The organism is Pseudomonas sp. (genome assembly GCF_035512415.1).
GTDB lineage: Bacteria > Pseudomonadota > Gammaproteobacteria > Pseudomonadales > Pseudomonadaceae > Aquipseudomonas.
Map to the genome: position 1 here is coordinate 1 of NZ_DATKDZ010000045.1, position 112,246 is coordinate 112,246.

Consider the following 112,246-nt stretch of genomic DNA (forward strand, 5'->3'; position numbering starts at 1 on the left):
TCGTATCGACATGGTGGTGCACTCCTGCCACGGCATCGCTCGAACTCCTCATTCGAAAGATTCCGTAAGCCTAAATGCGTTACCTATGTCTCCCGACACCTGTTACCTATGTCTCCCGGCTGAACACACGGCGCACCCTACAGAGGGCATGCGCGCGGGGTCCCTAGCGGGTAGGGCGGACATGACGTGGCCTTGTCCGCCATGGCTTAGCGCGGCACCAGGGCCGGCAGCAGGGTACGTGAGATGGCTTCGCGCACATTCGGCAGCAGGGTGGCGCTGCCGCCCAGCAGCTCTTCCACCAGACGACGCAAGGCAAGTGCCCGGTCCGGGCTGAGGCCACTGACGGCCAGCTCACAGGCCTGTTCGGCACTGACCCCAGGGGGAATCGACAGGCCCAGCGCCACCAGGCGTTCGCGTAGATCTTCCTGATCAATCAGGTCGGCATGCATCATGGTCAACTCCTTCATTGGTGCGACTATGGTTTGAACGTGCGATAGCCATCGCGATATCTGAACTCAGCATGGGTATCGCAAGCTCAACCCATCCTCCCCGGTTGCAGCGAACGACAGTCCTTTGCAGGAGGCACCCGGCGGCGTACCGCTTTATGGCGACCCCCCCCACAGCAGGTTCTTAGCGCAGCACGCCTTCTTCCAGCAATAACTTGAAGATAGCCTCGGCCCCGGCCTCTGGCGAGACATCCTTGAGCACCTGACCACCGCCGCCGGACGCTTTGGCAGTGGCGGCTTTCATCCGTTCGGCCCCGGTCTTGGCCTTGATCACCTTAAGGCGTTTGGGTCGGGGTTTTGCCGGTTGCAGCTGCGCGCTGGCAAATAGCGGGTCGGCGACCAGCTCCACCTCCTCGGCCGTCAACAGGCCACGGCGAGCCGGACCAAAGGCGCTCTGTCGGGCCGTCGGTGCCGCGTTATCGACACTGGCCACAAACGGTAGGCGCACCTGCAAGCGCCGGCGCTGACCGCGGGGTAGGGCCTGGAGCACCTGAGCTACGCCGTTGCTGACCTGTTCCACCGCCGCCAGACCCACCACCAACGGCCAGCCGAGCTGTTCCGCCAGCAGGTAAGGCAGCATGCCGGAGCCTTCGCCGGTTTCCGCCTGGCTACCGGTTAACACCAGCTGCGCGTTGGAGTCCGCCAGGTAACCGGCCAGCACCGGCAGTGCATCGCTGTGCGCCGGTTGTTCGAGAATCTTGATCTGTTCAAGGCCCATGCCCAGATAGGCACGCAGCGCCTCCTGCTGCGGATCGCCGGCATGCAGCACCTGCAAACGCTCACTGGCTAGACGCAAACCCAGCTCGACCGCGCGGGCATCCTGTTCGGCACGGCGTGGCCGCCCGGAGGTCGGGTGAGCACCCACGGAGACCAGGGCAACTACCTGTAAATCAGTCATGACGCAGCTCCGTAGGGTGGAAGACGCTGTTTTCTTCCACCATGGCGGTATGGGCGTTGGTGGATGGGTGAAGCGACATCCACCCTACGGGTTGATTAGGCTGCATCACGCGCGCCTCCTTGCCGATGGGCGGCGACTAGCTCGATCAACGCCTGCAGAATCGCGGCGGATTCGCCGATCACCGAAAGGTCGGCGCGTTTGATCATGTCGCAGGTCGGGTCGAGGTTGATCGCCACCACCTTGTCGCAGGCACCGATGCCTTGCAGATGCTGGATCGCCCCGCTGATGCCCACCGCCACATAGACCCGTGCGGTAACCCAGATGCCGGATGCACCCACCTGGCGCTCGCGGCCCATAAAGCCATCGTCCACCGCCACCCGTGAGGCACCCTCGGTTGCGCCCAGCGCGGCGGCGGCCTGGTGGAACAGCGCCCAGTCCTTTACGCCGTTGCCGCCAGACAGAATAAATTCGGCCTCGGCCATGGGGATCTGCGCCGGGTCGACCGCCACGGCACCGAGATCCTGAATCCGCGGCAAGTGGCTGACCAGCGCTTCACTGAGCGCCAGCGGCCGAACTTCATGACGGGTTTCGCTGACCGGTTCGGCGCATTCGACCGCCGCCAGGATCAGCCGTGGCGCTTGTTGCACCAGGTCTTCCCGCCCGGCACCCGCGCGCCCACTGGCCATGCCATCGGCAACCTGCCAGACCCGCGTGGCCGGGCGTTCGCCGAGCTTGGCAGCCAGACGGCGGCCCAGTTCGCCGCCACCGGTGCGGCTGTCGGGCAGCAACCAGTGGCGCGGGGTCAGTTGCCTTTCTACTGCACTGAGGGCCAGAACCCGCGCTTCCGGGGCGTAGCCGTCGAAAGCGTCATCGGCGAACTGCAACAGGCGGTCAACGCCGTTGCAGTCGAAGGCGCTTTCCTTGTGTTCACCAAAGATCACCGCCACCACCGCGCCGTCGCTCCCGGCCAGCTTGTGCGCCAGACCGAGCAGGTCCTTGTCGTGGGCGCTCAGGCGGCCGCCGACCATATCCGGCACCACGGCGATATAGAACGCCGGTTGTTCGATCGTATGCAGCGGCAACTGCACCACGGCGCTGGCCGTGCTGCGTTTCTGGCTGCCGGCCTGTTGTGCGCCGGAACGGTCGATACGTTTAAGGCCATTGGGGCCGATAAAGCCGACCGCGTGCGGGTTCTTGCGCAGCACCCCGGCGGCGCTAAGCCAGCTGGCCACGGTCGGTTGCGCGGCGGCATGCAACGGGTGCAGACGGTTGCGGGCGATCCATTCGGCGCGTGGATCACGGCGGATAATGTCGCTCATGGGTGCACCTCAAAGGCAGGGGCGACGAGATCATTCCCTCTCCCCCCTGGGGAGAGGGTCAGGGTGAGGGGGCTATAATTCGGCGTGCCAGGCAAAATCGCCCCCTCACCCCAGCCCTCTCCCCGGAGGGGCGAGGGGGCAGACCGTTGGCGCATTGGTCGACGCATTACTGCACCTCCGCCATCTCAGGTTTTGCCGGTGCAGGCTTCTTCGCCTCGACCACGCCCTCGATCAGCACGTCGGCCACCAGCTCGGCAATATCCTTGACCTCCGGGCGCGGGCCGACCACGCCTTCGAGCATCGCCGTGCACTGCGGGCAACCTACGGCGACCAGCTCAGCGGCGGTTTCCTTGATATCGACCATGCGCATATCGGGAATGCGCTGCTTGCCGGGAATATCGGTGATCGGCGCGCCGCCGCCACCGCCACAGCAACGGGAACGGAAGCCCGAGCGCTGCATTTCTTTCACCTCGATACCGATGGCCTTGAGCACCGCGCGCGGCGCTTCGTACTCGCCGTTATAGCGGCCCAGGTAGCAGGGGTCGTGATAGGTGACCGAACCGCCTTTGTGTTGGCCAAGATTGAGTTTCTGCGCGCTGATCAGCTGTTCCATATAGGTGCTGTGGTGCAGCACCTGGTAACGGCCGCCCAACTCGCCATATTCGTTTTTCAGCACATGAAAACTGTGCGGATCGCAGGTAACGATGCTGCGGAACTGGTACTTGGTCAGGGTGGCGATATTGCGCTTGGCCAGCAGTTGGAAGGTCGCTTCATCGCCCAGACGGCGCGCCACGTCACCACTGTCACGCTCTTCCAGGCCGAGCACGGCGAAGTCGACGTTGGCGGCTTTCAGCACTTTGACAAAGGCGCGCAGGGTGCGCTGGTTGCGCATATCGAAGGCACCGTCGCCGACCCAGAACAGCACGTCGACGTTCTGTTTGTCGCTGAGCAGCGGCAGGTTCAGATCCGCCGCCCAGTTCAGCCGCCCGCCGGGGGCGAAACCGCCGGGGTTGTCGGTGGCGATCAGATTGTCCAGTACCTCGGCACCCTTGTTCGGCGTGGTGCCTTTTTCCAGAGTCAGATGGCGGCGCATGTCGACGATGGCATCGACGTGCTCAATCATCATCGGACACTCCTCGACGCAGGCGCGGCAGGTGGTGCACGACCACAGCGTCTCAGCATCGACCAGGGCTTTGCCGTTGAGATTAACGATGGGCAGATGGGGCCCGCCGCTATGTTCGCCGATTGGCTTACCTGGATATGGCGAACCGGCAAACTTGGCATCGGTGCCGCCGGCCAGGCCGACCACCATGTCCTGAATCAGCTTCTTCGGGTTGAGCGGCTGACCGGCTGCAAATGCCGGGCAGGCGGCCTCGCACTTGCCGCATTGCACGCAGGCGTCGAAGCCGAGCAGCTGGTTCCAGGTGAAATCCGTAGGTTTTTCCACGCCCAGCGGGGCTTTGGGATCATCCAGATATAGCGCCTTCAGCCCGGTCGAACGACCGCCACCAAAGCGTTCGCTGCGGCGGTGCCAGGCCAGGTGCAGGGCACCGGCGAAGGCGTGCTTCATCGGCCCGCCCCAGGTCATGCCGAAGAACAGCTCGGACACGCCCCAAGCGATGCCTACCAGCAGAATCGTCGCGAGCATCCAACCGCCGAAGCCTTCCGGCAGAATCCCAGCAACAGGCAGGGTGGCGATAAAGAAGCTGCCCGCGAACATCAGCAGGCTTTTCGGCAGACGCATCCACGGACCTTTCGACAGCCGCGACGGCGGGTTGAGGCGGCGCTTGGCGACAAATAGCGCGCCGGCAAACATCAGCGCACAGGCTGCCAGCAGGGCGAAACCGAGAATACGGCTGTGCAGGCCGAAACCGTGCACCAGAATTGCCAGCACAGCAGCCAGAACAAAGCCGCCGGCGGTGGCGACGTGGGTGTTGGCGATATATTTGTCGCGGGCCACTACATGGTGCAGATCGACCATATAGCGCCGCGGCATGGCCAGCAGTCCGCCTAGCCAGTCGACTTGGGCAGGCCGTCCACGACGCCACATCAGAAAGCGCTTGCCGGCACCGAGCACGGCCAGGCCGAGTGCGGCGAACAGCAGAATGGGGAGTAGGGTGTTCAACATCTTTTGGTCTCCTAACGGGACCGAGTGGGTAACTACGAACCAGTCCCCTCGCCCCTCAGGGGAGAGGGTTAGGGTGAGGGGTTGCCCGAGAGACTGTTCCCCTCACCCCAGCCCTCTCCCCAAGAGGGAGAGGGGGCCGGACCGTGTCAGATCGTCGACCGCTTGCTCTGCTCAGAAATCCTTGCACAGCCTTAAGGCGTCGTAGATCGCCGCGTGAGTGTTGCGCTGGGCCACGCAGTCGCCGATACGGAACAGCAGGTAGCCGTCGCCGGCCTCGGATAAACAAGGCTGCGGCTGAATGGCGAACAGGGCTTCCACGTCGATCTGCCCCTTATTGCGCGAACCTTCCTTCAGCGCGTAGTACAGCGTCTCGTCGGGACGCACGCCGTTCTCCACCACCACCTGATCGACCACCCGCTCTTCTTTCGCGCCGGTGTATTCGTTCTCCAGCACCGCCACCAGCTTGTCGCCTTCGCGGTAGACCTTCTCCAGCATCAGGTCGCCGGTCATGATCACTTCCTTGGGGTACAGGCTGCGGTAATAGGTCGGGAAGCTGGTGCCGCCGATGGCCACGCCTGGCTTGATGTCGTCAGTGACGATCTCCACTTTCGCTCCCTTCTCGGCGATAAAGTCGGCCACCGACATGCCGGTGAATTCGCAGATGGTGTCGTAGACCAGCACGTTATTGCCCGGGGCGACCGTGCCGTCGAGGATGTCCCAGCTGCTCACCACCAGGCCTTCGGCCGCGCCCCAGTGCTCGTTCTGCTCCAGGAACGGATGGCCGCCGTTGGCCAGCACCACGATATCCGGGCGCAGGTCCATGATGCTGGCTTCGTCCGCACCGGTGCCCAGGCGCAGGTCGATGTTCAGGCGCGCCAGCTCCAGCTGGAACCAGCGGGTGATGCCGGCCATCTGATCACGCTGCGGTGCTTTGGCGGCCAGGCTGATCTGCCCGCCGAGGCTGTCCTTCTTCTCGAACAGGGTCACATCGTGGCCACGTTCGGCGGCCACACGCGCGGCTTCCATCCCGGCCGGGCCACCACCAACGATCACCACCTTGCGTTTCGGCCCGCTGGTTTTTTCGATGATATGCGGCAGGCCCATATATTCACGGGAAGTCGCGGCGTTCTGGATGCACAGCACGTCGAGGCCTTGATACTGGCGGTCGATGCAGTAGTTGGCACCGACGCATTGCTTGATCTGGTCGACCTGGCCCATCTTGATCTTGGCGATCAGGTGCGGGTCGGCGATATGCGCGCGGGTCATGCCGACCATGTCGACATAGCCGCCTTCGAGAATACGGGTGGCCTGGTTCGGGTCCTTGATGTTCTGCGCGTGCAGCACCGGTACCTTGACCACTTCCTTGATCCCGGCCGCCAGATGCAGGAACGGCTCCGGCGGGTAGCTCATATTCGGGATAACGTTGGCCAGGGTGTTGTGGGTGTCGCAGCCCGAGCCGACTACGCCGAGAAAGTCGATCATGCCGGTGGCGTCGTAATAGGCGGCGATCTGCTTCATGTCCTCGTGGGACAGGCCGTCCGGGTGGAACTCGTCACCGCAGATGCGCATACCGACGCAGAAGTCCTCGCCGACTTCCTTGCGTACCGCCTTGATCACTTCCAGGCCGAATTTCATCCGCCCCTCGAAGGTGCCGCCCCACTCGTCGGTGCGCTTGTTGACGCGCGGCGACCAGAACTGGTCGATCATATGTTGGTGCACGGCGGACAGCTCGATACCGTCCAGGCCGCCTTCCTTGGCCCGGCGCGCGGCGCTGGCGTAGTTGCCGATCACCCGCCAGATTTCCTCGACCTCAATGGTCTTGCAGGTGGCGCGGTGCACTGGCTCACGGATACCCGACGGCGACATCAGGGTCGGCCAGTGGAAGCCATCCCAGCGTGAGCGACGGCCCATATGGGTAATCTGGATCATGATCTTGGCGCCGTGCTTGTGCATGGCGTCGGCCAGATTCTGGAAGTGCGGAATGATCCGGTCGGTGGACAGGTTCACCGAACTCCACCACTGCTGCGGGCTGTCGATGGCCACCACTGAGGAGCCGCCGCAGATCGCCAGGCCGATGCCGCCCTTGGCCTTCTCTTCGTAATACTTGATATAGCGCTCGGTGGTCATGCCGCCATCGGTGGCATACACCTCGGCGTGCGCGGTGCTGAGCACGCGGTTGCGGATGGTCAGCTTGCCGATTTGAATCGGCTGGAACATTGCCTCGAAAGCCATTACGAAATCCTCACCCAAGAGCGACCTGTGCGCTTTTTGTGCTGTTGTGCTTTTGTAGGAGCGGCCTTGGCCGCGATCCGTGCTAACACCGATGCGCGCCAATCAACCGCATCGCGGCCAAGGCCGCTCCTACAGATAGGTTTTCACCTGATTCAAATTGGCGTGACCACAAACAGGCCATCGTCGTGGCCTGCTTCGGAGCCGCCATAGACCTGCTCGGCCACGGTGCGCAATGTGCTGCCCTGAGCCTGGAGAATCTGGTCCATGGCACCGGCAAACCAGCCGGTGAACATGTAATCGACCTTGCGCCCGCACTTGCCGTAGACGTAGACAAAGGCTGAGTGCTTAAGGCGCACGCTGGCGGTGCCTTTAGCGAGGTCGATGGCCTCAATCTCGAACAGCCCCCAGCCGCGCTGCGACAGACGCTTCATATAGTGTTCGAACACCGCCACGCCAGACAGGCCATGGCATTCGGCTTCCTTCTCGCACCAGTGCCAGGCAGATTTGTAGCCGGCTTTGTAGAGAATCTCGGCATAGGCCTCAGCGCCCAGTACTTCCTCGATACCGATATGGTTGTTGACGAAGAAATGCCGCGGCACATAAAGCATTGGCAGGGCGTCGGTGGTCCAGACGCCGGTTTCGTCGTCGACCTGGATAGGCATTTCGGGTGCGTGGGTGGCCATGTGGTGGAAACTCCAGAAACTTGTGTGAGGTGTAGGAGCGGATTTATCCGCGAAGCGCTCAAGAGCGCTGCCCCTTCGGGCCAGATCGCGGATAAATCCGCTCCCACATTGGTCGTGTTAGGGCTTGGGGCTTACTCGCCCCAGACGTCGGCAAGAACCCTTACCCAGTTCTCGCCCATCACCTTGCGCACCACGCGCTCGGAATGGCCGCGCTTGAGCAGGGTCTCGGTGAGGTTGGGGAATTCGCCGACGGTGCGGATGCCCAGCGGGTTGATGATCTTGCCGAAGCTGGTCAGGCGGCGGGCGTAGCCCTTGTCATGGGTCAGGTATTCGAAGAAGTCCTGGCCGTGGCCCTGGGTGAAGTCGGTGCCGATACCGATGGCGTCTTCGCCGACGATGTTCATCACGTACTCGATGGCTTCGGCGTAGTCGTCGATGGTCGAGTCGATGCCCTTGGCCAGGAACGGCGCGAACATGGTCACGCCGACAAAGCCGCCGTGGTCGGCGATAAATTTCAGTTCTTCATCGGACTTGTTGCGCGGGTGTTCTTTCAGGCCCGACGGCAGGCAGTGGGAGTAGGTGACCGGCTTTTTCGATTCGAGGATGACTTCCTCGGAAGTCTTCGAACCCACATGCGAGAGGTCGCACATAATGCCGACGCGGTTCATCTCGGCGACGATCTCACGGCCGAAGCCGGACAGCCCGCCGTCACGCTCGTAGCAGCCGGTGCCAACCAGGTTCTGGGTGTTGTAGCACATCTGCACGATGCCCACGCCGAGCTGCTTGAACACCTCGACATAGCCGATCTGATCTTCAAACGCATGGGCATTCTGGAAGCCGAAGAGGATGCCGGTCTTGCCCTGCTCTTTAGCCTTGCGGATGTCGGCGGTGCTGCGCACCGGCATCACCAGGTCGCTGTTTTCGCGGATCAGCTTCTGGCTGGCAGCGATATTGTTCACCGTGGCCTGAAAGCCTTCCCACACCGACACGGTGCAGTTGGCCGCCGTCAGGCCGCCTTTGCGCATGTCTTCGAACAGTTCGCGGTTCCACTTGGCGATGATCAGCCCGTCAATAACGATGCTGTCGGCGTGCAATTCGGCTGGGCTCATCAGGCAGTCCCCTTTTTAAAGTGAAAGTCGCGCAGCAACGCCTTCCTGATGTCCTTCTCCCAGCGGGAGAAGGTGGCGCGAAGCGCCGGATGAGGGAAGCGGGCATGCCCGTTAGCGGTGTCGCCAAACCCGTTGTTGGCGCTTTGGACTGAGCATATCCCCGAGGGCCCGGGCGACCCGGTGCAAAAACGACCGGGGTATTGCCGAAAGCGTCAAAGCTGGGTCGTGGGCGGATATGTCGGTGGGCAGGGGCGGGCGGGCATTGCAGGTGAGGATTTGTGGGAGGGGCTTTAGCCGCGACTATGCCAGCGTCGCGGTTGACGGCTAGGCTCGTCCTGCCACTCAAACGGTGGCCGTTGGCTGCTCGTGGCGGTCCTGGCTGGGGCAGGTGGCGAAGCGTGCGCGGTAGCAGCGGGAGAAGTACGAGGAGGACTCGAAGCCGCAGGCCAGGCCAACTTCCAGCACATTCATATCGGTCTGGCGCAGCAGTTGGCGGGCCTTGTCCAGGCGCAGGGCGAGGTAGAAGCTGGATGGGGTTTCCCGTAGATGATGACGAAACAACCGCTCCAGCTGGCGCGGCGTCACCTTAATCAGCTCGGCCAGAGCCTGGGAACTGAGCGGCTGTTCGCTGTGGCGCTGCATTTCGCCGATCACCTGCACCAGCTTCTTGTTGTGCACGTCATAGCGACTGGCGATCTGCATGCGCTGGTGATCCTGGCGCGAGCGGATGCGGCCGAGGACGAACTGTTCGGACACCGCCAGCGCCAGCTCCTCGCCATGCTCGCGGCCGATCAGGGTCAGCATCAGGTCGAGGCTGGCGGTGCCGCCGGCGCTGGTGATGCGCCGGCCGTCGACCTCGAACAGTTCCTGGGTCACCGCCAGGCGCGGGTAGCGTTCGCGAAAGGCTTCGATGGCTTCCCAGTGCAGAGTCAGGCGCTGCCTGGCAAACAGCCCGGCCTCGGCCAGAATAAAACTGCCGGTGTCGATACCGCCGAGCAATGCGCCTTCATGCTCAACCCGGTGCAGCCAGTGCGACAGGCGCTGATCGAAGGTCGCCAACGGTTCGAAGCCGGCGACCACGAACAGCTGGTCACCCGCAGCCGGCAACTGCAGGGCACCATCGACGTTCAGCGACATGCCGTTGCTGGCGGCCACCGCCGCGCCGTCCGAGCTGAGCAGGCGCCAGCGGTACAGCTCGCCGCGAAAGCGATTGGCCACGCGTAGCGGCTCGATGGCGGCCATCAACCCCATCATGGAAAAACCGGGCAGCAGGAGAAACCACAGAGTCTGGGGCATACAGGTCATTCCGCCGGTACAGGGGCTGTCAGCTTTTTAATAAAAGGTATCGGCGCGGTAATGGCAAGCAAGGTGGTCGTTTCAATTCAACAGGTAGTCGTTTTAGTGCGCTTTGCCCCCACAAACGCTGCGTAATCTGGCTCCATCGGGCAGTGAAACCCGACAACCAGAGGCCGCTGAGCCTCTATACAAAATAAAAGATATAACCGTACTGGTTGGAGGGTCGAATCGATGAAAGCACTCAAGGTATTCGCCGGTTGCTGTTTGCTCGGTGTGTTCAGTTCCTCGCTGCTGGCCGCCGAGGACGCCAGTTGCCAGCAGACCCGCATCGGCGTGGTCGGCTGGACCGATGTGGTCGCCACCAGTGCGGTCGCGGCAACCCTGCTCGAGAGCCTGGGTTACCAGACCAAGCAGATCACGGCTTCGCAGCAGATCATCTTCTCCGGCATCGATAAGCAGCAGATCGATTTCTTCCTCGGTTATTGGAAGCCGGCAATGGACAGCAATATTCAGCCCTTCCTCGACAAGGGCCAGGTCAAGGTATTCGCCGAACCCAGCCTGAAGGACGCCATCGCCACCCTGGCGGTGCCCAGCTACGCCGCCGAGCAGGGCCTGCGCACCTTTGCCGACATCGCCAAGTTCAAGGAGCAACTGGGTGGCAAGATCTACGGCATCGAGCCGGGGACCGGAGCCAACAGCACTATCCAGAAGATGATCGACAGCAACCAGTTCGGCCTCGGTGGTTTCAAAATGATCGAATCCAGCGAGGCAGCGATGCTCGCGGCGGTCGGCCGGGCCAACGCGCGCAAGGAGCCGATTGTGTTTGTCGGCTGGAAGCCCCACCCGATGAATATCCAGCTGCAGATGACCTACCTGACCGGTAGTGAAGACGTGTTCGGGGTCAACGAGGGTGCTGCCTCGGTGTCCACCGTGACTGGGCCGAACTATGCCGAGCGCTGCCCCAACGTCAACCGCCTGCTGACCAACCTGTCCTTCACTGCCGAGCAGGAGAGCCAGTTGATGGAGCCGATCATGGCCCGCGAAGACGCCAAGGCGGTGGCGCGCAAGTGGCTCAAGGACAACCCGCAAGTGCTGCGCCGCTTCCTCGATGGCGTCACTACCGTCGATGGCCGCAGCGGTGCCGACAGCGTTCTCGCCGTACTTCAGTAACCCCGACCCCATTGGAGCACCCGGTGCGCCTTGCTGCGCACTAACTCCGCTCGCCCCGAAGAAGGATGCAACAGCCATGAACCATGAAGTCATCGTCACCTGCGCGGTGACCGGTGCCGGCGACACCGTTGGCCGGCACCCGGCCATCCCGGTCACGCCCAAGCAGATCGCCGCCGCCGCCATCGAGGCCGCCAAGGCCGGTGCCACCGTCGCCCACTGCCATGTGCGCGACCCTAACACCGGCAAGCCGAGCCGCGATGTGGCGCTGTACCGCGAGCTGGTCGAACGCATCCGCGAGAGCGACACCGACGTGATCATCAACCTTACCGCCGGCATGGGCGGCGACCTGGAGATCGGTCGCGGCGAGCAGCCCCTGGAGTTCGGCATCGGCACCGACCTGGTCGGGCCGCTGACGCGCCTGGCCCATGTCGAGGAACTGTTGCCGGAAATCTGCACCCTGGACTGCGGCACCCTGAATTTCGGCGACGGCGATTTTATCTATGTATCCACCCCGGCCCAGTTACGCGCCGGTGCCAAGCGCATCACCGAACTGGGGGTCAAGGCCGAGCTGGAGATCTTCGATACCGGCCACCTCTGGTTCGCCAAGCAGCTGATCAATGAGGGCCTGCTGGAGGACCCGCTGATTCAGCTGTGCCTGGGCATTCCCTGGGGCGCGCCGGCCGACACCACGACCATGAAAGCCATGGCCGACAACCTGCCGCCGGGCGTCACCTGGGCCGGTTTCGGCATCGGCCGGTCGCAGATGCCAATGGTCGCCCAGGCCATGCTGCTGGGTGGCAACGTGCGGGTTGGCCTGGAGGACAACATCTGGCTGGACCGTGGCGTGCACGCCAGCAATGGCCAATTGGTCGAGCGCGCCATCGAAATTATCGAACGCCTCGGCGGGCGCGCCCTAAGCCCGGCCGAGGGGCGGGAAAAGATGAAGCTCAAGCGCCGCTGAGCCGTTAGCTCCCCTCTCCCTCCGGGAGAGGGGCTGGGGGTGGTCGGACCACATCTTTCTTCCCCGTAGCAATAGACCCAACGAACAACCACCCCGGATTGCATCCGGGCTACAGGAGCCAGTATGCCCTTCGTCACCCACCTTAAAACCTTCGCCGCCCTCGGCACCGGCGTGATCGGTGCCGGCTGGATCGCCCGCGCCCTGGCCCATGGCCTCGATGTGATCGCCTGGGACCCGGCACCCGGTGCCGAAGCGGCACTGCGCACGCGTATCGCCAATGCCTGGCCAGCCCTGGAGAAACAGGGCCTGGCCCCCGGTGCCTCGCCGCAGCGCCTGCGTTTTGTTGACAGCATCGACGAGTGCGTACGCGACGCCGACTTTATCCAGGAGAGCGCACCGGAGCGCCTCGAGCTCAAGTGTGAGCTGCACGCCAGGATTAGCGTGGCGGCGCGGCCGGATGTGCTGATTGCTTCCAGCACCTCGGGGCTGCTGCCCAGCGAGTTTTATGCCGACGCCACGCGGCCCGAGCGCTGCGTGGTCGGCCACCCGTTTAACCCGGTCTACCTGTTGCCACTGGTGGAGGTCGTAGGCGGCCAGTACACGGCGCCGGAAGCGGTGCAGGCAGCGATCCAGGTCTACGAGTCCCTGGGCATGCGCCCGCTGCATGTGCGCAAGGAAGTGCCAGGCTTTATCGCCGACCGCTTGCTCGAAGCGCTGTGGCGTGAGGCGCTGCACCTGGTTAACGACGGCGTGGCGACTACCGGCGAGATCGACGACGCGATCCGCTTCGGTGCCGGCCTGCGTTGGTCGTTTATGGGCAGTTTTCTCACCTACACCCTGGCCGGCGGCCCGGCCGGTATGCGCCACTTTATGGCCCAGTTCGGCCCGGCGCTAAAACTGCCCTGGACCTACCTGCAAGCGCCCGAGCTGACCGAGGGGCTGATCGACGCAGTGGTCGAAGGCACCGCCGAGCAGCAAGGCAGCCGCAGCCTGGAAGAACTGGAGCGCTACCGCGACGACTGCCTGTTGGCGGTACTCGGTGCGATCGGAGAGACCAAGCGCAAGCACGGCTTTGACTTCGCCGAGTAGCCACTTTCGGTGCGCACGGCGCACCCTACATGCTCTGTACCACTGCTCGCTCCCGCTTGCGGGGGAGGGCCCTTGCTGGAGCCGCCTCAATGCACTGCCGTCCGTTCACCCCTTACCGCACCACCGTCCTGCCCGAGTGGGTCGACTACAACGGCCACCTGCGCGATGCCTTCTACCTGCTGATCTTCAGTCATGCCACCGACGCGCTGATGGATCAGCTGGGCCTGGATGAAGCCGGCCGGGCGCGCAGCGGCCACACCCTGTACACCCTTGAGTGCCACCTCAACTACCTGGCCGAGGTCAAACAAGGCGCGGCGGTCGAGGTGCATACCCAGTTGCTGGCTCACGATGGCAAGCGCCTGCATATCCACCACGATCTGCGCTGCCCAGGCGATGCCGCCAGTCTGGCGCAGAGCGAGCAGATGCTGATGAACATCGACAGCGCCAGCACGCGCTCGGCCTCCTTCGACCCGCAGGTACTGCTGCGGGTGCAGGCTCTGGGGGAGGCTCATCGCGGTCTACCGCAACCTGCCTGCGTCGGTCGACTGATCGCTCTGCCAGCCGCCCGGGTCTAGAGCAGCCGAACATTTGCTCGCAACCAAACAACCCTATCCAACACGTCGCGCCAGGAGATCGTTATGACCGCTGTGGATTTGTCGCCCGCACCCTCCTTTATTGCCGATTGGCGCAGCTATCCGAGCAGCGTCGATCTGGTCGGCCTGCACCCAGCGGACGACCGACTTGACCTGCTCTGGCGCGATGGGCGCATCAGCCCCTTTCACCATCAGTGGCTGCGCGATAACTGTGCCTGCAGCCACTGCGTGTACGACGTGACCCGCGAGCAGCTGCTGGAAATCGTCGATGTGCCTGAAACGCTGGAGCCACCGAACGCCTGTATCGACGAACAGGGCCAGCTGCTGATCGACTGGCATGACGGTCACCACAGCCGTTATCAACCTGGCTGGTTGCGCGCCCATGCCTACGACGATGCCTCGCGTGCCGAACGCCGCGCGCAGCACCCGCAGAGCCGGCTATGGGGCGCGGAGATGGCCGAGCAGCTGGCGCAATTCGACTATCAGGCAGTAATCGAGGATGACGCCAGCCTGCTGCGCTGGCTGCTGGCCGTGCGTGATTTCGGCCTGACCCAGCTGACCGGCGTACCCACCACTGCGGGCGCCCTGCAGCAGGTCGCCCAGCGCATTTCGTTTATTCGCGAGAGCAATTTCGGCGTGCTGTTCGATGTGCGCTCCAAGGCCGATGCCGACAGCAATGCCTACACCGCCTTCAACCTGCCGCTGCACACCGACCTGCCGACCCGCGAGTTGCAGCCCGGCTTGCAGTTTCTGCATTGCCTGGTCAACGACGCCATGGGCGGTGAAAGCATCTTCGTCGACGGCTTCGCTATTGCCGAGGTCCTGCAGCAAGAGGCCCCGGAGGATTTTCATAGCCTGTGCACCCGCGCCGTCGAGTTCCGCAACAAGAGCCGCCGCAGCGACTACCGCTGCCTGGCACCGATTATCGCCTTGGACGCAGAGGGCCGGGTCAGCGAGGTGCGCATGGCCAACTTTCTGCGCGGCCCCTTCGATGTGCCAGTCGAGCAGATGTCGGCGCTGTATCGCGCCTACCGACGCTTTATCGGCATGACCCGCGAGCCGCGCTTTCGCCTGCAACGGCGGCTTGAGGCTGGCCAGCTGTGGTGCTTCGACAACCGCAGGGTTCTGCATGCGCGCCGCGAGTTTGATCCGTCCAGCGGCGCGCGGCATTTTCAGGGCTGCTATGTCGACCGCGATGAGCTACTGTCGCGGATCCGCGTGCTACAGCGCTAAACCTGACAGTCCCCGCTATGGAGAGCCAATGCCTGAGTCTTATCCCTTGTCTGCGCAGATGGCCGCCTTCGTTGCCGAGAGCCAGACGCACGCCTCCGCGGACAACTCGCTGGCAGCGCAGCGCGCCGCCTATGGGGCATTGTGCCGGGCGTTCAGCCCGCCGCGCCCGGCCGGTTTGACGATCAATGACCTGCAGCTCGCCGAGGTTGCGGTGCGCCGCTATCTGCCAGCCCAGCCAGCCCCCGCTGCTGGCTGGCCCTGCCTGCTGTACCTGCATGGTGGCGGCTGGATGCTCGGCGACCTCGATTCCCACGACTTTATCTGTGCCTATCTGGCGCAGCAGCTTGGGCTGGTGGTCGTAGCTGTCGCCTATCGGCTCGCCCCCGAGCAGCCTTTTCCCGCCGCCCTGGAGGACTGCATGGGCGTCTGGCAGGCGCTGCGCGATGGCCAGCTCGACGTACCGCTGGAGCAGGCGCGGCTGGCAGTGGCTGGCGACAGCGCCGGTGGCAATCTTGCGGTGGCCATTTGCCTGGCCTTGCGTGCGGCGGGGCAGCAGCAACCTTGCGCCCAGGCGCTGATCTATCCGGTACTGAGTGCGCTGCCCTTGCCATCGCACCAACTTTGCGCCGATGCGCCCTTGCTGACCCACGCTGGGCTGCAGGCCTGTCTGGATATTTATTTGGCGGACCCGGAGCAACGGCAAAACCCTCTGGCGCTGCCGCTGGCGGCCCCAGACTTTGTCGGCCTGCCCCCGGCCTTTGTCGCTGCAGCCGAGTTCGACTCTTTACGCGATGACGCCGCCCGCTACGCCGAACGCCTGGCACTCGATGGCGTGCCGGTGGAATTCGAGCCGGGGCTGGGCCTGGTTCACGGTTGCCTGCGTGGGCTGGGGCGGGTGGCCGAGGTGGATCGCCTGTATCAACGCCTGTGCGCCTGGCTGGCCACGGCAGTCTGACGGGCCTGATTCTGTAGGGTGCGCCGCGCGCACCAGCTTGACCGGGGGGGAAGCCGCCTATTTCGCTTATTTAGCGGCAGTTCCTTCCTTGCTTGCGGGTGCTGTGATAGAAGGCAGCCTGGTTTTTTTGGAGTGGCGATGTGGAGTCCGAGTCCATCGTTTATGGCTGTATCCGTGACTGGCCATCGGATAGTCCAGCGGAGAGCCGTCTGCGTCGCGAGATCAATCAGCAGGTGCTCGACCAGTTGCCGGCGGGCGATGCCTGGAGTTTTCTCGGCAGGGAAATGTTTGCCTGCTGTCAGCAGCCGGGGGATGGTCTGTACCAGACCCAGGTGATCCACTTCGGGGCCAGCTACCGTACCGTGGAGTATGAGTGGAGCCTGTGGATCAAGCAGTTCGAGGCCTTGCTCAAGCGTCTGTACTGGGCCAGTGCGGTGGTGCATCTGGAAACCGAGTTGAACGGTACCCACACCTTTCGCTGGGAGTCGGACAAGGGCTTTCACAGCCCCGATGAGGGCGAGTTGCGCGTGCGTTGTGCCTGGGAGCGCGAAGGCGGTCTGCGCGGTTAACGCAATGCTTCAGCCGAGGCGCACAGTGACGAAACCCAAGGAGCATACCGCGCCGTTGGGCTTCGCTACGCTTAGCGCCAACCTACGAGCTGTATTTATTCCTCCAGTGCATCCAGCCACTCTTTGGGCACATCGCGCCTGAGTGCCAGCTGGCATTGCTGGCTTTCCGGGTCGAAGACAATCACCGCCTGGCCTTTGTCCAGGGCATGGCGTACGCGTTCGATGCGGGTGTGCAGCGGGGTTTCATCGCCGTTGTCGGTGCCGTCGCGGGTGACGAAATCTTCGATCAGGCGGGTCAGGGTGTCGGCTTCGAGCAGGTGAAAAGGGATCAGCACGGTCAGTTCTCCAGAACGCAGCGGCGATGCTAACGCGCGCCGGGCCGTCTGGCCATGCGCAAGGCCATGTCTCGCTTATCTGTCGCGGGGGCTTTGGGCCCATGGGCTGGTGTATGTGTGGAGAAACCTACCCTGGCAGGTAGGCCGGCGCTAAGCGCAGCGCAGCCCAACAGCTGGCCACAACCTAAAGCGCGTTATCTGCCTCGGGCTGTTGCAGCAGGCGTTCCAGGGTGCTGTAGAGGCGTGCGCTGTCCAGCGGCTTGCCGAGGAAGTCGTTCATGCCGGCGTCGCTGCCGTGCTGGCGGTGTTCGTCGAGGATATGCGCGGTCAGCGCGACGATGGGCACCGCGGGCAGATTATGCTGGCGCTCGATGCGGCGGATCTGCCGGGTGGCCTCGAAGCCGTCCATTTCCGGCATCTCACAATCCATCAGGATCAGCTGCGTGGCACTCGGGTCACGTTGGTACTCATTGACCGCGGCCAGGCCGTTGGTGACCAGGCGCACGTTATAGCCGCGCTTCTTCAGAAAGCCCTGCACCACCAGCTGGTTCACCGGGTTGTCCTCGGCAACCAGGATGCAGGGCGCGCCGCCGCTGTCGTGACGCGGCTGCGGCAGGGGGCGGACTTCCGGGCTGCGGTGTTCTTCATAGAGCTCCACCAGGGCCCCGCGCAGCGCTGTGACGGCCAGCGGCTGGGCCAGGCTGACCAGGCGCAGGCCACCGCTGTTGGGTGTCTGCTGGCATTGTTCGGGGGAGCTGAGCAGCAGGATGCGCTGGCCGGGATGCAACAGGGGGCGCAGGGCGTCCAGCCAGTGCTGGGTGCTGCCCGGCCAGGGGGCCATGAGCACCAGCAGCGGCGGTGCGGCGAAGTCCTGCAGATAGCCCTGCAGGCTTTCCGGGTTCTGGCAGCGTTCGGTGCGCATGCCCCAACGCCCGAGCAGGCGGCTGAGGGCGTCCAGCCCCAGGCCGTCGAGGGAGGTGAGCAGGGCGGTGCGGCCCTTGAGCAGCTCGCAGAGCGGGTCGGCGGGCTGTTCCTCGGTGGCCTGGGGGATATCGAAGGCAAAGCGGGTGCCCTGGCCCGGGGTGCTCTGCACCTCGATCCGGCCGCCCATCATTTCCACCAGTTCCTTGCTGATGGCCAGGCCCAGGCCGCTGCCGCCGTAGCGGCGGGTGGTGCTGGAGTCGCCCTGGGCGAAGGATTCGAACAGCTGGGTCAGGGACTCATCGCTGATGCCGATACCGCTGTCGCTGATGGCGAAGATCAGGTGGGGGTTGCCCTGGGAATCGCTGCGCCGCGAGACGTTGAGTGATACATGGCCCTCGGCGGTGAATTTGAGGGCATTGCTCAGCAGGTTCATCAGCACCTGCTTGAGCCGGGTCGGGTCGCCCTGGATGCGTCGCGGCACGCCCGCCTCCAGGCTGATATAGAGGCGCAGGCGCTTGTCCAGGGCCTGGCCGGTAAACAGGCTGAGGGTGTCTGAAATCAGTTCTTCCAGATCGAAGTCGATATGTTCCAGGCTGAGCTTGCCGGATTCGATACGGGCGTAATCGAGGATGTCATTGATCACGGCCATCAGTGAGCTTCCCGAGCTTGAAATGGTGTCGACATAGAAGCGCTGGCTACGATCCAGCGGGGTTTCCCTGAGCAGTTGCAGCATGCCCAGCACGCCGTTGAGCGGGGTGCGGATCTCGTGGCTCATCTTGGCCAGGAAGCGGCTCTTGGCCAGGTTCTCGATCTCCGCCTGTTCGGCGGCGCGGCGCGACTTGAAGCCTTCTTCCTTGAGCATATTGATGCGGTCGGCCAGGCCGATGGACAGGGCGATCAGCTCGATGGTCACGCCTGCCTTGACCACCGCATCGCCATACAGGCCCAGCAGTTCGAGGCCCAGCGAACCGGACGTGGCGATAATAAAGGAGGCCAGCAGAATGCCCCAGGCGAGGATGTAGTAGGAGCCGTAGCGCAGGCCCTTGCGCCATACGTAGGCCCCGCTGAGCAGCAGCACCAGGGACACCGCCAGAACAGTGAGGCTGGCGAGGATGTTCCAGGCCTGCAGACCGATCAGCGGCACCGACACCAGGCAGCCGCCGACCAGCAGCATAAACAGGCGCAGGCCCAGGTCCAGGCGCGGGAAATACTGCTGGGTGTGCAGAAAGTGGCGGCTGAACTGGGTGGCGGTGAGGCAGTGAATGTACATCAGGATATAGATGCTGACCGACTGCAGGCCGATATGCTCGGGCAGCAGCTTGAACAGCATGCCGTCGAAGCTGGCGGCGAACAGGCCGATATTGAAGCTGTACACCAGGTACCAGAAGTAGGCCGCCTCGCGCAGCGAGATAAACAGGAACAGGTTGTAGCAGAACATGGCGAACAGCACGCCGTAGAAGGCCCCGTTGATGCCCATCAGGTTTTCCTGGGCGGCGGCGCTGGCGTGGTAGGTGCTGAAGAACAGTGGCACGAAGACCGTGCTGGTGGTTTCCACGCGGATCAACAGGGTGCTGCTACCGGGCGGCAGGTCGACCGGGAACCAGAAATTGCGCACCTGCACCGGGCGCTGAGAGAAGGCGTACTTATCGCCGCTCTCCTGTGTTTGCCAGTTGCCGTCGGGACCGGCCAGATAGAACTGCAGGTGATCGAGCAGCGGGTAATTGACTTCCAGGTAACCGGCCAGGTCACTGTGCAGGCGGTTATCCAGTTGCACCTTGAACCACCAGACCGAGTCGTTCTTGCCGAGGTTGGCGTGCTCGCCGGCTACCGGAGTGAAACGCTGGTCGGGCAGGTTGCCGACCTGTTCCAGGCTCAGGCTACCGTCGGGATCCTCCAGATAGCCCATGCTCGGCCCGAGGGAGAGGCGCAGGTCGCTGCTGTCGAGCAGCGCAGGTTGCAATGCCCAGGCGGGCCCACACAGCCAGAGCAATAGCAGCGCAAGCCAGATATGAGGCATCCGCAAACCTCTTGGTTTTTAGGGGGGCCGGGCTCAGCCAGTTTTTTAGTGCTGTCACTTTGCCCGGATGCGCGCTGCCCTTCAAGCGTCCTGATCGCGGTGGCCGAGCAGGCTATCCACGGTGGGGACGCGGGTGTCGCTCTCCATCTGTGCGTCGTGCTCCAGTTGGTGACTGAAGCGCTCCAGGGAACCCTGGGCCGGTTGGGCGTCGCTGGCGAATACCGGCGGGCTGAGCAGGTAGGCCGCGAGCAGGCTGCTAAGGGCCTTGAGGCTGTCGATATGGGTGCGTTCGTAGCCATGGGTGGCGTCGCAGCCGAAGGCCAGCAGTGCGGTGCGGATATCGTGGCCGGCGGTAACGGCCGATTGCGCATCGCTGTGGTAATAGCGGAACAGGTCGCGGCGCACCGGGATTTCATTTTCGCTGGCCAGGCGCAACAGCTGGCGCGACAGGTGATAGTCGTAAGGCCCGCCGGAGTCCTGCATCGCCACGCTGACCGTGTGCTCGCTGGACTGCTGGCCTGGGGCGACCGGGGCGATGTCGATGCCGACAAATTCGCTGACATCCCAGGGCAGGGCGGCTGCGGCCCCGGAGCCGACTTCCTCGGTGATGGTGAACAGCGGGTGACAGTCGATTTCCGGCTCCAGTCCGCTCTCCTTAATGGCCTTGAGCGCGGCAAGCAGGGCGGCGACACCGGCCTTGTCGTCGAGGTGACGGGCGCTGATATGGCCGCTTTCGGTGAACTCCGGCAGCGGGTCGAAGGCAACGAAGTCGCCCACCGAGATGCCTAAGGATTCGCAGTCGGCGCGGGTGGTGCTGTAGGCATCCAGGCGCAGCTCGACGTGGTCCCAGCTGATCGGCAGCTGATCCACCTCGGTATTGAAGGCATGCCCCGAGGCCATCAGCGGCAATACGCTGCCGCGAATCACGCCGTGGTCGGTGAATACGCTGACCCGGCTACCTTCGGCAAAGCGGCTCGACCAGCAGCCGACCGGGGCCAGGCCCAGGCGGCCGTTGTCCTGCAGGGTGCGGACAATCGCGCCGATGGTGTCCAGGTGCGCCGACACTGCGCGGTCCGGGCTGTTCTGCTTGCCCTTGAGGGTGCCGCGAATGGTGCCGCGGCGGGTCATCTCGAAGGGGATACCGATCTCCTCCAGGCGCTCGGCGACATAGCGCACGATGGTGTCGGTGAAGCCGGTGGGGCTGGGGATGGCGAGCATCTCCAGCAGTACCTTTTGCAGGTAGGCGAGGTCGGGTTCGGGGAGTTTCTGCATATAGGTTCTCCTTGCGAAAATTGTCTGGGTGGCTTGCGATCCGCTATTTACCCCGCTCCCGAACTGCGCTGCGTTTGTCCGGGCTACGGTTGAGCTGTAGCCCGGACAAGCCTTGGCGCAATCCGGGAACAGGCAGCGCGGCGCGGGCTTAATCCACCTGGCTAAGCGGAAACAGCAGGTCGATAAAGCGCTCGGCGGTGGGTTGCGGCTGGTGGTTGGCCAGGCCGGCGCGTTCGTTGGCTTCGATAAAGACGTATTCGGGCTGATCGGCTGCCGGTACCAGCAGGTCGAGGCCGACCACGGGGATGTCCAGGGCGCGGGCGGCCTTGACCGCGGCATCGGCCAGCGTCGGATGGAGGATCTCGGTGACATCTTCCAGGCTGCCGCCGGTGTGCAGGTTGGCGGTCTTGCGCACGGCCAGTTGCTGCCCCGCGGGCAGGATGCTGGTGTAGTCGACGCCGGCGGCATGCAGGGTGCGCAGGGTCTCGGCATCCTTGGGGATACGGCTTTCGCCGTCGGTGGCGGCCTGGCGGCGGCGGCTTTGTGCATCAATAAGTTCGCCGATGCTGTGCTGGCCGTCGCCCACCACTTGCGCTGGCCGGCGGATGGCCGCAGCCACCACCTCGAAGCCGATTACCAGGATGCGCAGGTCGCAGCCTGCGTGGAAGCTTTCCAGCAGCACCCGGCTGTCGAAGGTGCGGGCGCGCTCGATGGCATCCTGCACGTCCAGCGGGGTGCGCAGGTCCACCGCCACCCCCTGGCCCTGTTCGCCGTCCACCGGTTTGACCACCAAACTGGCGTGCTCGGCGAGGAAGGCGGCATTTTCTTCGGCGCTGCCGGCCAGGCGCTGCGCCGGCATGCTCAGGCCGGCGCGGGCCAGGGTGCGGTGGGTCAGGCGCTTGTCCTGGCACAGGGTCATGCTCACCGCGCTGGTCAGGTCGCTCAGTGATTCGCGGCAGCGAATCCGCCGGCCGCCGTGGCTCAGGGTGAACAGGCCGGCTTCTGCATCATCGACCTGCACCTCAATGCCGCGGCGCAGCGCTTCATCGACGATGATCCGCGCATAGGGGTTCATCTCGGCCTGGGGGCCGGGGCCGAGGAACAGGGTCTGGTTGATGCCGTTCTTGCGTTTGATGCTGAAGGTCTGCAGTTCGCGAAAGCCCAGCTTGGCGTAGAGCTGCTTGGCCTGGCCGTTGTCATGCAGCACCGACAGGTCGAGGTAGCTCAGGCCGCGGCTCATCGAGTGTTCGATCAGGTGACGCACCAGCACTTCGCCGACCCCGGGCCGGGTGCAGCGCGGGTCGACGGCCAGGCACCAGAGGCTGCTGCCGTTTTCCGGGTCGTTGTAGGCCTTGTGGTGGTTGAGGCCCATAACGCTGCCGATCACTGCGCCGCTGTCTTCGTCTTCGGCCAGCCAGTAGGTGGGGCCGCCCTGGGGGTAAGGGGTGAGCTTGTCCGGGTCGATCGGCAGCATGCCGCGCATCCGGTACAGGTTGTTGATGGCCTGCCAGTCCGCCTCGTTCTGCGCCCGACGGATGCGGTAACCGCGAAAGCCGCGGCGCGCCGGCCGGTAGTCGGTAAACCACAAACGCAGGGTGTCGGAGGGGTCGAGAAAGAGTTGTTGCGGGGCCTGGGCCAGCACCTGCTGCGGCGCGGCGACATACAGGGCGATATCGCGCTCGCCGGGGCGTTCGTCGAGCAGGGCCTGGGCCAGCTCGACGGCATCCGGGTAGGTGTGGCCGATCAGTAGGCGGCCCCAGCCGCAGTGCACGGCCTTGGGCTGGCTGGGCGGGGCGTTGGGATCCTCGGCCAGGCGCGCCTGCAGACGTTCGTAGGAGGGTGTCTGGCCGCGCAGCAGGCGCTGGTTGTAGGCAGTGACGCGCATGGAAATTGTCCTTCGCTCATTCGCGTGGCCCGGTCTGTGCCAGGTTATGGGTTTGAGCCGCGACAACCCCGGATTGCATCCGGGCTACGGCGGTGTTGCAGGGCGCGCAGGGTGGATGTCGCATGGCACATCCACCCAGGTCATGGCGCTACAGCCCTTGTTCGTTTAACCACAGGTTGAGCGCGGCCATCTGCCATAGCTTGGAGCCGCGCAAGGGGGTCAGTTGGCCTTGGGGATCGCTCAGCAAGCGGTCGAGCATGGCCGGCTGGAACAGGCCGCGATCCTGGCTCGGGTCGGTCAGCAACTCGCGTACCCAGCCCAGCGTTGCGCCTTCCAGATGCTTGAGACCCGGCACTGGGAAGTAGCCCTTGGGCCGGTCGATCACCGCGCTGGGGATGACCTGGCGCGCGGTTTCCTTGAGCACGTGCTTACCGCCATCCGGTAACTTGAACTGACCGGGAATGCGCGCCGAGAGTTCCGCCAATCGGTAGTCGAGGAACGGCGTGCGCGCCTCCAGGCCCCAGGCCATGGTCATGTTGTCGACCCGCTTGACCGGGTCATCGACTAGCATCACCGTGCTGTCCAGGCGCAGCGCCTTGTCCACCGCGGCGTTCGCTCCGGGCTGGGCGAAGTGCTGACGAACGAATTCACCGGCGGCGTCGTCGGTCAGCCACTGGGGCTGTACGCAGGCGGCGTATTCCTCGTGCTCGCGGTCGAAGAAGGCGCTGCGGTAAGCGGCGAAGGCATCCTTCGCGCCATCCACCAGCGGGTACCAGTGGTAGCCGGCAAACAGCTCATCGGCACCCTGGCCGCTCTGTACCACCTTGCAGTGCTTGGCCACTTCCCGGGACAGCAGGTAGAAGGCGATGCAGTCGTGGCTGACCATCGGCTCGCTCATCGCGCGGAAGGCCGCCGGCAACTGTTCGAGAATCTCGTGCTCGCCGATACGCAGTTGATGGTGGCGGGTGGCGAAGCGCTCGGCGATCAGGTCGGAGTACTGGAATTCGTCGCCACGCTCGCCGCCGGCATCCTCGAAGCCGATGGAGAAGGTCGAGAGGTTTTCCACCCCGGCCTCGCGCAGCAGGCCCACCAGCATGCTCGAGTCGACCCCGCCGGAGAGCAGCACGCCGACATCCACCGCAGCGCGCTGGCGGATCGACACGGCCTGGCGCATGCCATCGAGCACCAGGTCGCGCCATTCTTCCAGGCCGTAGCCGCTTTCATCGGGGCGCGGGCCGAAGGTCAGGTTCCACCAGGTCTGCTGCTCGCAGTTACCCTGGGCGTCGACACGCAACCAGCTTGCCGGCGGCAGTTTTTCCACGCCGGCGAGGATGGTGCGCGGAGCCGGGACCACGGCGTGGAAGTTCAGGTAGTGGTTGAGCGCAATGGGATCCAGGGTCTTGCCGATATCGCCGCCGGCAACCAGGGCCGGCAGGCTGGAGGCGAAACGCAGGCGCTGGCCGGTGCGCGACAGGTACAGGGGTTTGACCCCGAGGCGGTCGCGGGCGATAAACAGCTGCTGGCTGTCGCGCTCCCATATGGCGAAGGCGAACATGCCGTTGAGCTTGGGCAGCAGCGCCTCGCCCCAGGCGTGATAGCCCTTGAGCAGCACTTCGGTGTCGCCATCGGAGAAAAAGCGGTAGCCCAGGTCTTGCAGCTCGTGGCGCAGCTCCGGGTAGTTGTAGATGGCACCGTTGAACACCATCGACAGGCCCAGGTCGCTGTCGATCATCGGCTGGCCGGACGCTTCGGCCAGGTCCATGATTTTCAGCCGGCGATGGCCGAGGGCGATTGGCCCCTGGCTGTGGAAGCCGTGGGCGTCGGGGCCGCGAGGGGCCAGGTGATGGGTGATGCGCTCAACCGCAGCCAGATCGGCCGGGCGTTGATCAAAACGTAGTTCTCCAGCTATTCCGCACATAATTCCTTACCGGTGTTGCCGTTGGGGAGGGCTCGGTGGAGCAGCTGGCTACCTGCGAACTGCTCGCCGAACCTTTTACACCAAAACAAATAAATGCTTTCATGTCAAAGTTTAATGTCGGATAGGAAGGTAGTTTTGGCCGATAAAATAGTTTCTACTGAAATGGATTTGTCATCTGTCGTGGCCTTCGAACTGCCGCTGTTCCAGGCCCTGCGACGCCTCCAGCAGGCGGGGGAGGTGCATGCCAAGCGCCTGAGCCGCTTTGGCGGGCTGACGCCGATGCAGTTGATGATCCTGCAGGTGCTGGCCGGCGAGAAACGCCTGACCGCCAGTGACCTCAGCGGCCGGGTCAGCCTGACCGCGGCGACCCTGTCGGGCATGCTCGACCGCCTGGAAGAGCGCGGCCTGCTGCAGCGCCAGCGTGACGATCAGGACCGGCGCAGGCAGTGGCTCTTGCTCAGCGATGCCGGGCGCGAGCTGGTGCAGCAGGCCCCCAGCCTGCTGCCGCCGGAATTTCGCCAGCGCTTTGCCGCCCTGACCGATTGGGAGCGACACAGCCTGACCGCCGCGCTATTGCGTGCGGCAGAGCTGTGTGGGGAGATGGAGTAGGGTGACGCTGCGCTGTCGATAAAACTGGTAATTGCCACAAAACCGTGGCCTACGCCATTCGCGGTCGAGACCGCTCCTACAAGAGCGTGCCCGCCACAGGCCCTGTAGGAGCGGCCCATGGCCGCGATCCAGGCGACTCGGCGGCCTCCAGCCAACAGCGGTTCGGCCGGGGAAGGATTAGTACAGGCCGGCCTTTAGCGCTGGGCGCTGATCTTGGGCTGGCGATACAGGTCAATCAGCACCTGATCCAGAATCGACGATGCGCCCCAGGGCCTCGGGTCGTTGAGAATCGCCACCACGGCCCAGCTGTTGCCATTGCTGTCGCGGCTGTAGCCGGCGATGGCGCGCACGTTGTTCAGGGTACCGGTCTTGATCCGCGCCTGGCCCACCAGGGGCGTCTTGTGCAGGCGGCGGCGCATGGTGCCGTCCATCGCCACCAGTGGCAGCGAGCTCATAAACTCGGCTGCGTAGGGGCTTTGCCAGGCGGCCTCCAGCAGTTTGGCCATTTCCCGGGCGCTGACCCGCTCGGCGCGGGACAGGCCGGAGCCGTTTTCCATCACCAGATGCGGGGCGGTAATGCCTTTGCGCGCCAGCCAGGCGCGAATCACCCGTTGCGCTGCCTTGCCGTCGTCCTGGTCGACGGGGTCGCGGAACTGCGCCCCCAGGCTGAGGAACAGCTGCCGGGCCATGGTGTTGTTACTGTACTTGTTGATGTCGCGGATGATCTCCACCAGGTCCGGGGAATAGGCCCGGGCCAGCAGGCGTGCATTGCTCGGCACATTGGCCAGACGATCCTTGCCCTGGATGCTGCCGCCCAGTTCCTGCCAGATGGCGCGAATAGCCCCGGCGGCGTAGCTGGGGTGATCAAGCAGCGACAGGTAGGTCTGCGAGCTGCAGCCTTCGGCCAGCTGGCCGCTGACAATCACGTTGGTGCCGTCGAATTCGGTCACCGGGTTGTAACGCACATCCGGCCAGCCCGGGCATTTGGCCGCGGGCAGGGCCTTGACGCGGTTATCGATGCGGATATTGGCAATCGGCGGCTCGGCGGCAATATGCACCTTGCCGTTTTCGGTGCGGGCGATAAAGCGCAGTGCCTTGAGGTTCACCAGCAGCGAGTCGGGGGCCACCAGGAAGGGTTTGTTGGAATCGCCACCGTCGTCGTTGAAGCTGGGCAGTTGCGGCTGCACGAAGTGACTGCGGTCGAGCACCAGATCGCCGCTCACCTGTTGCACACCGTTGGCGCGCAGGTCACGCAGCAGCAGCCAGAGCTTCTCCATATTCAGCTTGGGGTCGCCGCCGCCCTTGAGGTACAGGTTGCCGTTGAGCACGCCGTTCTTCAGTTGGCCGTCGGTGAAGAATTCGGTTTTCCACTGGTGGGTCGGGCCGAGCAGTTCGAGCGCCGCATAGGTGGTCACCAGCTTCATGGTGGAAGCCGGGTTGACGGAAATGTCGGCGTTGAAAAAGGTGCTGCTACCAGGGCCATTGAGCGGCACTGTCACCAGCGACAGGGATTGGGTGCTGATCTTGTTGGCTTTCAGCGATTGCTCGACCTTGCTCGGCAGGCCAGCGGCGTGCAGGGGCAGGGCCAGGGAGGCGAGCAGGCTGCCGAGAGCCAGGCGACGCAGGGTATTGATCATGGGCAGGTACCCTCCAGCTGAGGGATAGAGGTGACGCGAGACATGGATAGCGATCCCATCGCGATTTGGGATGAAGTTGGCAATTATGCCCCAAGCCTACGCGGGTTGCCTGGTCGGTAGGGCTCAGGGCGCGGGTTTTTCTTTGCGCGAGAGCTCTGGGGTGGCCTTTACCTCGATAAGTGCATGGCCTGTGCCCGTTCCATTCGCGCGTTGCCTGGCTGCGGAGCGGGCGTTTGGGCGGCGAAACTGCTAGAGTGCGCGGCGTTATCACTTTTGAGGATTGTTCCATGGCTACTAACCGTTCCCGCCGTCTGCGCAAAAAACTCTGCGTGGATGAATTCCAGGAGCTGGGTTTTGAGCTGAACCTGAACTTCAAGGACGATCTGGCTGAAGAAGTCATGGATGCGTTTCTTGATCAGTTCCTGAGTGACGCCATGACCGCCAATGGCCTGGGCTATGTGGGCGGCGACGACTACGGTCTGGTGTGCCTGGCCAAGCGTGGCTCGGTCAACGAAGAGCAGCGCGCCCAGGTTGAAGCCTGGCTGAAAGGCCGCGCTGAGCTGGTTGACTTCACCGTCAGCCCGTTGATGGATGTGTGGTACCCGGACAGCCCGATCAATCAGGCCTGATCCTTCAGCCGGGTTCGCCGACAAGGCAGAACCCAGGCTGGCAATAAACGGGGCCGGGTATGCACCACGCATACCCGGCCCCGTTTTTTTTGGCTATGTCCTCAGTACTGCGTTGCGCTCAGGCGTCGGCGCTTAAGCGCACACCGCCCCTACCGATCGCGGCCCCGCCGCATATCTACGCCTGCGCCGGCAGCCCCGCCTTGGCCAGTACGGCAGCCTCGTCCACCTCATCGATTTGTTCGCGCCCGAGAAACCGCTCGGCATAGCTTAGGTAGATTTTCTCGCGCACGAACAGGCCGAACAGCTGTGTGTCGATATGCGCGCCCTGGCACATGCCGGCCATGATATTCAGCGCCTCGGAGAGCAGTTTGCCTTTCTTGTAGGGGCGATCCACCGCCGTCAATGCCTCGAAAATATCGGCTATGGCCATCATCCGTGCCGGCAGGCTCATGTCCTCGCGCTTCAGGCGTTTCGGGTAGCCGCTGCCGTCCATCTTCTCGTGATGGCCGCCGGCGATTTCGGCGACAGTGCGCAGATGGGGCGGGAAGGGCAGGCGATTGAGCATCAGGATGGTCTGCACGATATGGTGGTTGATGATGTAGCGCTCCTCACCGGTCAGGGTGCCGCGGGTGACGCTCAGGTTGTACAGCTCGCCGCGATTGAACTTGTGCAGCGGTACCTGCAGCTTGAACCCCAGCGGATTGTCATCCGGGATCAGTTCGCTGGCGGGGCGCTCGATCAGGTGTTCGGGCTTGTCGGCCAGCAACTGTTCCTCGACCGGCAGCGTCGCGGCCGGGCTGCGTTCCTGCCGCTTGCCTTCCTCCCAGGACACGCCGAGGCGATCGTCGAGGGTGCGTAGCCAGGTGCGTGCAGCTATTTCGCGCAGGCGCTGCAGATCGGCCTCGGCCATGGCTTCGCCGCCGATATTGCTGCGCGCGACAAAGGCGAATTCGTCATCCAGCGCCGCCAGCAGCTCATCGCGCAGGCGCGCCAGTTGTTCGGCCTCGCCGCCTTGGGCGCAGCCTTGCCAGTAGGCGATCCAGGCATCGCGCTTGAGCACTTCGAAGCGCATGCGCACCTCGTGGATGCGGTCGCACAGGGTTTCCAGCTTGGTCGCCTTGTCCACCACGTACTCGGGGGTGGTGACCTTGCCGCAGTCGTGCAGCCAGGAGGCGATATGCAGGGCCTCCCATTCCTCGTCGCTCGGCCGGTAGTCGCGAAAGGCCGGCTCGTCGCTGGCGGCGGCGGCGCGGGCGAGCATCAGAGTGACCTCAGGCACGCGCTGGCAGTGCCCGCCGGTATAGGGGCTCTTGGCGTCGATGGCCCCGGCGATCAACTGGATAAAGGCGTCCAGCAGTTGCTTCTGTCGTTCCAGCAGGCGCTGGCTTTCGATACAGAGGGCGGCAACCCCGGACACCGCTTCGACGAAGGCGATGCGTTCGGGGCGCAGCATGGTCTGGTCGCTTTCCTCGCCGAGGTCGCGATGCAGCAACAACAAGACCCCGAGGGTATCGCCTTGGCGGTTGTGCAGGCCGGTGGCAACTAGGTGCACCCTGGGGCTGTCGAGGGCCTGCAGCAGGCTCTGGAAGTCGCCGGCCTGGTCGAAACCTATGGAGGTGGCCGTACTGCCGCCGCCACTGGCCGGTTGGCGCAGCCACTCGGGTATCTGGCTGGAGGCCAAGTCGTAGTAGGTCAGGCCGTGTTTGCCCAGGCTGTGCTGCTGGCCGTTGATAAACAGGCCATGGGGTTCCAGGCGGCCGCTCTCGCTATCGCTCAGGTAAATCAGCCCGCCATTGGCACCGCTGATATCCACGGTTTCTTCCAGCACCCGTTTCAGCAGCGGATCGAAGCGGGTTTCGGCGGAAAGACTGGCGGCGATTTCCAGAAAACTGGAGATCGTCTCTTTCATCCGTGCCATGGAAACCGCCAGCTGGTCGACTTCCAGCACTGGCGAGCGGCCGCTCGCTGGGTAGCTGAAATCGAAGCGGCGAATCGCCTCGGCCTCCAGCACCAGGGAACGCAGCGGCCTGACGATAATCCGCGAGCTGAGCCAGCCCAGGGGCAGGCAGAGCAGCAGGGTGGACAGGGTGACCAGCGCACCTTGCCAGCGGATGCGGTAGGCGTCGGCCAGCAGTTCGTCTTCCGGCACCAGTAGGGCCAGATGCAGGCCCTGGGGCCCGCCTTCCTGCATATGGCTGCGGGAGACCACCCAGCGCCGCTGGTTCAACTGGAGGGTGTCCTGTTGCCGCTGCTCCACGCCATTGGCGAGCAGGGCGGCAAGGGTTGGGCTGAGGTCGCTGGCCTGGGTCAGCTTGGGCGTGCCGTCATCGGTCACCAGGCGTTCTCTGTCCGGGTAGGCCACGGCATTGCCCTGGGAGTCGAACAGAACCACCTCGGTCGACGGCGTGACCCGGTGCTTGGCCAGGGTATCGGAGAGGTCGGCCAGGGTCAGGTCGGCCCCCAGCACTGTGGTCAGGCCGGCGCGCCGGGCCAGCGTGGTACCGACCTCGGCAGTGGAAAAGAACACATAGGGGGCGGTGGTGATTTGGCCGCCATCGGCGCGGGCGCGGTTGTACCAGTCGCGGTTGCGCGGGTCGTAGCTTTCCTTGAGGCGCTGGCGGCGGCTGATGGGGTTTAGCGAACCATCGAAGAACAGGTAGTTGGCCTCGGTGCCGGTGGCGCTACGTTCGATCGACCAGACCTGGTAGGCGGCCTGCTCCGGGGCGTCGAAGCGCTCCTTGAGCATGTCGCTGCGCAGCGGGCGCACCATAAAGAAGTCGCCATCGGCGTAACCGAGGTACAGCGATGCCAGTTTCGGGTTGTCGCGCAGCGCCTGTACCAGCGGCTTGAGCAGCGCCAGACGGCCCTCCAGGTCGGTGGCCTGGGTGGCTTCATGCAGAGCCAGCAGGCTGAGTAGGTGGCGAATGGGTTGATAGGTGTGCAGCAGGTCCTGTTGCACTTCCAACTCGATACGCTGGAACAGGGTGCTGCTGCTGGAGAGGATGATCTGGGTGGTTTGCCGGTAATTGAACACGCCGAGAACGATGCCAGTCAGCAGGAGCAGAAAGGTGAACAGCGCGCTGATATGGATATGCAGCGGTGCGCGTCGCTCGCGTTTGCGGACTTGGTCGGGCATTCGCCTCACTCCTGTGGTTTGCGCTCTGTTAGCAGCAAAGCATAGTGAAGGCGCGACGGCTTGCCGGCGGAACGTCCCGAGGAAGATAAAGTTTTTATTGCCAGTGGTTCTAAGCGCTCAGGGCTGCGGCTGATTGGCTGTCAGGCGCTGGGCGCGGTTGCTTATCAGCTGGCGCAGGCCGTGAACCAGCAAGGCGATAGACAGGGCGATCACCACGCCGAACAGGGCATTGAGCAAGCGCACTTCGGCCAGGTTCCAGTCATGGGCCAGGCTTTCCGCCAGCAGCACGAAGCACACCGTGGTCTGCAGTACGAACAGCCCGTAATTGTTGGCCTGCAGGCCGCGGCTGAGGGCGATCAAGGGCAGCAGGATGGCCACCATCATCGCCGGGTCCTGCATGTTATGGCCGAGCAGGATCAGCAGCCCGGCCGCCGTTATGCTGGCCAGGATCGATTGCAGGGCGCGCACCAGGCTGCCCTGGAAATCCAGCTGCAGGGTGGTGACTACGGTCAGGGTCAACCAGTAGCCGCGCTCCAGCCCAGCCATATTGACGACCAGTCCCGCCAGGGCGAAGGCCAGGGTGCAGCTCAGGGCATGCAGCCGCCATTGCTGCTGCGGCAGACGCTTGGCGTGGCGCTTGAGCACCTTGAAGATGCTGATAAAGCGCGGCATATACGGCCACATGCGCAGGCCGTGCATGCCGCGCAGGCCGAAGGCCAGAAGCATCACCCAGAGCCCGCCGAGGATAAACAGCATGGCGATGGCATAGGGGTTGTTGAGGTTGCCCAGGCCCTGCTGACCCTGACCCAGGCACAGGCAGATAGCCAGACCGATGCCCAGCTTGCCGGCTTCGCTGCCGAAGCGCTGCAGCCAGGCCAGGATAAAGCCGAAGGCGGCGAAGATAAAGAAGCTGGCATAGGGGTGGCTCGCCGACCAGAAGCCCAGGCCGGCGCTGCAGGCTCCCAGGCCGCAGAGCATCAGCATGCGCAGCATGCCCAGGCGATGCAACGGGTTGGCCTGAGCGGCCTGAAACGCCCCCGCCGAGGCCCAGAGAAAACCCGGATGAGCGCTGAACAAACCGAGCAGCAGCGGCAGCGCGCAACCGAAGCCGGCGACCATGGCCGGGCCCCAGGCGGGTGGGCCGGCGTGCCAGCCGAAGACTTGTTTGAGCAGATGCTTCATCGCTTACACCGGGCTTGAGCGGCCGGTCATCTCCCGGGCCATTTCAGTAGCGTAGCTGTCGGTCATTCCGGCGATAAAGTCGATCATGCGCAGGAACGAGCGGTACAGCGGCCAGTTCGGGTCGGGCGCGTTGTTGCCGAGCAGGTCGAGAATGCGCCGGTTCTTGAATGAAGGCGTGCGCCCGCCGTGCTGCTCCAGTGCCGCGCCGCAGAAGGCGTTGAGGAGGATTTCCAAGGTGGTGTAGGCCCCGATCTCGTGCAGGGTCTTGCGCTTGTCCTGGAAGATCTTCTGCCGGGCCATGTCCTTGGCGCTCTGCACGCAGCGCTTGGCGGTGCCGTGCATATGCTCGACCAGATCGCCCTGCAGGCTGCCAGCGAGCAGGGCGTCCTGCTGTTCGACAAAGGCCTCGGCGGCGGCATTGGTCAGGTGTTCGATGGCCTTGCCGCGCAGGATCGCCAGCTTGCGCCGCTTGGAGTCGTCCGGGCCGAGCTGACGGTAGGTTTCCGGCAGATCGTCGCCCACCAGGTCGAGTAGCAGCGCCTCGACTTCGCTGTAATCGAGCAACTCCATTTCCAGGCCGTCTTCCAGATCGATCAGGCCGTAGCAGATGTCGTCCGCCGCCTCCATCAGGTAGACCAGCGGGTGACGCGCCCAGCGCTGTTCTTCCAGCTGCGGCAGACCGAGTTTGCTGGCGATCTGCTCAAGCAGCGGCAGTTCGCTCTGGTAGCAGCCGAACTTGTGCTTCTTGTAGCCCAGGGCTTCGGCGTGGCGTGCGGTCCAGGGGTATTTCAGGTAGGTGCCGAGGGTTGCGTAGGTCAGCCGGGTGCCGCCGTCGAACTGGTGGTATTCCAGCTGGGTGAGCACGCGAAAGCCCTGGGCGTTGCCCTCGAAACTGAGAAAGTCGCCGCGCTCGGCAGCGCTCATCGAATCCAGCCAGCCGCGCCCGGAGGCCTGCTGAAACCAGTGGCGAATGGCGTCCTCACCGGAGTGGCCAAAGGGCGGGTTGCCGATATCGTGGGCCAGGCAGGCCGATTGCACGACCATGCCCAGGTCGCTTGGCTCGCACCAGGCCGGCAGGGCATCGCGGATCATCTCGCCGACGCGCATACCCAGGGAGCGGCCCACGCAGCTGACCTCCAGCGAGTGGGTCAGACGGGTATGGATATGATCGTTGCTCGATACCGGGTGCACCTGGGTCTTGCGTCCCAGGCGGCGAAAAGCCCCGGAGAAGATGATGCGGTCGTGGTCTTTATGAAAGGGCGTGCGGCCCAGTTCATCGGCGCTGTGCGTCGGCTTGCCAAGGCGTTCACGGTTGAGCAGGGTTTGCCAATCCAAAGCAGGTCCTCGCCATTACGTGGCTTGTTGGGGCGCTATTGAGCTGCCCTACGGAAACGTCTGGGTCCTAGCTTCGGGGTTCGGCGGGGCGGCTGCAAGTGGCTCGTTGAATTGTCAGGGGTTTTCTTCGTGCCGAGTGCGGCCTGTTAGAAGCCTGCGGCGTCGATGTCCATCAGCAGCAGGCGTTTGCCGTTTTCGATAAATTGCCCGGCGGTTAGGCAGTACTGGTTGGTTGTGGCGTCGCGGTAGGTGCTGGAGAGAATCAGTCGGCGTTCGTCCCAGCCTTCGGCGAGCAGCTGATAGAAGTAGGGCCGCCACGACCAGTTATGCCCGACATAGCGCGCGTCGCTGTGCCAGGTGTTGTTGCGCCACTCCAGATTGGCGGTGAGCTGGGTGCCGTGGCGGTCGCACTGGTAGATGCGCAGCAGCCAGGGGTAGGCCTTGGGTAGCGGCAGCAGGTGCTCCGGTGAGCCGCTTTCCACCCAGAGCTTGAAGCTGTTCATCAGTTCGCTCAGCTGCTGGCGCAAGGTCATCAGGCGGGCGCGCTCGGCGAGCTTCTGCTGTACATAGTTGTCACGCAACTGGGCGAAGCGTTTGACGAAGGCATTGCTGCTGAAAAAAGTCTCTTCGGGTTTGGCGAACAGATAGCCCTGTACATAGCGCGCGCCGCATTCCAGGGCGAAGTCCAGCTCGGCTTCGGTTTCCACCCCTTCGGCGATGATCCAGCAGCCGGTCTTTTCCGCCATCTGCGCCAGGGCCTTGACCACCTCGCTGCTTGGCCCGCCGCGGGCGGCTTGCTGGAACAGGCGCATATCCAGTTTGAGGATATCCGGTTGCAGGGCCAGCACCCGGTCAAGCTGGGAATAGCCCGCGCCAAAGTCGTCGATGGCGATGCGTGCGCCGGCTTCGCGATAACGCTCGACCACCCGTGGCAGACGCAGGGTGGCCCCGCCCAGTTCGGTGATTTCAAAGACGATACGCGCCGGGTCTATACCGCTGCGCTGCAGTTGCTTGAGGCTGGGCAAGGGTTGCCCGGGCCGCAGCTGGCTGATCCAGCGGGGAGAAATATTCAGGCTGAGAAACCAGTCCTGCGGGGCTTCATGAAAGCGCTCCAGGGCTTGCTCGCGCACGGCGCGATCCAGGCGGCGCAAGGCGGCCGGCGGGGTTTTCGGGTCGCTGAACAAGGGACCGGCGGAATGCAGCTGGCCGTCTTCGCTGCGCAGGCGCGCTAGCGCCTCGACCCCGGCGATGCGGCCAGTGGCGGTGTCGATAAAGGGTTGGAAGACAGCGACTGGTTGACCGTCGAACACCAAGCACATCCTTAGGTAGCGTAGTGCCCCGATAGGTGGCACCGGCATTACCTTAGCAATATTGCTGCCAGGCTGATGGCAGTGTGCCCGGTGTGCCGCGCCCACGGGTTATTGCCGCAGCGGGGGCGGCATTGGCTGCCGGGGCTTTGCGCCAGGATGCTGTTCGCTGGGGCTCAGACCGCGTGGTCTGTGCCCGTGGTCCGGTTCGGCGGGCGGGGCGGGTTGCGTCTGAGCAGGGGGAAGGCGACCAGGGCGATGCGCAGCCAACGACGCCAATTGCCGTGACGCACGCCGAGAGTAGCCAGGAGTAAGGCACCGCCTGCGACCCAAAGTGGTGCATTGCTTTTGCCCAGCTCTTCGCGCCAGTGCTGGCTGAAGTACTGCGCCTGGCGTAGCGGTTGCAGCATCACCAGGGTTTCGTGGCGCAGCTCCTGGCGGTGCATCTCCAGGCGCATGCGCAGCATGGCTTTGCGCAAGTCGCGGCGCGAGGCTTTGGCGGGCAGGTCGGTTAGGCTCATGGCAGCAGTTGCTCGCGGTCACGGGCCAGCTCTTCCAGGCTGGCGGCGAAGGGGGCTGGGGCGTTACGCACGCGCAACAGCAGGCTGTACAGACAGGCCAGCAGACCCAGGACGTAGAAGGCGCAGAGCAGCGCGATCACCGTAATTCGGTGACTTTCCCAGAAGACGATCAGCAGCGCAGTCGACAGCCCCAGCAGTAACAGAAAGGCGAAGGCCAGACTCAGGCTGACCAGCACCAGCAAGCTCAGGGTATGGCTCTGCTGCTCTTTGAGTTCTTCGCCAAACAGGGCCACATGGCCCTGCAGCAGACCCAGAAGGGCACCGGCAAAGCGCCGCGGTGCGGCCCCGCGGCTTGGGGATGACGGTGTTTCTTGCATATTTATTCTCGATCAGCGCCGTGAAATCAGCATGCCCAACAGCAGGCCTATGGCGGCGGCAACCCCCAGGGTCTGCCAAGGATGCGTCTGCACATAACCTTCAGTGGCTTGCACGGCGGCCTTGCCGCGCTCAAGCAGGGCACCTTCGGCATTGTGCAGGGTGGTACGGGCGCGGCCGAGGCTGCTGCGGATCTGCTCGCGCAGCTCTTCCGCTTGCTCACCGGCCAGGCTGGCCGAGTGCTGCAATAGTTGTTCGGTGTCGCGAACCAGCGCCTGAAACTCTTCCAGTAACTGGTCTTGGCCTGATACAGGGTTTTTACGGTCCATGGTGTCTCTCCTTTGACTTGTCAGTGTAGGGGGTTCGAGTCCTTTGTGGGGCCAGGGTTCCGTCTTTAATTGAGCGCAAGAGCTGAAGCGAGGGCTGGAGAGGCTGGTATAGCGCTTGCATTGCGCTGGTGCGCTCGCTCGTTTTTATGCGCCTTTATGGGGCTTTGCGAGGTTTGGCTTGGACGCCGCGGTGCACCAATAACTCATTAATAACTATGGATTTAGTACCTAATAAGCGGTTTGGCAACGTGCCGTTTTGGTGCCTTGCCCGAGGATGGAAACTGATCGGTTGTGCGGCTTGTGCTGCTATCTGGTGCATTTTCAGCTGGGAGTGATCTGCTTTGGTGCTTTTTCCCGCGACGGAGTTTTCTTTGCCGATGGAAAACATCAACAGTGCCGTGGAAACCCTGATTCACGGCTCCAATACCCTGTTTATCCTGCTGGGTGCCGTGATGGTGCTGGCCATGCACGCCGGCTTCGCCTTCCTTGAGGTCGGCACGGTCAGGCAGAAGAACCAGGTCAACGCCTTGTCGAAGATTATCTCCGACTTTGCCGTCTCGGCCATGGCCTACTTCTTTGTTGGCTACTGGGTCGCCTATGGGGTGACCTTCCTGGAGCCTGCCAGTGTGCTGACCGAGGGCCATGGCTACGGTCTGGTGAAGTTCTTCTTCCTGCTGACGTTCGCTGCGGCGATTCCGGCGATCATTTCCGGCGGCATTGCCGAGCGCGCCAAGTTCGGCCCGCAGCTATGCGCCACGGTGCTGATCGTGGCCTTCGTCTATCCGTTCTTCGAAGGCATGATCTGGAACGGCAACTATGGCGTACAGGCCTGGCTCGAGGCGCAATACGGTGCGGCCTTCCATGACTTTGCCGGCTCGGTGGTGGTGCATGCGGTGGGTGGCTGGCTGGCCTTTGGCGCGGTGATCCTGCTGGGCCGCCGCGATGGCCGTTATCGCGATGGCCGCCTGGTGGCCTTTGCCCCGTCGAATATTCCGTTTCTGGCCCTGGGCTCGTGGATTTTGATCATCGGCTGGTTCGGCTTTAACGTGATGAGCGCGCAGACCCTGGGCAGCGTCAGCGGCCTGGTGGCCGTCAACACCCTGATGGCGATGGTCGGCGGTACAGTGGCGGCCTTGCTGGTCGGGCGCAATGACCCAGGTTTTCTGCACAATGGCCCGTTGGCTGGCCTGGTGGCGGTGTGCGCCGGTTCCGACCTGATGCATCCGGTCGGTGCACTGGTGACCGGTGCGATTGCCGGCGCGCTGTTTGTCTGGGCGTTTACCGCGACCCAGGTCAAATGGAAGATCGACGATGTGCTCGGCGTCTGGCCGCTGCATGGCCTGTGTGGCGTGTGGGGCGGCATCGCCTGCGGCATCTTTGGTCAGCAGGCGCTCGGCGGTCTGGGCGGCGTCAGCCTGGCCAGCCAGTTTATCGGCACCGCGCTGGGCGTGGTGGTGGCGCTGCTGGGTGGTTTCCTGGTGTATGGCGTGCTGAAGGTTTCGATCGGCATTCGCTTGACCCAGGAAGAGGAATACTACGGAGCCGACCTGTCGGTGCATAAGATCGGTTCGCTCAGCCAGGACTGATCGAGGCGTGTAACGCAAAAGGCCCGGACACTTGTCCGGGCCTTTCTATTTACGGCTGTTGCCGGTAGTTAAAGCAGCGGCAGGGTGTAGCTGACAATCAGGCGGTTTTCGTCGAGGTCGCCGCTAGCTGCAACCGCATTGCTGCGCACCATCGCATTACGCCAGCGCAAGGCCAGGTTCTTGAAGGTGCCTTCCTGGACGGTGTAGCTGATATCCAGGTCGCGTTCCCATTCCTTGCCTTCACGACCGTTAGCACCATCGAAACCATCACCGGTGATATAGCGCACAAAGGCCGTCAAACCCGGTATGCCGTAGGTCGCAAAGTTGACGTCATAGCGCGCCTGCCAGGATTTTTCTTCGGCGCGGGTGAAGTCAAGAACTTGCACATAGTTGGCAATCGCCGGATCGGTTTCGCCGAGGAAAGGGAAGCGGCTGTCGCCACTGTTGTCCTGATAGCCCAGGCGGAAGGTATGGGCACCGATGCCGGCTGAAAGCATCAAGGACGTCAGGTCGTTGTCGATCTTTCCGGCCAGCTTGCGGCCATTCTCCGCTGAGTCGAAGTAGGCCAGATTGGCCCCCAGCTTCCAGTCGCCAATGGGCTGGTTGTGGATCAGGTTGTACATCTTTTGGTCGTATACATCCTGCAGTTCGCCATACCACAGACCCGCGGTGGTGTTACCGCCATTGAATTGGTAGGTGCCGCCGCCGAAGTTGTAACGGTCGCTGATGCCCTTCGCAAAGTTGGTGGTGCGGATATCTTCCCGGTCGGTTGAGTTGCGGTAGTTCGCCTGGCGCAACTGGCCGGCATTGAGACTCAAACCGGCAATTTCCTGCGAAGTGATCATGGCCCCTTCGAAGACCTGGGGCAGCAGGCGTGAGTCACCGGAGGATACGATGGGCAGCTTGGGCATCAGGCCGCCGGCCTTGAGCACAGTGTTGGACAGCTTGGCCTTGACCGCTGCTGTCACTTCGCCGTAGCTGCCTGGGCCTTCATTGCCGTAGGAGTTGGGCAGTAAGCCAGTGCCGGCGAGGTCATCGTCGGAGCTGAGCTTCAGGCCCGTCCCAGCATAGGCATCCAGACCAAAGCCTACGGTACCTTCGGTAAAGCCCGACTCGGCTTTTAGGATAAAACCCTGAGCCCATTCTTCGGCCTTAGACTGCTTGTCCGAAGCTGTATTGCGGAAATCGCGGTTCATATAGAAGTTACGCAGCTCCAGGCTGGCTTTGCTGTCCTTGATAAATTCAGCTTGGGCCAGTGATGGCAGGGTCATACAGGTGCCCAGTGCGGCGAGTGCCACGGCGCGGGCGAGGGGAGATTGACTCATTATTGTTAGCTCCTCATGTGTGCGGGTCGGCTTGTGACCGATCTATTACAGCAGAACGCAATAAAACACGGGCAAGGCGGCTTGACCCTTAGACTTTGGTCGGTCCGCCGCGCACCTTGCGCGCTGAAAGTGACCGTACAGTCGCTGTGCGCGGTTTGTGCGCCAGATTACCGTTGATCGGGCGCTTTACCCCGGAGCTAAAGTTTCACTTATTGCAGCCGTCAACCATTCAGATACTCCGCCTAGGTAATTTGCCATGAACCCCCTGGCCTCGACGTCATCCTCTGCCACGCGCCCCTCCTCCAGCAGCACCCAGCCGGTTGTGCGCACTGTCGCCGATGCCAATGCCGTGCTGGCCAACCGTCTGGCCGAGCGCCTTGGGCTGGAGCCCGGCGCACTGGCTGGTAAGGCCAATGATTACAGCCCGGAGAAAGTCGCCGGGCGCATAATCGGTTTTATCGAGCAGCGTCTGCACAGCGAACAAGCCGCCGGTGCCGATACCGGCAAGCTGCAAAAGCTTCTCGACCAGGCCCGCAGTGGCGTGGAAAAGGGCTTTGCCGAGGCCCGGCAGATTCTCGATGGCATGGGCGTGCTGCAAGGCAAGGTGGCGAGTGATATTGACGACACCTACAAGCGCATCCAGGACGGCTTTGCCAACCTGGATCAGCGCTTCAATCCGCCCGCCCCTGCGGAGGGCGGCACCACGGCAGTGGCGGCCTATAGCGAACGCTTGAGCGCTCAGGCGGAAACCTTCGAGCTGTCGGTCACGACCCGCGACGGCGACCGTTTGCGTATTTCCATCGCCCAGGCTTCGGCCAGTTGGTCGCAAAGCAGCATTGCTGCCGCGAGTAATGGCAACAGCGGTGCCGTAGTCGCCAGCAGCCAGTCCGGGAGCCTGCAGATCGGGGCTTGGCAGGTTAGCGTCGAAGGTGAGCTCGACGAGCAGGAGCGTGCGGCCCTGGAGAAGCTCTTCGGCCAGGTGCAGGAGTTATCCAATAAATTCTATTCCGGTGATCTGTCAGGTGCCTTCGACCGGGCCATGGCGCTGGAGATGGATGGAGAGCAGTTGGCCTCCATGTCCCTGCGGCTGACCCAGACCAGCATCCGCCAGGCTACCGATGCCTACAGCGCAGTCGCCGAACAGGGTGGCCAGGCCGCCAGCGCGGTCAATGCCAGTCTGCTCGATTATGCCCAGAGCCTGCTCGAGGCGCTGCGCAGCGCCAACCAGGTGAGTGAGGACGGCAAAGGCAGTTTGCTCGACCTGCTCAAGGGCGGTTTTTCCCTGGATGAGCGTTTCGATAACAAGCGTCTGGAGAAAGCCGAGCGCCTTAACAGTCGTCTGCTCGAAGGCTTGCAGCCTCTGCTGGACGCGCCCCAGCCCGCTGCTGGAGAAGACACTGAGGTTTGATCGCGAGGCCGCGAGCGCGCCCAGTTCCCGGCCACGTATATATGCGCAACGGATGCATCTGCGCTAAGCAGAGCCTTTTGCAGGCCTTGGCTGCGACTAAGGATCGAGTCGATGGTTGTGCGCGCAGTGCTAGACTGAAGCCTCAGTGAATGTCAGTGAATAATTGAGGCGTGCGTGCAGATGCTTCCGGAATGTCAATTGTTCGGTACCCTTGGCTGCCACCTATGCGAGGTGGCGGAGGCGTTGCTGATGCCCTTTGTCGAGCACGGCTTGCTGGTCGAGTTGGTCGATATCGTCGAGCACCCAGACTGGGTTGAGCGCTATGCTTTACGCATACCGGTGCTGCGCCGCCGCGACACCGGTGCCGAGTTGAACTGGCCATTCGAAGCCGAACAGATCGTTGAGTTTCTGCGCTGAGTCAGCCTGTTCCAAGCCGCTTGATAACCCATAGTCTAAAGGATAAAGAAGCATGAGCATGGTGCTGGGGGATGCCTTGTCGCTGCTGTTGTTTCGGCTGCACAGTGGTCGCTTGTTGGGAATCAACCTGCTCAAGGTTCAGGAAATCATTCCCTGTCCGGTCTTGACCAAACTCCCCAGTCGTCACCCCCATGTGCGTGGGGTAGCGACCTTGCGCGGCTCGGCCTTGACCGTGATCGACCTGTCCAAGGCAATTGGCGAGCAGGGCGTCAGCGACAACGACAGCCGCGACGGCTGCCTGATCGTCACCGAACTCAGTCGCTCGCGCCAAGGCCTGCATGTGCAGAGTGTCGAACGTATCGTCCAGTGCTCGACCCGTGATGTGCGCCCACCGCCCGCCGGCTCCGGGAGCAAGGCGTTTATCACCGGGGTGACCCAGATCGACGGCAAGATCGTGCAGATTCTCGATATCGAGAAGGTGCTGCACGAGCTGGCCCCGGCGGTTGTCGAAGAGCTCGATGAACAACTGCTTTCGGAAGCCGAGCGCAACCTGCTCAGGGGGCGTCGAGTATTGGTCGTGGACGACTCCCATGTGGCCCTGCAGCAAAGCATGATCACCCTGCGCAAGCTGGAGCTGGACTGCCAGATGGTCAGAAGCGCCGCCAGTGCGCTGGAGTTGTTGCTGGCCGAACACGAGTCGGGACGGCCGATCGAGGTGCTGGTTTCGGATATCGAGATGCCGGAGATGGATGGCTACGACCTAGTGCGCGCGATCCGCAAGCGGGCGGATATCGGCCAGACCTATGTGCTGCTGCATACCTCGCTGGACAGCACCATGAACACCGAAAAAGCCCGAGCAGTGGGGGCCAACGATGTGCTGACCAAGTTCTCCACCGTCGACCTGAGCAAAGCCCTGGTGCGTGCGTTTTCCAGCATGGGTTAGCTTTCCAGCGGCCACAAAAAAGCCCGCAATCAGCGGGCTTTTTTGTGTGTCCTGACCGCGTATCGCACGCTGGAAAAGACTGGGAACTGGTCGGAGAGACAGGATTCGAACCTGCGACCTTCTCGTCCCGAACGAGACGCGCTACCAAGCTGCGCTACACTCCGAATAATTCGAGATTGTACTCAAAAAGTTTTGCTGTACAAGGGGTTAGGCGCGTTTTTTAAGCCGTCGAGAGCTCGGCGGCGATCAGGCGGCACGCCATGACGGCATGGGCTCGCCTGAATGCAGCGGGGAATTACAGCTCCTTGACCGTACGAACCTGGTCCTTGTTGACCTTGGCGCGTTTGCCGTCGAGTTGTTCGAACTCGTAGAAGCCGGAAGTGGAATCGTAGTCGGGTGCATCGACTGTCTGGATTTCGCGGCCGTCATTCAGGGTGATCACCGAAGGCGATGCACAACCGACCAGAGTAGCCAGGCCGAGGGCGAGCAGTAGTGCCGGAACAGTGCGCAGTGTCATTTGAATCTCCTTGGTAAATAGGGCTTTGCACATTCGTGAGACGAGGCCTGGTCGGCCAAGTTCCCTAGGAGCCTGTCGGGCTTGACCGTTCGTAGCGAGGGAAAGTCCGGATCGAGTCAGTTTTGTTGGTCTTTCGAGGCGAATAGCGAGCTATTTAACGAGAAAGAGCAGCAAAAATGGCCGACTCCGGCTTTTCCGCAGTAGAACAGTGTTAAGTCTGACAGGCTCCTAGCGAGGCTTATACATCAATTGTGGCGCGCTGATTCAAGCAATTCAGGCGTGTTCAGATTTGCCAGGCGCGAATCGTCTGCCGGGCAATCGACTGTCGCTATGGCGAGGCTGCGCAACCAGCGTTGTGGACTGCGCTCGCCGGCTTGCCAGGCGTCTTCCAGTTGGGCCACAAGGCGCGTGGGGATCAAGCTAAACAGCGGCTCCAGATAGCCCCCCTGGCGCACCACCACCGGCTGTTCGCCCGCTTGGCTGAGCAAGGCCAGTAGCAGTTCCCGGTCGAGCCTGGGGGCATCGCAGGGCAGTACCAGCAGCCAGGGGTGACGGGCGACCTTGAGGCCGGCGCGGATACCCGCCAACGGCCCCGGAAAGTCCTTGTCGTCATCTTCGATCAGGCGGTCGGCGTAGGGCGCATAGCGCTCGGCGTTGCGGTTGCAGGAAATGATCAGGTCGTCGCTCAGTGGTCGCACCAGCTCGTGCAGCCAGGCAATCAGTGGGCGGCCTTGCCAGTCGATCAAACCCTTGTCGGCACCGCCCATGCGTTGTCCGCGGCCGCCCGCCAGCAGCAGGACGGAGCAGGTGGGCAGGGTGCTGAGAGCAGGCATGGCGGAGCCTCCAAAGGTGGGCCTGTGATATAACGGCGGGCATTATCGCCCATAACTGGAAGCCTGCCATGAGCCACAAGGCCGACGCACCCTTTGTGCCCTTGAATATTGCCGTTCTCACCGTCAGCGATACCCGCAACCTGGACACCGACACCTCCGGCCAGCTGTTTGTCGACCGCCTGCAGGCCGCCGGCCACCAGCTCGCCGCACGGGTTTTGCTGAAGGACGATCTGTACAAGATTCGCGCCCAGGTGGCCACCTGGATTGCCGAAGATCAGGTGCAGGTGGTGCTAATTACCGGCGGTACTGGCTTTACTGGCCGTGATAGCACCCCGGAAGCGGTGAGCTGTCTGCTGGACAAACAGGTGGATGGTTTTGGCGAGCTGTTCCGGCAGATTTCCGTGGCCGATATTGGCACTTCCACTATTCAATCCCGCGCCCTGGCTGGCCTCGCCAACGGCACCCTGGTGTGCTGCCTGCCGGGTTCGACCAACGCCTGCCGCACCGCCTGGGACGGCATCCTCGGCGAGCAGCTGGATAACCGTCACCGCCCGTGCAATTTCGCCCCGCATCTCAAGTCGGTGGCCGCCTGCGAGAGTCGTGCATGAGCTGCTGTGACAAGCCTGGGCTGATGCCCGTCGAGGCGGCGCTGGCACGTTTGCTGGCGCAGGCCGAGGCCAGCGCGATTGTTGAAACCGAACGGGTCAACCTGAGCGAAGCTTCTGGCCGGGTATTGGCCGAACCACTGATCGCCACCCTGGATCTGCCGCCTTGGGCCAATAGCGCCATGGATGGCTACGCCTTGCGCCTGGCCGATTGGACGGGCGAGCCGCTCGTCGTTAGCCAGCGTATCCAGGCTGGCAGTGCACCGGAGCCTTTGCAGCCTGGCACCTGCGCGCGGATATTTACTGGCGCACCGTTGCCGGCCGGTGCCGATACCGTGGAAATGCAGGAAAACGCCGTGCTCGATGAAGAGGACCGCGTCGCCTTTAGCGAGCCTTTGCGCCTGAGGCAGAACGTACGCGCCCAGGGCCAGGAAACCCGTGTTGGCGATAGCGTTCTACCCGCCGGCACGCGACTAGGCCCGATCGAACTGGGTCTGGCAGCGTCCCTGGGTTGCGCCGAATTGACGGTGCGCCGGCGGCCGCGCGTGGCCGTGTTGTCCACTGGCGATGAGCTGGTCGAGCCGGGTCAGCCGCTGGGTCCTGGGCAGATCTACAACAGCAACCGCCGCTTGCTGATCGCCTGGCTGCAGCGGCTGGGCTGCGAGGTGGTGGACGGCGGCATTCTGCTCGATGACCTGGAGCTGACCCGCGCGGCGCTGGGCGCGCTGAGTGATGTTGACCTGATTCTCTCCACTGGCGGTGTGTCGGTGGGCGAGGCGGATTTTCTCGGCGTGGCTTTGCGTGAAGAGGGTGAGCTGGCGTTGTGGAAGTTGGCAATCAAGCCGGGCAAGCCGCTGACCTGCGGGCAGTTTCGTGGCGTGCCGGTGATCGGCCTGCCGGGTAATCCGGCCTCGACTCTGGTGACCTTCGGCCTGCTGGCGCGGCCTTATCTGCTCCGTCGGCTGGGCGTGCAGCGGGTCGAGCCGTTGGGCTTTCCGATGCCGGCCGGTTTTACTTGGAGCAAGCCAGGCAATCGCCGTGAATACCTGCGCGCGCGTCTGGAAAACGGCCGGGTGGTGCCTTATCCGAACCAGAGCTCCGGGGTGCTGCGCAGCGCCGCTTGGGCTGAGGGTTTTGCTGAGGTGCTGGAGAACACCACCTTGAGCGAGGGCGATAGCCTGAGGTTTATCCCGCTAAGCGAAATCCTCGGGTAGACCTTTGTAGGATGGATGGGGCCGCCTAGGTGATAACCCATCAATCGCGGTGATGGGTTATCACCCATCCTACGAATTGCGCCGGCTCTCGCGAAATTCGCCTGGGGTCTGCCCGGTCCAGGTCTTGAAGCTGCGGTGGAACGAGCGCGACTCGGTAAAGCCCAGGTAGCTGGCGATATCCTGAATCGCCAGGTCGCTGCGCAGCAGGTAGTGTTCGGCCAGCTCCTGGCGCAGCTCATCGAGAATCTGCTGGTAGCTGGTGCCGGCCAGTTGCAGATGACGCTGCAGGGTACGCACCGTCATATTGAATTTCTCCGCCACTCGCTCCTTGCGCGGTAAACCATCCTTGAGCAGCAGGCGCAGGGCGTTCTTCACCCGTTGTGGCAGTGGCTCGTTGTCGTCCAGCCCGGCCATCAGGGTCAGGGCATGTTCTTCCAGGGTGCGCAGCAGGTTGGCGTCGGCCTGGCGCAGCGGCACTGTGAGGTATTCCAGCGGCACGATCAGCGCATTGCAGCTTTGTTCGAAGCGGATAGGACAGCCGAAAATCGCCTGATACTCAGCCAGCTCGGTACCTTCAGGCTGCTCATGCTCAAACCAGACTTCCTCGGGCGAGCGGTCCATGTCGGCGATCCAGCGGGCGTATAGCAGCCAGGAGGCCAGCACGTTTTCCACCAGATGGCGGCGGATCGGTTCAGCCTGGTGGCGGCAGGTCCAGATCATCTTGACGTGGTCGCTATCTGCCTCGACCCGACTGACGCCCATATCACCCACCAATTTTTCATAGGGCACGATGCGGCTCATGGCCTCACCGAGGGTCGCGCAGTTCATGGTGATATAGCCCAGCACGCTCCAGGAACCTGGCTGTACAAAACGCGCGCAATGCAGGCCGAACAGCGGATCACCGGACACGCGCAGCAAATGCGCGAGCAGGCGCTCATGGGTTTCGCTGGGGATGCGCTTGCCGTTGTCGGCCAGGTCCTCGGCCTTGAGGCCGGCCGCCGTTAGCGCCTGATCGATATCTAGACCCAGCTGTTCGGCATGGCGCAGGTATTTGAGCAGGGCGGGGACTGAGGTGTAGCCGAGGTTTTCCATGGGCCTGTTCTTATTCTGAGTGCATATTCTGAATGTCTTGATTGGCGATATCGCCTGGCTCGATACGACAGTGACGCCCTGAAGCAGCCAGCTAGTATAGGCAGCCATTGCAGGTGACTGAAATATCCGGGAGATGCAGATGCGACGTTGGAACGGCTGGGGTGATGAAGCAACAGTGGTGGAACTGCCGGCCCATGGCGAGGCTTTTCTGGCCGAACTGGTCGGCCCTGGCCAGCTGCTTGCCGATGCCAGCCTGGAACAGGTGCTGGCGACGGTGCCGGCCTCGCGTCTGCAGGCCCATCCGTTGATCTGCCTGAATGCCGAAGACCGCGTGCGCCATGCCCGTGGCCAGAGCCTGCCGGACTGGCTGGCGATGCGTTCCGGTGACTTTGGTGTGTTTCCCGATGGCGTGGCCTACCCGGAGAGCGCAGCGCAGATCCGCGAGCTGCTGGCCTGGGCCAGCCAGCAGGATCTGATCGTGATTCCCTACGGCGGCGGCACCTCGGTGGCCGGGCATATCAACCCGCAGGCCGGCAGCAAACCGGTGTTGACCCTTTCGCTTGAGCACATGGGCAAGCTGATCGAAATCGACCACGACAGCCTGATCGCCACCTTCGGCCCGGGAGCCACTGGCCCGCAGGTGGAAAGCCAGTTACGCGCCCAGGGCTATACCCTCGGCCATTTCCCGCAGTCCTGGGAGCTGTCGACCCTCGGCGGTTGGGTGGCCAGCCGTTCCAGCGGTCAGCAGTCGCTGCGCTACGGGCGCATCGAGCAGCTGTTCGCCGGCGGCAAGGTCGAGACCTTCGCCGGCACCCTGGAGATTCCGACTTTCCCGGCGTCTGCCGCGGGCCCCGATCTGCGTGAAATTCTGATGGGTTCGGAAGGGCGCTTTGGCGTCATTTCCGAGGTCAAGGTGCGCATCACTCGCCTGGCCGAGCAGGAGAATTTCTACGCAGTGTTTCTGCCCAACTGGCAGCAGGCGTTGAACGCCATCCGCAGCCTGGCCCAGGCGCGAGTGCCGCTTTCGATGCTGCGCCTGTCCAACGCCATCGAGACCAAAACCCAGCTGGCCCTGGCCGGCCATCCGCAGCAGATCGCCTGGCTGGAGAAATACCTGGCCCTGCGCGGCGCTCGCGAGGGCAAGTGCATGCTGACCTTTGGCGTCACCGGCAGCCGCACGCAGAACGCTGCCTCGTTGAAGCAAACGAAGAAGCTGCTGAAGAGCTTTGACGGCGTGTTTACCGGCACCCTGCTGGGCAAGAAGTGGGCAGAGAACCGCTTCCGTTTCCCCTATCTGCGCCACGGTCTGTGGGCCGCCGGTTATGCGGTGGACACCCTGGAAACCGCCACCGACTGGAGCAACGTCGACAGTCTGCTGAACAAGGTCGAGACCAGCCTGCGCAACGGCTTGAGTGAGGAGGGCGAGCAGGTGCATGTGTTTACTCACCTGTCCCACGTCTACAACGAAGGCTCGAGTATCTACACCACCTATGTATTCCGCCCCGGTGCTAACTACGCCGAGGCCATGGCGCGCTGGCAGAAGCTCAAGCACGCCGCGAGCCTGACTATCGCCGAGAACCGCGGCACCATCAGCCATCAACACGGCGTCGGTCGCGATCACGCGCCTTACCTGCCGATGGAGAAGGGCGAACTGGGCATGGCCACGCTCAAGGCGCTGGCCGGGCATTTCGACCCCGAGCAGCGCCTGGCACCTGGCGTGCTGCTGCAGGATTGATGATGAACAACTGGAACGCCGCCTGGCGCGAACAGGCGCTGCCCGAACTGGCCGCGCGGGATTGGGATCTGATCGTGGTCGGCGGCGGTATCAGCGGTGCCGGGATTCTGCGTGAAGCAGCGCGGCGCGGCTGGAAATGCCTGTTGCTGGAACAGCGCGACTTCGCCTGGGGCACCTCCAGCCGCTCCTCGAAGATGGTCCACGGCGGGCTGCGTTATATCGCCAAGGGCCAATTTGGCCTGACCCGTGATTCGGTACGCGAGCGCCAGCGCCTGCTGCAGGAAGCGCCGGGGCTGGTCGACCCCTTGAGTTTTATCATGGCGCATTACCAGGGCGGCTTTCCCGGCCCGCGGGTATTCGGTGGTCTGCTGGCGCTGTACGACGCCCTGGCCGGCAAGCGCAACCATCTGTACTACCCGTTGCAGCAGCTGCGTTATCTGGCTCCTGGCCTGAAGGAAGACGGCCTGCTGGGCGGTACGCGGTTTTTCGATGCGGTGACTGATGATGCGCGGCTGGTGCAGCGCGTGTTGGATGAGGCGCGCGCCGAAGGTGGTGAAGCACTGAATGGCATGCGTGTGGCCGAGCTGCGCCGCGAAGGCGGGCAGGTCAGCGGCCTGTTGGCCGAGGATGCCGAGACCGGGAAGTTGTATCGCTTTAACTGCCGCGTGGTGGCCCAGGCCACCGGTGCCTGGGCTGATCAGTTACGCCTGAAAACCGGCCTGGAACATATCCGCCCGCTGCGTGGCAGCCATCTGTTGCTGCCCGCCTGGCGCTTGCCGGTGGCCCATGCGTTCAGCTTTATGCACGCGGCTGATAAACGTCCGGTGTTTGTCTTCCCCTGGGAAGGTGCCACGGTGATCGGCACCACCGATCTGGATCACCCGGCTCCGCTGGCTGAGGAAGCGCGAATCAGCCCGGATGAAGTTACTTATCTTCTAGACGCCTGCGCCCAGCAGTTTCCCGCTGCTGAGATCAAGGCGGCGGATGTGCTCTCGACCTGGGCCGGCGTGCGTCCGGTGGTCAGCGACGGCAGCGAGGGGCGCAAGCCCTCGGATGAGAAGCGTGAGCATGCGCTGTGGGTCGAGCCCGGTTGCGTGGCCTTGGCCGGCGGCAAGCTGACCACCTTCCGTCTATTGGCGCTGGAGGTGCTGCAAGCTTGTGCGCCGATGGTCGGGCGTATTGTGGATGATCAAGGCGCGGCGACCTTTGCAGCTGTGCCCAGCGAGCCAATGCCAACGCTTAGTCCGGCGCAGCAGAAACGCCTGATTGGTCGTTATGGCCGGGCGCTGCCGCAGTTGCTGGCGCTGCTTGAGGAATTGGGTGTTGAACAGGTGGCGGGCACGAACACGCTCTGGGCCGAGCTGGCCTGGGCGGCCGAGCAAGAGCTGGTGCTGCATCTGGATGATCTACTGCTGCGCCGTACCCGCCTGGGCCTGTTGTTGGCTCAGGGGGCGGCTGCCGAATTGCCGCGTATCCGCGCCTTGTGTCAGGCGCGCCTGGGCTGGAGTGATACGCGCTGGCAGCAGGAAGAAGTGGATTATCTGGCGTTGTGGCGGCGTTGCTACAGCTTGCCGGAACACTAGGGTGCGCTGTACGCACCGGGACAAAGGCGGTGCGCACGGCGCACCCTACAGGGTTTGCACAGCTCTAAGGATTGCGTCTTGAGCGATAAAAACTATCTGCTGGCCATCGACAATGGCACCCAGAGCATCCGGGCGCTGCTGTTCGATCTTCAGGGCAATCTGCTCGCCAAGGGCAAGGTGGAGCTTGAGGCCTATTACTCCAAACAGCCCGGCTGGGCCGAGCAAGACCCCGAGTACTACTGGGCTAGCCTGGGCCAGGCCTGCGCGCAGCTGTGGCAGCAGGTAGATATCGACCGCAGCCTGATCAAGGGCGTATCGCTGACCACCCAGCGCGGCACCCTGATCAATGTTGACGCGCAGGGCCAGCCGCTGCGCCCGGCAATGCTCTGGCTCGATCAACGTCAGGCCAAGGTCGAAGGGCGGATCACCGGGCCCTGGGGCTGGCTGTTCAAACTAGCGGGTCTGCAGGCCACGGTGGATTACTTCCGCGCCCAGGCCGAAGTCAACTGGATCGCGCAGAACCAGCCGGAAATCTGGGCTAACACCCACAAAGTGCTGCTGCTTTCCGGCTTTCTCACCCATCGGCTATGCGGCAAGTTCGTCGACTCGGTGGGCTGTTGCGTGGCCTATCTGCCGTTCGACTACAAAGGCTTGCAGTGGGCCAAGGACAGCGACTGGAAGTGGCAGGCCATGCCGGTGCGCCGCGAGCAGTTGCCGCAGCTGTGCAAGCCCGGTGAGTTGCTGGGCCATATCACGGCAGCCGCCAGCCGCCATACCGGGATTCCCGAAGGCTTACCACTGATTGCCGCCGGTGCCGACAAAGCCTGTGAGGTACTCGGTGCTGGCGGTGTGGAGGCGAGCACGGCCTGTCTGTCCTATGGCACTACGGCGACGATCAACACCACGCGCAACAAGTACCTGGAAACCATTGCGCTGATTCCGCCATACCCCTCGGCGATTCCCGATCACTTCAATACCGAGGTGATGATCTACCGCGGTTTCTGGATGGTCAGCTGGTTCAAGCAGGAATTTGGCCTGCGCGAGATGCAGCGGGCCAAGGAGCTGGGTGTCGAGCCCGAGGCGCTGTTCGATGAGCTGGTCAACAGCGTGCCGGCCGGCTCCATGGGCCTGATGTTGCAGCCCTACTGGTCGCCCGGCATCCGCGAACCGGGGCTGGAGGCCAAGGGCTCGATTATCGGCTTTGGCGATGTGCACACCCGTGCGCATATCTACCGAGCGATTCTGGAAGGGCTGGCTTATGCCTTGCGCCAGGGCAAGGAGAAGATCGAGAAGCGTTCGGGTACACGTATCACCCGTCTGCGCGTCTCTGGTGGAGGCTCGCAGAGCGATGCAGCGATGCAGCTGACTGCCGATATCTTCGGCCTGCCGGCCGAGCGCCCGCATTTGTATGAAACCAGCGGCCTGGGCGCTGCGATCAATTGTGCGGTGGGCCTGGGGTTGCATCCTGATTACCCGACAGCGATCAAGGCCATGACCCGGGTAGGTGACGTGTTCACGCCCAATCCTGAGGCGCAGCGCGTGTATCAGCAGCTGTACACGCAGGTTTACCAGCGCATGTACAAGCAGCTTAAGCCGCTGTATCAGACCATTCGCAAAATCACCGGCTACCCGGCGTAGCGCGTCCAGGCTTTACACCGACATGCGGCCGCGAGTGTTCGCTGAGAACCTGTTTGCGCTCTGCCGTGCGTCGGTAATCCGGGGTTAAAAACAGCCGCAGACTGTTGCTGGCGTAGTGTCTTGTCTGGCTCTAGCTCGCGAGTTCCTAAGCAGAACCCGAGGCGGTCCTGACTGCGCGTGTGTAGCCGCTCGAGCCGAGCCTGCGGGGAAATACAATCATGCAGGCCGAAAACGCTTTGCTCGTCTAAAGTTGAAGTGGCACGACCACAGGTAATCAGCGGCGCAGCTTGTCGAGTTGGGGGCTGTTGCGGCTAATACCGCGAAATCAATAAGAGTCAAAGGAGTGCAGATTGAAAATTCTGATAGTGGACGATTCGGCCATGTCACGAAAACTGGTGATGAAGGCCCTGCCATCGGGTTTGGATATGGTGGTTACCCAGGCGGCCAATGGCGAAGAAGCGTTGGCGGCATACCACGCCGGCCACGCCGAGGTGATCTTTCTCGACTTGACCATGCCGGTGATGGATGGTTTTCGCACTCTGGAACTCCTCAAAAGCGAGGATGCCAATGCGGTAGTTATCGTCATCAGTGCCGATATCCAACCGCAAGCCCAGCAACGCGTGCGCGGTCTCGGAGCGGCGGCCTTTATCAAGAAGCCGATCACTCCCGAGGCCATGCAGGCGGCGCTGTATGAAATAGGGTTGATCTAGATGAGCAGCCAACTGGCGAACCTGAACGAAGAGCAGCGTGATGCCCTGCAGGAACTGATGAACGTGGCCATGGGGCAGGCTGCCGACCGATTGGCGCGGTTGACCGAAACCTTTGTCACCTTGTCGGTGCCACTTATCCACTCCGTAGCGTTAACCAATGCCAGTTTTCTGGAGCAACTGATGCTTGCCGGGCAACCGGCGATCATCACCCGCCAGTCCTTCCTGGGGCGGCTGCGGGGCGAGGTGATGGTGTGTTTTGGTGAAAATGGTGCCGAGCAGTTAGCCGATTTGATGGGCTATGAGGATGTGGAGAAAAACAGTACTCAGGACGAGTTGATGCTGGACGTGACCAATATTCTCACGGGTGCCTGTATCAATGGTTTGGCGCAACAGGTCGATATCAAGGTCAGCTACGGTTCGCCCTCGATGATGGCGCGTGGGCGTTCGCTGCAGAGCGTTCTGGGGGAACAGGCGCTGCGTGGCCACCAAGCGCTGGTGCTGGAAATCCATTTCGAGGTTGCGACCCACAGTTTCTATTGCGACCTGTTGGTTTGTATCACCGAAGATACGGCGGCCACCGTGCTTGAGGTGATAGATCAGCTTTTGAGCGATATTTAGGCGTCTATCGGGCTAGCGTTGTCCTTCTGTGGGGCGCTGTAAACCATAGAGGGCAACGTCTGGCAGCCATTCAGAGTGCCTGGATCAGCTGAATAAGGATGCACGATGACCTCTGCACTAGACGAAGTGCTGCACGCGGAGTTGCTGGCGGTATTACAGAGCATCAACCTCGGTGTGCTCTTGCTCGACAGCCAATGCCGGGTCGTATTCTGGAACGATTTCATGGCGATCCACAGCGGCAAGGACAGCGATGAGGTCCGGGGACTGGTGCTCTTCGAGGTCTTTCCGGAATTACCGCGGCTGTGGGTGCAGAAGAAAATGGATGGGGTTTTCGCCCTGCAGAACCTTGCGTTCACCTCCTGGCAGCAACGTCCACATCTGTTCCACTTCCCTGGCAGCCGACCGATTACCGGCTTGACCGAGATGATGTATCAGAACTGCACTTTCTTGCCGGTGATCGAGGCCGGGGTCGTCAAATACGTGTGCCTGACTATTTCCGATGCAACCGATATCGCTGCGCAGCAATTGGAGCTGGAGCGTCTCAACCAATTGCTGAATGAGGAAAAAAGCGAGCAGGCACGGCTGATTCGCAAACTCGAAGACGCTCAGGCGCAACTGCTGCAATCGGAAAAAATGGCGGCTATCGGCCAGTTGGCGGCGGGTGTGGCCCATGAGATCAATAACCCCGTGGGTTATGTCTACTCCAATTTCAGCAGCCTGAGCAGTTATGTGGAGGATCTGTTTGGCCTGATCAAAACCTATCAGGACGCGGCGGCCCAGCACCCGGATGCGACGCTGCGTACGCAATTGCAGCAGGCCGAACAAACCCTGGACTACGATTTTTTGCAGAAGGACATGGTCGATCTACTGCGCGAGTCACGCCAGGGGTTGGAACGGGTTAAGCAGATTGTTCAGGACTTGCGTGATTTCTCCCATATCGACTCGGGCGATTGGCAGATGGCCGACCTGCACAAAGGTCTCGACAGCACGCTCAACGTCATCTCGAACGAGATCAAGTTCAAAGCCGAGGTGATGAAAAGCTACGGTGAGCTGCCCTTGGTGCAATGCTTGGGTTCGCAGCTCAACCAGGTGTTTATGAACCTGATCATCAACGCCGCCCATGCCATCGAACAGCCGGGCACCATCTGGCTGGAAACCGGCACCGAGGGGGACTGGGTATTTGTGCGGGTACGCGATAGTGGCAGTGGTATTGCCCCAGAGCATCTGGCACGGCTGTTCGAACCTTTCTTTACCACCAAGCCCGTGGGGCAGGGCACCGGGCTTGGGCTGTCGGTGTCTTACAGTATTGTGGCCAAACACCATGGCCGTCTGGAGGTCGCAAGCGAGCTTGGCAAGGGTGCCGTGTTCACGGTTTGGCTGCCGAGAAGCCAGCCGCCGCAACCCAGCCCCCCGGAGCCGGGTTGAGCGATGTCAGATCCAGTGCCATGGCTACCAGACGCACTGAGTGTCTGGCAGCTGTAAGCCTGTAAGCCTGTAAGCCGACTGCGCTTAAGCCGTTCTACGCCACATCCACCAGGATGACTTCACTGTCTGCGAGGGCCGTCACCCGGATCACCTCGATATCGCTGACTGCCACACCATCGCGGGCCTGGGCGGTTACGCCGTTGACCTCGATGCTGCCGCTGGCGGCTACCAGATAAGCCTTGCGCGCCGCGCCAATCGGATACTCGGTGCTTTGCCCGGCTTGCAGGGTGGCGGCGGCCATCCGTGCATTGGTACGGATCGACAGGGCGTCCTGGTCTTCGGCAAAGCCACTGGCCAGGGTGACAAAGGTACCGGCGCGCTCACCTTTGGGGAACGGCTTGGCTCCCCAGGACGGCGGCAGGCCCGACTGGTTAGGCTGAATCCATATCTGGAAGATCTTGGTGGTGGTGTCTTCCAGGTTGTATTCGCTGTGGGCTATCCCGGTTCCGGCGCTCATTACCTGCACATCACCGGCTTCGGTACGACCATGGTTACCCAGGTTGTCCTTGTGGGTGATGGCCCCTTGGCGTACATAGGTGATGATTTCCATATCGCGGTGCGGATGGGTCGGAAAGCCCGTGTGCGGCGCGATCTCATCATCGTTCCAGACCCGCAGTGGCCCCCAGCTCATACGCGCCGGGTCATAGTATTCGGCAAAGGAAAAGTGATGACGGGCATTCAGCCAGCCATGATGGGCACCGCCGAGTTCGGCGAAAGGGCGTACTTCGATCATCTGCGTATCCTCATTGCGAAACACCGGCTTGCAGCGACGGTGTTGATTGGCGATGGATAGATAATCCAATAAATCAATGCGATTAAAAATACGTAAATATTGAGCTTAATTATCTGATTTTTTGATATTTCGTGCGCCGGTTGCAAACGGGCACAACCTCAAGCCATGTTGCTGAGCCTTTATCTGAAGGCGTGAAAAGGATGCCGGGAATGCAAGAACGTAAAGCGCTGCTGATTCTGCATGGCAAGCAAGCCCTCAATGCCGAGGTGCGTGCTGCCGTGCAGGAGCGCCGTGAAGAGGGCTGGCAACTGGATGTCCGGGTTACCTGGGAGGCTGGCGATGCCCAGCGTTTGGTCAATGAAGCCTTGCAGGCCGGTTACCCGACCCTGATCGCCGGCGGTGGCGATGGCACCCTGCGCGATGTGGCCGAAGCCATGGCACTGGCGAAAACCAAGGCCAGTCTGGCGCTGTTACCGTTGGGCACTGCCAACGATTTTGCCCACGCCGCGGGGATCGGCCTTGACCCAAAGATCGCCCTGGCGCTGCTGGATACCCCGGCGCAGCCGATTGACCTGGGCGAAGTCGATGGTCAGGTGTTTCTCAATATGGCCACTGGCGGTTTTGGCTCCAACGTCACCGCCAATACCTCGGAAGATCTCAAGCGCGTTCTCGGCGGCGCGGCATACTTTCTGACGGGCCTGACCCGCTTTGCCGAGGTGCAGTCCTCGTTTGGCCGCTTTACCGGACCGGACTTTCACTGGGAAGGCGAGTTTCTTGCCCTCGGCATCGGTAATGGCCGACAGGCCGGCGGTGGGCACGTGCTATGCCCGCAGGCGCGGGTCAACGATGGCCTGCTGGATATCTTCATTGTGCCGGCGGCGGCCGATGTGGTCGGTACCCTGGGCAGGTTGTTATCCAGCGGCATCAATGGCTTGCAGAGTGTGGCCCTGAGCACGCGGCTGCCTTGGCTGGAAATCGAGGCACCGCAAGGCCTGGACCTGAACCTGGATGGCGAGCCAATGGAAAGCCGAAAACTGCGCTTTGCCGCCTTGCCGGCAGCCTTGCGTGTGCATTTGCCGGAAAACTCGCCGCTGCTGGTGGAGTAAGTGCGGCGGTTACCGGCATCTGGCTGGCCTCGGCGGCGTGCTTGTCGCATGATTGCGCCGCGTCATCTGCCTTCAGATGCGCGGTCGATGGCCGATACATCAGGCTATGGCTATTTCAGCTAGGCTAAACACGATACGTGAACAGGAGCACATGATGGCCGGCATTCTCGACTCAGTGAATCAACGCACCCAGCTGGTGGGTGAGAATCGCCTGGAAATTCTCATGTTCCGCCTGGCGGGGCGGCAGTTGTTCGCGATCAACGTATTCAAGGTGCAGGAAGTCCTGCAGATGCCCAAGCTGACCCTGATGCCGCAGCGCCACCGCTTTGTCTGTGGGGTGGTCAACCTGCGCGGGCAGACCCTGCCGGTGATTGATTTGTCCCAGGCCATCGGTATGCGCCCCATCGTCCCCGATGAGCGCAGCACCATTATCGTCACCGAGTACAACCGTTCGGTGCAGGCGTTTCTGGTCGGTGGCGTTGAGCGCATTCTCAACCTCAACTGGGAGTCCATCCTGCCGCCGCCGGGTGGTGCCGGCCGTCAGCATTACCTGACCGCTATCACCAAGGTCGAAGACCAGATCGTCGAAGTCATCGACGTGGAAAAGGTGCTGGCGGAAATCACGCCGATGAGTACCAAGGTGTCCCCGGAAAAACTCGCCGATCCGCTGCTGGAGTTTGCCCGCGGCCGTGAGGTACTGCTGGTGGATGACTCCAACGTGGCCATGAGTCAGCTTAAGGGCACCATGGCGCAGCTGGATATCCGTTGCCACGCCGCCAGCGATGGCCTGCGCGCGCTGAACCTGCTCAAGAGCTGGGCCGACGCCGGGGTCGATGTGCATGAGAAACTGCTGATGGTGATCACCGATGCGGAAATGCCGGAGATGGACGGCTATCGCCTGACCACCGAAATCCGCAACGATCCGCGTCTCAAGGATCTTTATGTGGTGCTGCATACTTCGCTGTCCGGCAGCTTTAACGAGGCCATGGTGAAGAAGGTCGGTTGCGACAACTTCCTCTCCAAGTTCCAGCCGGACAAGCTGGTGGATGTGGTGCACGAGCGTTTGGCGCTCCTGCACCCCGAGGAATAAGCCAGACGCGAGCATCAGGCTGACATGCGCCGTCCTCTTATTCGCTTAGCCGCTGGCGCAGCTGTTCGATACGCTCGCGGTTGACGTCGAAATCCGCATAACCCAGGCGTGACGCCGAGCGCACATCGACGGCGGTCGCGCCGATCATAAATTCCACATCGTCGACAAAGCGCATCAGCTTGCTGCTGAATTCCGCGCGTAGATAACCCGGGCTTTCCTCCACCAGGCGCGTTCGCGGTTCGCTGGCGAGCACTTGTTTGAGCAGCTCCTGGGTGGCTTGCGCCGAGCCCTTGAGCGGCAGAGGGGCTATCGCGTGCCTGGGGTCGCTGGCCTGGCTGTTGACGCAGTTGGGCGAATCCGGGCAGGCGGCCAGGCGACCGTCATGGATACCCAGGTTTTCCGCCGGGCTGCCACTGCAGGCAGCCAGCAGGCAAGCCAGGGGTACCACCAAGGTTGGCTTGTGGGCGCGGCGGGTTACTCGTATAAGGGCGTTTTGCCACCAGAAGGAACGCAGGTTCATGTATCTCTCCGGGTTGTACCGTTATCCATTGAAGTCTGCTGCGGGCGAATCCCTGAAGGAAATTGGTCTGGATGCCCTGGGCGTTGCGGGTGACCGTCGCTGGATGGTAGTCGATGCTGGGACTGGGCGCTTCCTGACTCAGCGCCTGTTGCCACAGATGAGTCAGGTGCAGGCACGTTGGCAGGGCACCGAGCAGCTGCTGCTCAGCGCCCCGGGTATGTCCGAGCTGAGGGTGGCGTTGCCTAATCAAGGGGCCGAACTGCGCGGGGTTACCATCTGGCGTGACAACCTGCAGGTGCCCGATGCCGGGGAGGCCGCGGCGCTGTGGCTGAGCCAGTTGCTGGGCCGTGCCTGCCGCCTGGTGCAGGTGCCGGCCGCCTATGCGCGGCAGGTCAATACCGCGTATGCCGAAGTAGGCGACAAGGTGGCCTTTGCCGATGGTTTTCCCCTGCTGCTGATCGGTCAGGCATCGCTGGACGATCTGTCGGCGCGGGTCGGCCGGCCTCTGGAGATGCTGCGTTTCCGCCCGAACCTGGTGGTGACCGGCAGTGAGCCCTATGCCGAGGACAGCTGGAAGCGGATCCGCATCGGCACGCTTGAGTTCCGGGTGGTCAAGGGCTGCTCGCGCTGCATCATGACTACCCTCGACCCGCAGACGGGCGAGCGCAGCGCCGATCGCGAACCGCTGACCACCCTGAAAACCTACCGTGAGCGTGAAGGCGATGTGTATTTCGGGCAGAACCTGATCGCCTGCGGTGAAGGGCAGCTGGCGCTGGATATGCCGGTGCAGGTGCTGGAATAGGCGGACAATGCACGCTCAACAGTTGCTGTTGAGCGTGCGGGTTTAGCGTTACTGATCGAAGTAACGCTCGTGCCAGGCTACCAGTGGCTGCGGCGCGTTGAGTTTCTCGCCGTAGATCACCGAGTAGGACAGCACGTTCTGCACGTACTGGCGGGTCTCATCAAAGGGGATATTTTCGATCCACACGTCATACGACAGATGGTCCGCGCCACGCAGCCATTGGCGCACGCGGCCGGGGCCGGCGTTGTAGGCGGCGGAGGCGAGTACGCGGTTGCCGTTGAACTGGCCGTAGATCTGGCTCAGGTAGGCCGCGCCCAGCTGGATATTGATTTCCGGGCGATAGGCCTGCTGTGGCGATGACAGCGGTATGCCGAAGCGTTTGGCAGTTTCCTTGGCGGTGGCCGGCATCAGCTGCATCAGGCCCATGGCCCCGGCGTGGGACTTGGCATCGGCCATAAAGGCGCTTTCCTGGCGGGTGACGGCAAATACCCAGCTGGAGTGGATATCGCGGTTCTTCGCTTCGCGCACCAGATGTTCGCGGTGGGCCATGGGGAAGCGCACGTCCAGATCGTCCCAGTACTGCGCCTGACTGATGGTGCGAATGGCCGGGAAGTACCAGCCCATTTCATAGGCCAGGCGCGCCTGGGCGACCATCTCGTCACGGCTGAACAGGCGGCTGACGTTGTACCACTCGCGGCGACCATCGGCGATCTGGCCGCGAGCGTGGAACTCCAGGGCGCGGCGAATGGCCGCCGAATTACGTACTTTCTGCACGGTTTTCGGGTTCAGGGCCAGCGGTTTGTTGTTCAGCTGGTAGGGTGCTTGCACCTGGTCGGCAGCCATAAAGCCGTAGAAGTCGCGCTCCTGGGCCAGCGTCTGGTACAGCGCCTTGGGTTCCTGGCTGTTGGGTTGCGCCAGCTGCAGGCTGCGTGCCTGCCAGTAGCGCCAGCGGTTGGTGTTGCCCAGTTCGGCGGGCATCCGGCGGGTCAGCTGGTTGGCTTCATCCCAGCGGCCCAGGCGCAACAGCAGGCGGGCACGCCATTCGCTGACGGTGTTGTCGCGCAGCTCGGGGTCGTACTTGGCCATGACCTGCAGGGCACGCGGGTCGAAGCGCTTGGCCAGGGTCAGGCCGATTTCACGGGCGATGGCCACCTGCTCTTCGCTGGAGAACTTCATCCGCGCGGCATAGCTATCGAGCAGGCGCAGGGCGGTTTCGGGGTCCTGACGGGCCAGGCGGCGCAGACCCAGGCCGACCACATCGGCCATGGCCGGGTCGGTTTGGGTAAAGCGCGACGTTTGCTTCAGTAATTCAGGTTTCTGCGCCACCTCCAGTAGCGCTTTACCCTGGCTGCCCAGCGTCGGCATGGTCTTGATCAGATGGGTGACCAGGCCGTAGTTGCGCGTTTCGGCTGCCAGCTTGGCGCGCTGCCAGCGTTTCTGCTCGGTGAGTTGGCCTTCTGCGGCCCAGCGTGCGAACAGCGCATCGCAGGCATTAGGTTGGGATTTGCCCACCAGCCAGAGTTTTTCTGCGGTGGCGTTGCCTTCGGCGCGCATGCCGTGGCTCAGCTGGTATTGGCCATACAGGCAGTCGAGCTCGGTGAAGTTCAGCGCCGGGTCGTAGTAGTTGATAAAGGTCTGCCATTCACCGCGCTCGGCCAGCCAGCGCAACCAGCGCAATTTCATCCAGCTGATCTGCGGCAGGTCGCCGTGTTCGGCGAGAAATTTCTCGATTTCGTCGTTGCTTGCCCATTTCAGACGCGCGGTCAGCTCGTCGTAGGCCAGATAGGGCTCCAGCGGGTAATCGCGCAAAGCGCTGGCATAACGCTGGTAGGGGCCTTTATCGCCCTTGGCCAGGGCGGCCTTGGCCTGATCGTAGTACTGGCGTTGCTGGGTGAGTGTGGCTGCATGCACCGCAGAGACACTAAGGGTGGATATCAGGATGCAGGACAACAGGTTGAACAGAGAACCGCGCATGACACTTCCAGGCTAGAGACGCTTTATTCCACTAGCTTAGTCTTTTGCCGGGGAGGGGTGAAGGCCGGAAGGCGTTTGCCCTGTGACTAAAAATTGCCCGCGATGCCGGGGCGCTTCTCGGTTAGAATGCGCGCCCTGTTTTTGTTGGCGTCCAGCGGACGGCGGCAAATGATTTTTCTGGTGCGGCGGACCAGCGAGCGGGTCCAGACGTGGGTTATCGCGTCTATTCAGGGCCTTTTGCGCTGCCGCCGTTACCACCTGTCGTATTTGTTGAGGCACACCATGACCCTGCTCAAGTTCACCGATGTTTCCCTGGCCTACGGCGCTATGCCGCTGCTGGACAAGGTTTCGTGGCAAATTGCCCGTGGTGAGCGGGTGTGCATCATCGGCCGCAACGGCACCGGCAAGTCGAGCATGATGAAGCTGGTCAAGGGCGATCAGAGGCCCGATGAAGGCTCGGTCTGGCGCGCTCCGGGGCTGAAGATCGGTGAGTTGCCCCAGGAATTGCCCCTGGCCGACGATCGCACCGTGTTCGATGTGGTCGCCCAAGGTCTGGACGGTGTGGGTGAATTACTCGCGCAATACCACCACTTGGCGCAGAACTGTGTCACCGAGGCCGACCTGGACAAACTGATGCACGTCCAGCAGGACCTCGAGGCCCGCGATGGCTGGCGCTTGCAGCAACTGGTCGACAGCACCCTGAGCCGTCTGCAGTTGCCGGCTGACAAGACCCTGGCCGAATTGTCAGGCGGCTGGCGTCGCCGCGTACTGCTGGCCCAGGCGCTGGTCTGCGAGCCGGATCTGCTGTTACTCGACGAACCAACCAACCACCTGGATATCGGTGCCATCGCCTGGCTGGAAGAGGCGCTGAGCGGTTTTCAGGGCGCTGTTTTGTTTATCACCCACGACCGTTCCTTCCTGCAGAACCTGGCCACGCGCATTCTCGAACTGGATCGAGGCGGCCTGATCGACTGGAACGGCGACTACGCCAGCTTCCTGGTGCACAAGGAAGCCACCCTGGCCGCCGAGGAAACCGCCAACGCTCTGTTCGACAAGAAACTGGCTCAGGAAGAAGTGTGGATCCGCCAGGGCATCAAGGCCCGGCGCACCCGTAACGAAGGCCGCGTGCGTGCCCTCAAGGCCCTGCGCGTGGAGCGCAGCGAGCGTCGCGAGCGCACCGGCAAGGCCAATATCCTGCTGGAGACCGCAGAGAAATCCGGCAAGCAGGTGATGGTGCTGGAAAATGTCAGTTTTGCCCATGCGGACGGCCCGTTCCTGGTCAAGGACTTCTCCCTGGTGCTGCAGCGTGGCGACCGCATTGGCCTGCTCGGAGCCAACGGTACCGGCAAGACCACGCTGCTCAAGCTGATGCTTGGCGGCCTGCAGCCGACCAGTGGCACGGTGAAGGAAGGTACGCGCATCGACGTGGCCTATTTTGATCAGTTGCGTCACCAGCTCGATCTGGAAAAGACTGTGATCGACAACGTTGCCGAAGGCCGCGACTTTATCGAGATCGACGGGCAGAACCGTCACGTATTGAGTTATCTGGGCGATTTCCTGTTCAGTCCACAGCGCGCCCGGACCCCGGTCAAGGCGCTGTCGGGTGGCGAGCGGGCACGCCTGCTGCTGGCCAAGCTGTTCAGCAAGCCAGCCAACCTGCTGGTGCTGGACGAACCGACCAACGACCTGGACGTGGAAACCCTGGAGCTTCTGGAGGAAGTGTTGCTGACCTTCCCGGGCACCGTGCTGATGGTCAGCCATGACCGGGCCTTCCTCGACAACGTGGTGACCAGCACCCTGGTCTTCGAAGGCGAGGGTCTGGTGCGCGAGTATGTTGGCGGTTATCAGGACTGGCTGCGTCAGGGCGGTTCGCCGCGTTTGCTGGGTGTCGGCGAAAGCAAGGCCGGCAAGCCTGAGCTGGCCTCGGCAGTGGTCGAAACCCCGGTTGTCGCGGAGCCCGTGGCAGCGCCGGCATCCGCCAGCAAGAAAAAACTGAGCTACAAGCTGCAGCGCGAGTTGGAAGCCATTCCGGGGCAGATCGATAGCCTGGAGCAGCAGGTGGCCACTCTGGAGGCGCAGATCGGTGCCCCGCAGTTTTATCAGCTGCCCGCGGAGCAGGCTGCCGCGACCCTGGCGCGCTTGCAGGCTGTGCAGCACGAGCTGGAGCAATTGGTCGAGCGCTGGGCCGAGCTGGAAGGCTGAGGCTCGACCGCCTGTCGCATACCCTCATACAGAACATTAAGAAGTCTGGCGGAGCATTCATGGCCATCGAGTACCGCATCACCCTCGACGACAATCATCAGTTCAGCTATTGCATCGAACTGGACCGTGCCTATCCGGTGGCGGCCGTTCAAGCCGCACCGGCCTGGACGCGGCTGGGGCATCAACAGTGCAGCAACTGCCCGTTGAGTAAGGACACTTTCAGCCATTGCCCGGCCGCGGTCGATCTGCACCGGGTGATCGAGGATTTTCAGGGCTTGCCGGCGTTCAAGAAGGCGTCGGTCTGGGTGCGGACACCGGAGCGCGAATACACCAAGCTGGTGAGTCTGGAAGAGGCACTGCGCTCGCTGCTCGGGGTGATCATGGCCACCAGTGCCTGCCCGATACTGGGCAAGCTGCGGCCCATGGCGCATAACCATCTGCCCTTTGCCAGCAACCAGGAATTCACCCTGCGCACCGTGTCGCTGTACCTGAGCCGGCAGTATTTCAATTTTCGCGAAGGTCGCCATGCCGACTGGGAGCTGAAGGGGCTGGTGCGTATGTTCCAGCAGTTGCAGCTGGTCAACCAGGCGTTCTGGCAGCGGATTCACGACACCTGCGAGGGCGATTCCAACCTCAAGGCCTTCCTCACCTTCTTCTCGATGTCGTCGAGCATGAGCTACTCGCTGGAAACCCAGTTGCAGAAGATTCGCCCGCTGGTCATGAGTTCGGGCGAAACGCCTGATTGATATGCGCCGAATGATGCCGGCAGCGGCGTTATTCGGACTTCTTCAGGCGCACGGCGAGGACATCGCAAGGGGCACCGTGGAGTACGTCGTTGGCGGTGGAGCCGAGCAGCAGGGCCAGGCCGTGGCGGCCATGGCTGCCGACAATGATCAGATCGCAGTCCTGTTCCTCGGCCAGTCGGTGGATTTCCTGGCGCGGCTGGCCGTAAGCCAGGTGTCGATGGTCGGCGGTCACGGCCGGGTATTTGCCGGCAAAGCTGTCCAGGCGCTCACGAGCCTGGTCGAATTGCTGCTGCTGGAGCATCGACAGATCCATCGGGACGTCGCCGCCGAAGGCCATGGCCATGGGTTCGACTATATGCACCACGGACAGGCGGGAACCACTGGCAGCTGCCAGCTTCTGGGCGCGGTGCATGACCGGGTCGCATTCTTCGGTGAGGTCGACGGCAACCAGAATATGCTGGTAGGGCATGGGTGACTCCTTATTAAAGGACGGTTGAATAACTCAAGTATGGCTGTCCTGAGCGTTGATGACAGGCTTTTGCCTGCGAGAGTAAGTATATGAGTCCGTGGATACCTTTACTGTTGGTGGCATTCGCCCTCAGCCCGCTGGCATGGCTGGTGCCATCACGCCGCCAGCGTGGGCAAATGGATGTGCGATTGCAAGCGCGGCGCATGGGTGTAGCCATGCAGTTGATGCCGCAGGACTGGCCCCATTGGTTGGAGCGCCTGCCACCGAGCCCGTGCCCGCAATACCACAGTGCGGGACGCCGCGGGCGGCAGGACAGCTGGTGTTACTGGCAGGATGAGCCTGGTCAGTGGCTGAACAAATGGCGCGAGCCCTGCGAGGACAGCGTACTGCGGGCGCAGTTGCTCGAGTTGCCGGTCGATGTGTTCAAGGCCGAGGCGAGTACGCAGATGGTTGCACTCTGCTGGGGCGAGCGGGGCGGTGAAGAAGCCTTGCAGCGCATTGCGGATTTTCTGCAGCTAAGGGCTTGAGTACCGAGAGGGGTAAGCCTGGGTGGCTTCGCAAGACATATCCAGGGCATAGCCAAAAGAAAGCCCAGCGCAAGCGCTGGGCGAGAGACGGCCAGGCAGGCCGGTAAAGCGAATAATGTGGCTGTGGCGCTTCAGCGCTGGGTAATTGATCAGCGACTTTTCAATATAGCGCTATTTTGTCGTCATGTTGCTTCAGGATTGCCGAAGTTGTGCGCGGTTCTTCGGTTCTTTCTCCCATACGGCCAGCTTGCTGGCGAACTCCCTCACCAGTTCTTCAATCGGACGGCTTTCTCCATCGCCGATAAAAGTTGCGCCCGCCGAGGCGCTCCGCGAGGCGCGATCGACCGCGATTGCCTGCATCAGCAGGCTTTGCTCGCGACTGCGCTGGGTCATTGGGAACTCCGCGCACCCGCGTAGGTGAACTCAAGCTGATCGTTATCGTTGTGGCTACAGCGGCTCTAGAGCGGCCGTATGGTAGCGACTGTATCCGCAGGTCTGGCATTTTTTCTGGTATCCGACGGAAATCGCGATAATGCCATTCTTGCGTCGAATGTCAGTATATCGATGCCAATGTTCCCCTGTTCGCTGCAGAGTTTGCGTGGCTGTTGCCTCTGCCGAAACGTAATTTTTTGTACGGCGCACAAGCCCTTACGGGCCAATTGACAAGTTGGGGCTTTTCCTTGAAGGTGTGCACACCCAAATCAAACGGGCGTATGAATTGAGCGTTTGCCTTCAAAGGCATCGCCTTTCCAGCCCGATTATCGCGTCGGTGGGTGTGCCAGGCTGATTGGGGCTACTCTGAGGCGGCAATGCCGTGGAGTAGCTTGCTGGTTGGCTCCGATGTGTACCGTTCAGCTTCCATACCGTGGAGATCAGTTGATGATTTACGAAGGTAAAGCCATCACGGTTAAGGCTCTTGAGAGTGGCATCGTCGAATTGAAATTCGACCTCAAGGGTGAATCCGTCAACAAATTCAACCGTCTTACCCTCAATGAGCTGCGTCAATCCGTTGATGCAATCAAGGCCGATGGTTCGATCAAGGGCGTGATTGTCACCAGTGGCAAAGACGTATTTATCGTCGGCGCCGACATCACCGAGTTCGTCGACAACTTCAAGTTGCCAGACGCAGAGCTGGTGGCTGGCAACCTCGAAGCCAACAAGATCTTCAGTGATTTTGAAGACCTCAATGTTCCGACCGTAGTCGCTATCAATGGCATCGCCCTGGGCGGTGGTTTTGAAATGTGCCTGGCGGCGGATTACCGCGTCATGGCCGAAGGCGCTCAGGTCGGCCTGCCGGAAGTCAAGCTGGGTCTCTACCCGGGCTTTGGCGGCACCGTACGTCTGCCGCGGGTTATCGGTACCGATAACGCCGTTGAGTGGATCGCTGCCGGCAAAGAAAACCGCGCTGCCGATGCCCTGAAAGTAGGCGCAGTGGATGCCGTGGTTGCCGCTGACAAGCTGCAAGCCGCTGCTCTGGACCTGATTTCGCGCGCCATCTCTGGCGAGCTGGACTACAAGGCCAAGCGTCAGCCCAAGCTGGAAAAGCTCAAGCTCAACGCCATCGAGCAGATGATGTGCTTCGAAACCGCCAAAGGTTTCGTGGCAGGCCAGGCCGGCCCGAACTACCCGGCCCCGGTTGAAGCAATCAAGACCATTCAGAAAGCTGCCAACTTCGGTCGCGACAAAGCGCTGGAAGTGGAAGCTGCTGGCTTCGTCAAACTGGCTAAAACGCCGGTTGCTGCCAGCCTGATTGGTCTGTTCCTGAACGATCAGGAACTGAAGAAAAAAGCCAAGCAGCATGACGAAATCGCCAAAGACGTGAAACTGGCTGCCGTACTCGGCGCTGGCATCATGGGTGGCGGTATCGCCTACCAGTCGGCTTCCAAGGGCACCCCGATCCTGATGAAGGATATCCGTGAAGAGGGTATCCAGATGGGCTTGAACGAGGCGAGCAAGCTGCTCGGCAACCGTGTTGCCAAAGGCCGCATGACTGCCGCGAAGATGGCTGAAGCCCTCAACGCGATTCGTCCGACCATGTCCTACGGCGATTTCGGCAATGTCGACATTGTTGTCGAAGCTGTGGTCGAGAACCCCAAGGTCAAGCAGATCGTGCTGGCCGAAGTGGAAGGCGTGGTTCGCGAAGACGCGATTCTGGCTTCCAACACTTCGACCATTTCCATCAACTTGCTGGCCAAGGCCCTCAAGCGTCCGGAAAACTTCGTCGGCATGCACTTCTTCAACCCGGTGCACATGATGCCGCTGGTTGAAGTGATTCGTGGCGAGAAGTCCAGCGACGTAGCCGTGGCTACCACCGTTGCTTACGCCAAGAAAATGGGCAAGACCCCGGTTGTGGTCAACGACTGCCCAGGCTTCCTGGTTAACCGCGTGCTGTTCCCGTACTTCGGTGGCTTCTCCAAGCTGCTCGAGTTCGGCGTCGACTTCGTGCGTATCGACAAGGTCATGGAGAAGTTCGGCTGGCCCATGGGCCCGGCGTACCTGTCCGACGTGGTGGGTATCGACACCGGTCACCACGGCCGTGATGTGATGGCTGAAGGCTTCCCGGATCGCATGGCTGTTGAAGGCCGTACCGCGGTTGACGTGATGTATGAAGCAGATCGCCTGGGCCAGAAGAACGGCAAGGGCTTCTATTCCTACGAAATGGACAATCGCGGCAAGCCGAAGAAGGTCATCGACCCGCAGGCTTACGAGTTGCTCAAGTCCATTGTCACCGAGCAGCGTGAAGTAACCGACGAAGACATCGTCAACTTCATGATGATCCCGCTGTGCATGGAAACCGTGCGTTGTCTGGAAGACGGCATCGTTGATAGCGCTGCCGAGGCCGATATGGGCCTGATCTACGGCATCGGCTTCCCGCCGTTCCGTGGGGGTGCGCTGCGTTACATCGATACCGTCGGTGTAGCCGAATTCGTTGCCCTGGCTGACAAGTATGCCGAGCTGGGCGCGCTGTACACCCCGACTGCCAAGCTTCGCGAAATGGCTGCCAACGGCCAGAAGTTTTTCGGTTGATCGCGCAACGACTAGAGCGAGAGTGAATTTATGAGCCTGAATCCTAGAGATGCAGTGATCGTCGACTTCGGTCGGACCCCGATGGGTCGTTCCAAGGGCGGCATGCATCGCAACACCCGTGCCGAAACCATGTCGGCCAACCTGATCAGCGGCCTGCTGACGCGTAACCCCAAGGTCGATCCGGCCGAAGTGGAAGACGTGATCTGGGGCTGCGTTAACCAGACCCTGGAGCAGGGCTGGAACATCGCGCGCATGGCGTCGCTGATGACCCAGATCCCGCACACCAGTGCTGGCCAGACCGTGAGCCGCCTGTGCGGTTCGTCCATGAGCGCTCTGCACACTGCCGTGCAGGCAATCCAGACCGGTAACGGTGACGTGTTCGTCATCGGCGGTGTGGAGCACATGGGCCACGTTGGCATGATGCACGGCGTCGATCCAAACCCACACCTATCGCTGTACGCGGCCAAGGCCTCGGGCATGATGGGTCTGACTGCTGAAATGCTCGGCAAGATGCATGGCATCAGCCGTGAGCAGCAGGACGCCTTCGGTGAGCGTTCGCACCGTCTGGCCCAGAAAGCTACCGTCGAAGGCAAGTTCAAGGATGAAATCATCCCGATGCAAGGCTACGACGAGAACGGCTTCCTGAAGGTTTTCGACTACGACGAAACCATTCGTCCGGAAACCACCCTGGCAAGCCTGGCTGCGCTGAAGCCTGCGTTCAACCCGAAAGGCGGCACCGTGACTGCGGGTACGTCCTCGCAGATCACCGACGGCGCTTCCTGCATGATCGTCATGAGCGCCCAGCGCGCTCAGGATCTGGGCATTCAGCCAATGGCCGTGGTTCGCGCCATGGCTGTTGCTGGTGTGGATCCGGCGATCATGGGTTACGGTCCAGTACCGTCCACCCAGAAAGCCCTCAAGCGTGCTGGCCTGACCATCAATGACATCGACTTCTTCGAGCTCAACGAAGCCTTCGCCGCCCAGGCCCTGCCTGTGCTGAAGGACCTGAAAGTGCTCGACAAGATGGAAGAGAAGGTCAACCTGCACGGCGGCGCAATCGCTCTGGGTCACCCGTTCGGTTGTTCCGGTGCGCGTATCTCCGGTACCCTGCTGAACGTGATGAAGCAGAATGGCGGCACCTTCGGTGTGTCCACCATGTGCGTAGGTCTCGGCCAAGGCATCACCACCGTCTTCGAACGCCTGTAAGTTTCACTGGGTGTAAGAAGCGGAAAAACCGGGGCCTGGTGCCCCGGTTTTTGTTTTTGGTCTGCCATCACTGGCAGCCACCTTTCGGGCCGTCGCTAGGCGACGTGAAAATTTCTCCCGGATTTCTTTGTCAGCAGAAAATCTTCAAGAGGCTTACCCCCTAAGGAGCTTGCCCATGCAATTACAACCTGGTCTCTATCGCCACTACAAAGGCCCCGAGTACCGTGTGTTTGGCGTGGCCCAGCATTCCGAGACAGAGCAACAGATGGTGGTCTACCAGGCGCTGTACGGCGAATTTGGCCTGTGGGTACGACCGCTGGAAATGTTCTGCGAAAGCGTTGACGTGGACGGCGAGAAGGTTCCGCGTTTTGCTCTGATTCAGGCGCAAAGCGCCGTTTTTACCAAGCCTTGAGCTGACATCGGGCCATTGCTGCGCTTGACCTCAGCCGGACCACCACTATATATAGCGGTGCCGCGCTAGCAGGCAGTACAGCGCCTCCCGCATTTATTTATCGAATTTCAGGAATTTTCCAATCCATGGGCAAATCGCTGGTCATCGTGGAATCCCCGGCCAAGGCCAAGACCATCAACAAGTACTTGGGCAACGAGTACGTGGTGAAGTCGAGCATCGGCCATATCCGTGACCTGCCTACCAGTGGTTCGGCGAGCACGGCCAAGGAACCGGCCAAACGCGGCAAGGCCGCTGCAGGCGAAGTGCCGGCGCTGTCACCCAAGGAAAAGGCCAAACGCCAGCTGTTTACCCGTATGGGGGTCGATCCCGAGCACGGCTGGAAGGCCAAGTACGAGATCCTCCCGGGCAAGGAAAAGGTGGTTGAAGAGTTGCGCCGCCTGGCCAAGGATGCCGACACCATCTATCTCGCAACCGACTTGGACCGCGAGGGGGAAGCCATTGCCTGGCACCTGCGCGAGTCCATCGGTGGCGACGACAGCCGCTACAAGCGCGTGGTGTTCAACGAAATCACCAAGAAGGCCATCCAGGAAGCGTTTTCCAAGCCTGGCGAGCTGGATATCAACCGGGTCAACGCTCAGCAGGCGCGGCGCTTCCTCGACCGCGTAGTGGGCTATATGGTTTCGCCGCTGCTGTGGGCCAAGATCGCCCGCGGCCTGTCGGCCGGCCGTGTGCAGTCGGTGGCGGTGAAACTGGTGGTCGAGCGCGAGAAAGAGATTCGCGCCTTCGTGCCGGAAGAGTATTGGGAGGTCCACGCCGACCTCGGCACCGCCAAGGACGCCACCGTGCGTTTCGAGGTGGCCCGTGAGAACGGTGCGGCCTTCAAGCCGCTGAATGAGGCCCAGGCCATGGCGGCCCTGGCTACGCTGAAAGCGTCCAGCTACAGCATCAGCAAGCGCGAAGACAAACCGACCAGCAGCAAGCCGTCGGCACCCTTTATCACCTCCACCCTGCAACAGGCCGCCAGTAATCGCCTGGGCTTTGGGGTGAAGAAGACCATGATGATGGCCCAGCGCCTGTATGAGGCCGGCTACATCACCTATATGCGTACCGACTCGACCAATCTCTCGGCCGATGCCGTGACCATGGTGCGTGACTTTATCGAGGGCGAGTTCGGCAAGAAGTACTTGCCCGCCAACCCGATTGCCTACAGCAGTAAGGAAGGGGCTCAGGAAGCGCACGAAGCGATTCGTCCTTCCGACGTCAACCTCAAACCGACTCAGCTGTCGGGCATGGAACGCGACGCCGAACGTCTGTATGAGCTGATCTGGCGTCAGTTCGTTGCTTGCCAGATGCCGCCGGCCGAGTACCTGTCGACCACAGTTACTGTGACGGCGTCGCAGTTTGAGCTGCGTGCCAAGGGTCGTATCCTCAAGTTCGACGGTTACACCCGGGCGTTGCCGCAGCTGAGCAAGCCGGGCGATGACGACGTGTTGCCGGAAATGGAGCAGGGCGAAGTGCTCAAGCTGGTCAAGCTCGACCCCAGCCAGCACTTCACCAAGCCGCCAGCGCGTTACTCGGAAGCCAGCCTGGTTAAGGAAATGGAAAAACGCGGTATCGGTCGTCCGTCGACCTATGCAGCGATTATCGGCACCATCCAGGATCGCGGCTACGTGGCCCTGCACAACCGCCGTTTCTACTCCGAGAAGATGGGCGACATCGTTACCGAGCGTCTGGCCGAAAGCTTCTCCAACCTGATGGACTACGGCTTTACCGCCGGCATGGAAGAGCACCTGGACGATGTGGCCCAGGGCGAGCGCGAGTGGAAGCACGTACTCGACGAATTCTACGGCGACTTCAAGAAGAAGCTCGAAGTGGCCGAGGCGGGCGAGGGCGGCATGCGCGCCAACCTGCCGACCCTGACCGATATCCCTTGCCGGGATTGTGGCCGGCCGATGACCATCCGTACCGCCTCGACCGGGGTGTTCCTCGGTTGTTCCGGTTATGCCCTGCCGCCGAAAGAGCGCTGCAAGGCCACCGTCAACTTGGTGCCGGGTGACGAGATTGCCGCGGACGACGAGGGCGAATCCGAATCCCTGGTGTTGCTCGGCAAGCACCGCTGCCCGATCTGTTCGACTGCCATGGACGCCTACCTGCTGGATGAAACCCGCAAGTTGCATATCTGCGGCAATAACCCCGATTGCGCAGGTTATGAAGTGGAGCAGGGCCAGTACCGGATCAAGGGCTATGAAGGCCCGAGCCTGGAGTGCGACAAGTGTGGCAGCCAGATGCAGCTCAAGACCGGGCGTTTCGGCAAGTTCTTCGGCTGCACCAACAGCGAATGCAAGAACACCCGCAAGCTGCTGAAAAGCGGTGAGGCCGCGCCGCCGAAGATGGACCCGGTGAAGATGCCCGAGCTCAAGTGCGAGAAGGTCAACGACACCTACATCCTGCGTGATGGCGCTTCGGGGCTGTTCCTGGCTGCCAGCCAGTTCCCGAAAAACCGCGAAACCCGCGCGCCGCTGGTGCAGGAGCTGATCCCGCATCGCGATGAGATCGATCCCAAGTACCACTTCCTCTGCGATGCGCCGAAGAAAGATCCAGAAGGGCGTGCAGCGGTGATTCGCTACAGCCGCAAGACCAAGGAGCAGTACGTGCAGACCGAGGTCGACGGCAAGCCGACGGGCTGGCGTGCGTTCTTTGATGGCGGCAAGTGGAAAGTCGAAGACAAGAGCTGATCTAGCGGAGCGCGTGTCGGCCATTAGCCGGCGCGCGTATGCTTATTCAATCCGCTGTGGAGGGTGCCGCAATGGCCAACGAGCTCTATACCCGTACCAACCAGAAAATCTTCTACGCCGGCCTGGCGCTGGAGTCCTGGCGCAAGGCTGAGCAGGGCCAGAGCATGAATGCCCTGGCCTTGATCCAGGCTGAGCGCGAGGCTGCGCTGTTTCATCTGTACGGTGCCCTGCTGGGCCTGTGCCATGAGATCGCCGGTTACTACCGTTTGCCGGATAGTGCGGCAGCCCAAGCCGAGCGTTTTCTCACTGAAGAGGTGTTGCAGGCGGCACCGAGCCAGGAGCTGGGCGAGTTGGTCGAGCTGACGCGGGCCGCCGATAGCTGGGTCGCACAGTTGCTCAAGGCTTATGCCGAGCTGTTTCAGCCCCCGCAAGCCGGCAAGAAGGCCAAGGTCGATCCTGCTACTCCGTTGATCACGGCGGTCAGCCTGGATGAAGAAGTGCCGCCTCTGGCGCGGGAAACCCTCGAGGCCTGGCGTCAGCAGCTGAAGGCTCTGGCACAACGCTTTCGGCAAACCCTGAGCGAGTGGTAAGCGGCTGATTGGACCGGCGGACTAGGGCGAGCTCTGGTCGGCTGTTACAATGCCGACCTTTCGTGGAGAACCAAGCCAATGCCTACATCATTCCTGGAAATTGTCGAACTTCCCGACGGGCGCATTGCCCTGCGCCGTGCAGAGGATGAAGAGTCATTGGTAGTGTTGGATTTTTCCGCCGATGCCAAGGCTTTCCTGCAGGGCCAGCACGTCGAGGTGGCCAAGGCCATGCTCAATGTCGGTGTGCAGATGGCGGGGCGCCTGGCGGAAAATAACTTTCAGAGCGAAGAAGGGCCGCGGATTCTGCATTGATTGCAGAATTCTCCCGGGCTCTGAGCTAGAGCGTTCTGCTCGCGTTGGCTGTTTCTTGCTTCAGTTTTCTACTGGCTGACACGCACATTCCCTGTGCGTTATCTCTGGCCAATTATCCCAGACTGATATTCAGGCTTTGCGCCTTGCCCTGACGTGCGGCTTGCTCAAGCTGTTGCCGCGCCGGGCGTTCGAGCGGGTGCAGCCAGCTGACAACGGTGTGGCTGCGGCCCAGCTTCAAGGCCTGTTGCGCCAACTCCAGCGCGCTTTGCGGGCCGCGTGGGTGGAGCAGCAGAATACGTTCGCGGTTCAGGCCTGCCTCGCGTAGCCAGGTTTGGGTGAGGCTCGAGGGCGGGGCGATCAGGGTCAGCCAGCGTGCATCGTGGTTTTCGCTAAGCTCACGCAGAATCGGCGCTAGAAGGTTCAGGCAGTGCCCGGCTGCACCACGCAACGACAGTTCACTGAAAGCCTCTGTTTCATCCTGCCAGGGCAGCTCAGTGCCATCGGCAAGCAGTGGGCTTACCGTTGCTGCCAGGAACGCATCGAACAGGGGCAGTTGTGTATGGTCCAGTGTATGTGGGAACTGCATAGATCCTCCACTAGCGGCGGATAACGCCGACGCTCAAGCCTTCAATAATCAGATCCTGTTCTTCCAGGTTCACTTCAATCGGCGCGAACTCCGGGTTTTCGGCCATCAGCCAGACCTTGTTGCCTTCGCGCTTGAAACGTTTGACGGTAACTTCATCGTCAAGGCGCGCCACCACCACTTGCCCATTACGAGCTTCGCGGGTGGTGTGTACGGCCAATAGGTCGCCATCGAAGATGCCGATGTCTTTCATGCTCATGCCGCGTACACGCAGCAGGTAGTCGGCCTTGGGATGGAAGAAGTCCGGGTTGATCTTGCAGGACTCTTCAACATGCTGTTGGGCGAGAATCGGTGCGCCTGCTGCGACCCGGCCAATCACTGGCAGGCCTTCTTCTTCATCGGCGTTGGGTTCGAAGCCAGGAATGCGGATGCCCCGCGAAGCACCCGGGGTCATCTCGATGGCCCCTTTGCGGGCCAGAGCCTTGAGATGCTCTTCGGCCGCATTGGGTGATTTGAAACCCAGTTTCAAGGCGATTTCTGCACGGGTTGGCGGGTAGCCGTTGTCTTCAAGGCATTGCTTGATAAAGGCGAGAATTTCAGCTTGGCGCGGCGTCAGTTTGAGCATGGCTGTCTCTGTTTTTTTGTACAGTGACTGGGATTATATACAGTGATCTGCCGTTGGCAATCATTCTGTGCTGATCTCTGCTGAATAAAGCGTTATCCAGCTTGTATAGTGAGGTTCTGTTACCTGACCGGCCTGGCGCTCGTCTAGCCAGTGCCAGTACAGTTTTGCTCGGCACACGTGACTGCTCAGCCACAAGATGGTTTGCCCGACTTGACAAGGCGGGCGGCTGAAACGTATGTTTCAAACAAGTGTTTGTTCAGATGAAAAGAGTCATGGCCCAGTCGGAAACCGTTGAACGCATTCTTGATGCCGCAGAGCAGTTGTTTGCGGAGAAAGGTTTCGCTGAAACCTCGTTGCGTCTGATCACCAGCAAGGCCGGGGTCAACCTGGCGGCGGTGAACTATCATTTCGGCTCAAAAAAGGCCCTGATCCAGGCGGTTTTCTCACGCTTTCTTGGTCCCTTCTGCCTAAGCCTGGAGCGCGAGCTGGATCGCCGTCAGGCCAAGTCGGATACCAAGGTCAGTCTGGAAGAGCTGCTGGAGTTACTGGTCGAGCAGGCGCTGGCAGTAAAGCCGCGCAGTGGCAATGATCTTTCAATCTTTATGCGCTTGCTGGGCCTGGCCTTCAGCCAGAGCCAGGGGCACCTGCGTAAGTACCTCGAAGAGGTGTACGGCAAGGTGTTCCGCCGTTATATGCAGCTGGTGCATGAAGCCGCTCCGCGTATTCCTCCGCTGGAGCTGTTCTGGCGGGTGCACTTTATGTTGGGGGCGGCGGCCTTCAGCATGTCCGGTATCAAGGCGTTGCGGGCCATGGCGGAAACCGATTTCGGCGTTAATACCTCAATCGAGCAGGTCATGCGTTTGATGGTGCCTTTCCTGGCGGCCGGCATGCGTTCGGAAACCGGGCTGAGCGACGAAGCTCTGGCCAGCGCCCAGCTCAAACCTCGCACCAAGACGACAGCCGCTCCCAGCAAAGTTTGAAGTGCCTGGGTGGGCTTGGTGGATGTGATCCGCTAAGCTAGCCGCCCATGGCGACTCTCGATTTTCTGCATATCTCCCTGACTGATCAGTGCCTGTACGGCTTTGCCGACGGGCAGCTGTTGTTGCGCCTGAAGGTTTCCACTGCGCTCAACGGTCCTGGCGAGCGCAATGGCTCCGGTTGCACGCCGCGTGGCCTGCACCAGGTGCGGGCGAAGATCGGCGCGGGCTTGCCGCTGGGGGCTGTGCTGCGTGGGCGGCGCTGGACCGGCGAGGTCTGGTCGCCCGAGTTACACGAGCAGTTTCCCGGGCGCGACTGGATTCTCAGTCGTATTCTCTGGCTCAGTGGCTGTGAGCAGGGGCGCAATCGGCTGGGCGAGGTCGATACCTTTCGCCGTTATATTTACCTGCATGGCACACCGGATACCGAGCCCATGGGCGTTGCGCGTTCCCATGGTTGCGTGCGTCTGCGCAACAGCGATCTGTTGGCATTGTTTTCCCGGGTGCCGGTGCATTGTGCCGTGCGCATCGACGAGGCCCCGTGCCCGCATTGGGCGGCTGCGCCTCTTATTTAAGGATGAGTTGTGAGTTCAAGCATGCAAGGTTCACTGATGCTGGATGTCGCCGGCACCTGGCTGACGGCCGAGGATCGACAGATCCTTCGTCAACCGGAGGTCGGCGGTCTGATTCTATTTGCCCGCAATATCGAAGAGCCGCGCCAGGTGCGCGAGCTGGCTGCGGCCATTCGTGCCGTGCGCCCCGACCTTTTGTTGGCGGTGGACCAGGAGGGTGGACGGGTGCAGCGCCTGCGCCAGGGCTTTGTACGCCTGCCGGCGATGCGCGCGATTGCCGACAACGCCAATGCCGAAGTGCTGGCCGAGCATTGCGGCTGGATCATGGCCAGCGAGGTCCTGGCGGTCGGCCTGGACCTGAGTTTCGCCCCGGTGCTGGATCTCGATCACCAGCGTAGCGCGGTGGTTGGCAGCCGCGCCTTCGAGGCCGATGCGCTGCGTGCCAGCGACCTGGCCGCTGCCTTTATCCGCGGCATGAGCGCCGCGGGCATGGCGGCGACCGGCAAGCACTTTCCCGGCCATGGTTGGGCCGAGGCCGATTCCCATGTGGCCATTCCGCTGGATGAGCGCAGCCTCGAGCAGATTCGTGCAGTGGATCTGCTGCCCTTTGCCCGTTTGAGTCGGCAGCTGGCAGCGGTGATGCCGGCCCATGTGATCTACCCTCAGGTAGACAACCAGCCGGCGGGTTTCTCGCGGCGCTGGTTGCAGGATATTCTGCGCGGCGAGCTGGGCTTTACCGGGGTGATTTTCAGCGACGACCTGTCCATGGCCGGGGCGCATGTGGTCGGCGATGCGGCTTGCCGTATCGAGGCGGCGCTCAGCGCCGGTTGTGACATGGGCCTGGTGTGCAATGACCGGGCAGCGGCAGAGTTGGCGCTGGGAGCTTTGCAGCGCCTCAAGGTGTGCGTACCACAGGGGTTGGCGCGCATGCGGCGCCAGGCCTTTCCGGGTGTTGAATATCGGCAGAACCCGCGCTGGCTGGAAGCAGTGGGCGCGTTGCGTGCCGCGCAATTAATCGATTGAGGAAGATTGGATGACTGTTTACGCCATTATCGGTGGTACAGGCCTGACTCGCCTGGATGGCTTGACCATTACTGCGGCACTGCATCTGGATACGCCCTATGGGGCACCTTCTGCACCTGTGCTCAAGGGCGAGTATGCCGGGCGCGAGGTGCTGTTCCTCGCCCGTCACGGGCACCCGCACCGGATACCGCCGCACCAGGTGAACTACCGCGCCAATCTCTGGGCGCTGCGCGAGGCGGGGGCCAAGGCGATTATCGCGGTCAACTCGGTGGGTGGTATCCATCCCGCCATGGTCACCGGGCACTTCTGCCTGCCGCACCAGATCATCGACTACACCAGTGGGCGCGAGCACACCTTCTATGAAGGCGAGCTGGAGCATGTGACCCATGTGGACTTCAGCCACCCCTACGATGCCGGCCTGCGCCACAGGTTGGCAGAAGCCCTGACGGCCGAGCGCTGCGGGTTCAGCAGCCATGGCTTGTACGGTTGCACCCAGGGGCCGCGCCTGGAAACGGTGGCCGAGATCGCCCGCATGGAGCGCGATGGCTGCGATATCGTCGGCATGACCGGCATGCCGGAAGCGGCGCTGGCCCGTGAACTGGCTCTGCCGTACGCCTGTCTGGCCCTGGTGGTAAATCCTGCGGCGGGTAAGTCTGCGTCGCTGATTACCATGGCGGAAATCGAGCGCGCCCTGGATGAGGGGATGGGCAAGGTGAAGACCGTCCTGGCTCGCGTGTTGACCAGCTGAGTCGGTATTGATTAAATAAGCAAGGGCCGCGCGATGCGGCCCTTTTTGTGCTTTTAGAGTGGGCTGACGCGAATCAGTAGCCCCAGACTGCCATTATCGACAAAGGTCAGCTCGCCGCTTTTCAGGCGGCGGCTCTGCTTGATCCGCTCGCTGGCGTTGAGGATGCCGCTCTGATCGAACTGGTTGACCCAGATATCGCTGTCGAGCTCGATCAGGCTATCTCCGCTAAGGCTGATACGGCCCTGTACCGGGTAGTGGCCGAACTGCTCGTTGCCAGTGCTGATGGCGACGCTGCTGATCGAGTCGCCGAGGCTCTGTGACCAGGCCTGGTGCAATAGCACCTGATAACCGTTGGCTGGGTTGAGCTTGCTCGCCTCGCTGGTCAGTGCCAGAGCGCGACTGCTGTTGGCATCGACCGGCAGGGCGTTCTGAGCCCAGTTGTCCGGCGGCAGTTGGCCGCCCGAACCATTCTCGCCGGCCTGGCGGAAGACGATCACCTCCACCTGATAGAGGCGCTCGGCCAGTGCCGCGCTGCTGCCCAACAGGCTCAGCAGGATAAGAGGCAGCAGGGCCAGGGTGCGGAGTGCGCGCATGGGTCGATCCTTTAGGTAGAGGGAGTCAGGCGCTCGAACAGCGCTTCGAGGGTGTTGAAGCGTTCTTGTGCGCGTTCCATGGGTACCTGGAACTTGAACAGGGTGGCTCCTTCGAACTTGTAGCGGGTCGGTGCGCCCTGGATCAGCTTGATCAGGGTCAACGGGTCGACGCAGGTGTCGGCGGCGAACTCGAGGCGACCGCCTTGCGGGCCGGCGTCGACCTTCTTGATTCCGAGCTTCTCCGCCTGCAGCTTGAGCAGGGTGATGCGCACCAGGTTCTTGGTCGGCTCGGGCAGCAGGCCGAAGCGATCGATCATTTCCACCTGCAGCTCTTTCAGGCCTTCCTCGTCGGCGGCGTTGGCGATGCGCTTGTAGAGGATCAGGCGGGTGTGCACATCCGGCAGGTAGTCCTCGGGGATCAGCGCCGGCACGCGCAGGTTGATCTCCGGGCCGCCGCCGAGCGGCTGGTCGAGGTTGGGTTGCTCGCCCTTGCGGATGGATTTCACCGCACGTTCGAGCATTTCCATATAGAGGGTGAAACCCACCGCCTGGATCTGCCCGCTCTGGCCATCGCCAAGTAGCTCGCCGGCCCCGCGGATTTCCAGGTCGTGGGTGGCCAGTAGAAAGCCTGCGCCGAGGTCCTGGGCACCGGAGATGGCTTCCAGGCGCTTCTGCGCATCGTCGGTCATCTGCTTGCGTGGCGGAGTCAGCAGGTAGGCGTAGGCCTGGTGGTGACTACGGCCGACGCGGCCACGCAGCTGATGCAGCTGAGCCAGGCCGAACTTGTCGGCGCGTTCGATGATGATGGTGTTGGCGCTCGGTACGTCGATACCGGTCTCGATAATGGTCGAGGCGATCAGCACGTTGAAGCGCTTGTGATAGAAGTCACCCATCACCTGTTCCAGCTCGCGCTCGCGCATCTGCCCGTGGCCGATGCCGATACGCGCTTCCGGCACCAGTTCGGCCAGATCGGCGGCGCACTTCTCGATGGTTTTTACATCGTTGTGCAGGTAATACACCTGGCCGCCGCGCAGCAGCTCGCGCAACAGCGCTTCCTTGATCGTCGGGTTGTTCTGTTCCATGACGAAGGTGCGCACCGACAGACGGCGCGCCGGCGGCGTGGCGATGATCGACAGGTCGCGCATACCGGCCACGGCCATATTCAGGGTGCGCGGGATCGGCGTGGCGGTGAGGGTGAGGATGTCGACCTCACTGCGCAGGGCCTTGAGCTGCTCCTTCTGGCGCACGCCGAAACGGTGCTCTTCGTCGATGATCACCAGGCCCAGATTGCTGAACTTGACGTCACCCTGCAGTAGCTTGTGGGTGCCGATAACGATATCCACCTTGCCCTCACTCAGCTGCTGCATGGCCTCGGCGACTTCCTTGGCGCTCTTGAAGCGGCTCATTACCTCGACCTTTACCGGCCAGTCGGCGAAGCGGTCGCGGAAGCTGTTGTAGTGCTGCTGGGCGAGCAGGGTGGTCGGCACCAGTACCGCCACCTGCTTGCCGCCGTGTACGGCGATAAAGGCGGCGCGCATCGCCACTTCGGTTTTGCCGAAGCCGACATCGCCGCAGACCAGGCGGTCCATCGGCTTGGGCGCGAGCATATCGTCATGCACGGCCTCGATGGCCGTTTGCTGGTCCGGGGTTTCCTCGAAGGGGAAGCCGGCGCTGAAGGTGGCGTAATCGGCCTTCGGGTCGGCAAAGGCATAGCCTTCGCGGGCGGCGCGGCGGGCGTAGATGTCGAGCAGCTCGGCGGCGACATCGCGTACCTGTTCGGCGGCCTTGCGTTTGGCCTTCTGCCAGATTTCCGAGCCCAAGCGGTGCAGCGGGGCGAGGGCGTCGTCGCTGCCGGTATAGCGGGCGATCAGATGCAGGCTGGCCACCGGCACATAGAGCTTGGCTTCCTCGGCGTACATCAGGGCGAGGAATTCGGCGGCCTGGCCGTCGAACTCCATGGTCACCAGGCCCAGGTAGCGGCCCACGCCATGGTCGATATGTACCACCGGCGCGCCTTCGCGCAGCTCGGTAAGGTTCTTGATGACGTTGTCGCCGCCATCGCGGGACTTCTCGCGGCGACGGCGTTGCATCACGCGCTGGCCGAACAGCGGACTTTCCGCCACCAGAGCCAGGTCTTCGAGCAGCAGGCCGTCGTCCAGTGGCGCGATGCAGATGCCTAAACGTTGGGTGCTGGCGGTAAACGCCGGCCAGCTGTCGAATTCGTTGGGCTTGAGCTTGAGGCGGGCGAGCAGTTCCAGCAGTACCTCGCGCCGTCCCGCGGACTCGGCGCAGAACAGCACGCGGCCGGGGTAGTCCTCGATAAAGCGCCGTAGTGCGGCCAGGGGCTCAGTGGCCTTGGCCTGGATCGCCAGATCCGGCAGTGGCTGGGCATTGAAGCGGGTGCGGCCGACGCCTTGTTCGATATCGTCCTGGCTGACCACCACCCGGGGCCAGTCTTTCAGGCGGGCGAAGCAGTCTTCCACCGGCAGAAAGATATCGGCCGGCGGCAACAGCGGGCGCTCGGGGTCGACCCGGCGCTCTTCATAGCGGTTGCGGGCGTCATTCCAGAAGTGTTCCGCGGCCTTTTCCACCCCCGGCAGGGAGAACACCTGAGTGTCCTGGGGCAGGTAGTCGAACAGGGTGGCGGTTTCTTCGAAAAACAGCGGCAGGTAGTACTCGATACCGGCCGGGGTGATGCCGGTACTGAGGTCCTGATAGATCGGGCAGCGGCGGAAGTCGACGTCGAAGCGCTCGCGAAAGCGCCCGCGGAAATCGGTAACGGCTTTCTTTTCAAGCGGAAATTCCCGCGCCGGCAGCAGTTTGATCGACTCGACCTTGTCGATGGAGCGCTGGGTTTCCGGATCGAAGGTGCGCAGGGTCTCGATTTCGTCGTCGAACAGGTCGATGCGATACGGCTGGCTGCTGCCCATGGGGAACAGGTCGATCAGCGCGCCGCGCACGGCGAATTCGCCGTGTTCGTACACCGTATCCACGCAGCGATAGCCGGCAGCTTCCAGATTGACGCGCATCTGGTTTACTTCTAGGCGCTGGCCGACCTGCATGACCAGGCTGCTGCCGAGCAGAAAGCGCTTGGGAGCCAGGCGGTGTAGGGCGGTGGTGATCGGCACTACCAGAATGCCGTGCTTGAGCTCGGGCAGGCGGTAGAGGGCAGCGATACGCTGGGAAATAATGTCCTGGTGCGGCGAGAACAGGTCGTAGGGCAGGGTTTCCCAGTCGGGGAAATGCAGCACCGGCAGGCTTGGGGCGAAGAAACTCAGCTCTTCCTGCAGGCGTTCGGCGCTCTGGCTGTCGGCGGTCAGCAGCAGGGTGAAGCGTTTTGCGCTGCTGGCGGCTTCGGCAATCGCCAGGCTCAGCGCGGCCCCGGGCAGGTTACCCCAGTGTTGTTTTCCAGCGGTGGCAGGCAGGGACGGTAGACGCAATACGGATGCAGTCGGTACAGACACGGGCAGCTCGCGGACGTGGCGATATGGCCTTCGATTGTAACTATCCGCGTGCTCTGCTGTCAGTGTTTCACCGCTATACATTGCCGGCGATTGTTCGCGCCGGCATAATGTAGCCCCTTTTTTCAGCCCCTACATGTGGAAGGTACTGCCCGTGACTCAGAAGCCCGACCAGTGTCTCGGTGAGTGGATCGATCGAGAAGCCCTTGCGGAAGCGATGATTCCGATGATTGGCCAGCTCTACCGTAACAACAACGTGGTTACCTCGATCTACGGACGTGGTCTGATCAACCGTTCGGTGATCGATATTCTCAAAGCCCACCGCTTCGCCCGTCACCGCCTGGCTGACGACAGCGAGCTGTCGGTGCACGATACCTTCCCCATTCTCAAGACCATGAGCGAGCTCAAGCTGGGCGCAGCCTCCGTGGACCTGGGCAAGATGGCCGGCAAGTTCAAGGCCGAGGGCAATGGCCGCAGCATCGAGCAGTTCGTCAAGGACGAGCTGAGCGAAGTGGCCGGCAAGCAGAACGGTGCTGGCCGCGAAGGCACCGACGTGGTGCTCTACGGCTTTGGTCGTATCGGCCGCCTGCTGGCGCGCATCCTGATCGAGAAAACCGGTGGCGGCGACGGCCTGCGTTTGCGCGCGATCGTTGTACGCAAGGGCGCGACCAACGACCTGGTCAAGCGCGCCAGCCTGCTGCGTCGCGACTCGGTACACGGCAAGTTCAATGGCACCATCACCATTGACGAGGAGAGCAACACCCTCACCGCCAACGGCAACCTGATCCAGGTGATCTACGCCAAGTCGCCGACCGAAGTGGATTACACCCAGTACGGCATCAAGAGCGCGCTGCTGGTGGACAACACTGGCGTATGGCGTGATGCCGAGGGCCTGGGTCAGCACCTGGCCTGCCCGGGTGTCGACCGCGTTGTACTCACCGCACCTGGCAAGGGCGCGCTGAAGAACATCGTGCACGGCATCAACCACGGCGAAATCACCGCTGACGACAAGATCATCTCGGCCGCTTCCTGCACCACCAACGCCATCGTGCCGGTGCTCAAGGCGATCAATGACCAGTACGGCATCGTCAATGGCCACGTTGAAACCGTTCACTCGTACACCAACGACCAGAACCTGATCGATAACTTCCACAAGGGCGATCGCCGTGGTCGCAGCGCGCCGCTGAACATGGTGATCACCGAGACCGGTGCCGCCACTGCAGCCGCCAAGGCGCTGCCGGTGCTCAAAGGCAAGCTGACTGGCAATGCCATTCGTGTGCCGACGCCGAACGTATCGATGGCCATTCTTAACCTCAACCTTGAGAAGGCCACCACCCGTGAGGAAGTCAACGAGTACCTGCGCCAGATGGCCATGCACTCGGATCTGCAGAAGCAGATCGATTTCGTCAGCTCCCAGGAAGTGGTGTCCACCGACTTCGTCGGCTCGCGCCACGCCGGTGTGGTCGACGCCGAAGCCACCATCGCCAACGACAACCGTGTCGTGCTCTACGTCTGGTATGACAACGAGTTCGGTTACAGCTGTCAGGTGATTCGTGTGATGGAAGACATGGCCGGGGTCAACCCGCCCGCCTTCCCGCGTTAAGCGCAAGCGGCAATAAAAAACGGGAGCTTCGGCTCCCGTTTTGCGTTTTTGCAGAAAAACCCTTGGCGGAGCCGGTCGCTCAGGGGTTACTGGGCGAGCAGTTGGTTGCGTAGTGTGTCCGACAGGCCGTTGGGGGCCAGCCAGATGCCCAGGTAAGCCATGGCCAGCTCCGGATCCTGGCTGGTGAAGGCGGTCTGGCCGTTGCGTTCCAGGCTCAGGCCGCTTTCCGGGGTGAAGTTCAGGGCGTAGCGGTCGCCGGGCTGGATATCCTGGAATTTGTCATGCAGGGCATCGAGTTCGCCGCGCAGGTGCTCGAGGGTGGCGGGGCTGTGCTGCCGGTTGAGCGTCGTCCAGGCGGCCTTGATCACGTCCTCGCGACCGATCTTGCGGAAGTAGTAGAGCTCCAGGCGTTGCTTGAGTGGGCGGCTGAAGGCCTGGTTGGCGCTGGTCTGGGCCGGCGCATAGAAAGCCGCGGCATAGACATCGACCCACAGGTAGGTGAGTACGCTCTGGTTCTTGCGCTCCAGGCTGTCCTCGCTAAGGGTGCGCTGGGCGGCAAAGTTGGCTTCGCGCAGGCGCTCGGTGGTGTTGGCCAGCAGCTCGCCGCTGAGCAGTAGCAGGGCGGCAAGCACCAGTATTTGGCGCACGGTTTGGCTCCTGTAGTTGGGGTAATCCTGTTTCGCTCCAGTGGCTATTTCAGTCAAGCGCGCACCTGTTGCGAGTTGTGACCGAAAAGTCAAAAAAAGCAAGCGCTTGGGTGGTCAGTGGCGGGGACGGTCTTTATAATCAAACGGATTTTTTTCCCGCGTTCGACATCATAAACAGCGCCTATAATCCCAGCGGCACTGTTCTGCATACTAAGCATGCCGATGTCGCCCGTATTCTAAAAAAGCTTATAAATCAGTGGTTAGGCAAACCTATGATCAAAATAAAACATGGGCTCGATTTGCCCATAACAGGCGCGCCGGCGCAACGTATCGAGGCTGCAAGGCCGGTACGTAGTGTCGCCGTCATAGGCTTCGATTATCACGGTATGAAGCCTACGATGGAGGTTCAGGTCGGTGATCGGGTCAAACTTGGCCAGATTCTGTTCTCTGACAAGAAGTCTCCGGGTGTGCATTACACGGCTCCCGCAGCCGGTGTGATCAGCGCTATTCACCGCGGTGAGAAGCGTGTGCTGCAGTCCGTGGTGATCGATGTCGAGGGTGATGAGCAGGTTACCTTTGCGCATTTCCCGGCCGATCAGCTGGGTACTGTCGGCAATGCCGGCGTGCGTGAGACCCTGCAGCAGTCGGGCCTGTGGACCGCTTTTCGGGCGCGCCCGTTCAGCAAGGTGCCGGCCGTGGATGCGCAGCCCAGCTCGATCTTCGTCACCGCCATCGATACCCACCCGCTGGCAGCCGATCCGGCTGTAGTGATTGCCGAGTACGCTGCGGACTTCGAATCCGGTCTGCAGGTTCTTGGCAATCTGGGCAAGGTCTTCCTGTGCAAGGCCGACGGGGTCAAGTTGCCCGGCGAGCAGTTGGCTCACGTGCACACTGAAACCTTTGCCGGCCCGCACCCTGCCGGGCTGTCGGGTACCCATATCCACTTCCTTGATCCGGTCAACGCCAGCAAGAGCGTGTGGTCGATCAACTACCAGGACGTGATTGCCATCGGCAAGCTGTTCACTACCGGGCAGCTCTGGACCGAGCGCGTTGTCGCGCTGGCCGGCCCAGTAGTCGAGCAGCCGCGTCTGCTGCGTACCCGTCTGGGTGCCAGCCTCAGCGAACTGACTGCGGGCCAGCTGCAGCCTGGCTTCAACCGGGTTATCTCCGGTTCGGTGCTGGGTGGTCGTACTGCCCAGGGCGCTTTCGCCTTCCTCGGTCGCTACCACCTGCAGGTGTCTTGCCTGGTTGAGGGGCACGAGCGGGAGCTGATGCATTACCTGCGCGCCGGGGTGAACAAGCACTCGGTGCTGAACATCTTTGTTTCCAAGCTCAATGCTGCGAAGAAGTTCGCCTTCTCCACCACCACCAATGGCAGCCCGCGCGCCATGGTGCCGGTGGGGAACTACGAAGCCGTGATGCCGCTGGATATCCTGCCGACGCAATTGCTGCGCTACCTGATCGTCGGTGACACCGAGATGGCTCAGAAACTGGGCTGCCTGGAACTCGATGAAGAAGACCTGGCGCTGTGCACCTATGTCTGTGCCGGCAAGTATGAGTACGGCCCGATCCTGCGCGATAACCTCGCCCGTATTGAGAAGGAGGGTTAAGTCATGGGTATTCGTGCATTCCTCGATAAAGTCGAGCACAACTTCGAAAAAGGCGGCAAATACGAGAAGTGGTATGCCCTCTATGAGGCTGTCGACACCTTCTTCTATCGCCCTGGCAGCGTAACCAAGACCACCGCCCACGTGCGTGACGGCATCGACCTCAAGCGCATGATGATCACTGTGTGGTTGTGTACCTTCCCGATGATGTTTTTCGGTATGTGGAACACCGGTTATCAGGCCAACCTGATCTTCGCTAGCAACCCTGAGCTGCTGACTGCCCAGGAAGGCTGGCGCTTTGCGCTGATCGGCGCGCTGGCTGGGTTCGACCCCAACAGCCTGTGGGATAACTTTATCCAGGGCGCGGCTTACTTCCTGCCGGTTTATGCGACGGCGTTTATCGTCGGTGGCTTCTGGGAAGTGCTGTTTGCTTCGATCCGCAAGCACGAAGTCAACGAAGGCTTCTTCGTTACCTCCGTGCTGTTCGCCCTGATTCTGCCGCCGAGCATTCCGCTGTGGCAGGTCGCTCTGGGTATCAGCTTCGGCGTGGTGATCGGCAAGGAAGTGTTTGGTGGTACTGGCAAGAACTTCCTCAACCCGGCCCTGACCGGCCGTGCCTTCCTGTTCTTCGCCTACCCGGCGCAGATGTCCGGTGACGCGGTATGGACAGCAGTAGACGGCTTTGCCGGTGCAACCTCCCTGAGCCTTGCGGCTGCCGGCGGTATCGATAATGTGCTGAGCAATGGCATCACCTGGATGAGCGCCTTTGTCGGCACCATTCATGGCTCGCTCGGCGAGACCAGCACCCTGGCGATTCTGATTGGTGGTGGTGTGTTGCTGATCACCAAGATTGCTTCCTGGCGCATCGTCGCCGGCGTGATGCTGGGCATGATCGGTCTGAGCATGCTGTTCAACCTGCTCGGCTCGACCACTAACCCGATGTTCGCCATGCCCTGGTACTGGCACCTGGTGGTCGGTGGTTTTGCTTTCGGCATGTTGTTTATGGCCACCGACCCGGTGTCGGCATCCATGACCAATACCGGCAAGTGGATTTTCGGTGCCTTGATCGGCGTGATGGTGGTGTTGATCCGTGTGGTCAACCCGGCCTTCCCGGAAGGCATGATGCTGGCGATCCTGTTCGCCAACCTGTTCGCACCGCTGATCGACCATTTCGTCGTTCAAGCCAATATCAAGCGGAGGCTGGCACGTAATGTCTAGTCAAAAAGAATCCACCGCTCGCACCCTGACGGTGGCCCTGCTGGTCTGCCTGGTGTGCTCTGTGTTTGTCGCAGGTGCCGCTGTGGCGCTGAAGCCGACTCAGTTGGACAACCGTCTGCTGGACAAGCAGCGCAGCATTCTTGCGATCGCCGGTCTGGGCGATGCGAAGATGTCGGCGCGTGAGGTCAAAGAGCTGTTCAAAGGCACCATCAGCGCCAAGCTGGTGGACCTGGAAACCGGCAAGTTCTCCGATGCCCAGGATCCGGTCACCTTCGATCCGCTCAAGGCCTCCAAGGACCCGAAAATGTCCTCGGTGCTCAAGGGCAGCGATGACATCGCCGGGATCAAACGTCAGGAACGCTTCAGCACTGTTTATGTGGTGGAGAAGGATGGTCAGGTCGAAACCCTGATCCTGCCGGTTCGTGGCTACGGCCTGTGGTCGACCCTGCACGGCTTTATCGCGGTCAAGGGCGACCTCAATACCGTGGTTGGCATGGGCTTCTACCAGCACGGCGAAACGCCGGGTCTGGGCGGCGAAGTCGACAATCCGAAGTGGAAGGGCCAATGGCCAGGCAAGACCCTGTTCGATGAGGACGGCAAACTGGCCGTGCAGATCGTCAAGGGTGGTGTCGATGCACAGAGCCCCAAGGCCGTGCATCAGGTTGATGGCCTGGCAGGCGCTACCCTGACCAGCAATGGGGTGGACAACCTGCTGAAGTTCTGGCTCGGCCAGAATGGCTTCGGTCCGTTTATCGCGAACCTGCGCGCAGGGGAGGCTTGATCATGTCGCAGCCGACTATTAAAGAAGTCCTGCTTAATCCGATTTTCAACAACAACCCCATCGGGTTGCAGATTCTCGGTATCTGTTCCGCCCTGGCGGTAACCTCGAACCTGAAAACCGCACTGGTGATGTCCGCCGCGCTGACCTTAGTAACCGGGTTCTCCAACCTGTTTATCTCGATGATCCGCAGCCAGATCCCGGGCTCGATCCGCATGATCGTGCAGATGGTGATCATTGCCTCCCTGGTAATCGTGGTCGATCAGGTGCTCAAGGCCTATGCCTTCAGCCTGTCCAAGCAGTTGTCGGTGTTCGTCGGGTTGATCATCACCAACTGCATCGTGATGGGGCGCGCCGAAGCCTTTGCCATGCAGAACCCGCCGGTGCTGTCGTTCTTCGACGGTATCGGTAACGGTCTGGGCTACAGCGCCATGTTGATTGCCCTGGGCATCATTCGTGAGCTGTTCGGTGCCGGCAAACTGATGGGTTACGAGATCATTCCGGTGATCAACGACGGTGGCTGGTATCAGCCTAACGGCATGCTGTTGCTGCCGCCTTCGGCGTTCTTCCTGATCGGTCTGTTTATCTGGGGTATCCGCGTCTGGAAGAAAGACCAGGTCGAGAAGCCGAGCTTCAAGATGGCACCTCAAGTCTCCAATAAGGAGGCCTACTAATGGAGCACTACATCAGCCTGTTCGTCCGTGCGGTGTTCGTTGAGAACATGGCCCTGGCGTTCTTCCTCGGCATGTGTACCTTTATTGCCATCTCCAAGAAGGTCGAAACCGCCATTGGTCTCGGTATCGCCGTAGTGGTGGTACTGGGTATCACCATGCCGGTGAACAACCTGATCTACACCAACCTGCTCAAGGACGGTGCGCTGGCCTGGGCCGGTTACCCGCAGGTCGACCTCAGCTTCCTCGGCCTGCTGACCTTTATCGGTGTAATCGCGGCGATCGTACAGATCCTCGAGATGACCCTGGATAAGTACGTGCCCTCGCTGTACAACGCGCTCGGCGTGTTCCTGCCGTTGATCACCGTGAACTGCGCCATCATGGGTGGCTCGCTGTTTATGGTCGAGCGTGACTACAACCTGGCGGAAAGTACCGTTTACGGTGTCGGTGCCGGTGTTTCCTGGGCCCTGGCGATTGCCGCTCTGGCGGGGATTCGCGAGAAGCTCAAGTACAGCGATGTACCTGAGGGCCTGCAGGGCCTGGGTATCACCTTTATCACCATCGGTCTGATGTCTCTGGGCTTCATGTCCTTCTCCGGCGTGCAGTTGTAAGGAAGGGATGAATAGATGATCAATTTCGAGATTTTTATCGCGATCGGCATGTTCACCGGCATTGTGCTGGCGTTGGTGCTGATCATTATCGCGGCGCGCGCCAAGCTGGTTTCCAGCGGTGACGTGAGCATCGAGATCAACGGCGAGAAGACCATTGTGGTACCGGCCGGCGGCAAGTTGCTGCAGACCCTGGCGGCCAACAATATCTTCCTGTCTTCGGCTTGTGGCGGCGGCGGTACCTGCGCCCAGTGCAAGTGTGTGGTCGAGCATGGCGGCGGCGAAATGCTGCCGACCGAAGAGGCTGCCTTCACCCGTCGCGAAGCCAAGGCTGGCTGGCGTCTGTCCTGTCAGACTCCGGTCAAGCAGGACATGAAGATCGAAGTGCCGGAAGAAGTATTCGGCGTGAAGAAGTGGGAATGCACCGTTGAGTCCAACCCCAACGTGGCCACCTTCATCAAGGAGTTGACGCTGAAGCTGCCGGAAGGCGAAAGCGTCGACTTCCGCGCCGGTGGTTATGTGCAGCTGGAATGCCCGCCGCACGAAGTGCACTACAAGGACTTCGATATTCAGGAAGAGTACCGCGGCGACTGGGACAAATTTAACCAGTGGAAGTACGTGTCCAAGGTCGAAGAGACCGTGATCCGTGCCTACTCCATGGCCAACTACCCGGAAGAAGTGGGCCTGGTGAAGTTCAATATCCGTATTGCTTCGCCGCCACCGGGCAAGGACGATCTGCCACCGGGCAAGATGAGTTCCTATGTGTTCAGCCTCAAGCCGGGCGACAAGATCGATGTGTACGGCCCGTTTGGTGAGTTCTTCGCCAAGGACACCGACGCCGAGATGGTGTTTATCGGTGGTGGTGCCGGTATGGCACCGATGCGTTCGCACATCTTCGACCAGCTCAAGCGTTTGAAGTCCAAGCGCAAGATCAGCTTCTGGTACGGCGCGCGCTCCATGCGTGAAGCCTTCTACGTTGAAGAATACGATCAGCTGCAGGCCGAGAACCCCAACTTCAAGTGGCATCTGGCGCTGTCCGATCCGCTGCCGGAAGACAACTGGACCGGTCTCAAGGGCTTTATTCACAACGTGCTGTACGAGAACTACCTCAAGGACCATCCGGCTCCGGAAGAGTGCGAGTTCTACATGTGCGGCCCGCCCATGATGAACGCCGCGGTGATCAAGATGCTGGTCGACCTGGGTGTGGAGGAGGACAACATCCTGCTCGACGACTTCGGCGGTTAAGCATGAGTTATGCGGTACTACGGCCCGTTATCGCTGCCAGCTTGCTGGCAGCCCTAACGGGCTGCTGGTTTTCAGAGCGGGTGGAAGAGTTTGGCGGCCCGACCATGGGCAGCACCTACTCGATCAAGTACGTGCGCGGCAAGGATTCGCCCAGCCTGGATCTGCTCAAGCGCGAGACCGAAAGCATCCTGGCCGACGTTGACCAGCAGATGTCGACCTATCGCGATGATTCCGCCATCGAGCAGTTCAATCAGGCACCCGCAGGCAGCTGTCAGGCCATGCCGGATGGGGTGCTGGAGCTGGTCGCAGCCGGGCAAGTGCTCAATCAGCAGAGCCAGGGGGCTTTCGATCTGACCCTGGAACCGCTGCTCAACCTCTGGGGTTTTGGCCCCAAGGCGCGTGCCGAGAAGGTTCCCACTGCGCAGTTGCTGGCCGCCGCGCGTGAGCGCATGGGCATGCAGCATCTGCGGATCAAGGCGGGGCAGCTGTGCAAGGATATCGATGTGCAAGTCGACTTCAACAGCATTGCTGCCGGTTATGCGGTGGACCGCATCGTCCAGCGTCTAAGTGACCTGGGCATCGGCAGTTATCTGGTGGAGGTCACTGGCGAGCTCAAGGCGGCGGGAAGAAAGCCCGATGGCGAGCACTGGCGTATCGGCCTGGAGGCTCCTCAGGACGGCCAGCGCGTCGCACAGAGGGTGCTGGAGCTGGATGGCTATGGAATTTCCACCTCTGGCGATTACCGCAACTATTTCGAGGAGAACGGCCAGCGTTATTCCCATACCCTCGATCCGGCAACCGGGGCACCCATTACCCACAAGCTGGCGGCGGTGACCGTGGCCGATAAATCGACCTTGCGCGCCGATGGTTTGTCTACCGTACTGATGGTGATGGGCACCGAGCGCGGTCTGGCATTTGCCGAGCAGCAGGGCATTGCGGCGTTTTTCGTGACCCGTGAGGGCGAGGCATTCGTCACACAGAGTACTCAGGCTTTTGAGCAGCTATTCGCTGCAGGAGAAGAGCAATGACGTTTTTAGTGGTGTTTCTGACCATGCTGCTGGTAGTGGGCATGATGGCGGTGGGCGTAATGATGGGCCGCAAGCCCATCGCCGGCTCGTGCGGCGGTATCGCCAACCTGGGTATCGAGAAGGAATGCTCGATTTGCGGCGGCAGTCGCGAGAAATGTGAAGAGATCAACAGCGGCGCAGGCGAGACCAGTCCCAGTGCGCTGGCCTATGACGCGACCAAGCGCTAATCGCCATTCGCCGGCCTGCATGTCAGGCTGGTGAATCACGTATCGATTGTCAGGCTGCCCGGTGCAGTGCTGGCCCTGCCGAGAGCACGGTACAAGTGCTCAGGTGTGATCTGAAGGAGTAAACATGGCGGTCTACAACTACGATGTGGTGGTGCTGGGCTCGGGTCCGGCGGGCGAGGGCGCGGCAATGAACGCGGCCAAAGCCGGGCGCAAGGTGGCCGTGGTCGATAGCCGTCGTGAAGTCGGCGGCAACTGCACCCACTTGGGCACCATCCCGTCTAAGGCGCTGCGCCACTCGGTGCGGCAGATCATGCAGTTCAATACCAACCCGATGTTCCGCCAGATCGGCGAGCCGCGCTGGTTCTCCTTCCCGGATGTGCTGAAAAGCGCCGAGCGGGTGATCGCCAAGCAGGTGACCTCACGTACCGGTTATTACGCACGCAACCGTATCGATGTGTTCTTTGGTACCGGCAGCTTTGCCGACGAGCAGACCGTCGAAGTGGTGTGCCCCAATGGCGTGGTGGAAACACTGGTGGCCAAGCAGATCGTCATCGCCACCGGCTCGCGACCTTACCGCCCGGCGGACGTGGACTTTCACCACCCGCGCATCTATGACAGCGACACCATCCTCAGTCTCGGCCACACCCCGCGCCGCATCATCATCTACGGTGCCGGGGTGATCGGTTCCGAGTACGCCTCGATCTTCAGCGGCCTGGGCGTGCTGGTTGATCTGATCGACAACCGTGACCAGTTGCTGAGCTTCCTCGATGCGGAAATCTCCGATGCATTGAGCTACCACCTGCGCAATAACAACGTGCTGATTCGCCACAACGAAGACTACGAAAGCGTTGAAGGCGTGGATAACGGGGTGGTTCTGCACCTCAAATCCGGCAAGAAGATCAAGGCCGACGCCTTTCTCTGGTGCAATGGCCGTACCGGCAACACCGATCAGCTGGGGCTGGAGAATATCGGCATCAAGGTCAACGGCCGTGGGCAGATCGAAGTCGACCAGAGTTACCGCACAGAGGTGTCGAACATCTACGCTGCGGGCGACGTGATCGGCTGGCCGAGCCTGGCCAGTGCGGCGGCCGACCAAGGCCGCTCGGCTGCCGGCAGCATCGTCGACAATGGCAGCTGGCGCTTTGTCGATGACGTGCCGACGGGCATCTACACCATTCCGGAGATCAGCTCGATCGGCAAGAACGAGCGCGAACTGACCCAGGCCAAGATTCCCTACGAAGTGGGCAAGGCGTTCTTCAAGGGCATGGCGCGGGCGCAGATTTCCCATGAACCGGTGGGCATGCTGAAGATCCTCTTCCATCGCGACACCCTGGAAATCCTCGGCGTGCACTGCTTCGGCTACCAGGCCTCGGAGATCGTGCATATCGGTCAGGCGATCATGAACCAGAAGGGCGAGGCCAACAGCATCAAGTACTTCGTCAACACCACGTTCAACTACCCGACCATGGCGGAAGCCTACCGGGTGGCGGCGTTCGACGGTCTCAACCGGCTTTTTTGAGCGGCTCCGGCCGGTGGCCTGAGCCGGCCGGGGAGAACCCGCTCAGCGACTCCTGCGACTGGCGCTGGCCCAATCGGGAGAGTTTCTGATCAGGCTTAACGAAAAACCGGCCCTGGTGGCCGGTTTTTTTATGCGTGCTGGGCTGGGTTTCACCCGCCCTACAGTCGCATCGCCTCAGGTTGCATCTGGCTTCCGAGCTCAGCCGCCGAGCGTCTGCACCGCCAGGCCCGGGAAGTCAGTGATGATGCTGTCCGCACCGAAATCCGCCAGTCGGCGCATCAGTGCTGGTTCGTTGACTGTCCACACCGAGACATGCAGGCCGTTCTTCTGGGCCTTGAGCAGGCGTTCCGGGGTGCACAGGGTCCAGTTCAGGGCCAGCAGGTGGCAGTCGTAGTGCTTGGCTACTTTCAGTGGATCGAGCCAGGCATATTCGGCCACCAGACCGCGTTTGAGCTGCGGGGCCAGGTGCAGCAGGGCCGCGAGCACCTCCCGGGAGCTGGAGGTGACGGTGAGCTGGTCGCTTAGCTGATAGCGCTCGGCCAGCTCGGCAATGGCCTTGACGGTCTGGGCGGCGCGAGTCTTCGAGGCGCTTTTGACTTCCAGCTGCCAATGTTCGAACGGGCACTGCTGAAACAGCTCTTCCAGGCGCGGGATAGGGCAGGGGTGCACCCAGCCAGGGCCACCCTTGCGCGCGTCATAACCGACCAGTTCGGCGGCGTCGTGCTCGATCACCTTGCCGCGGTGGCCTGTGGTGCGTTTGAGGCTGGGGTCGTGAATGACCATCAGTTCGCCGTCGCGCGACAGGTGCAGGTCCAGTTCGCAACGGCTTACGCCGGCTTCCAGGCATTTCTGGAAGCTGACAAGGGTGTTTTCCGGTGCTTCGCCCTTGGCCCCACGGTGTCCATAAATGACCGTCACTGCTGCTCCTTGTTGGCTGGGGTTGCGCCGGGTTGGTGATGGCGCACGCTGTTGATCACATGCTGGTGTTCGAAATAGACGCTGAATTCGCGGTAATCCCAGCGCGTAATCGGCGGGTTGCCGACGCTGGGGTGCTCTTGATCGGCCAGGCCGAAACGTTCGAGTACCGCGCGTTGCGATTCACCGAGCTGAGGCAGTCCGAGCTGGCCTGTGCCTTGCTGGCCGATGGGAATTTGCAGGACCTCCGCGGCTGCGCCCAGGGGCAGCAGGCAGAGCAATAACAGCAGGCGTGGCAACATCAGAGTGCTCATCAGGGTTGGTCCGGTAGTTCGCGGGCCTGGCGTCGTTCCAGTGCCTGGCGTTGCAGGATGTGCCGGGCTAGCAGTTGGCGTTGGGCATCGGTCAGGGCTTCGAACTCGGTGCCGATCTCGAACTGCTGCGACGGCAGCGGACTGCAGTGCACCACCTTGGCTCTGAGCAGGAGGCCCAGGGCCTGTGGCATCAAGACCATCTTGATCGCCAGGTGGGTGTCGAGGGCGATGCTCTGCGCATTGTTGAAGCTCACGCCGCCTTCGGACAGGCTGACCTGGCGCGGCGCGCCGATATCGCGCAGCAGGCTCTGGGCCACGGCCTGGCCGAGCAGGTCGATGCGTTTGTTGATGACCTTGAGGTAGTTGGCCAGGGTGCGGTCGCGTTCGCTGATATGCCGCAGCAGGTGCTGCGACTCGAAATCCATCAGGTGCAGGTCGCTGAGCAGGTTGAACAGCGGCGAGCTGTCGTGCAGCGCGTCGCTGGCCAGGGCATCTGCGCCGGACAGCGGGGTGAATTCCAGTGCGATCGTATCGTCGATACGATAGTATTCGCGGCGGTCATCTTCATCTTGAGTCGACATGGCGAACCCATGGCAGCAGTAGTGGTCTGAGTGTAAAGCTGCTCGCCAAGCCCCGCCACAAGGACGTTTCTTTTTCCCTCGAATCAGCCCCCGACATGTTCAGACCTCTGTTCGTATTTATTGGTACGCGCTACACGCGCGCCAAACGCCGCAATCACTTCGTTTCCTTTATATCCCTGACTTCGATGATCGGGCTGGCACTGGGTGTGCTGGTGATGATTCTGGTGCTGTCGGTGATGAATGGTTTCGACCATGAAATGCGCACCCGGGTGCTCGGCATGGTGCCGCACGCCACCGTTGAGAGTGCCACGCCGATCGACGACTGGCGCAGCCTGGCCGAGCAGGCGCAGGCCAATCCCCAGGTGCTGGCGGCGGCCCCCTTCAGCCAGATGCAGGGTCTGCTGACCTATGAGGGCAAGGTGCAGAAGGTGCTGATCAACGCGATTGACCCGCTGGAAGAGGTCAAGGTGTCGATTATCGATGACTTCTTCCAGCAGGGCCGGCTGGCGGATCTGCGCCCCGGCGAATTCGGCATGGTGATCGGCGACAAGGCCGCGGCCAAGCTGGGTGTGGGCCTGGGCGACAAGATCACCTTCGTCGCCCCGGAAGTAACCGTTACCCCTGCCGGGATGTTCCCGCGGCTCAAGCGCTTTACCGTAGTCGGCCTGTTTCATGTCGGTGCCGGCGAGATTGACGGCCACCTGGCCCTGACCCATGTGCAGGACCTGGCCCGCCTGCAGCGCTGGCAGGCCGATCAGGTGCAGGGCATCCGCCTGAAGTTCGCCGATCTGTTCGAGGCCCCGCGTACGGCCTGGGCCCTGGCGCAGACTCTCGGCGAGGGCGATTACCATGCCCGCGACTGGACCCGCACCCATGGCAACCTGTATCAGGCGATCCGCATGGAAAAGGCCATGATCGGTCTGTTGCTGCTGCTGATCGTCGCGGTGGCGGCCTTCAATATCATCTCCACCCTGGTGATGGTGGTGACCGACAAGAAGGGCGATATCGCCATCCTGCGCACCTTGGGCGCGACGCCGGGACAGATCATGGCGATCTTTATGGTCCAGGGTACGGTGATCGGGGTGTTTGGCACGGCCATCGGCGCTGTCCTGGGCATCCTCGCCGCGCTCAATGTGAGTGCCGCCATTGCCGCCCTGGAGTCGCTGCTGGGCATGCAGTTTCTCAATGCCGATGTCTACTTTATCGACTATATCCCCTCGCAACTGATGCTCCAGGATGTGCTGCTGGTGTGTGCCGCGGCTCTGCTCCTGAGTTTTCTTGCCACCCTTTATCCAGCCTGGCGCGCGGCCCGTACCCAGCCCGCGGAGGCGCTGCGTTATGAGTGATCAGCTTATGCAAGACAAGGCAGTTCTTAGTTGTCGCAATCTCAGTAAGAGTTATGACGAGGGCCCACAGTCGGTGGTGGTGCTGGCGGATCTGCAGCTCGAACTGCATCCCGGCGAGCGCCTGGCCATCGTCGGCACTTCCGGCTCAGGCAAGAGCACCCTACTCAATATGCTCGGCGGTCTGGATACGCCGAGTACTGGCAGTGTCTGGCTGGCGGGCGAAGAGCTGTCGGCGCTGAATGAGAAACAGCGGGGCCTGCTGCGCAACCGGGCCCTGGGTTTCGTCTATCAGTTCCATCATCTGTTGCCGGAATTCACCGCCCTGGAAAACGTCTGCATGCCGCTGCTGATCGGCCGCACGCCGATCCCCGAGGCCCGTCAGCGTGCCACTGCGCTACTGGAGCGGGTCGGCCTGGGCCATCGTCTGGCGCACAAGCCGTCAGAGTTGTCCGGCGGCGAGCGGCAGCGCGTGGCGATTGCCCGGGCGCTGGTGAACAAACCGGGGCTGGTGTTGCTCGATGAGCCCACCGGCAACCTCGACCACCACACCGCCCAGGGTATTCAGGAGCTGATGCGCGAGCTGAGCAGCTCTTCGCAGACGGCGTTTCTGGTAGTGACCCACGATATGGGGCTGGCCCGGCAGATGGACCGCATCCTGCGTCTGGAAGACGGCAAGCTGGTGGCTGTCTGATGTTTCGTCCGCTGAGTATCTTTATCGGTATGCGCTATACCGGGGCCAAGCGGCGCAATCACTTTATTTCCTTTATCTCGCTGACTTCGATGATCGGTCTGGCCCTGGGTGTGCTGGCCATGATCGTGGTGCTGTCGGTGATGAACGGTTTCCAGAAGGAAATGAGCACGCGGATTCTCGGCATGGTGCCGCACGCCAGTATCGCCGGGCTGCAGCCGCTGGATGACTGGCAAACTGTGGCCGCCGCCGCGCGCAAGAATCCCCAGGTTGTCGCCGCGGTGCCCTTTGCCGAACTGGAGGGCATGCTGTCCTTCCGCGGGGCGATGCAGCCGATCCAGTTGCAGGGCGTCGATCCGGCGCTGGAACCGCAGGTGTCGATTATCGACAAACATATGCAGCAGGGTCGCCTGAGCGATCTGCGCGAGGGCGAGTTCGGGGTGGTGATCGGTGAGATCACCGCACGGCGTTTCCAGTTGCAGGTGGGCGACAAGCTGGCGTTGATCGTGCCGGAGCTGAGCAGCGTGCCGGGTGGTATCAGCCCGCGTATGCAGCGCCTGAATGTGGTCGGGGTGTTCAAGGTCGGTGCTGAGCTGGACAGCTCCCTGGCCCTGATCCATGTCGCCGATGCGGCGCATATCCAGCGTATGCAGCCGGGTCAGGTGCAGAGCGTGCGCCTGAAGCTGCAGGACCTGTATCAGGCCCCGCAGGTGGCGGCGAGCATTGCCGCAGGTTTGGGCGAGGGCTACAAGGCCAGCGACTGGACCCTGACCCAGGGCAGCCTGTTCAGTGCGATGAAGATGGAAAAGACCATGATCGGTCTGTTGTTGCTGCTGATCGTGGCGGTGGCGGCCTTCAATATCATCGCCACGCTGATCATGGTGGTGGCCGACAAGGGTGGTGATATCGCCATTCTGCGGACTCTGGGAGCCACGCCTGGGCAGATCATGGGGATCTTTATGGTCCAGGGTACGGTGATTGGCGTCACAGGTACGCTGATCGGTGCGCTGCTGGGTATTCTCGCCGCCTTGAATGTCAGCCAGTTGGTGGGTTGGATCGAGCGGCTGAGCGGTCAGCAGATCATGAGCTCGGATGTCTATTTCATCAGCAACCTGCCGTCGCAGTTGCTGTTCTCCGATGTGTTGCTGATCTGCAGCGCGGCATTTGCCCTGAGCTTCCTGGCGACGCTCTACCCCTCCTGGCGGGCGGCGCAGATACAACCGGCCGATGCGCTGCGTTACGAGTAGGCTAAGCTGCCTGAAACGAAAAAGCCGTTACTGAGTAACGGCTTTTTGCTGTCTGGAGTCTGTCGGGTTTCCCCGCAGCAGGACAGTGTTAAGTCTGACAGGCTCCTACGGTTGCAGGCGGCGTTTTTCCTGGCGCTTGCGCCAGCTGCGCCTGACCCACCAGTGCCAGTAGGCGTTGGTGGCGAAGTAGCCGATCACGGCCAGCACAATGCCCAGTACCAGGGAGCCGAGATAAAGCGGTTGCCAGTGGGTCTGCAGCATATGACCGATCCAGCCCAGGCTCATGTGTTCAGGCATCTGCATAGCCGGCGTGTTGATCAGCCAGGCACCGAGCTTATAGTTGCAATAGAACACCGCGGGCATGGTTACCGGGTTGGTCAGCCAGACCAGGCCCACCGAGATCGGCATGTTGGCCCGGGCGGGGATGGCCACTAGGGCGGCCACCAGCATCTGCATGGGCATGGGGATCATGGCCCAGAACAGGCCAATGGCCATAGCGCGGGAAACGGAGTGACGGTTGAGGTGCCAGAGATTGGGGTCGTGAATCAAGGCCCCGAGAAAACGCAAGGATTTGCTAGCCTTGATGCGTTCTGGGTTGGGCATGTAGCGCTTGAATAAACGACGCGGCATGAAGGCTCTCGGACGAGGAAAAAGCGCCGATATTATGCACAGTTTAATGACGGCCTGCTTTCACACTTTGTGACAGCAAATATGTAAAAGCTGAGCACGGGGTCAAACCCCTGCGTCGGCTGATGGAGCGAGTGTATGCGCATAGGGATATTGGCGCTTGCAGTGGGGTTGCTTGTGCTGCGCTTTCTGCCGGTGTTGCCGCCGTTCTGGCTGCTGTGTCTATTGCCGGTGCTGGGTCTGCTGTTGCTGCCCTCGCGCGCTTACCCCCTGGGTTGCTTTCTGTTCGGTTTGAGCTGGGCCTGCATTTCTGCGCAGTGGGCGCTGGATGACCGTCTGGCTGCCGAACTCGATGGTCGCACCCTGTGGCTGCAGGGGCAGGTGGTGGGTTTGCCCGAGATGGGCGCGGGCGTGGTGCGTTTTCAGCTGCAGGGCGCGCACTCACGGCGGGCCGAACTGCCCGCACGTATGCGTCTGGCTTGGTATGGCGGGCCGGCGCTGCAGGCGGGGGAGACCTGGCGGCTGGCCGTGCGCCTCAAACGCCCCCATGGCTTGGTCAACCCGCAGTCATTCGATTACGAGGCGTGGTTACTGGCACAGCGTCTGGGCGCTACCGGCACGGTGAAAAGCGGCGAGTTGCTGCGCGCCGCCAATGGCCTGGGGAGCTGGCGCGATAGCCTGCGTCAGCGTCTGCTGGCCACCCCCGCGCAAGGGCGTGAGGGGGCGCTGACGGCCCTGGTGCTGGGCGACGGTTCTGGCTTGTCGGCCGCCGACTGGCAGGTGCTGCAGAGCACCGGCACCGTGCATCTGATGGTGATTTCCGGGCAGCATATCGGCCTGCTGGCGGGCTTGCTGTATGGCCTGGTGGCCGGTCTGGCGCGGCTGGGCTGGTGGCCGCGAAGCCTGCCTTGGCTGCCCTGGGCCTGTGGCCTGGCCTTTGCCGGGGCCCTGGGTTATGGACTGCTGGCGGGTTTCGAGGTGCCGGTGCGGCGCGCTTGCGTGATGGTCGGGCTGGTGCTGCTCTGGCGCTGGCGCTTTCGTCACCTGGGCGTCTGGTTGCCGCTGCTACTGGCATTGGTTGCGGTTCTGCTGCTGGAGCCCCTGGCTAGCCTGCAGCCGGGTTTCTGGCTGTCGTTTGGCGCGGTATTGCTGTTGATCCTGATCTTCAGTGGTCGGCTCGGCGCATGGCCCTGGTGGCGGAGTCTGGGGCGGGCGCAGTGGGCCATGGCCGTTGGCCTGTTGCCCTTGTTGTTGGCGCTGGGTTTGCCGGTGAGTGTCAGCGGCCCGCTGGCCAATCTGATTGCAGTGCCCGTGGTGGGCATGCTGGTGGTGCCGCTGGCGCTGTTCGGCAGCCTGTTGTTGCCGTTGCCCTGGGTGGGCAGCAGTGTGCTCTGGCTGGCCGGGGCCACGCTCGATTTGCTGTTTATGTTGCTCGGGCAGATGGCGGCCTGGCTACCGGCCTGGTTGCCCAGCGCATTGCCCCTGTGGGCCTGGTTATTGGTGCTGTTGGGGGCCTGGTTGTTACTGCTGCCGGCGGGAATCCCCGGGCGCAGCCTGGGTGCGGTGCTGCTGTTGCCGCTGTTGTTCAGCCCGCAATCGCGCCCGGAATATGCGCAGGCCGAGGTGTGGATGCTGGACGTGGGGCAGGGCTTGGCAGTGCTGGTGCGCACCCAGGGGCACACGTTGCTCTACGACGCCGGGCCGCGCTTCGGCGACTTCGACACCGGCGAGCGGGTGGTATTGCCGTCCATACGGGCCCTGGGTGTGCGCGAGCTTGACCTGTTGCTGCTCAGTCATGGCGACAACGACCACGTCGGCGGCGCGCCGGCGATTCAGCGCGGGATGCCGGTCCGCCGGGTCGTCAGCGGCGAGCCTGGACGCTTGCCCGGACGGCTGCAGGCCGAGGCCTGCGTCAGCGGGCAGCGCTGGGAATGGGATGGCGTGCAGTTCAGCCTCTGGCAATGGGCGGCCGCCAGAGACGGCAACCAGGCCTCCTGTGTATTGCGGATCGAGGCCGCTGGCGAGCGCCTGCTCTTGACCGGCGATATCGACAGCCGCGCCGAGCAGGCGCTACTGGCCAGCGATATGGCGCTGCGCGCCGAGTGGCTGCTGGCTCCCCACCACGGCAGCCGCGGTTCCTCATCGCAGGCCTTGCTGGCGCAGGTTGCACCCCGGGCGGCGCTGATCTCCCGCGGGCAGCACAATGCCTTTGGTCACCCCCATGCCGAGGTGCTGGCGCGTTATCGGGCGGTTTCCGCGGACCTGTACGACAGTGTCGAGCAGGGCGCGGTACGGATTCGCCTGGGCGCTTTCGTGCCGGGTGAGGGTTTGCGCCATCGCGCACGTTTCTGGCGGGAAAAATGAGAACCGCGGCGGTCGGCGCGGCCGCGACCCTATGCTAGAGTGGCGCCACTTTTGTGAAGGGGATCTGCCACCGTGTGGGAACTGGTCAAAGCTGGCGGCTGGATGATGCTGCCAATCATTCTGTGTTCTATCGCTGCGGCCGGCATTATTGCCGAACGCCTGTGGACGCTGCGGCCGAGCCGCATCACCCCACCCAACCTGCTCGGTCAGGTATGGAAGTGGATCAAAGACAAAAAACTCAATAATCAGAAGCTCAAGGAACTGCGCGCCAATTCGCCTCTGGGGCAGATCCTGGCTGCGGGGCTGGCCAACTCCAAGCATGGTCGCGAGATCATGAAGGAGTGCATTCAGGAAGCTGCCGCCCGGGTAATCCACGACCTGGAACGCTACCTCAATGCCCTGGGCACCATTGCCGGCATCGCGCCGCTGCTGGGCCTGCTCGGCACGGTACTGGGCATGATCGAAATCTTCAGCTCCTTTATGGGGGCAGGCATGGCTAACGCGCCGCTGCTCGCTGCCGGTATTTCCAAGGCCCTGATCACCACGGCGGCAGGCCTGATGGTGGCCATTCCGGCGCTGTTCTTCCATCGCTACCTGCAGCGCCGTATCGACGAGCTGGTGGTCGGTATGGAGCAGGAGGCGATCAAGCTGGTGGAAGTGGTACAGGGTGACCGCGACGTCGATCTGGGTGAGGACAAGGCGTGAAATTCCGGCGCAAACCGCGGGAAAACGTCGAAATCAACCTGGCCTCGTTGATCGACGTGGTGTTTATCCTGCTGCTGTTTTTCGTGGTCACTACCACCTTTACCCGCGAGACCCAGCTCAAGGTCGATCTGCCGGAGGCCGCCAGTGGCACGCCGCCGGAGCAGACCGAGCTGAAGCAGCTGGAGGTGCTGATCGCGGCCGATGGCAGTTATTCGCTGAATGCCAAGGCCTTGCTCAAGAGTGATCTGGACAGCCTGATGGCGGCCCTGCGCAAAGAGTCGGAGGGCGATAACAGCCTGCCGCTGATTATCAGTGCCGACGCCCAGACCCCGCACCAGGCCGTGATCACCGCCATGGACGCCGCAGGCAAGCTGGGCTTTGCCCATCTGCGCATCACCACGGTCGAGGCTCAGGCCGCGCCTTGAGGGTTACCCGCTTATGAGCCTGGCCGAGCGTCTGACAACTGCCTGGTATGCCGGTCACCCGGCGCTGGCGCTGTTGCGGCCGCTGGAGTGGCTCTACCGCGCGGTTGTGCAGCGTAAGCGCGCGCGCTTTCTCGCGGGCGAGGGCGAGATTTACCGGGCACCTGTGCCGGTGCTGGTGGTGGGTAATATCACCGTCGGCGGCACCGGCAAGACCCCGATGATTCTCTGGCTGATCGAGCACTGCCGTAGCCGCGGCCTGCGCGTCGGTGTGGTCAGTCGCGGTTATGGTGCGCAGCCACCCAGTCTGCCCTGGCGGGTTCGGGGGGACGATTCGGCCAGTGTCGCCGGCGATGAGCCGCTGCTGATCGTGCAGCGCAGCGGCGTGCCGCTGATGATCGACCCGGATCGCGGCCGCGCGGTGGCAACCCTGTTGCTTGCCGAGCCGCTGGACCTGATTCTCAGCGACGATGGCCTGCAGCACTATCGCCTGGCCCGGGATCTGGAACTGGTGCTGATCGATGCGGCGCGCGGCCTGGGCAATCGCCGCTGCCTGCCTGCCGGCCCCCTGCGCGAGCCGCTGGAGCGCCTGCACAGCGTCGATGCGCTGTTGTACAACGGCGCGAGCGAGGATCCCCAGGGTGGCTACAGTTTCAACCTGCAGCCCCAGACCCTGATCAATCTGCGCAGCGGCGAAACTCGCTCCCTTGAGCATTTCCCTCCGGGCCAGGCCCTGCACGCGGTGGCCGGTATCGGTAACCCGCAGCGTTTCTTCAATACCCTCGAAGGGCTACACTGGCGGCCTGTCAGGCATGCCTTTGCCGATCATGCGCCGTACAGCGCCGAGCTGCTGAATTTCAGCCCGGCGCTGCCGGTGCTGATGACGGAAAAGGATGCGGTCAAGTGCCGTGCCTTTGCGGCTGACGATTGGTGGTACCTGGCGGTGGATGCCGAGCCTTCGGCCGCGTTTGTCGCCTGGTTTGATCAGCAATTGCAGCGTCTTATGCCGCGCGCCTGACTGTTCTGATCATTCGGCGGCCTCGTCCGCCCCAGCAGCTGCTTCCTATCAAGGATCTCCCATGGACCCGAAACTACTCGACATTCTCGCCTGCCCACTGTGCAAGGGCCCGCTGAAACTTGCCGCTGACAAGAGCGAGCTGATCTGCAAGGCCGACGCACTGGCTTTTCCGGTTCGCGATGGCATCCCTGTGATGCTGGAAACCGAAGCCCGCACCCTCAACGTCGACGAGCGCCTGGACAAGTAAATGAGTACTGCCTTTACCGTTGTGATTCCGGCTCGTTTCGCTTCCAGTCGCCTGCCGGGCAAGCCGCTGCAGGATATTGCCGGAAAACCGATGATTCAGCATGTCTGGGAACAGGCGTGCAAAAGCAGCGCCCAACAGGTGGTGGTGGCCACCGACGATGCGCGCATCGTTGAGGCCTGCCGCAGCTTTGGTGCGCAGGTAGTGCTGACCGACGCCTCCCACAACTCCGGTACCGACCGCCTGGCTGAAGTGGCCACGGCTTTGGGCCTGGCGGCTGACGCCATCGTGGTCAACGTGCAGGGCGACGAGCCGCTGATCCCGCCGGCGATCATCGATCAGGTGGCGGCCAACCTGGCAGCGAATCCGCAGGCGGCAATCGCCACCCTGGCCGAGCCGATTGAGGATGTGCAGGCGCTATTCAACCCCAATGTGGTCAAGGTGGTCAGTGACAAGACTGGCCTGGCCTTGACCTTTAGCCGCGCGCCGCTGCCCTGGGCGCGGGATGCCTTCGCCCAGAGCCGCGACGAGCTGCCCGCAGGCGTACCGTACCGCCGGCATATCGGCATCTACGCCTACCGTGCGCAGTTCCTCCACGACTTCGTCGCCTGGGGCCCGTGCTGGCTGGAAGACACCGAGTGCCTGGAGCAGTTGCGCGCGCTTTGGCATGGCGTGCGTATTCATGTCGCCGATGCCCTTGAGGCTCCGCCTGCCGGGGTCGACACTCAGGAAGACCTTGAGCGCGTTCGCCGCCTGCTGGGGGCCTGATGCGCGTTCTGTTTGTTTGTCTGGGCAATATCTGCCGCTCGCCCACCGCAGAAGGCGTCTTGCGCCACAAGCTGCGTGAGGCCGGGCTGGAAGGGCGCATCGAGGTCGATTCGGCCGGCACTGGCGATTGGCATGTGGGCAAGGCGGCGGATATCCGCACGCGTCAGGCCGCGCAGCAGCGTGGCTATGACCTGTCTGCATTGCGTGGACGGCAGGTCAAGGTGGCGGATTTTCATGCCTTCGACCTGATTCTGGCCATGGATAACAGCAACCTGCACGACTTGCAGCAGCTGCGCCCGGGCGATGCCTCGGCCGAGCTGGACCTGTTTCTGCGTCGTTATCAGCTGGAGCTGGATGAAGTGCCTGATCCCTATTACGGCGGCGAAGCAGGTTTTGCCCAGGTGCTGGATTTGCTCGAACAAGCCTGTGATGCCCTGGTGCTCGAACTCAAGGGGCGCTTATGAGCCTGCAGATTCGTCCCCAGGTATCGCTGAAACCCTATAACAGCTTTGCCGTCGAAGCCTCGGCTAGCCATTTTGTCGAGGTGTGTAACGATCAGCAGGTGGCCGAGGCCCTGGCTTACGCCCAGGCGCAGCAACTGCCGGTGCTGCTGCTCGGCGGCGGCAGCAACCTGCTGCTGACCCGTGATGTCGATGCCCTGGTGCTGCGCATGGCCAGTCGCGGTATTCGCGTACTGAGCGATGACGGCGAGCGTGTTGTGATCGAGGCCGAAGCCGGCGAGCCCTGGCATCCTTTTGTGCAGTGGACGCTGGCGCAGGGCTTTGCCGGCCTGGAAAACCTCAGCCTGATTCCCGGCACCGTGGGCGCTGCTCCGGTGCAGAATATCGGCGCGTACGGCGTTGAGCTGAAGGATCTGTTTGCCGGTTTGACCGCCTTGGATCGGCACAGTGGCGAGCTGCGTGAGTTTTCCCTGCAGGACTGCGCCTTTGCCTACCGCGATAGCCTGTTCAAGCGTGAAAGCGGGCGCTGGGTCATCCTGCGGGTGCGCTTTGCCTTGAGCCGCGCCGCTGAGCTGCGTCTGGATTACGGCCCGGTGCGTCAGCGTCTGGCGGAGCAGGGCATCAATGCGCCGACGGCGCTGGATGTCAGTCAGGCCATCTGCGCCATTCGCAGCGAAAAACTGCCGGATCCGGCTGAGCTGGGCAATGCCGGCAGCTTCTTTAAAAATCCCTTGGTGTCTGCCGAACTGGCGCAGCGCCTGCGTGCTGAGCATGCCGATCTGGTGGCCTATCCCCAGGTGGTGGATGGGCAGGCGGACGGGCAGTTCAAGCTGGCCGCTGGCTGGCTGATCGAGCGTGCGGGCTGGAAGGGCTTTCGTGAAGGGGATGCCGGGGTGCATCGCTTGCAGGCGTTAGTGCTGGTCAATTACGGCGCAGCCACCGGCGCGCAGTTATTGGCACTGGCGCAGCATATCCAGGCGGATATCGCCCAGCGTTTTGCCGTGGAATTGGAGATTGAGCCAAACGTGCTATAAGGCGTTTTGGCGGCAGGCAGCGAACAGTGTATTGATCGCGCTGTAATAAAAGTTAGAACGCAAAAGGGGATGCCGAAGCATCCCCTTTTTTATAGCTCGCCATCCCTGGCAGCTACCCTGCGGGCCGTCGCTACGCGACGTTAAAAACTGCTCCAGGCAATTTTTTATTGCCGAGTGGATCAGATCTGCGGTTTGACCGCTTCTTTATCCTGCTCGTCAGCTTCTACTTCAGTAAACAGCGAGCTTTGCGGCTCCTGGCTTACTTCTGCGTCTGCTTCTGCTTGCACTGCGGCTTCGGCCTTGGGCTCGACTGCTTCGATGCTCGCAGGTGCTTCGGCTGCAGTTTCAACTACGGCTTCGGCAATCGGCTCTTCCGCTACGGGTGCAGCAGCTTCGACCTGCACAGCGGCTGGGGCTTCGGCCGCTTCACGGGCAAGGCGTTCGGCTTCACGCTGACGACGACGCACTTCGCGCGGATCGTTAGGTGCGCGACCGCTGCTGCTAACGACCACGGCCGGTGCTTCTTCGGCGGCGGCTGCCACAACCGGCTCGGCTTCGACGATCACTGGTGCAGCTACTTCAGCCTGTTCCACGGCTACCGGAGCCGTTTCCTCTACAGCAGCGGGCGCTGCAACAGTGGGCTCGACTTCGTTGCTCGCGACAGGTGCCTGCGCCTCGACGATGGGGCTGTCGACAGTTTCGGCTGCTACTTCGGTCACTTCAGCCGTCACTGTAGGCGCTTCAACCACTTCAGCGGCTTCGCTAACGTGCGCAACTGCTGCTGCGGTTTCGGCTTCTACGGTTTCTGTTACGACCTGGGCTACCGGAGCGGTTTCGCCTGGCTGCTCGATGGCTGCGCTCGGGCTGGTTTCTACGGCGCTGGACGCGGTATCGGCAACTGCGGCCGTGACTGCTGTGCTTACCAGTACCGGGGTGCCGGCCTCTTCGCTGCTTTCTTCGCCGGCTTCTTCGCTGCCTTCGATCGGGTTGCCGTTAGCATCGTTCTGACGCTCGCGACGATTGCTGCGACGACGCTGACCACGGGAGCGGCGACGTGGGCGATCGCCACCTTCGCTGCCTTCCTGTTCATCGTCCTGCAGAGCTTCTTCAGTGTTCAGTACTTCCTCGTCGGCGGCAGCTGCGGCCTGTTCGGCACGCGGCTGGCGTTCTTCACGCGGTGCACGCGGCTGGCGCGGTTCGCGTTGCGGACGTTCGGCACGGACTTCTTCGCTTACGGTTGGGCTGTCGCCTTGTGCGGCATCCAGCGGCTCACGCAGTTCACGTGGTTGACGCTCTTCGCGGGGCTTGCGCTCGCGTGGTTGGCGCTCTTCACGTGGCGGGCGGGATTGACGCACTTCCTGTGGCTCACGAACCTCGACGACCTCGCGTGGGCTGCGTTCTTCACGCGGGGCACGCTCTTCGCGCGGAGCGCGTTCTTCACGGGGCGCACGTTCTTCACGGGCTACACGCGGCTGGCGTTCTTCGCGTGGGGCGCGGTCCTCACGTGGTGCACGCTCTTCGCGCGGCTTGCGCTCTTCGTTGTTGCGACCACCACGGCTGCGGTTCTGCTGGCGACCGTTGCGGCGCTCATCGCTGCGCTGCGGGCGTTCGCTGGTTTTCTTCTCGACGACGGCAGGCTTTTCTTCTTCCTTGCCGGCGAACAGGCTGACTAACGACTTGACCAGACCCTTGAACAGGCTTGGCTCGGCAGCGGCAGTAACAGGCTGAACGGCAACGGCTTCAGTCGGGGTAGGGGTCGGTGCAGTACGCTGCGGCGCGGTCTTGATCGCGGCTTCCTGGCGAACCAGGGTGCGCGTTGCGGCGGCCTGCTTTTCTTCTTCCACTTCAATGGTCGCCATTTCATAGCTGGATTGAGTGGACTGAGCTTCCGGGCTGTCGTCACGGATGCGGGTGACTTCGAAGTGCGGGGTTTCCAGGTGATCGTTCGGCACGATAACGATGCGCGCACGGGTACGCAGTTCGGTCTTGGTGATCGAGTTACGTTTTTCGTTGAGCAGGAAGGCTGCAACTGGAATTGGCACTTGTGCGCGAACTTCAGCAGTGCGGTCTTTCAGGGCTTCTTCTTCGATCAGCCGCAGAATTGCCAGCGACAGCGATTCGACGTCGCGGATGATGCCCTGACCATTGCAGCGTGGGCAGACGATACCGCTGCTTTCACCCAGGGACGGACGCAGGCGCTGACGCGACATTTCCAGCAGGCCGAAGCGCGAGATACGACCGACCTGTACGCGGGCGCGGTCGGCTTCCAGGCTTTCGCGGACTTTTTCTTCCACGGCGCGCTGGTTCTTGGCCGGGGTCATGTCGATAAAGTCGATGACGATCAGGCCGCCGATGTCACGCAGGCGCAGCTGACGGGCGATTTCTTCGGCCGCTTCCAGGTTGGTCTGCAGGGCGGTTTCTTCGATGTCGCTGCCTTTGGTCGCACGGGCCGAGTTGATGTCGATGGACACCAGGGCTTCGGTCGGGTCGATAACGATGGAGCCACCGGACGGCAGTTTCACCTCGCGCTGGAAGGCGGTTTCGATCTGGCTTTCGATCTGGAAACGGTTGAACAGCGGCACGCTGTCTTCATACAGCTTGATCTTGCTGGCGTACTGCGGCATCACCTGGTTGATGAAACTCAGGGCTTCCTGCTGGGCTTCGATGCTGTCGACCAGCACTTCGCCGATGTCCTGGCGCAGGTAGTCGCGGATGGCGCGGATGATCACGTTGCTTTCCTGGTAGATCAGGAAAGGCGCGGCGCGGTCCAGCGAGGCTTCTTTAATAGCGGTCCACAGCTGCAGCAGGTAATCCAGGTCCCACTGCATTTCTTCGCTGCTACGGCCGAGGCCGGCAGTGCGCACGATCAGGCCCATATCGCTCGGTGCGACCAGGCCATTCAGCGCTTCGCGCAGTTCATTGCGCTCTTCGCCTTCGATGCGGCGGGAAATGCCACCGGCACGCGGGTTGTTCGGCATCAGCACCAGGTAGCGACCGGCCAGGCTGATAAAGGTGGTCAGGGCAGCGCCCTTGTTGCCACGCTCTTCTTTCTCGACCTGAACGATGACTTCCTGACCTTCCCTGAGCACGTCCTTGATATTGACGCGGCCTTCGGGGGCCTTGCTGAAGTATTCGCGGGAGATTTCTTTGAGTGGCAGAAAGCCGTGGCGTTCCGAGCCAAAGTCAACGAAGGCGGCTTCGAGGCTGGGTTCTACGCGGGTGATCTTGCCTTTGTAGATGTTGGATTTTTTCTGCTCACGGGCACCGGACTCGATGTCCAGGTCGTAGAGTTTCTGCCCATCTACCAGGGCGACACGCAACTCTTCGGGTTGAGTTGCGTTAATCAGCATTCTTTTCATGTAGTACCGTCGGTTTCCGGTGCTGGCGGAAGCGGCGTTCGGCACACACGACTTCAGGGTCGGTGTCAGGCGCGTCTAGAACGGTCGTAAAGCGTTCCATTGTCGAGCGGCAATCAGCCAGTTGGGCTGGGCCGCGACGGACGTCTCCTGCTCGCTGTTGTGACAGAAAGCACTAAGTCAGGAGGAGGAATCAGCTGTCGGTAGCGGACGAGATAAAGCGTCTTGGTGTAAAGCAATTGCTACGCGGACCGACAGTTGTACATCTCCACCCTACACGTATCGCTGAAAATCGGGTGCCGCTCGCGAAAATCCGCAGCGGGTTAACTATTACCGCGGCCGTCCAAAGGGGAAGGTCGCGCGTCATGGCTTGAAGGCTTTATTTCCGAGTTGTTCGCGGTCTTGGCGACCTTACTTTCTGCGAATAACCCGTCGGACGGCCTCGCGTCCAGAAAGGGTTGCGTTGGTTGGGGATGGCAGTTTTGGCGATCATCCGCAAACCAGGCCGCTTTTGGCGGCGTCCCGACTATAGCAGCAATGATTAAGTGCTTCAAATCCATAAAAAATTGTTATGATTGCGCGATGACGACTCCTACCTCTCCAACCTCTGGCGTTCAGCTACTTGAGGTTGCGCCGGAACTTGCCGGCCAGCGCATCGATAACTTTCTTCGCACCCAGCTCAAAGGCGTGCCCAAGACCTTGATTTACCGCATTTTGCGCAAAGGCGAAGTGCGGGTAAACAAGGGCCGGATCAAGCCCGAGTACAAGCTCCAGGCCGGCGATATCATTCGCGTGCCGCCGCTACGCTTGGCTGAGCGTGACGAGCCCGAGCCCCTAGCTCAGGGTTTGTTGCAGCGCCTGGAGGCGGCCATTGTCTATGAAGACAAAGCCCTGATTGTGCTCAACAAGCCCGCCGGTATTGCCGTGCATGGCGGCAGTGGTCTCAATTACGGGGTCATCGAGGCTTTTCGTCAGTTGCGCCCCGATGCCAAGGAGCTGGAGCTGGTGCATCGCCTGGATCGGGATACGTCCGGCCTGCTGATGATCGCCAAGAAGCGCAGCATGTTGCGCCATCTGCATGAAGCTTTGCGCGGTGACGGCGTGGACAAGCGTTATATGGCGCTGGTGCGTGGCCATTGGGCGACCGCCAAGAAGCAGGTTAATGCGCCCTTGCTGAAGAGCAATCTGCGTTCCGGCGAGCGTATGGTCGAGGTCAATCCAGAAGGCAAGGAAGCGCTGACCATCTTCCGTGTGCTGCGCCGCTTCGGCGAGTTCGCCACTCTGGTCGAGGCCAAGCCGGTGACCGGGCGTACCCATCAGATCCGTGTGCATGCGCAGCATGCTGGGCATTGCATCGCCGGCGACAGCAAGTATGGCGACGACGATTTCACCAAGGAAATTCGCGATCTGGGCGGCAAACGCCTGTTTCTGCATGCCTATGAGTTGGTGGTGCCGCTGCCGGATGGCGGGCAGTTGAAGCTGGCGGCTCCGGTGGATGAGATGTGGGCGCGGACCGTGGAGCGTCTCGGTGCCTGACTCTCAGAAGCGTGGCTGTCAGGAGCGTGGCTATCAGCTGCTGATCTTCGATTGGGATGGCACGTTGGTCGATTCCATCGGTCGGATTGTCGCGGCGATGCATATGGCGGCCGATGTCTGTGAGCTACCACGCTGCACGGATGAGCAGGTGCGCGGCATTATCGGCTTGGGTTTGCCTGAGGCCATCCGTTGCCTTTATCCGGATATGCATGATGTGGCTCGTGCGCAACGTCTGCGCCACAGCTACAGCGAAAACTACCTGGCTCTTGAGTCCGAGCCTTCGGCGCTGTTCCATGGGGTGGCCGAAGGTTTGGAAGCGTTTCGTGCCGATGGCTATCGTCTGGCGGTAGCGACTGGCAAAGGGCGGCACGGTTTGCAGCGGGTGCTGGCTGATCGTGGCTGGCTGGATTATTTCGATTACAGTCGTTGCGCGGATGAAACGGCGAGCAAGCCGGACCCGCTGATGCTGCATGAGATTCTTGCGCAAAGCGGTGTTGCGGCCAGTCAGGCGCTGATGGTGGGCGACTCGTCCTTCGATCTGTTGATGGCGCAGCGCGCTGGCATGGATTGTGTGGCGGTGGGGTATGGCGCTCAGCCTTTGCAGGCGTTACGTGAGTGTCAGCCGACGCTGGCAATAGAATGTTTTACCGAATTGCGCGCCTGGCTGGAGCGGCGTGCGGTTGGGCAATCAGTTGAGGTGAGAGAGCATGTCGGATGAATGGAAGGCATCGGCTACGGCGGATGACGATGGCAAAAGCTGGAAGCTGCTGGAGAAAACCTTGCTGGCTGGCGTGCAGGAGCAGCGCAGGGCGCGGCGCTGGGGGATTTTCTTCAAGCTGCTGACCTTTATTTACCTGTTCGGTGCTTTGGTGCTGTTTTCGCCGTTGCTCGATATTAAAAAGGGCGCGGGGGGTGGCACCGCGCATACCGCGGTGATCGAGGTGCGCGGAGTGATTGCCGACAAGGAGTCGGCCAGTGCCGATAATATTGTCGGCAGCCTGCGGGCGGCGTTTGAGGATGCCAATACCAAGGGCGTGATCCTGCGCATCAACAGTCCGGGCGGCAGTCCGGTGCAGTCGGGCTATATCTATGACGAGATTCGCCGCCTGCGCACAGAGTACCCGGCGATCAAGCTGTATGCGGTGATCACCGATCTGGGGGCTTCGGGTGCCTATTACATCGCCAGCGCGGCTGATGAGATTTATGCCGACAAGGCCAGTCTGGTCGGTTCCATCGGTGTGACTGCGGCAACCTTTGGCTTTGTTGGGGTGATGGAGAAGCTGGGTGTGGACCGCCGCGTCTATACCTCGGGCGAGCACAAGGCGTTTCTAGACCCGTTCCAGCCGCAAAAGGCCGAAGAGACCGAGTTCTGGCAGGGCGTTCTGGAGACTACTCATCGTCAGTTTATTGCCAGCGTCAAGCAGGGGCGCGGTGAGCGCTTGAAGGATGCCGAGCACCCGGAACTGTTTTCGGGTCTGGTCTGGTCGGGCGAGCAGGCCCTGCAGCTGGGCTTGATCGATGCGCTGGGCAATACCAGCTATGTGGCGCGTGAGGTGATTGGTGAGAAAGAACTGGTCGACTTCACGCTGAAGGAGTCGCCGCTGGATCGCTTTGCGAAAACCCTGGGTTCAAGCGTTGCCGAGCATGTGGCGATGTGGATGGGCTTTCAGGGGCCGTCGCTGCGCTGATTGTTACTGTGTTCCGAGCAGGCCCGGTCATTTGATCGGGCTTGTTTGTTTATGGGATATCGATTCCAGCGGCTAGCAGCATGTCTACCAGGCGGATCAGGGGCAGGCCGATCAGGCTGCTGCTGTCGCTGCCTTCGGTGCTGCGAAACAGGCTGATGCCCAAGCCTTCGGCCTTGAAGCTGCCGGCGCAGTCATAGGGCTGCTCGGCGTGCAGGTAGCGGGTGATCTGGGCGTCGCTGAGTGGGCGAAAGTGCACGATGAAGGGAATGCAGTCGGTCTGGCTGACACCGCTGTGGCTGTCGAGCAGGGTCAGGCCGGTGAGGAAGGTGACGCTGTTGCCGCTGGCGGCGAGCAACTGCTCGCGGGCGCGCTCGAAATTATGCGGCTTGCCGAGAATCTGCTGGCCGAGCACGGCGACCTGGTCCGAGCCGATAATCAGGTGTTGGGGGTGGCTGTTACGCAGGGCCTGGGCTTTTTCCAGGGACAGGCGGCGCACCAGGCTGTCTGCGCTTTCATCTGTTTGGCGGGACTCGTCGATATCCGGGGCGCAACAGCTGAAGGGCAGGCGCAGGCGGGCGAGCAGTTCACGTCTATAGGGCGAGCTGGATGCGAGCACCAGGGGCAGCATATTGTTTTCCTTTCGTGGTAGCGGGCGCGCTCGCCTCCCTTATTCGGCGCTTCGCGCCACCTTCTTGTGGAGGGGGAAAGCGTCAAGGAGGTCGTCACTGCGTGACTTCAGGTTAAGGCGGCGATTTTAACGGCGGTGGCAGATGCTGGACAGGCCGAATTTCCTTTGACAGCGGCGGGTCGCATCCCTAGAATGCGCCGCCTATGTCAAATGCACCGATTCCACCTCACGTTGATCCGCGCAAACTTGCTGATCGTGG

103 protein-coding genes and 1 tRNA gene (1 of these 104 cut by a window edge) are annotated in these 112,246 nt (G+C 62.0%); 62 read left to right on the plus strand and 42 right to left on the minus strand.

Going from position 1 to position 112,246, the window contains the following annotated elements:
- Window positions 1–206: 206 nt before the first annotated feature.
- The 8 genes from VMP31_RS22370 to VMP31_RS22405 all read right to left on the minus strand — a co-directional run bounded on the left by VMP31_RS22370 (window position 207) and on the right by VMP31_RS22405 (window position 10,171).
- Complete coding sequence (locus tag VMP31_RS22370; protein WP_325509907.1) at window positions 207–452, minus strand: hypothetical protein; 246 nt, start codon at window positions 450–452, stop codon at window positions 207–209.
- Window positions 453–630: 178 nt separating this feature from the next.
- Entirely contained in the window at window positions 631–1,404 is a 774-nt protein-coding gene (locus tag VMP31_RS22375; RefSeq protein ID WP_325509908.1) for an electron transfer flavoprotein subunit beta, read from the minus strand.
- 95 nt (window positions 1,405–1,499) lie between these two features.
- Window positions 1,500–2,723 carry an electron transfer flavoprotein subunit alpha/FixB family protein gene (locus tag VMP31_RS22380; RefSeq protein ID WP_325509909.1) on the minus strand — a complete coding sequence of 408 codons (1,224 nt, stop codon included), beginning with the start codon at window positions 2,721–2,723 and terminating at the stop codon, window positions 1,500–1,502.
- A gap of 166 nt (window positions 2,724–2,889) precedes the next feature.
- Window positions 2,890–4,851, minus strand: coding sequence for a dimethylglycine demethylation protein DgcB (dgcB, locus tag VMP31_RS22385; RefSeq protein ID WP_325509910.1), 1,962 nt, complete (start codon window positions 4,849–4,851; stop codon window positions 2,890–2,892).
- Between the two features lie 171 nt (window positions 4,852–5,022).
- Complete coding sequence (gene dgcA / locus VMP31_RS22390; RefSeq protein WP_325509911.1) at window positions 5,023–7,083, minus strand: dimethylglycine demethylation protein DgcA; 2,061 nt, start codon at window positions 7,081–7,083, stop codon at window positions 5,023–5,025.
- A 152-nt stretch (window positions 7,084–7,235) separates the two neighbouring features.
- Window positions 7,236–7,766 (minus strand): DUF5943 domain-containing protein, encoded by a 531-nt coding sequence (locus VMP31_RS22395; RefSeq protein ID WP_325509912.1) that lies wholly within the window; start codon window positions 7,764–7,766, stop codon window positions 7,236–7,238.
- Window positions 7,767–7,897: 131 nt separating this feature from the next.
- Entirely contained in the window at window positions 7,898–8,875 is a 978-nt protein-coding gene (locus tag VMP31_RS22400; protein ID WP_325509913.1) for a dipeptidase, read from the minus strand.
- 342 nt (window positions 8,876–9,217) lie between these two features.
- On the minus strand, window positions 9,218–10,171 hold the full coding sequence (locus VMP31_RS22405) for a GlxA family transcriptional regulator (protein WP_325509914.1): 954 nt from the start codon (window positions 10,169–10,171) through the stop codon (window positions 9,218–9,220).
- Between the two features lie 231 nt (window positions 10,172–10,402).
- On the opposite strand from VMP31_RS22405, the gene choX reads away from it, so the two are divergent.
- The 7 genes from choX to VMP31_RS22440 all read left to right on the plus strand — a co-directional run bounded on the left by choX (window position 10,403) and on the right by VMP31_RS22440 (window position 16,741).
- The gene (gene choX / locus VMP31_RS22410) at window positions 10,403–11,341 is read left to right on the plus strand and encodes a choline ABC transporter substrate-binding protein (protein ID WP_325509915.1); all 939 of its coding nucleotides are present in this window, start codon (window positions 10,403–10,405) and stop codon (window positions 11,339–11,341) included.
- A gap of 76 nt (window positions 11,342–11,417) precedes the next feature.
- Window positions 11,418–12,302 (plus strand): 3-keto-5-aminohexanoate cleavage protein, encoded by an 885-nt coding sequence (locus VMP31_RS22415; protein ID WP_325509916.1) that lies wholly within the window; start codon window positions 11,418–11,420, stop codon window positions 12,300–12,302.
- 123 nt (window positions 12,303–12,425) lie between these two features.
- Window positions 12,426–13,391, plus strand: a complete 966-nt coding sequence (locus VMP31_RS22420) for an L-carnitine dehydrogenase (RefSeq protein ID WP_325509917.1) — start codon at window positions 12,426–12,428, stop codon at window positions 13,389–13,391.
- An 89-nt stretch (window positions 13,392–13,480) separates the two neighbouring features.
- The gene (locus VMP31_RS22425) at window positions 13,481–13,966 is read left to right on the plus strand and encodes a thioesterase family protein (protein ID WP_325509918.1); all 486 of its coding nucleotides are present in this window, start codon (window positions 13,481–13,483) and stop codon (window positions 13,964–13,966) included.
- Between the two features lie 63 nt (window positions 13,967–14,029).
- Window positions 14,030–15,217: a gamma-butyrobetaine dioxygenase gene (locus VMP31_RS22430; RefSeq protein ID WP_325509919.1), complete on the plus strand. Its 1,188-nt coding sequence runs from the start codon at window positions 14,030–14,032 to the stop codon at window positions 15,215–15,217.
- A gap of 28 nt (window positions 15,218–15,245) precedes the next feature.
- Complete coding sequence (locus tag VMP31_RS22435) at window positions 15,246–16,172, plus strand: alpha/beta hydrolase (RefSeq protein ID WP_325509920.1); 927 nt, start codon at window positions 15,246–15,248, stop codon at window positions 16,170–16,172.
- 140 nt (window positions 16,173–16,312) lie between these two features.
- Window positions 16,313–16,741 carry a hypothetical protein gene (locus VMP31_RS22440; protein WP_325509921.1) on the plus strand — a complete coding sequence of 143 codons (429 nt, stop codon included), beginning with the start codon at window positions 16,313–16,315 and terminating at the stop codon, window positions 16,739–16,741.
- 95 nt (window positions 16,742–16,836) lie between these two features.
- On the opposite strand, the gene VMP31_RS22445 is transcribed toward VMP31_RS22440, so the two are convergent.
- From VMP31_RS22445 to VMP31_RS22465, 5 genes are all read right to left on the minus strand, one after another.
- Complete coding sequence (locus VMP31_RS22445) at window positions 16,837–17,076, minus strand: YheU family protein (protein ID WP_325509922.1); 240 nt, start codon at window positions 17,074–17,076, stop codon at window positions 16,837–16,839.
- A 184-nt stretch (window positions 17,077–17,260) separates the two neighbouring features.
- A complete protein-coding gene (locus VMP31_RS22450; protein WP_325509923.1) occupies window positions 17,261–20,017 on the minus strand; it encodes a hybrid sensor histidine kinase/response regulator in 2,757 nt (918 codons plus the stop codon).
- Between the two features lie 81 nt (window positions 20,018–20,098).
- On the minus strand, window positions 20,099–21,289 hold the full coding sequence (locus VMP31_RS22455; protein ID WP_325509924.1) for an osmoprotectant NAGGN system M42 family peptidase: 1,191 nt from the start codon (window positions 21,287–21,289) through the stop codon (window positions 20,099–20,101).
- Window positions 21,290–21,437: 148 nt separating this feature from the next.
- Window positions 21,438–23,174, minus strand: a complete 1,737-nt coding sequence (gene ngg, locus VMP31_RS22460; RefSeq protein WP_325509925.1) for an N-acetylglutaminylglutamine synthetase — start codon at window positions 23,172–23,174, stop codon at window positions 21,438–21,440.
- 148 nt (window positions 23,175–23,322) lie between these two features.
- Window positions 23,323–25,092 carry an N-acetylglutaminylglutamine amidotransferase gene (locus VMP31_RS22465; RefSeq protein ID WP_325509926.1) on the minus strand — a complete coding sequence of 590 codons (1,770 nt, stop codon included), beginning with the start codon at window positions 25,090–25,092 and terminating at the stop codon, window positions 23,323–23,325.
- Between the two features lie 162 nt (window positions 25,093–25,254).
- Here VMP31_RS22465 and VMP31_RS22470 point away from each other — a divergent pair, with 162 nt between their 5' ends.
- Complete coding sequence (locus tag VMP31_RS22470; protein WP_414705486.1) at window positions 25,255–25,701, plus strand: MarR family winged helix-turn-helix transcriptional regulator; 447 nt, start codon at window positions 25,255–25,257, stop codon at window positions 25,699–25,701.
- 194 nt (window positions 25,702–25,895) lie between these two features.
- Here the strand turns inward: VMP31_RS22470 and dacB are convergent, their stop codons facing one another.
- Window positions 25,896–27,338, minus strand: coding sequence for a D-alanyl-D-alanine carboxypeptidase/D-alanyl-D-alanine endopeptidase (gene dacB / locus VMP31_RS22475; RefSeq protein WP_325509928.1), 1,443 nt, complete (start codon window positions 27,336–27,338; stop codon window positions 25,896–25,898).
- A 287-nt stretch (window positions 27,339–27,625) separates the two neighbouring features.
- On the opposite strand from dacB, the gene VMP31_RS22480 reads away from it, so the two are divergent.
- Window positions 27,626–27,967: a YggL family protein gene (locus tag VMP31_RS22480; RefSeq protein ID WP_325509929.1), complete on the plus strand. Its 342-nt coding sequence runs from the start codon at window positions 27,626–27,628 to the stop codon at window positions 27,965–27,967.
- A 175-nt stretch (window positions 27,968–28,142) separates the two neighbouring features.
- On the opposite strand, the gene VMP31_RS22485 is transcribed toward VMP31_RS22480, so the two are convergent.
- The 7 genes from VMP31_RS22485 to VMP31_RS22515 all read right to left on the minus strand — a co-directional run bounded on the left by VMP31_RS22485 (window position 28,143) and on the right by VMP31_RS22515 (window position 36,152).
- Entirely contained in the window at window positions 28,143–31,103 is a 2,961-nt protein-coding gene (locus VMP31_RS22485; RefSeq protein WP_325509930.1) for an HD domain-containing phosphohydrolase, read from the minus strand.
- A gap of 117 nt (window positions 31,104–31,220) precedes the next feature.
- Window positions 31,221–32,285, minus strand: coding sequence for an FUSC family protein (locus VMP31_RS22490; protein ID WP_325509931.1), 1,065 nt, complete (start codon window positions 32,283–32,285; stop codon window positions 31,221–31,223).
- A 3-nt stretch (window positions 32,286–32,288) separates the two neighbouring features.
- Window positions 32,289–33,620, minus strand: coding sequence for a deoxyguanosinetriphosphate triphosphohydrolase (locus VMP31_RS22495; protein WP_325509932.1), 1,332 nt, complete (start codon window positions 33,618–33,620; stop codon window positions 32,289–32,291).
- Between the two features lie 146 nt (window positions 33,621–33,766).
- Entirely contained in the window at window positions 33,767–34,930 is a 1,164-nt protein-coding gene (locus VMP31_RS22500) for an EAL domain-containing protein (protein ID WP_325509933.1), read from the minus strand.
- A 173-nt stretch (window positions 34,931–35,103) separates the two neighbouring features.
- On the minus strand, window positions 35,104–35,448 hold the full coding sequence (locus tag VMP31_RS22505) for a hypothetical protein (protein WP_325509934.1): 345 nt from the start codon (window positions 35,446–35,448) through the stop codon (window positions 35,104–35,106).
- Window positions 35,445–35,825, minus strand: a complete 381-nt coding sequence (locus tag VMP31_RS22510; protein WP_325509936.1) for a phage holin family protein — start codon at window positions 35,823–35,825, stop codon at window positions 35,445–35,447. The genes VMP31_RS22505 and VMP31_RS22510 overlap by 4 nt, the downstream gene beginning before the upstream one ends.
- A 12-nt stretch (window positions 35,826–35,837) precedes the next feature.
- Entirely contained in the window at window positions 35,838–36,152 is a 315-nt protein-coding gene (locus VMP31_RS22515; RefSeq protein WP_325509938.1) for a YqjD family protein, read from the minus strand.
- Between the two features lie 377 nt (window positions 36,153–36,529).
- Here VMP31_RS22515 and VMP31_RS22520 point away from each other — a divergent pair, with 377 nt between their 5' ends.
- Window positions 36,530–37,738 (plus strand): ammonium transporter, encoded by a 1,209-nt coding sequence (locus VMP31_RS22520; protein ID WP_325509940.1) that lies wholly within the window; start codon window positions 36,530–36,532, stop codon window positions 37,736–37,738.
- A gap of 68 nt (window positions 37,739–37,806) precedes the next feature.
- On the opposite strand, the gene VMP31_RS22525 is transcribed toward VMP31_RS22520, so the two are convergent.
- Window positions 37,807–39,063 carry an OprD family porin gene (locus VMP31_RS22525; RefSeq protein WP_325509942.1) on the minus strand — a complete coding sequence of 419 codons (1,257 nt, stop codon included), beginning with the start codon at window positions 39,061–39,063 and terminating at the stop codon, window positions 37,807–37,809.
- 256 nt (window positions 39,064–39,319) lie between these two features.
- On the opposite strand from VMP31_RS22525, the gene VMP31_RS22530 reads away from it, so the two are divergent.
- The 3 genes from VMP31_RS22530 to VMP31_RS22540 all read left to right on the plus strand — a co-directional run bounded on the left by VMP31_RS22530 (window position 39,320) and on the right by VMP31_RS22540 (window position 41,831).
- On the plus strand, window positions 39,320–40,471 hold the full coding sequence (locus VMP31_RS22530) for a DUF5610 domain-containing protein (RefSeq protein ID WP_325509944.1): 1,152 nt from the start codon (window positions 39,320–39,322) through the stop codon (window positions 40,469–40,471).
- Window positions 40,472–40,651: 180 nt separating this feature from the next.
- Window positions 40,652–40,888, plus strand: coding sequence for a glutaredoxin family protein (locus tag VMP31_RS22535; protein ID WP_325509946.1), 237 nt, complete (start codon window positions 40,652–40,654; stop codon window positions 40,886–40,888).
- 52 nt (window positions 40,889–40,940) lie between these two features.
- Window positions 40,941–41,831, plus strand: a complete 891-nt coding sequence (locus tag VMP31_RS22540) for a chemotaxis protein (protein ID WP_325509948.1) — start codon at window positions 40,941–40,943, stop codon at window positions 41,829–41,831.
- A gap of 87 nt (window positions 41,832–41,918) precedes the next feature.
- On the opposite strand, the gene VMP31_RS22545 is transcribed toward VMP31_RS22540, so the two are convergent.
- From VMP31_RS22545 to mobA, 3 genes are all read right to left on the minus strand, one after another.
- A tRNA-Pro gene (locus VMP31_RS22545) sits at window positions 41,919–41,995 on the minus strand.
- A gap of 131 nt (window positions 41,996–42,126) precedes the next feature.
- A complete protein-coding gene (locus VMP31_RS22550) occupies window positions 42,127–42,348 on the minus strand; it encodes a YgdI/YgdR family lipoprotein (RefSeq protein ID WP_325509950.1) in 222 nt (73 codons plus the stop codon).
- 245 nt (window positions 42,349–42,593) lie between these two features.
- On the minus strand, window positions 42,594–43,181 hold the full coding sequence (mobA, locus tag VMP31_RS22555) for a molybdenum cofactor guanylyltransferase MobA (RefSeq protein ID WP_325509952.1): 588 nt from the start codon (window positions 43,179–43,181) through the stop codon (window positions 42,594–42,596).
- A 68-nt stretch (window positions 43,182–43,249) separates the two neighbouring features.
- On the opposite strand from mobA, the gene moaB reads away from it, so the two are divergent.
- Together moaB and glp are read left to right on the plus strand one after the other, a co-directional pair.
- The gene (moaB, locus tag VMP31_RS22560; RefSeq protein WP_325509954.1) at window positions 43,250–43,789 is read left to right on the plus strand and encodes a molybdenum cofactor biosynthesis protein B; all 540 of its coding nucleotides are present in this window, start codon (window positions 43,250–43,252) and stop codon (window positions 43,787–43,789) included.
- Window positions 43,786–45,000, plus strand: coding sequence for a gephyrin-like molybdotransferase Glp (glp, locus tag VMP31_RS22565; protein WP_325509956.1), 1,215 nt, complete (start codon window positions 43,786–43,788; stop codon window positions 44,998–45,000). The genes moaB and glp overlap by 4 nt, the downstream gene beginning before the upstream one ends.
- Before the next feature lie 69 nt (window positions 45,001–45,069).
- On the opposite strand, the gene VMP31_RS22570 is transcribed toward glp, so the two are convergent.
- Entirely contained in the window at window positions 45,070–46,092 is a 1,023-nt protein-coding gene (locus VMP31_RS22570) for an AraC family transcriptional regulator (RefSeq protein ID WP_325509958.1), read from the minus strand.
- 139 nt (window positions 46,093–46,231) lie between these two features.
- Here VMP31_RS22570 and VMP31_RS22575 point away from each other — a divergent pair, with 139 nt between their 5' ends.
- The 6 genes from VMP31_RS22575 (at window position 46,232) to VMP31_RS22600 (ending at window position 53,801) form a co-directional block, all read left to right on the plus strand.
- A complete protein-coding gene (locus tag VMP31_RS22575; protein ID WP_325509960.1) occupies window positions 46,232–47,827 on the plus strand; it encodes an FAD-binding oxidoreductase in 1,596 nt (531 codons plus the stop codon).
- A gap of 2 nt (window positions 47,828–47,829) precedes the next feature.
- Window positions 47,830–49,410 (plus strand): glycerol-3-phosphate dehydrogenase/oxidase, encoded by a 1,581-nt coding sequence (locus VMP31_RS22580; protein WP_325509962.1) that lies wholly within the window; start codon window positions 47,830–47,832, stop codon window positions 49,408–49,410.
- Between the two features lie 78 nt (window positions 49,411–49,488).
- Complete coding sequence (locus tag VMP31_RS22585) at window positions 49,489–51,048, plus strand: FGGY-family carbohydrate kinase (RefSeq protein WP_325509964.1); 1,560 nt, start codon at window positions 49,489–49,491, stop codon at window positions 51,046–51,048.
- A 350-nt stretch (window positions 51,049–51,398) separates the two neighbouring features.
- A complete protein-coding gene (locus VMP31_RS22590) occupies window positions 51,399–51,758 on the plus strand; it encodes a response regulator (RefSeq protein WP_325509966.1) in 360 nt (119 codons plus the stop codon).
- Window positions 51,759–52,376: a chemotaxis protein CheC gene (locus VMP31_RS22595; RefSeq protein WP_325509968.1), complete on the plus strand. Its 618-nt coding sequence runs from the start codon at window positions 51,759–51,761 to the stop codon at window positions 52,374–52,376.
- A 105-nt stretch (window positions 52,377–52,481) separates the two neighbouring features.
- On the plus strand, window positions 52,482–53,801 hold the full coding sequence (locus tag VMP31_RS22600) for an ATP-binding protein (RefSeq protein WP_325509970.1): 1,320 nt from the start codon (window positions 52,482–52,484) through the stop codon (window positions 53,799–53,801).
- Window positions 53,802–53,895: 94 nt separating this feature from the next.
- On the opposite strand, the gene VMP31_RS22605 is transcribed toward VMP31_RS22600, so the two are convergent.
- Window positions 53,896–54,594 (minus strand): pirin family protein, encoded by a 699-nt coding sequence (locus VMP31_RS22605; protein WP_325509972.1) that lies wholly within the window; start codon window positions 54,592–54,594, stop codon window positions 53,896–53,898.
- A gap of 209 nt (window positions 54,595–54,803) precedes the next feature.
- Between VMP31_RS22605 and yegS the strand changes: the two genes are divergently transcribed.
- The gene (gene yegS / locus VMP31_RS22610) at window positions 54,804–55,700 is read left to right on the plus strand and encodes a lipid kinase YegS (protein WP_325509974.1); all 897 of its coding nucleotides are present in this window, start codon (window positions 54,804–54,806) and stop codon (window positions 55,698–55,700) included.
- 154 nt (window positions 55,701–55,854) lie between these two features.
- Window positions 55,855–56,790: a chemotaxis protein CheV gene (locus tag VMP31_RS22615; RefSeq protein ID WP_325509976.1), complete on the plus strand. Its 936-nt coding sequence runs from the start codon at window positions 55,855–55,857 to the stop codon at window positions 56,788–56,790.
- A 37-nt stretch (window positions 56,791–56,827) separates the two neighbouring features.
- Here the strand turns inward: VMP31_RS22615 and VMP31_RS22620 are convergent, their stop codons facing one another.
- A complete protein-coding gene (locus VMP31_RS22620) occupies window positions 56,828–57,310 on the minus strand; it encodes a DUF1499 domain-containing protein (RefSeq protein WP_325509978.1) in 483 nt (160 codons plus the stop codon).
- On the opposite strand from VMP31_RS22620, the gene VMP31_RS22625 reads away from it, so the two are divergent.
- On the plus strand, window positions 57,309–58,112 hold the full coding sequence (locus tag VMP31_RS22625) for an MOSC domain-containing protein (RefSeq protein ID WP_325509980.1): 804 nt from the start codon (window positions 57,309–57,311) through the stop codon (window positions 58,110–58,112). The genes VMP31_RS22620 and VMP31_RS22625 overlap by 2 nt on opposite strands.
- Window positions 58,113–58,160: 48 nt before the next feature.
- On the opposite strand, the gene VMP31_RS22630 is transcribed toward VMP31_RS22625, so the two are convergent.
- Entirely contained in the window at window positions 58,161–60,086 is a 1,926-nt protein-coding gene (locus VMP31_RS22630) for a transglycosylase SLT domain-containing protein (protein ID WP_325509982.1), read from the minus strand.
- 282 nt (window positions 60,087–60,368) lie between these two features.
- On the opposite strand from VMP31_RS22630, the gene VMP31_RS22635 reads away from it, so the two are divergent.
- Entirely contained in the window at window positions 60,369–62,288 is a 1,920-nt protein-coding gene (locus VMP31_RS22635; protein ID WP_325509984.1) for an ATP-binding cassette domain-containing protein, read from the plus strand.
- A gap of 59 nt (window positions 62,289–62,347) precedes the next feature.
- A complete protein-coding gene (locus tag VMP31_RS22640; protein ID WP_325509986.1) occupies window positions 62,348–63,034 on the plus strand; it encodes a DUF6901 family protein in 687 nt (228 codons plus the stop codon).
- 28 nt (window positions 63,035–63,062) lie between these two features.
- On the opposite strand, the gene VMP31_RS22645 is transcribed toward VMP31_RS22640, so the two are convergent.
- Entirely contained in the window at window positions 63,063–63,503 is a 441-nt protein-coding gene (locus VMP31_RS22645) for a universal stress protein (protein WP_325509988.1), read from the minus strand.
- An 89-nt stretch (window positions 63,504–63,592) separates the two neighbouring features.
- Here VMP31_RS22645 and VMP31_RS22650 point away from each other — a divergent pair, with 89 nt between their 5' ends.
- Window positions 63,593–64,030 (plus strand): hypothetical protein, encoded by a 438-nt coding sequence (locus VMP31_RS22650; RefSeq protein ID WP_325509990.1) that lies wholly within the window; start codon window positions 63,593–63,595, stop codon window positions 64,028–64,030.
- A 192-nt stretch (window positions 64,031–64,222) separates the two neighbouring features.
- On the opposite strand, the gene VMP31_RS22655 is transcribed toward VMP31_RS22650, so the two are convergent.
- Window positions 64,223–64,423, minus strand: coding sequence for a hypothetical protein (locus VMP31_RS22655; protein ID WP_325509992.1), 201 nt, complete (start codon window positions 64,421–64,423; stop codon window positions 64,223–64,225).
- 486 nt (window positions 64,424–64,909) lie between these two features.
- On the opposite strand from VMP31_RS22655, the gene fadB reads away from it, so the two are divergent.
- From fadB to VMP31_RS22685, 6 genes are all read left to right on the plus strand, one after another.
- On the plus strand, window positions 64,910–67,057 hold the full coding sequence (gene fadB / locus VMP31_RS22660; RefSeq protein ID WP_325509994.1) for a fatty acid oxidation complex subunit alpha FadB: 2,148 nt from the start codon (window positions 64,910–64,912) through the stop codon (window positions 67,055–67,057).
- Between the two features lie 30 nt (window positions 67,058–67,087).
- Window positions 67,088–68,263, plus strand: coding sequence for an acetyl-CoA C-acyltransferase FadA (fadA, locus tag VMP31_RS22665; protein ID WP_325509996.1), 1,176 nt, complete (start codon window positions 67,088–67,090; stop codon window positions 68,261–68,263).
- Between the two features lie 175 nt (window positions 68,264–68,438).
- Window positions 68,439–68,675, plus strand: coding sequence for a DUF1653 domain-containing protein (locus tag VMP31_RS22670; protein WP_325509997.1), 237 nt, complete (start codon window positions 68,439–68,441; stop codon window positions 68,673–68,675).
- 125 nt (window positions 68,676–68,800) lie between these two features.
- Entirely contained in the window at window positions 68,801–71,410 is a 2,610-nt protein-coding gene (topA, locus tag VMP31_RS22675; RefSeq protein ID WP_325509998.1) for a type I DNA topoisomerase, read from the plus strand.
- A gap of 71 nt (window positions 71,411–71,481) precedes the next feature.
- Entirely contained in the window at window positions 71,482–72,000 is a 519-nt protein-coding gene (locus VMP31_RS22680; protein ID WP_325510113.1) for a DUF6586 family protein, read from the plus strand.
- Window positions 72,001–72,078: 78 nt separating this feature from the next.
- On the plus strand, window positions 72,079–72,312 hold the full coding sequence (locus VMP31_RS22685; protein ID WP_325509999.1) for a hypothetical protein: 234 nt from the start codon (window positions 72,079–72,081) through the stop codon (window positions 72,310–72,312).
- 112 nt (window positions 72,313–72,424) lie between these two features.
- Here VMP31_RS22685 and sulA read toward each other — a convergent pair whose 3' ends face one another.
- Both sulA and lexA read right to left on the minus strand, forming a co-directional pair.
- Window positions 72,425–72,898, minus strand: coding sequence for an SOS-induced cell division inhibitor SulA (gene sulA, locus VMP31_RS22690; protein WP_325510001.1), 474 nt, complete (start codon window positions 72,896–72,898; stop codon window positions 72,425–72,427).
- Between the two features lie 10 nt (window positions 72,899–72,908).
- Window positions 72,909–73,520 (minus strand): transcriptional repressor LexA, encoded by a 612-nt coding sequence (gene lexA, locus VMP31_RS22695; protein ID WP_325510003.1) that lies wholly within the window; start codon window positions 73,518–73,520, stop codon window positions 72,909–72,911.
- 272 nt (window positions 73,521–73,792) lie between these two features.
- On the opposite strand from lexA, the gene VMP31_RS22700 reads away from it, so the two are divergent.
- The 4 genes from VMP31_RS22700 to VMP31_RS22715 are packed head-to-tail and all read left to right on the plus strand — an operon-like array spanning window position 73,793 to window position 76,840.
- The gene (locus VMP31_RS22700; protein ID WP_325510005.1) at window positions 73,793–74,500 is read left to right on the plus strand and encodes a TetR/AcrR family transcriptional regulator; all 708 of its coding nucleotides are present in this window, start codon (window positions 73,793–73,795) and stop codon (window positions 74,498–74,500) included.
- 47 nt (window positions 74,501–74,547) lie between these two features.
- Window positions 74,548–75,072, plus strand: coding sequence for a L,D-transpeptidase (locus VMP31_RS22705; RefSeq protein WP_325510007.1), 525 nt, complete (start codon window positions 74,548–74,550; stop codon window positions 75,070–75,072).
- Window positions 75,073–75,093: 21 nt separating this feature from the next.
- Window positions 75,094–76,092 (plus strand): beta-N-acetylhexosaminidase, encoded by a 999-nt coding sequence (nagZ, locus tag VMP31_RS22710; protein ID WP_325510009.1) that lies wholly within the window; start codon window positions 75,094–75,096, stop codon window positions 76,090–76,092.
- Window positions 76,093–76,102: 10 nt separating this feature from the next.
- Window positions 76,103–76,840, plus strand: coding sequence for an S-methyl-5'-thioinosine phosphorylase (locus VMP31_RS22715; RefSeq protein WP_325510011.1), 738 nt, complete (start codon window positions 76,103–76,105; stop codon window positions 76,838–76,840).
- A gap of 53 nt (window positions 76,841–76,893) precedes the next feature.
- Here VMP31_RS22715 and VMP31_RS22720 read toward each other — a convergent pair whose 3' ends face one another.
- Window positions 76,894–77,433: a CsiV family protein gene (locus VMP31_RS22720; RefSeq protein ID WP_325510012.1), complete on the minus strand. Its 540-nt coding sequence runs from the start codon at window positions 77,431–77,433 to the stop codon at window positions 76,894–76,896.
- An 11-nt stretch (window positions 77,434–77,444) separates the two neighbouring features.
- Window positions 77,445–80,897: a transcription-repair coupling factor gene (gene mfd / locus VMP31_RS22725; protein ID WP_325510014.1), complete on the minus strand. Its 3,453-nt coding sequence runs from the start codon at window positions 80,895–80,897 to the stop codon at window positions 77,445–77,447.
- A gap of 133 nt (window positions 80,898–81,030) precedes the next feature.
- Between mfd and VMP31_RS22730 the strand changes: the two genes are divergently transcribed.
- Entirely contained in the window at window positions 81,031–82,497 is a 1,467-nt protein-coding gene (locus VMP31_RS22730; protein ID WP_325510016.1) for a glyceraldehyde-3-phosphate dehydrogenase, read from the plus strand.
- 86 nt (window positions 82,498–82,583) lie between these two features.
- Here the strand turns inward: VMP31_RS22730 and VMP31_RS22735 are convergent, their stop codons facing one another.
- The gene (locus VMP31_RS22735) at window positions 82,584–83,144 is read right to left on the minus strand and encodes a chalcone isomerase family protein (RefSeq protein WP_325510018.1); all 561 of its coding nucleotides are present in this window, start codon (window positions 83,142–83,144) and stop codon (window positions 82,584–82,586) included.
- A 272-nt stretch (window positions 83,145–83,416) separates the two neighbouring features.
- Here VMP31_RS22735 and VMP31_RS22740 point away from each other — a divergent pair, with 272 nt between their 5' ends.
- The 9 genes from VMP31_RS22740 (at window position 83,417) to sthA (ending at window position 92,045) form a co-directional block, all read left to right on the plus strand.
- Complete coding sequence (locus VMP31_RS22740) at window positions 83,417–84,754, plus strand: Na(+)-translocating NADH-quinone reductase subunit A (protein ID WP_325510020.1); 1,338 nt, start codon at window positions 83,417–83,419, stop codon at window positions 84,752–84,754.
- A 3-nt stretch (window positions 84,755–84,757) separates the two neighbouring features.
- Window positions 84,758–85,969, plus strand: coding sequence for an NADH:ubiquinone reductase (Na(+)-transporting) subunit B (locus VMP31_RS22745; protein ID WP_325510022.1), 1,212 nt, complete (start codon window positions 84,758–84,760; stop codon window positions 85,967–85,969).
- Entirely contained in the window at window positions 85,962–86,750 is a 789-nt protein-coding gene (locus VMP31_RS22750; RefSeq protein ID WP_325510024.1) for a Na(+)-translocating NADH-quinone reductase subunit C, read from the plus strand. The genes VMP31_RS22745 and VMP31_RS22750 overlap by 8 nt, the downstream gene beginning before the upstream one ends.
- Window positions 86,747–87,421: an NADH:ubiquinone reductase (Na(+)-transporting) subunit D gene (locus VMP31_RS22755; RefSeq protein ID WP_325510026.1), complete on the plus strand. Its 675-nt coding sequence runs from the start codon at window positions 86,747–86,749 to the stop codon at window positions 87,419–87,421. Before VMP31_RS22750 ends, VMP31_RS22755 begins: the two co-directional genes overlap by 4 nt.
- A complete protein-coding gene (gene nqrE, locus VMP31_RS22760; RefSeq protein ID WP_090387314.1) occupies window positions 87,421–88,029 on the plus strand; it encodes an NADH:ubiquinone reductase (Na(+)-transporting) subunit E in 609 nt (202 codons plus the stop codon). Before VMP31_RS22755 ends, nqrE begins: the two co-directional genes overlap by 1 nt.
- A gap of 15 nt (window positions 88,030–88,044) precedes the next feature.
- Window positions 88,045–89,271 carry an NADH:ubiquinone reductase (Na(+)-transporting) subunit F gene (gene nqrF, locus VMP31_RS22765; protein WP_325510029.1) on the plus strand — a complete coding sequence of 409 codons (1,227 nt, stop codon included), beginning with the start codon at window positions 88,045–88,047 and terminating at the stop codon, window positions 89,269–89,271.
- A gap of 2 nt (window positions 89,272–89,273) precedes the next feature.
- Window positions 89,274–90,299 (plus strand): FAD:protein FMN transferase, encoded by a 1,026-nt coding sequence (locus VMP31_RS22770; protein WP_325510031.1) that lies wholly within the window; start codon window positions 89,274–89,276, stop codon window positions 90,297–90,299.
- Window positions 90,296–90,526 (plus strand): (Na+)-NQR maturation NqrM, encoded by a 231-nt coding sequence (nqrM, locus tag VMP31_RS22775; protein WP_325510033.1) that lies wholly within the window; start codon window positions 90,296–90,298, stop codon window positions 90,524–90,526. The genes VMP31_RS22770 and nqrM overlap by 4 nt, the downstream gene beginning before the upstream one ends.
- 124 nt (window positions 90,527–90,650) lie before the next feature.
- Complete coding sequence (gene sthA / locus VMP31_RS22780) at window positions 90,651–92,045, plus strand: Si-specific NAD(P)(+) transhydrogenase (protein ID WP_325510035.1); 1,395 nt, start codon at window positions 90,651–90,653, stop codon at window positions 92,043–92,045.
- Between the two features lie 198 nt (window positions 92,046–92,243).
- On the opposite strand, the gene VMP31_RS22785 is transcribed toward sthA, so the two are convergent.
- Genes VMP31_RS22785 through VMP31_RS22795 form a run of 3 tightly spaced genes read right to left on the minus strand, consistent with a single transcriptional unit; the run spans window position 92,244 to window position 93,855 of the window.
- The gene (locus VMP31_RS22785) at window positions 92,244–92,963 is read right to left on the minus strand and encodes a glycerophosphodiester phosphodiesterase (protein WP_325510037.1); all 720 of its coding nucleotides are present in this window, start codon (window positions 92,961–92,963) and stop codon (window positions 92,244–92,246) included.
- A complete protein-coding gene (locus tag VMP31_RS22790; protein ID WP_325510115.1) occupies window positions 92,960–93,262 on the minus strand; it encodes a phosphodiesterase in 303 nt (100 codons plus the stop codon). Before VMP31_RS22790 ends, VMP31_RS22785 begins: the two co-directional genes overlap by 4 nt.
- An 11-nt stretch (window positions 93,263–93,273) precedes the next feature.
- The gene (locus tag VMP31_RS22795; protein WP_325510039.1) at window positions 93,274–93,855 is read right to left on the minus strand and encodes a PilZ domain-containing protein; all 582 of its coding nucleotides are present in this window, start codon (window positions 93,853–93,855) and stop codon (window positions 93,274–93,276) included.
- 95 nt (window positions 93,856–93,950) lie between these two features.
- Between VMP31_RS22795 and VMP31_RS22800 the strand changes: the two genes are divergently transcribed.
- From VMP31_RS22800 to VMP31_RS22810, 3 genes are read left to right on the plus strand one after another with little or no spacing between them, the layout of a single operon-like run.
- Complete coding sequence (locus VMP31_RS22800) at window positions 93,951–95,201, plus strand: lipoprotein-releasing ABC transporter permease subunit (RefSeq protein WP_325510041.1); 1,251 nt, start codon at window positions 93,951–93,953, stop codon at window positions 95,199–95,201.
- A gap of 7 nt (window positions 95,202–95,208) precedes the next feature.
- Window positions 95,209–95,892, plus strand: coding sequence for a lipoprotein-releasing ABC transporter ATP-binding protein LolD (lolD, locus tag VMP31_RS22805; RefSeq protein ID WP_325510117.1), 684 nt, complete (start codon window positions 95,209–95,211; stop codon window positions 95,890–95,892).
- Window positions 95,892–97,136 carry a lipoprotein-releasing ABC transporter permease subunit gene (locus VMP31_RS22810; protein ID WP_325510043.1) on the plus strand — a complete coding sequence of 415 codons (1,245 nt, stop codon included), beginning with the start codon at window positions 95,892–95,894 and terminating at the stop codon, window positions 97,134–97,136. Before lolD ends, VMP31_RS22810 begins: the two co-directional genes overlap by 1 nt.
- Window positions 97,137–97,241: 105 nt before the next feature.
- Here the strand turns inward: VMP31_RS22810 and VMP31_RS22815 are convergent, their stop codons facing one another.
- Window positions 97,242–97,766, minus strand: a complete 525-nt coding sequence (locus tag VMP31_RS22815; RefSeq protein WP_325510045.1) for a DUF2062 domain-containing protein — start codon at window positions 97,764–97,766, stop codon at window positions 97,242–97,244.
- 135 nt (window positions 97,767–97,901) lie between these two features.
- Between VMP31_RS22815 and VMP31_RS22820 the strand changes: the two genes are divergently transcribed.
- From VMP31_RS22820 to murB, 8 genes are all read left to right on the plus strand, one after another.
- Window positions 97,902–100,127, plus strand: coding sequence for a DNA internalization-related competence protein ComEC/Rec2 (locus tag VMP31_RS22820; RefSeq protein WP_325510047.1), 2,226 nt, complete (start codon window positions 97,902–97,904; stop codon window positions 100,125–100,127).
- 72 nt (window positions 100,128–100,199) lie between these two features.
- A complete protein-coding gene (locus VMP31_RS22825; protein WP_325510049.1) occupies window positions 100,200–100,832 on the plus strand; it encodes a MotA/TolQ/ExbB proton channel family protein in 633 nt (210 codons plus the stop codon).
- On the plus strand, window positions 100,829–101,257 hold the full coding sequence (locus VMP31_RS22830; RefSeq protein WP_325510051.1) for a biopolymer transporter ExbD: 429 nt from the start codon (window positions 100,829–100,831) through the stop codon (window positions 101,255–101,257). The genes VMP31_RS22825 and VMP31_RS22830 overlap by 4 nt, the downstream gene beginning before the upstream one ends.
- 13 nt (window positions 101,258–101,270) lie before the next feature.
- A complete protein-coding gene (lpxK, locus tag VMP31_RS22835) occupies window positions 101,271–102,272 on the plus strand; it encodes a tetraacyldisaccharide 4'-kinase (RefSeq protein WP_325510053.1) in 1,002 nt (333 codons plus the stop codon).
- Window positions 102,273–102,333: 61 nt separating this feature from the next.
- Window positions 102,334–102,519, plus strand: coding sequence for a Trm112 family protein (locus VMP31_RS22840; protein ID WP_090387286.1), 186 nt, complete (start codon window positions 102,334–102,336; stop codon window positions 102,517–102,519).
- A complete protein-coding gene (kdsB, locus tag VMP31_RS22845; RefSeq protein WP_325510057.1) occupies window positions 102,520–103,284 on the plus strand; it encodes a 3-deoxy-manno-octulosonate cytidylyltransferase in 765 nt (254 codons plus the stop codon).
- Window positions 103,284–103,748: a low molecular weight protein-tyrosine-phosphatase gene (locus tag VMP31_RS22850; RefSeq protein ID WP_325510059.1), complete on the plus strand. Its 465-nt coding sequence runs from the start codon at window positions 103,284–103,286 to the stop codon at window positions 103,746–103,748. Before kdsB ends, VMP31_RS22850 begins: the two co-directional genes overlap by 1 nt.
- A complete protein-coding gene (gene murB, locus VMP31_RS22855) occupies window positions 103,745–104,779 on the plus strand; it encodes a UDP-N-acetylmuramate dehydrogenase (protein ID WP_325510061.1) in 1,035 nt (344 codons plus the stop codon). The genes VMP31_RS22850 and murB overlap by 4 nt, the downstream gene beginning before the upstream one ends.
- 179 nt (window positions 104,780–104,958) lie before the next feature.
- Here murB and rne read toward each other — a convergent pair whose 3' ends face one another.
- Window positions 104,959–108,138 carry a ribonuclease E gene (gene rne / locus VMP31_RS22860; RefSeq protein ID WP_325510063.1) on the minus strand — a complete coding sequence of 1,060 codons (3,180 nt, stop codon included), beginning with the start codon at window positions 108,136–108,138 and terminating at the stop codon, window positions 104,959–104,961.
- A gap of 579 nt (window positions 108,139–108,717) precedes the next feature.
- Here rne and rluC point away from each other — a divergent pair.
- The 3 genes from rluC to VMP31_RS22875 are packed head-to-tail and all read left to right on the plus strand — an operon-like array spanning window position 108,718 to window position 111,359.
- Window positions 108,718–109,671 carry a 23S rRNA pseudouridine(955/2504/2580) synthase RluC gene (gene rluC, locus VMP31_RS22865; RefSeq protein WP_325510065.1) on the plus strand — a complete coding sequence of 318 codons (954 nt, stop codon included), beginning with the start codon at window positions 108,718–108,720 and terminating at the stop codon, window positions 109,669–109,671.
- Window positions 109,664–110,389 (plus strand): HAD-IA family hydrolase, encoded by a 726-nt coding sequence (locus VMP31_RS22870; protein ID WP_325510067.1) that lies wholly within the window; start codon window positions 109,664–109,666, stop codon window positions 110,387–110,389. Before rluC ends, VMP31_RS22870 begins: the two co-directional genes overlap by 8 nt.
- Entirely contained in the window at window positions 110,379–111,359 is a 981-nt protein-coding gene (locus VMP31_RS22875) for a S49 family peptidase (protein WP_325510069.1), read from the plus strand. Before VMP31_RS22870 ends, VMP31_RS22875 begins: the two co-directional genes overlap by 11 nt.
- A 49-nt stretch (window positions 111,360–111,408) precedes the next feature.
- Here the strand turns inward: VMP31_RS22875 and VMP31_RS22880 are convergent, their stop codons facing one another.
- Window positions 111,409–111,987, minus strand: a complete 579-nt coding sequence (locus VMP31_RS22880) for a nucleoside triphosphate pyrophosphatase (RefSeq protein ID WP_325510071.1) — start codon at window positions 111,985–111,987, stop codon at window positions 111,409–111,411.
- A 203-nt stretch (window positions 111,988–112,190) separates the two neighbouring features.
- Between VMP31_RS22880 and VMP31_RS22885 the strand changes: the two genes are divergently transcribed.
- A protein-coding gene (locus tag VMP31_RS22885; protein ID WP_325510073.1) for a YceD family protein crosses the window boundary here: on the plus strand, window positions 112,191–112,246 show its beginning. It continues 472 nt past the right edge of the window; only the first 56 of its 528 coding nucleotides appear in the window; the start codon lies at window positions 112,191–112,193; its stop codon lies off the right edge, out of view.

What these genes read in the sequence shown, in the direction of transcription:
- VMP31_RS22395 (WP_325509912.1), bottom strand. Translation starts at nt 7,766, where the DNA reads ATGGCCACCCACGCACCCGAAATGCCTATCCAGGTCGACGACGAAACC.
- VMP31_RS22455 (WP_325509924.1), bottom strand. Translation starts at nt 21,289, where the DNA reads ATGCAGAAACTCCCCGAACCCGACCTCGCCTACCTGCAAAAGGTACTG.
- VMP31_RS22375 (WP_325509908.1), bottom strand. Translation starts at nt 1,404, where the DNA reads ATGACTGATTTACAGGTAGTTGCCCTGGTCTCCGTGGGTGCTCACCCG.
- VMP31_RS22790 (WP_325510115.1), bottom strand. Translation starts at nt 93,262, where the DNA reads ATGTTGCCACGCCTGCTGTTATTGCTCTGCCTGCTGCCCCTGGGCGCA.
- dacB (WP_325509928.1), bottom strand. Translation starts at nt 27,338, where the DNA reads ATGATCAATACCCTGCGTCGCCTGGCTCTCGGCAGCCTGCTCGCCTCC.
- VMP31_RS22530 (WP_325509944.1), top strand. Translation starts at nt 39,320, where the DNA reads ATGAACCCCCTGGCCTCGACGTCATCCTCTGCCACGCGCCCCTCCTCC.
- VMP31_RS22465 (WP_325509926.1), bottom strand. Translation starts at nt 25,092, where the DNA reads ATGTGCGGAATAGCTGGAGAACTACGTTTTGATCAACGCCCGGCCGAT.
- moaB (WP_325509954.1), top strand. Translation starts at nt 43,250, where the DNA reads ATGAGCCACAAGGCCGACGCACCCTTTGTGCCCTTGAATATTGCCGTT.
- VMP31_RS22720 (WP_325510012.1), bottom strand. Translation starts at nt 77,433, where the DNA reads ATGCGCGCACTCCGCACCCTGGCCCTGCTGCCTCTTATCCTGCTGAGC.
- VMP31_RS22620 (WP_325509978.1), bottom strand. Translation starts at nt 57,310, where the DNA reads ATGAACCTGCGTTCCTTCTGGTGGCAAAACGCCCTTATACGAGTAACC.
- nqrF (WP_325510029.1), top strand. Translation starts at nt 88,045, where the DNA reads ATGATCAATTTCGAGATTTTTATCGCGATCGGCATGTTCACCGGCATT.
- choX (WP_325509915.1), top strand. Translation starts at nt 10,403, where the DNA reads ATGAAAGCACTCAAGGTATTCGCCGGTTGCTGTTTGCTCGGTGTGTTC.
- rne (WP_325510063.1), bottom strand. Translation starts at nt 108,138, where the DNA reads ATGAAAAGAATGCTGATTAACGCAACTCAACCCGAAGAGTTGCGTGTC.
- rluC (WP_325510065.1), top strand. Translation starts at nt 108,718, where the DNA reads ATGACGACTCCTACCTCTCCAACCTCTGGCGTTCAGCTACTTGAGGTT.
- mobA (WP_325509952.1), bottom strand. Translation starts at nt 43,181, where the DNA reads ATGCCTGCTCTCAGCACCCTGCCCACCTGCTCCGTCCTGCTGCTGGCG.
- VMP31_RS22800 (WP_325510041.1), top strand. Translation starts at nt 93,951, where the DNA reads ATGTTCAGACCTCTGTTCGTATTTATTGGTACGCGCTACACGCGCGCC.
- VMP31_RS22670 (WP_325509997.1), top strand. Translation starts at nt 68,439, where the DNA reads ATGCAATTACAACCTGGTCTCTATCGCCACTACAAAGGCCCCGAGTAC.
- VMP31_RS22510 (WP_325509936.1), bottom strand. Translation starts at nt 35,825, where the DNA reads ATGCAAGAAACACCGTCATCCCCAAGCCGCGGGGCCGCACCGCGGCGC.
- topA (WP_325509998.1), top strand. Translation starts at nt 68,801, where the DNA reads ATGGGCAAATCGCTGGTCATCGTGGAATCCCCGGCCAAGGCCAAGACC.
- VMP31_RS22600 (WP_325509970.1), top strand. Translation starts at nt 52,482, where the DNA reads ATGACCTCTGCACTAGACGAAGTGCTGCACGCGGAGTTGCTGGCGGTA.
- ngg (WP_325509925.1), bottom strand. Translation starts at nt 23,174, where the DNA reads ATGCGCGTCACTGCCTACAACCAGCGCCTGCTGCGCGGCCAGACACCC.
- VMP31_RS22490 (WP_325509931.1), bottom strand. Translation starts at nt 32,285, where the DNA reads ATGAAGCATCTGCTCAAACAAGTCTTCGGCTGGCACGCCGGCCCACCC.
- VMP31_RS22630 (WP_325509982.1), bottom strand. Translation starts at nt 60,086, where the DNA reads ATGCGCGGTTCTCTGTTCAACCTGTTGTCCTGCATCCTGATATCCACC.
- VMP31_RS22700 (WP_325510005.1), top strand. Translation starts at nt 73,793, where the DNA reads ATGGCCCAGTCGGAAACCGTTGAACGCATTCTTGATGCCGCAGAGCAG.
- VMP31_RS22380 (WP_325509909.1), bottom strand. Translation starts at nt 2,723, where the DNA reads ATGAGCGACATTATCCGCCGTGATCCACGCGCCGAATGGATCGCCCGC.
- VMP31_RS22525 (WP_325509942.1), bottom strand. Translation starts at nt 39,063, where the DNA reads ATGAGTCAATCTCCCCTCGCCCGCGCCGTGGCACTCGCCGCACTGGGC.
- VMP31_RS22815 (WP_325510045.1), bottom strand. Translation starts at nt 97,766, where the DNA reads ATGCCGCGTCGTTTATTCAAGCGCTACATGCCCAACCCAGAACGCATC.
- VMP31_RS22595 (WP_325509968.1), top strand. Translation starts at nt 51,759, where the DNA reads ATGAGCAGCCAACTGGCGAACCTGAACGAAGAGCAGCGTGATGCCCTG.
- VMP31_RS22745 (WP_325510022.1), top strand. Translation starts at nt 84,758, where the DNA reads ATGGGTATTCGTGCATTCCTCGATAAAGTCGAGCACAACTTCGAAAAA.
- VMP31_RS22650 (WP_325509990.1), top strand. Translation starts at nt 63,593, where the DNA reads ATGAGTCCGTGGATACCTTTACTGTTGGTGGCATTCGCCCTCAGCCCG.
- VMP31_RS22430 (WP_325509919.1), top strand. Translation starts at nt 14,030, where the DNA reads ATGACCGCTGTGGATTTGTCGCCCGCACCCTCCTTTATTGCCGATTGG.
- VMP31_RS22880 (WP_325510071.1), bottom strand. Translation starts at nt 111,987, where the DNA reads ATGCTGCCCCTGGTGCTCGCATCCAGCTCGCCCTATAGACGTGAACTG.
- VMP31_RS22580 (WP_325509962.1), top strand. Translation starts at nt 47,830, where the DNA reads ATGAACAACTGGAACGCCGCCTGGCGCGAACAGGCGCTGCCCGAACTG.
- murB (WP_325510061.1), top strand. Translation starts at nt 103,745, where the DNA reads ATGAGCCTGCAGATTCGTCCCCAGGTATCGCTGAAACCCTATAACAGC.
- VMP31_RS22850 (WP_325510059.1), top strand. Translation starts at nt 103,284, where the DNA reads ATGCGCGTTCTGTTTGTTTGTCTGGGCAATATCTGCCGCTCGCCCACC.
- VMP31_RS22820 (WP_325510047.1), top strand. Translation starts at nt 97,902, where the DNA reads ATGCGCATAGGGATATTGGCGCTTGCAGTGGGGTTGCTTGTGCTGCGC.
- VMP31_RS22505 (WP_325509934.1), bottom strand. Translation starts at nt 35,448, where the DNA reads ATGAGCCTAACCGACCTGCCCGCCAAAGCCTCGCGCCGCGACTTGCGC.
- VMP31_RS22550 (WP_325509950.1), bottom strand. Translation starts at nt 42,348, where the DNA reads ATGACACTGCGCACTGTTCCGGCACTACTGCTCGCCCTCGGCCTGGCT.
- dgcB (WP_325509910.1), bottom strand. Translation starts at nt 4,851, where the DNA reads ATGTTGAACACCCTACTCCCCATTCTGCTGTTCGCCGCACTCGGCCTG.
- VMP31_RS22450 (WP_325509923.1), bottom strand. Translation starts at nt 20,017, where the DNA reads ATGCCTCATATCTGGCTTGCGCTGCTATTGCTCTGGCTGTGTGGGCCC.
- VMP31_RS22655 (WP_325509992.1), bottom strand. Translation starts at nt 64,423, where the DNA reads ATGACCCAGCGCAGTCGCGAGCAAAGCCTGCTGATGCAGGCAATCGCG.
- VMP31_RS22715 (WP_325510011.1), top strand. Translation starts at nt 76,103, where the DNA reads ATGACTGTTTACGCCATTATCGGTGGTACAGGCCTGACTCGCCTGGAT.
- VMP31_RS22645 (WP_325509988.1), bottom strand. Translation starts at nt 63,503, where the DNA reads ATGCCCTACCAGCATATTCTGGTTGCCGTCGACCTCACCGAAGAATGC.
- dgcA (WP_325509911.1), bottom strand. Translation starts at nt 7,083, where the DNA reads ATGGCTTTCGAGGCAATGTTCCAGCCGATTCAAATCGGCAAGCTGACC.
- VMP31_RS22575 (WP_325509960.1), top strand. Translation starts at nt 46,232, where the DNA reads ATGCGACGTTGGAACGGCTGGGGTGATGAAGCAACAGTGGTGGAACTG.
- VMP31_RS22480 (WP_325509929.1), top strand. Translation starts at nt 27,626, where the DNA reads ATGGCTACTAACCGTTCCCGCCGTCTGCGCAAAAAACTCTGCGTGGAT.
- VMP31_RS22425 (WP_325509918.1), top strand. Translation starts at nt 13,481, where the DNA reads ATGCACTGCCGTCCGTTCACCCCTTACCGCACCACCGTCCTGCCCGAG.
- VMP31_RS22840 (WP_090387286.1), top strand. Translation starts at nt 102,334, where the DNA reads ATGGACCCGAAACTACTCGACATTCTCGCCTGCCCACTGTGCAAGGGC.
- VMP31_RS22470 (WP_414705486.1), top strand. Translation starts at nt 25,255, where the DNA reads ATGGATTTGTCATCTGTCGTGGCCTTCGAACTGCCGCTGTTCCAGGCC.
- VMP31_RS22370 (WP_325509907.1), bottom strand. Translation starts at nt 452, where the DNA reads ATGATGCATGCCGACCTGATTGATCAGGAAGATCTACGCGAACGCCTG.
- VMP31_RS22515 (WP_325509938.1), bottom strand. Translation starts at nt 36,152, where the DNA reads ATGGACCGTAAAAACCCTGTATCAGGCCAAGACCAGTTACTGGAAGAG.
- VMP31_RS22635 (WP_325509984.1), top strand. Translation starts at nt 60,369, where the DNA reads ATGACCCTGCTCAAGTTCACCGATGTTTCCCTGGCCTACGGCGCTATG.
- VMP31_RS22640 (WP_325509986.1), top strand. Translation starts at nt 62,348, where the DNA reads ATGGCCATCGAGTACCGCATCACCCTCGACGACAATCATCAGTTCAGC.
- VMP31_RS22405 (WP_325509914.1), bottom strand. Translation starts at nt 10,171, where the DNA reads ATGCCCCAGACTCTGTGGTTTCTCCTGCTGCCCGGTTTTTCCATGATG.
- VMP31_RS22795 (WP_325510039.1), bottom strand. Translation starts at nt 93,855, where the DNA reads ATGTCGACTCAAGATGAAGATGACCGCCGCGAATACTATCGTATCGAC.
- VMP31_RS22520 (WP_325509940.1), top strand. Translation starts at nt 36,530, where the DNA reads ATGGAAAACATCAACAGTGCCGTGGAAACCCTGATTCACGGCTCCAAT.
- nqrM (WP_325510033.1), top strand. Translation starts at nt 90,296, where the DNA reads ATGACGTTTTTAGTGGTGTTTCTGACCATGCTGCTGGTAGTGGGCATG.
- VMP31_RS22435 (WP_325509920.1), top strand. Translation starts at nt 15,246, where the DNA reads ATGCCTGAGTCTTATCCCTTGTCTGCGCAGATGGCCGCCTTCGTTGCC.
- VMP31_RS22680 (WP_325510113.1), top strand. Translation starts at nt 71,482, where the DNA reads ATGGCCAACGAGCTCTATACCCGTACCAACCAGAAAATCTTCTACGCC.
- fadB (WP_325509994.1), top strand. Translation starts at nt 64,910, where the DNA reads ATGATTTACGAAGGTAAAGCCATCACGGTTAAGGCTCTTGAGAGTGGC.
- VMP31_RS22570 (WP_325509958.1), bottom strand. Translation starts at nt 46,092, where the DNA reads ATGGAAAACCTCGGCTACACCTCAGTCCCCGCCCTGCTCAAATACCTG.
- nqrE (WP_090387314.1), top strand. Translation starts at nt 87,421, where the DNA reads ATGGAGCACTACATCAGCCTGTTCGTCCGTGCGGTGTTCGTTGAGAAC.
- VMP31_RS22535 (WP_325509946.1), top strand. Translation starts at nt 40,652, where the DNA reads ATGCTTCCGGAATGTCAATTGTTCGGTACCCTTGGCTGCCACCTATGC.
- VMP31_RS22705 (WP_325510007.1), top strand. Translation starts at nt 74,548, where the DNA reads ATGGCGACTCTCGATTTTCTGCATATCTCCCTGACTGATCAGTGCCTG.
- lpxK (WP_325510053.1), top strand. Translation starts at nt 101,271, where the DNA reads ATGAGCCTGGCCGAGCGTCTGACAACTGCCTGGTATGCCGGTCACCCG.
- VMP31_RS22540 (WP_325509948.1), top strand. Translation starts at nt 40,941, where the DNA reads ATGAGCATGGTGCTGGGGGATGCCTTGTCGCTGCTGTTGTTTCGGCTG.
- VMP31_RS22415 (WP_325509916.1), top strand. Translation starts at nt 11,418, where the DNA reads ATGAACCATGAAGTCATCGTCACCTGCGCGGTGACCGGTGCCGGCGAC.
- VMP31_RS22625 (WP_325509980.1), top strand. Translation starts at nt 57,309, where the DNA reads ATGTATCTCTCCGGGTTGTACCGTTATCCATTGAAGTCTGCTGCGGGC.
- nagZ (WP_325510009.1), top strand. Translation starts at nt 75,094, where the DNA reads ATGCAAGGTTCACTGATGCTGGATGTCGCCGGCACCTGGCTGACGGCC.
- VMP31_RS22400 (WP_325509913.1), bottom strand. Translation starts at nt 8,875, where the DNA reads ATGAGCCCAGCCGAATTGCACGCCGACAGCATCGTTATTGACGGGCTG.
- VMP31_RS22810 (WP_325510043.1), top strand. Translation starts at nt 95,892, where the DNA reads ATGTTTCGTCCGCTGAGTATCTTTATCGGTATGCGCTATACCGGGGCC.
- lexA (WP_325510003.1), bottom strand. Translation starts at nt 73,520, where the DNA reads ATGCTCAAACTGACGCCGCGCCAAGCTGAAATTCTCGCCTTTATCAAG.
- fadA (WP_325509996.1), top strand. Translation starts at nt 67,088, where the DNA reads ATGAGCCTGAATCCTAGAGATGCAGTGATCGTCGACTTCGGTCGGACC.
- sulA (WP_325510001.1), bottom strand. Translation starts at nt 72,898, where the DNA reads ATGCAGTTCCCACATACACTGGACCATACACAACTGCCCCTGTTCGAT.
- VMP31_RS22420 (WP_325509917.1), top strand. Translation starts at nt 12,426, where the DNA reads ATGCCCTTCGTCACCCACCTTAAAACCTTCGCCGCCCTCGGCACCGGC.
- VMP31_RS22750 (WP_325510024.1), top strand. Translation starts at nt 85,962, where the DNA reads ATGTCTAGTCAAAAAGAATCCACCGCTCGCACCCTGACGGTGGCCCTG.
- VMP31_RS22685 (WP_325509999.1), top strand. Translation starts at nt 72,079, where the DNA reads ATGCCTACATCATTCCTGGAAATTGTCGAACTTCCCGACGGGCGCATT.
- VMP31_RS22770 (WP_325510031.1), top strand. Translation starts at nt 89,274, where the DNA reads ATGAGTTATGCGGTACTACGGCCCGTTATCGCTGCCAGCTTGCTGGCA.
- kdsB (WP_325510057.1), top strand. Translation starts at nt 102,520, where the DNA reads ATGAGTACTGCCTTTACCGTTGTGATTCCGGCTCGTTTCGCTTCCAGT.
- VMP31_RS22605 (WP_325509972.1), bottom strand. Translation starts at nt 54,594, where the DNA reads ATGATCGAAGTACGCCCTTTCGCCGAACTCGGCGGTGCCCATCATGGC.
- glp (WP_325509956.1), top strand. Translation starts at nt 43,786, where the DNA reads ATGAGCTGCTGTGACAAGCCTGGGCTGATGCCCGTCGAGGCGGCGCTG.
- yegS (WP_325509974.1), top strand. Translation starts at nt 54,804, where the DNA reads ATGCAAGAACGTAAAGCGCTGCTGATTCTGCATGGCAAGCAAGCCCTC.
- VMP31_RS22740 (WP_325510020.1), top strand. Translation starts at nt 83,417, where the DNA reads ATGATCAAAATAAAACATGGGCTCGATTTGCCCATAACAGGCGCGCCG.
- lolD (WP_325510117.1), top strand. Translation starts at nt 95,209, where the DNA reads ATGCAAGACAAGGCAGTTCTTAGTTGTCGCAATCTCAGTAAGAGTTAT.
- VMP31_RS22485 (WP_325509930.1), bottom strand. Translation starts at nt 31,103, where the DNA reads ATGCCCGACCAAGTCCGCAAACGCGAGCGACGCGCACCGCTGCATATC.
- VMP31_RS22875 (WP_325510069.1), top strand. Translation starts at nt 110,379, where the DNA reads ATGTCGGATGAATGGAAGGCATCGGCTACGGCGGATGACGATGGCAAA.
- VMP31_RS22615 (WP_325509976.1), top strand. Translation starts at nt 55,855, where the DNA reads ATGGCCGGCATTCTCGACTCAGTGAATCAACGCACCCAGCTGGTGGGT.
- sthA (WP_325510035.1), top strand. Translation starts at nt 90,651, where the DNA reads ATGGCGGTCTACAACTACGATGTGGTGGTGCTGGGCTCGGGTCCGGCG.
- VMP31_RS22730 (WP_325510016.1), top strand. Translation starts at nt 81,031, where the DNA reads ATGTGGAAGGTACTGCCCGTGACTCAGAAGCCCGACCAGTGTCTCGGT.